This is a genomic window from Orlajensenia flava, assembly GCF_004801905.1.
Classification (GTDB): domain Bacteria; phylum Actinomycetota; class Actinomycetes; order Actinomycetales; family Microbacteriaceae; genus Orlajensenia; species Orlajensenia flava.
On sequence record NZ_SSSN01000003.1, the window covers coordinates 512,737 to 625,763 of the forward strand.

Genomic DNA, 113,027 nt, shown 5'->3' on the forward strand with positions numbered 1-113,027 from the left:
TCTTCGACATGATCTTCAGCACGCCCTTGCCGAGCGCCTTGATGACGTTGGCCACCGCCTTCTCGGGACTGACCCCCTGGATGACGCCCGAGCGCACGAGGTTCTCGCAGGTCTCCATGGCGAGGTACGGGTTGACGGCGGCGGCCCCGTAGCCGACGATCAGCGCGACGTGGTGCACCTCGCGAACGTCACCGGCCTCGACGAGCAGCCCGACCTTCATGCGGGTCTGGGCGCGGATGAGGTGGTGGTGCACGGCGCCGGTCATGAGCAGGGACGGGATGGTGGCCAGGTCGCTCGTGGAGTCGCGATCGCTCAGCACGATGTACTTGGCTCCGCCCGCGATCGCCTCGTCGACCTCGGCGCACATCTCGTCGAGCCGGCGCACCAGTCCCTCGGGCCCGTCCTCCACGCGGTAGAGGCCTCGAACGGTGGTCGTCGTCCGCGACCCGGGCGACGGATCGATGTGCTGGATCTTGGCGAGCTCGTCGTTGTCGATCACGGGGAAGGTGAGCGAGACCTGCTCGGCGTGCTGCGGTCCGGCGACGAGCAGGTTGCGCTCGGGACCGACCGACGTTCCGAGCGACGTGACGACCTCCTCGCGGATGGAGTCGAGTGGCGGATTGGTCACCTGCGCGAACTGCTGGGTGAAGTAGTCGAAGATCAGCCGCGGACGGTCGGAGAGCACGGCGATCGGAGTGTCGGACCCCATGGCTCCGAGAGGCTCTGCACCGTTCCGCGCCATCGGGGCGAGGAGGATACGCACCTCTTCCTCGGTGTAGCCGAACGTGCGCTGTCGACGCACGACCGAGGCCGGCGGATGCACGATGTGCTCCCGCTCCGGCAGGTCGGACAGCGCGATGCGTCCCTCTTCCAGCCATTCGCCCCACGGCTCGGCTGCGGCGAGGTCGGCCTTGATCTCGTCGTCCTCGATGAGCCGGCCGGCCTCCGTGTCGACGAGGAACATGCGACCGGGCTGGAGTCGACCCTTGCGCACGACCTTGGCCGGGTCGACGTCGATGACGCCGATCTCGCTGGCCAGGACGACGAGTCCGTCATCCGTCACCAGGTAGCGACCCGGGCGCAGGCCATTCCGGTCGAGCGTGGCGCCCACGAGCGAGCCGTCGGTGAAGACGATGGCCGCGGGCCCGTCCCAAGGCTCCATGAACATGGAGTGGTACTCGTAGAACGCCCGGCGGGCGGGGTCGATCTCGGTCTGCTTCTCCCACGCCTCGGGAACCATCATCATGATGGCGTGCGGAAGCGAGCGGCCGGTGAGCTGGAGCAGCTCGACGACCTCGTCGAAGGATGCCGAGTCGCTGCCGCCCGGCGTGACGATGGGCAGAAGCGGCGAGAGGTCGCCGATGAGCTCGGACTCGAGCTGCGACTGCCGCGCGCGCATCCAGTTGCGGTTGCCCTGGATGGTGTTGATCTCGCCGTTGTGCGCGATCATGCGGAACGGCTGGGCGAGGGGCCAGGACGGGAAGGTGTTCGTCGAGTAGCGCGAGTGCACCAGTGCGAGCTTGGAGACGAATCGCTCGTCGGAGAGGTCGGGGTAGAACGGCTCGAGCTGGAGGGTGGTGACCATGCCCTTGTAGACCACCGTGCGGCAGGAGAGGGAGGCGAAGTACACCTCCAGACCGCGCTCGACCCGCTTGCGCAGGCGGAACGCCTGACGATCCAGGGCGATCCCCGACACGGGCCCATCGGTGTCGTCGGTGCGTGCGCTTCCGAGGAACAGCTGCTGGATGGCGGGCATCGCCGCGCGGGCGAGCGAGCCGAGGCCCTCCGGGCGCACCGGCACCTCGCGCCAGCCGAGCACGACGAGGCCCTCCTCGGTGGCGAGCCGGGCGATGGACCGCTTGACAGTACTGCGCTCGGTGGGGTCGGTGGGCAGGAAGGCATTGCCGACGGCGTAGGCGCCGGCGGCCGGGAGAGCGAACTCGGTGACAGCGCGGAAGAACTCGTCGGGGATCTGCGTGATGATGCCGGCGCCGTCGCCGGTTCCGGCGTCGGAGCCGATCGCCCCGCGGTGCTCGAGGTGACGCAGAGCGTCGAGGGCCTGTTCGATGATGTCGTGACCGGCGGTGCCGCGGAGCGTGGCGACCATGGCTAGTCCGCAGGCGTCCTTCTCGTCGGCGGGGTCGTAGAGACCCTGCCGTGACGGAGTGGTGCCGAACCGGGAGAAGACTGGCGTGAGTGCCATGGAGACCGCCCTCAGGAATTCTGGTGGAGGCGGGACGACATCGGCCCGATGGGATCAGAGCACGGACCCGCTGATGGGGATCGTGGCGTGCAGAGGATGTACGGGGTTGCCCGGACCTAGCGTTGCGAACCGGTGGTGCTTGTGGCTCCGGCCTCGCGCGGAGCGCCCGCCGGGGCCTCATCGCCCGAACCGACCGCATCCGTGTCGGACGAGTCTAGCGCAGCACGGTCGCCCTCCCCGTCTGTGACGACGTACTCGTCGGGGTCGAGCGGCGGCGTCCACTCCTTGCCGGGGCGGTACGGAGACAGCTCTAAACCGGGGTGCCGCCGGCGCTGCACGAGGATGATGACGACCCCGAGCAGGATGGCTCCCCACGCCGCCCAGATGTTGGTGCGCACGCCAAGGAAGATCTCACTCGGGTCGAGGCGGATGGCTTCCAGCGGCCAGCGGCCGAGTCCGTACCAGATGAGGTAGAACCCGAACGCCTTGCCCCAGCGCATGGTGTACCGGCGCTCGAGGAAGAACACCAACACGGCGATGCCGATGACGTTCCAGATGATCTCGTAGAGGAAGGTCGGCTGGAAGAGCGTGCCAGCCGGGAGGCCGACAGGGAAGGCGGCGTTGTCCTTCTCGATCTCCAGACCCCACGGCAGCGTCGTCGGCTGGCCGAACAGCTCGTGGTTGAACCAGTTGCCGAAGCGACCGAGCGCCTGGGCGGCGAGGAGGCCGGGCGCCAGGGCGTCGGCGAAGGACCAGAACCGGATGCCGGTGATGCGGCAGGCGATGTAGACGCCGATTCCACCACCGATGAGCGCTCCGAAGATGGCGCCTCCGCCGTTCCAGATGCGGATGACCTCCCACGGGTCGGCGCCCGGGAAGAAGTAGTCGTTGGGGTGCGTGAGGACGTGGTAGGCCCGGGCCCCGACGATGCCCAGCGGGACGGCCCAGATGGCGATGTCGAGGACGATGCCCGGCTCGGCACCGCGCTTGGTGAGGCGACGGCTGGTCCACACGGTGGCCACGATGATTCCGGCGAGGATGCACAGCGCATAGCTGTGGATCGGGATCTCCTGGCCGTTGAACCAGGGGATGTGGATCGGCGTCGCCCACTCGGGAGGCGGGCTCGGGATGCTCAGGGGGGCCATCACCGTCTGGGGTACCTTTCTCACGCGCTTCCGGCAGGTGCCGACGCTGCGGTCGGCTTCTCGCCTCGGGTCACATTACAGCAGTCGACTACGCGGAACGTGCCAGCTGCTTGCCGGTGGCCAGCTCGGCGGCGAGCTCGCCCGCTGCCTCGACGCCGCCGTCGCCGAGCGCCTTCACGATGGCCGAGCCGACGATCGCACCATCGGCGTATTCGAGCACCTCGGCGACCTGGGCAGCCGTGGAGATGCCGATTCCGACGCACGTGCTGTCTGCACCCTGCTCGCGCAGGCGACCGACGAGACCGCGAGCGGCCTGATCGACGTCGGCTCGGGCGCCGGTGATGCCCATCGTCGATACGGCGTACACGAATCCCCGGCTGGCCTCGACCGATCGCCGCAGTCGGGCATCCGTCGACGAGGGAGCCGCGAGGAACACCCGATCGAGTCCCACGCGCTCCGACGCGTCCAGCCACGTCGACGCCTCGTCGGGGATGAGGTCGGGCGTGATGAGGCCCGCCCCTCCCGCCGCGGCGAGCTCGTCGGCGAACCGGTCGACCCCGAACTGCACCACGGGGTTCCAGTAGGTCATGATGAGGATGGGGGCGGACACCTGCTGGGCGATGGCCTGCACGGCGGTGAAGCCGTCGCGGAGTCGGAAGCCGTCGGCGAGAGCCCGCTGGGTAGCCGCCTGGATGACCGGCCCGTCCATGACGGGGTCCGAGTAGGGCAGGCCGAGCTCCAGGATGTCCACGCCGTTCTCGACGAGCGCGACGGCGGCGTCGATGGAGCCGCCGAGGCTGGGGAAACCCACCGGGAGGTAACCGACGAGCGCACCGCTGCCCGCATCCACTCGAGCGCGGATGGTGCTCGCCGTCGCACTGGTGGCGGTCATGACTGGCGCGCCCCCTCGTCGATGAGGTCGAAGTACCGGGCGGCGGTCTCCATGTCCTTGTCTCCGCGTCCCGACAGGTTGACGAGGATGGTCGCGTCTGGCCCGAGTTCACGGCCGAGGTCGAGGGCGCCTGCGAGAGCGTGCGCCGACTCGATGGCGGGGATGATGCCCTCGGTCCGGCTGAGCAGCCGGAGCGCCTGCATGGCGGCGTCATCCGTCACCGGTCGGTACTGGGCGCGATGGATGCTGGCGAGCCAGGAGTGCTCCGGCCCCACCCCGGGGTAGTCGAGGCCGGCGGAGATCGAGTGAGACTCGACGGTCTGGCCGTCCTCGTCCTGCAGGAGGTAGCTGCGCGCGCCATGCAGAACGCCGGGGCGGCCGACGGTGATGGTGGCGGCGGTGCGAGGCGTGCCCGCTCCCTCTCCCCCGGCCTCGAAGCCGTAGAGCGCGACATCCTGATCGTCGAGGAAGGCGTGGAAGATGCCCATCGCGTTCGACCCGCCGCCGACGCACGCGGCGACGGCATCCGGGAGACGGCCGGTGAGCGCGAGCACCTGCTCGCGGGCCTCCTCGCCGATGATCTTCTGGAAGTCGCGCACCATTGCGGGGAACGGATGCGGACCCGCGACCGTCCCGAAGATGTAGTTGGTGTGCTCGACGTTGGTCACCCAGTCGCGGAGGGCCTCGTTGATGGCGTCCTTAAGGGTGCGGGAGCCCGCCGTGACGGGGATGACCTCCGCGCCGAGCAGCCGCATCCGGGCGACGTTGAGGGCCTGACGCTCGGTGTCGACCTCGCCCATGTAGATGACGCACTCGAGGCCGAACAGGGCGGCGGCCGTGGCGGTGGCGACGCCGTGCTGGCCCGCACCGGTCTCGGCGATGACCCGGGTCTTGCCGATGCGCTTGGTGAGGATGGCCTGGCCGAGCACGTTGTTGACCTTGTGCGAACCGGTGTGGTTGAGGTCCTCGCGCTTGAGGATGATTCGGGCGCCGCCGGCGTGCTCGGCGAACCGCGGCACCTCCGTGATGACCGACGGCCGGCCGACGTAGTTGGTGAGGAGTTCGGTCAGTTCGGCCGCGAAGGCGGGGTCGTTGCGCGCGACCTCGTACGCGGCCGAGAGCTCGTCGAGCGCCGCGATGAGCGACTCCGGCACGAACCGGCCGCCGAACTCGCCGAAATACGGTCCGGCTTCGGTGCGAAGGGACATCAGACCTCCCTGAATCGTCGGAGGGTGGACACGGGGTCGCCGCCGGTGACGAGCGCCTCCCCCACGAGGACGACATCCGCTCCGGCTGCACGGTAGTGGGCGACATCCGCCTCGCTCGTCACGGCGGATTCCGCCACCCGGATGGCACCTGACGGGATGCGCGCCGACAACGACCCGAACAGGTCGCGATCGAGTTCGAACGTGGAGAGGTCGCGGGCGTTGACGCCGATGAGCGTCGCGCCGATATCGGCGGCGCGGGACACCTCGTCGGCGCTGTGCGCCTCGACGAGAGCGGTCATGCCGAGGTCGGCCACGAGGTCGTGCAACTGAGAGAGCAGCGGCTGCTCGAGGGCGGCCACGATGAGCAGCACGATGTCGGCGCCGGCCGCTCGGGCCTCGAACACCTGGTACGACGTCGCGATGAAGTCCTTGCGGAGGACGGGGATGCCCACGGCCGCACGGACGGCACGGAGGTCATCGAGAGAACCGCCGAACCGGCGCTCCTCGGTGAGCACGCTGATGGCGCTCGCTCCGCCGCGCTCGTAATCGCGGGCGAGTGCCGCGGGATCGCTGATGGTCGCGAGGGCGCCACGAGAGGGGCTGGCCCGCTTGACCTCCGCGATGATGCGGACCTCGTCGATCGGAGCGAGCGCCGCGAGAGCGTCCAACGCGGGCGCGCGCCCGGCCGCCAGGCGCTCGAGGTCGGCGATCGGGAGATCCGCCCGCCGGCGCTGCGCGTCTTCGACCGACCCCGCCGTCAACTCGGCGAGAAGGCTCAATGCCCCGAGGCGGCGACCTTCGAGCCGCCGACGCCGTAGCCGGAGCGCGAGAGGATCCAGCCGACGATGGCGCCGATGACGAGGAGGACGAAGGATGCCCACACCAGCCAGACGACGGTGAAGAAGAAGGCGATCGTGCCGATGGTGACGGCGACCAGCATGATGATCACGGCGGTCCAGGCGGCCGGCGAGTGTCCGTGGCCGGGCTCGAGGGTCTCTGCGCTCATGGTTCTCCTTAAGGGGCGTCTCGAGGGAAGTCTATCGGGTGGCCGTGGGGTCGTCGCCGCGGGAGAGCTCGTCCCACTCGTCGACGGCGCGGTCGCGCGCGGGCTGTTCGGCGGGCTCGGGCGCGGCGGCCGCATCCGGATCCTCGAGCCGCACCGCCTGGTAGCGCCGCGAGGAGGCCGGCCAGGCGCGCGCGGTGACGATGACGGCCAGGCACGTGAGCGCGAGCAGCGCACCGGCCACGATGGCGAGCACGGGCCACGCGGTCGCCGTGGTGGAGGCGACGAGGTCGTGCACCGACGAGTCCCCCGCCACCCCGGTCGCGTGCGTCACCACCGAGGCCCCCGCCGCGACGGGGTCGGAGAGGGCGACGGATGCGGCGAGCACGATCGAGCCGCCGAGCACGACGCCCAGAATGCCGAGCACGATGCGGATGAGCGGCCCGGCGATGGCGAGTGCCGCCGCGAGGGCGAGGGCGGCGAAGCCGAGAGCGCTGAGGGCGGGAGCGGCGATGGCGCCGCTGACCGTCAGGTCGTTGCTGCCGCCGGCCGCACTCGGTACACGGAGGGTGAACCACGGCTGGGACGCCGCGACGAGCGCGATGGCCGTCGCGACCAGGACGACGACGATGGATCCGTACTTCAGGCGCTTCACGGTGCGTCCACCCGCGACATGGCGTTGGCGATCGCGACGGCGCGCAACGGAGCGGCGGCCTTGTTGTGGGACTCCGCGAACTCCGTCGCCGGGTCGGAGTCGGCCACCAGGCCGGCGCCGGCCTGCACCCGCGCGATGCCGCCGCTGATCAACGCGGTGCGGATGGCGATGGCCAGGTCAGCGTCTCCACCGAAGCCGAAGTAGCCCACCACTCCCCCGTAGATGCCGCGCTGGGCGGGTTCGAGCTCGTCGATGATCTCGAGCGCGCGGGGCTTGGGCGCGCCGGACAGGGTGCCTGCCGGGAAGGTCGCCCGGAAGGCGTCGACCGCTGATCGTCCGGCGTCGAGGTCGCCCTCGACGCTGGAGACGATGTGCATGATGTGGCTGAAGCGCTCGACCCGCATGAATTCGGTCACCTCGACGGAGCCGGCGACGCACACGCGCGACAGGTCGTTGCGCGCCAGGTCGACGAGCATGAGGTGCTCGGAGCGCTCCTTGTCGTCGGCGAGCAATTCCGTCTCCAGCTCGGCGTCGTGCTCGGGGGTCGCGCCGCGCGGGCGGGAACCGGCGATCGGATGCGTGAATGCCCGACCGTCCTGCACCTTGACGAGCGACTCCGGCGACGACCCGACGATGGCGTACGGCTCTCCCTCGGGCGTCTCGAGGCTGAGCAGGTACATATACGGGCTCGGGTTGAGCACCCGCAGCACGCGGTAAACCTCGAGCGGCGCGGCGGTGACCGGCTGCTCGAACCGCTGCGAGATGACCACCTGGAACACGTCGCCGTCGCGCACGAACTGCTTGGCGTGCTCGACGGCCGCCTCGTAGTCGGCTCGGGGGGTGTTGGAGTGCGGTTCGACGGCGATCGAGAGGTCGACGGATGCCAGCCCCGGTTCGGTAGGCGCGGCGAGTGCGACCTGGAGGGCGTCGAGGCGCGCCTGAGCCTGCGCCCACAGCTCGTCGTCGCCATCCGTTCCGTCAGCGAGCACATTGGCGATCAGCGAGACCGTGCCGAGCCGGTGGTCGATGACGACGAGGTCCGCCACGAACACGAAGGCCTGGGCGGGCACGGCGAAATCGGCGGGTGGCTGATCGGGAAGGTTCTCCAGCTGGCGCACCGACTCCCAGCCGACGAAGCCCACGAGTCCTCCGGTGAGCGGAGGGTGCCCGGGGATGGGAGGGGTCTGCCACCGCTCGTAGAGCGCCGCGAGGGCGTCGAGGGGTGCGAGGTCGGCTGCGTCGCCGAGGATGCGCTGCGCCGATGCCGTCTCGGCCATCCAGCCGACACCGTCGCCCTGCTGCGTCAGCACCCCGAAGGCCGAGACGCCGACGAACGAGTAGCGCGACCAGATGCCGCCCTGTTCGGCGGACTCGAGCAGGAAGCTGCCGGCGCGGCCGCCGGTCAGCTTGCGGTAGATGCCCACGGGGGTCTCGGCGTCGGCGAACAGCTCGCGCAGCACGGGGATCACCCGATGGTCGGCGGTGAGCGCATCGAACTGCGCGCGGGTGGTCGTCGCGCTCATCGCTGGTCCAGCACGACGGGAGCGAGCGGGTCGACGTCGAAACAGCTGTGCGCCCCCGTGTGGCAGGCCGCGCCGACCTGGTGCACCTGCACCAGGACGGTGTCCCCGTCGCAGTCGAGTGCCGCGCCGCGCACGTACTGGACGTTGCCGGACGTGTCGCCCTTGCGCCAGTACTCCTGCCGCGAGCGCGACCAGAACGTCACGCGTCCCTCGGTGAGGGTGCGCCGCAGGGCCTCGGCATCCATCCAGCCCATCATGAGCACCTCGCGGGTGTCCTCCTGCTGGATGATGGCCGGAACCAGTCCGGCTGCGGTGAAGCGCGTTCGGGTGAGGATGTCGTCGATGTCCATCAGCGCACCGTGATCCCTTCGTCGGCCAGGCGGGCCTTGACCTCGCCGATGGTCATGACGCCGTCGTGGAAGACGCTCGCGGCGAGCACGGCGTCGGCTCCCGCACGCACCGCCGGGGCGAAGTCGTCGACGGAGCCCGCACCCCCGGATGCGATGACGGGCACGGAGCTCTGCGCGCGCATGGCGGCGACGAGGTCGAGGTCGAACCCGGTCCTGGTGCCGTCGGCGTCGATGGAGTTCACCAGCAGCTCGCCGGCGCCGCGCTCGATGGACTCGCGCGCCCACTCCAGCGCGTCGATGCCCGTCTCGGTCCTGCCGCCGTGGGTGGTGACGACGAAGCCGGACTCGGTGCCGGCACTGCGCGTGACGTCGAGCGAGAGGACCAGCACCTGGGCGCCGAATCGGTCGGCGATCTCACCGAGCAGCGCCGGGCGCGCGATGGCGGCCGAGTTGACCCCCACCTTGTCGGCTCCGCTGGCGAGGAGGCGCGCGACGTCCTCCGCCGATCGGACCCCTCCGCCGACGGTCAGCGGGATGAACACCTGCTCGGCGGTCGCGGCCACCACCTCGTAGGTCGTCGCACGGTCGTCGACGGTGGCCGTCACGTCGAGGAAGGTGAGTTCGTCGGCGCCCTGCTCGTAGTACCGGCGCGCGAGCTCCACGGGGTCGCCGGCGTCGCGGAGGCCCTGGAAGTTGACGCCCTTGACGACTCGCCCGGCGGAGACGTCGAGGCACGGGATGACGCGGACAGCGAGACTCATCGAATGCCCCCGCTCACAACCGCGCCGCGTGGATGGTGGTGACGAGGATGGCCCGCGCGCCGAGCTCGTAGAGCCGGTCCATGACCTCGTTGGTCTCCTCGCGCGGGATCATCACCCGCACCGCGGCCCACTCGTTGTCCGCGAGCGGCGAGACCGTCGGCGACTGCATGCCCGGTGCGATCCGGCAGGCCTCGTCGATGTTCTCGAGACGGATGTCGTAGTCGACCATCACGTAGGTACGGGCGACCAGCACTCCCTGCAGTCGGCGCAGCAGCGTGTCCGCACCCGGCTTGGGCGCACCCGAGTCGACGAGCACGGCGGTGGACTGCAGGATGACGGGTCCGAAGATCTCCAGGCCGGCCGCTCGCAGCGTGCCGCCCGTGGACACGACGTCGGCCACGGCATCCGCAACGCCCAGTCGTACCGCGGACTCGACCGCTCCGTCCAGCGGTACGAGCGTGACCGAGACCCCCTGATCGGCGAGGAAGGCGCCCACCAGACCGGGATAGCTGGTGGCGACCCGCACGCCCTCGAGGGCGCTGAGCTGCGCGAACCGGCCGGGCGCCCCCGCGAAGCGGAAGGTGGAGTCGCCGAACGAGAGCTCCGCGACCTCTCGGGCAGGCGACCCGGAGTCGAGCAGCAGGTCCCGCCCGGTGATGCCGATGTCCAAGGCGCCCGAGCCGACGTAGGTCGCGATGTCGCGGGGCCGGAGATAGAAGAATTCGACGCCGTTGCGCGGATCGGCCGCATGCAGCTCGCGGGTGTCGCGGCGACCGCTGTAACCGGCCTCGGAGAGCATCTGGATGGCGGACTCGGAGAGCGAGCCCTTGTTGGGCACGGCGATTCTCAGCATGGACGGGATTCCTTCTGGCACGTGGGACGACATGGGTGAGCGCGGACGATCACAGATGTCGGTACACGTCGACCGGGGTGAGGCCCTTCGCGACCATGAGCACCTGGAGGTGGTAGATCAGCTGCGAGATCTCCTCGGCGGTCTCCTGATCGGACTGGTACTCGGCGGCCATCCACACCTCGGCGGCCTCTTCGACGATCTTCTTGCCGATGGCGTGCACACCGGCGTCGAGCTCGCGGACGGTGCCGGAGCCCTCGGGCCGGCTCGTCGCCTTCTCGGCCAGTTCGGCGAAGAGGTCGTCGAAAGTCTTCACCCGGTCAACGTTACCGGTGCAGGTGCGGATGTGACGCCGCCGCTGCACGCAGCGCGAGGATGGCCTCATCGGGATCATCGGCGGTGAACACGGCCGATCCGGCGACGAACGTGTCGGCCCCCGCCTCGGCCGCGATGGCGATGGTCTCGGCTGTGATGCCGCCGTCGACCTGCAACCAGATGTCCGCGCCGCTCTCGCGCACCGCGTCGGCGAGCGTTGCGAGCTTGGGCATGGTCGAACGGATGAAGCTCTGTCCGCCGAAGCCCGGCTCGACCGTCATGACCAGCACCTGGTCGAATTCCTCGATCATCTCGAGGTAGGGCTCGACCGGCGTGCCCGGCTTGATGGCGAGACCCGCGCGAGCACCGCGATCGCGCAACGACCGCGCGAGCACGATGGGCTCGCTGGCGGCCTCGACGTGGAACGTCACCGAGAACGCCCCGGCCTCGGCGTATGCCGGGGCCCACCGATCGGGGTCGTCCATCATCAGGTGCACGTCGAGTGGAATGGGCGAGACCTCCTGCAGACGGGTGACCATCTGCAGGCCGAACGTGAGGTTGGGCACGAAGTGGTTGTCCATCACGTCCACGTGCACGAGATCGGCGTTCCGGATGCGTCCGAGCTCGTGCTCGAGATTGGCGAAGTCGGCGGCGAGGATGCTCGGGTTGATGCGCGTTGGCATGCCATCAGGCTAGCGGCCGCGCTGGCGCGCCCACGCAGAGGATGCGCAGCGAGGTCTCGCAGAATGGTGGGGTGCGCACTCTGCTGAACATCATCTGGCTCGTCCTCGCCGGCTTCTGGCTGTTCCTCGGCTACCTGGCCGTCGGCGTGCTGTTGTGCGTGCTCATCATCACGATCCCGTGGGGCATCGCGTCGCTCCGCATCGGCGCCTACGCGTTGTGGCCGTTCGGTCGCACCATCGTCGCGAAGCCGACGGCAGGCGTCGGATCCTTCCTCGGCAACGTGGTCTGGGTCGTCCTCGCGGGATGGTGGCTCGCGCTGGCGCACATCGTCTCGGGCGTCCTGCTGTGCGTCACCATCATCGGCATCCCGCTCGGCATCGCCGACTTCAAGCTCGTGCCGATCTCGCTCATGCCCCTCGGAAAGGACATCGTCTCCACTCGCGAAGGCGGGTTCGACAGAGCGGTCGTCCCCGCGCGCTGATCGGCGCCGCGGCGTTCGGGGACGTTCCAGCGATTGCGAACGGCTCCGCGCTCTCCAACGGCTCAGCGTTTTCCAACGGCTCAGCGTTTTCCAACGGCTCAGCGCCTTCCAACGGCTCAGCGTTTGCGGAACAGCGAGATGAACATCGCATCCGTGCCGTGGCGGTGCGGCCACAGCTGGGCGGTGAGGCCGTCGCCGCCGAAATCCACCTCGTCGAGTGCGACGTCCGCCACTGCCGAGCGCGCATCCAGCTGCTCCACGGCGTCCGGATGCCGCGCTCGAGCCCCTCGGACCGTGCCGACCGTCTCGCCGAGGTGCGGGGAGCAGGTGACGTATGCCAGGATCCCGCCGGGCTTCAGGGCGTCGACGGCCGAGTCGAACAGTCGTCCCTGCAGGTCGCCGAGTTCGGCGACGTCGCCGGGGGTCTTGCGCCAGCGCGCCTCCGGGCGGCGACGAAGCGCGCCGAGGCCCGTGCACGGCGCATCGAGCATGATGCGGTCGAACGACTCGGGTTGGTTCTCACCCACGGTCGTCCCGTCGAACTCGGTCACGGTCACCTCGCCGGGCACTGCCGCGAGAGCGGACCGGACGAGCTCCGCCCGTGCGGGAACCAGCTCGTTGGCGGTGAACATGGCTCCCGCGACGCGCGCCTCGGCGGCGAGCAGGGCGGCCTTGCCGCCGGGACCGGCGCACAGGTCCAGCCAGTGCTCCCCCGCCGCGACGGGTCGTGCCGCGACGAGCGCGAGCGCGGCGAGCTGCGAGCCCTCGTCCTGAACTCGCACCGCTCCCCCCGTCTCCCGTGTGACCCGGGCCGGGTCGCCTCCGGCCCAGACGCGGCCGTTGGGCGAGAATCGATCGGCTTCGCCAAGGGCGGCGAGCGTTTCGGGTGGAAGGAGGCCGGTGAGGGCGACGAGGTTGACCCGGGGGGCGACGTTGTCGGCGGCGAGCAGCTCCTCGAGTTCGCTCTCGCGTCCCTCGGCGGCGAGGGCGCTGCGGAAGGCCCGCACGATCCAGGCGGGGTGCGACCAGCGCAGGGCGAGCTTCTCGTCGGCATCCGTCTCCTCGGCGATGACGGCGTCCTGCCATTCCTGCAGGCTCGACCGGCCGATGGTGCGCAGCACCCCGTTCGAGAAACCGGCGGCCGACCGTGAACCGTTCTGGCGCACCAGTTCGACGGACTCGTTGACGGCGGCGTGCGCGGCGACGCGCATCGAGAGCAGCTGATGGGTTCCGAGGCGGAGCGCGTCGAGCACGGGCGCGTCGAGCTCGCCGATCGGACGGCCGGCGGTGAGTTCGATGACCCGGTCGTAGAAGCCGCGCATCCGGAGGGTGCCGTAGGTCAGTTCGGTGGCGAGGCCCGCGTCGGCCGGTGAGAGTCGAGCCCGCTCGAGCCGTACGGGCAGAAGCAGGTTGGCGTAGGCGTCGCTGTCACTCACCGCCCGGATGACGTCGAAGGCGATCTGTCGAGCCGGCTGGATCCGGACGGCCGGGGCGTTCACTCCGCCACCGCCTCGTCGACGGGGACACCGCGCCACCAGTCGGACGCCGCCATGGGCTGCTTACCGGCCGGTTGCACGCGCAGGAGGTGCAGGGCTCGCGTGGCCGTTCCCGCGAGCACGCGGCGGCCGGCGGCCCGGATGGCGCCGGGGCGCAGCTCGGTCGAGGCATCCGCCGCGTCATCGTCAGAGGGTTCGATCGGACGGGCCTCCAACACCTTGACGCGCACTCCGTCGACGGTCGTGAACGCACCCGGCTCGGGGGTGACCGCGCGGATGCGAGCATCCACCGCCTCGAGGGGCAATGACCAATCGATGCGGGCGTCGTCGAGCGCGAGCTTGGGCGCCAGGGTCACCTCTCCGTCCTGAGGGACGGCGGTAGCTGAGCCGCCGGCCAGCTCGTCGACCACGCGCGTCAGCAGCGCCGCGCCATCCTCGCTGAGGCCGTGCAGCAAGCTTCCCGCCGTGTCGTGGTCATCGATCGTGCGCTCGACGACGCCGTAGACGTCACCGGCGTCGAGTTCGGGGACGAGGCGGAACACGGCAGCTCCCGTGGCGCTGTCACCAGCCGCGATCGCACGTTGTACCGGCGAGGCGCCCCGCCAGCGCGGGAGCAACGAGAAGTGCAGGTTGACCCAGCCGAGCCGGGGCGCGGAGAGAAGGGGCTCACGCACGAGGCCGCCGTAGGCGACCACGACGCCGAGGTCGGCGTCCAGCGCCACCAGCCGATCGGTGACGGCTTCGTCGAGACGATTCGCCTTGACGACGTCGAGACCGAGGTCGTCGGCGGCCGCAGCGACGGGCGACGGAGTGAGCACGCGTCGGCGCCCGAGCGGTGCGTCTCGGCGCGTCACGACGGCGACGATGTCGTGGCCGGCATCGACGAGGGCATGCAGAGAAGGGACGGCGACGTCGGGAGTCCCGGCGAATATCAGTCTCATGGGTGCTACAGGATCTCCGGGTCGTCGAATCGTACTCTGAGTGTAGGCGTGGAGCGCCCGCGGGCTGCGGCCGGGCCCTTCCGTCGACGGGTCGCCGCTGCGATGACGGCGGCGCGCAGTTCGCCGGCAGCCGCTGCGCCGGCGGCGTAGTCCAGCCGCACGATCGCGCGCACCTGTTCGTCACCGGTCGGAACGGGACCGAGCACATCCACGCCCGAGAGGTCCTCGATCGCGGTCATGGCCGCCGCGACTCCGACCGGCGTTCCGGTGACGGATGCCACGCGCACAGCGGGCGGGAACCGCAGCTCCCGGCGGTCGTCGAGCTCCGCCTTCGCCCAGGCCGCCTGCCGCCAGCTGCCGAGGGCATCGGCGACCGGCCCGCTCGCACCCGCGAGAAGCACGGGGGCGCCGGGCGTCGCGAGCGCAGCCGCGTTCGACCACCAGCGCAGGCAGTCCTCCCCGACGCGCAGTGACTCGCGCGAGAGCATCCGCTCGCCGTCGAGCAGGACCACCGCTCGGTAGCCGCCCACGGCGATCGGCTCGGCGCCTCGGGTCGCGATGACGAGCGCGGGGGTCGCCGGCACCTGCAGCACGGTGTGGTCGCCGTCGGCGATGATGATGCGGACGCCGGGAAACGCCCGTCCGAGCTCCTCGGCCGTGCGCGCCGATCCGACGGCGCCCGACCGCATCCGTGTTCCGCCGCAGTTGTCGCAGTGCCAGTCCGTCGCCAGCGCCCCGCACACCCGGCACGACGGGGCGGCACCCGCGCGCGGGATGCCGAGCGGTCCGTGGCAGCGCGCGCAGTGCGCGGCCTGGCCGCACGACGCGCAGGCCAACCACGGTGCGTAGCCGGGGCTGGCGACCTGGAGCAGCACCGGTCCCTTCGCGAGGGCATCCCGGGCGGTGCGCCACGCCGTGGAGGGGATGCGTGCGGCGCGCGCGGCTGGTTCGTCGTCAGACTGGCGTGCGGTCGGCACCACCTTCGGTCGACCCGAGCGGGGCGGCTCGACCGAGTCGAGCCAGCCGATCTCGACGAGTCGCTGCGCTTCGACACTGCGCGTGTTGCCGAGCAGCACGAGACTCGAGCCCTCGTTCTCCTGCCGCACGAGGGCGGCATCCCGGGCATGCACATAAGGCGCGAGCGGCTCAGCGTAGAGCGGATCGCCGTCGTCCCAGATGGCGATGAGGCCCGGCTCCGTCACCGGGGCGTAGACGGCCGAGCGGTTGCCGATGGCGACCACCGGGGCCGGCTCGAGGCAGCGCAGGTAGGCGGCATAACGCTCGGCGTCCGGCCTGCGGGCGTCGAGCAGGGCGATTGATGCCGGCGGGAGGAGCACGGCGACCGCCGCCTCGAGTTGCGCCTGGTCGCGGAAGTCGGGCACCAGCAGCACCGCGCTCCGGCCGGCCGCGATGGTCGCCGCGGCGAGTTCGGCCAGGGTGATCGCCCAGTGCCCGACCTCCGCGCCGCCGGGCAGCCGAACCGTGCGCGGAATCGCCGACACAGCGAGACGCTCGCCCCGAGCGAGGCGCTCGAGGGTGCCATCGGGGTATCCGGTCAGCGCCGGCGCGTCGACCGTCTCGGGCACACCCCGTTCAGCAGCCAGCCAGCGGTTCTCCACCCGGGCCTGCCGGGGTGGGATGGCGACACGCAGCACGTCGCCGGCGCTGCCGGCCGCACGGTCGGCGAGTTGGCGCGCGAGCCGCCAGAGGTCCGGCGGCAGCACGGGCGCCAGCGAGACGACCCGTTCGAGCTCGGCGAGTCGGCCGCCGAACTCGCTGTCGCCGGGCGTGACGAGCTCGACGACGTAGCCCGACACGGTGCGCCCCCCGAACGGCACGCGCACACGCACGCCCGGGACGAGGCCCTTTGCGAGGGCTGCCGGTACCGCGTAGTCGAACAGGCGGTCGAGCTGAGGCAGGGGCGAATCGATCGTGACACGGGCGATGGATGTCGGCGCCTCGGGTGCATCCGGGGTGGCCGGCGCCTCCGCATCGCCCATGTGCGCTCCTACAGGCTGGCCGCGCTGCGGAGGTCGTCGACGCGGTCCGTGCGCTCCCAGGTGAAGTCGGGCAACTCTCGGCCGAAGTGACCATAGGTCGCCGTCTTGGCGTAGATCGGGCGCAGCAGGTCGAGGTCGCGGATGATCGCCGCGGGCCGCAGGTCGAACACCTCGCGGATGGCGCGGGTGATGTCCGCGTCGGGCAGGTGCCCGGTGCCGAAGGTCTCGACGTAGAGCCCGACGGGCGCCGCCTTGCCGATGGCGTAGGCGATCTGCACCTCGAGACGATCGGCGAATCCGGCGGCCACGGCGTTCTTGGCGACCCATCGCATCGCATAGGCCGCCGACCGGTCGACCTTCGACGGGTCCTTCCCGCTGAACGCTCCGCCGCCGTGACGGGAGGCGCCGCCGTAGGTGTCGATGATGATCTTGCGTCCGGTGAGACCGGCGTCGCCCTGCGGGCCGCCGATCTCGAACCGACCCGTGGGGTTGATCAGCACGTTGAGGTCATCGAGGCCGAGGTCCACCGATTCGAGGACGGGGCGGATGACGAGCTCCTCGACCTCGGCCCGGAGCTTCTCCGTGCTGACGAGTGGCGAGTGCTGGGTCGAGAGCACGACGGTCTCGATGGTGCGGGGCACGCTGCCCTCGTAGCCGACCGTCACCTGCGTCTTGCCGTCGGGACGGAGGTAGTCCACCAGCCCCTCCTTGCGCACCTGGGCAAGCCGCTCGGACAAGCGGTGGGCGACCCAGATCGGCAGCGGCATCAGCTGGGGCGTCTCGGTGGTCGCATAGCCGAACATGATGCCCTGGTCGCCGGCGCCCTGACGGTCGAGGTCGTCGACGCTGGACTGCTCGCGACTCTCGTAGGCCGCGTCGACGCCTTGGGCGATGTCGGGCGACTGCGAGCCGATCGAGATGGAGACGCCGCACGAGCGCCCGTCGAACCAGACGTCGGATGAGGTGTAGCCGATGCCCGTGATCACGTTGCGCACGATCGCCGGGATCTCGACGTAGCCCGACGTGGTCACCTCGCCGGCGACGTGCACGAGGCCCGTCGTGACGAGTGTCTCGACGGCGACCCGGGAGTTGGGGTCGACGGAGAGGAGGGCGTCGAGGATGGAGTCCGAGACCTGGTCGCAGATCTTGTCGGGATGCCCTTCCGTGACGGATTCGGACGTGAACAGGCGAAGGTCGCTCATGGTGCCCCGTTTCTTGTGTGACGAGCGTCATGGTTCGGCAGCCGCATCCGATGCGACGGCCTCGGGCTCAGTCGAGCGCGAGGATGGCGTCGAGAATGCGGTCGGCCACCGACGTCTTGCTGCCGGAGGCCTCGCTCACTATATCTCCGGAGCGATTCACCACGACCACGTCGTTGCCGTCTGTGGCGAATCCCTGCGCCCAGCCCACCCTGTTGATGACGAGCAGGTCGGCGCCCTTGCGGGCGATCTTGTCCCGCCCGATCGCGAGCAGCGCATCGCGGTCGGCCTCGGTCTCCGCGGCGAAGCCCACGATCACCTGTCCGTCGCGGCGCGCGGCCGCTAGTCCCGCCAGGACATCGGGGTTCTTGACGAGCACCAGCTCGAGCGTCTCGCCCTGCTGGTCCTTCTTGATCTTGGCGTCTCGCACCTGGTCGGGCCGGTAATCGGCGACCGCGGCCGCCATGACGACGATGTCGGCGGATGCCGCAGCATCCGTCATCGCGGCCTCCAGCTCGAGGGCGGTCCCCGTCTCGACGAGGCTCACCCCGTCGGGGGCGGCCACCTCGAGGTGCGCGGCGACGAGCGTGACCGCAGCGCCGCGAGCGGCAGCAGCGGCCGCGATCGCGACGCCCTGCTTGCCGCTCGAGCGGTTGCCGAGAAAGCGCACCGGGTCGAGCGGCTCGCGCGTTCCCCCGGCGCTGACCACCACGCGACGACCGGCCAGGTCACCGGATGCGCCCCGCTTCGCGGTGGCATATGCGGCGAGGGCGGCCTCGACGATCACGTCGGGCTCCTCCATGCGACCGGGGCCCGAATCCTTCCCCGTGAGCTGGCCGACGGCCGGTCCGACGACGACGACCCCCCGACGCCGGAGCGTGGCGATGTTCTCGACCGTCGCCGGGTTCTGCCACATCTCGGTGTGCATGGCCGGCGCGATGACCAGAGGGGCTGTGCTGGCGAGGATGGTGTTGCCGAGCAGGTCGTCCGCGAGGCCCGCGCTGATCTTCGCGATCGTGTTGGCGGTGGCCGGAGCGATGACGATGAGGTCCGCCGCCTGACCGAGCGCGACGTGGCGCACCTCGGCGACACCCTCGTAGAGGTCGGTGTTCACCTCGTTGCGGCTGATCGCCTCGAGGGTGGGGCGGCCGACGAAGCGGAGGGCCGCATCGGTGGCGACGACATGGACGGAATGGCCCTGCAGCACGAGTGCGCGCACCACGTTGACCGCCTTGTACGCGGCGATCCCCCCGGCGATTCCGACGACGACGTTCAGTGCCATCGGACGATCGTCACTCGGCGATCGGCTTGATCTCGAGCTTGTCCTCGTTGATCTCGTGCATCGCCACGGAGAGCGGTTTGTCATCGATGTTCGAGTCGACCAGAGGGCCGACGTTGTCGAACAGGCTGCCGTCGTGGAGGTCGGCGTAGTAGTCGTTGATCTGCCGGGCGCGCTTGGACGCGAAGATGACGAGCTGGTACTTCGAGTCGACCTTCGAGAGGAGGTCGTCGATGGGCGGGTCGATGATGCCGGTGAGCTTGTCAGCCATGAAGGGGTTCTCCTTGAAGTGCGGGATGAAGGCGCGCGCAATCAGCGCCGAGCCTTCCGAGTCTGCATCAAGTCTACGACCTCTTGAGCGGCGGCCCCCACGTCGCCGTTGACGACCTCGTGATCGAACTCGTCCACGGCGGCCAACTCGACCTTCGCGGTGGCCAGGCGACGCTGCTGTTCGGCGTTGTCCTCGGTGCCGCGGCCGACCAAGCGGCGCACGAGCTCCTCCCAGCTCGGCGGCTGCAGGAAGACCAGGGTCGCCTCGGGCATCTCGCGGCGCACCGCCCGCGCTCCCTGGATGTCGATCTCGAGCAGCACGCTGTTGCCGTCGGCCAGCGCCGTCTCGACCGGCTCACGCGGAGTGCCGTAGCGATGGGCGTTGTGGACGGTCGCGTGCTCGAGGAGCTCGCCCGCCTCGATCATCCGATCGAACTCGGCGTCGTCCACGAAGTAGTAGCTCACGCCCTCCACCTCTCCCGGGCGCGGGGCGCGGGTCGTGGCCGAGACGGACAGGGCGACGCCGGGGTGGTTGTCGCGGATGTGGGCGGCGACGGTGCCCTTGCCGACGGCGGTGGGGCCGGCCAGCACGACGAGTCGATTGGACGCACCCCGCTGCGCGGCCAGGCGGTCGATGAGGAACCCGCGCAGGCGACGGCGCTGGTGCCGACCGAGGCCGCCGAGACGTTTGGCCGGCGAGATGCCGAGGTCGTGGATGAAGCGGTGCATCTTGGTCACACCGATGGACGGGATGGCGGTGAGGAACTCGGTGACTCGGATGCCACCCTCCACACTCGACGGCTCGTCACCGGCGATGCGCATGACATCGAGCGGACTGCGCTCTCCCGACGCGATCTCGGCCTTGACGGCGGCTCGAGCCCTTCGCGCGGCCACGGCTGCGCGCGATGCCGCTACCCGGTCCACCTCGGGCGGTGTGCCGTACTCAGCCACGATGCTTCTCCACTTCCTCCGATCGACGGGAGATCGCGTCAGCGAGTCCGTCGGGCCCAGCCTCCAGTATGCTGCGTGATTCCGACACGATGAGGCCGGTCGAGAGAGATCCGAAGATCCGACGCTGGTCGGCGACGTCGGCGCCCTGGTGGCCGAACCCCGGAGCAAGCACGGGCAGCGCATTGTGCGGTTGATCGGCGTCGATGTCGATACCGAAGGTGCGAGGGTCGATGGTGGCGCCGATCACCGCTCCCGCCGACCCGAAGCGCGCAGGCTCCTGGCCGGCGTTCCAGGCCGTGAGCTGGTCGATCACGTCGGCGGCGACCGTGGTGTCGGCCTCGGGAAGCCGCGCCAACTGAACTCGCGCCGCCTCGGGGTTCGAGGTGGCCGCGAGAACGAAGACGCCCTTCCCGTTCTCGGCGGCATATGCGAGTGTCCCGCGCAGCGATCCGACGCCGAGGTACGGGCTCAGTGTCACGGCATCGGCCTCCAGTGGCGACCGCGGACGCAACCACGCCTCACCGTAGGCGTCCAAGGTCGATCCGATGTCGCCGCGCTTGGCGTCGGCGATCACGACGAGCCCTGCCGACCGCGCCTCGGCGAGTACCCGCTCGAGGGCGGCGAAGCCGGCGGATCCATGGCGCTCGAAGAAGGAGACCTGCGGCTTGACGATGCCGGCGAGGCCGTGCGCCGCGTCGACGACGCGCAGGCCGAACTCGCGGGCACCGGTCGGCGAGTCGTCCAGCCCCCACTTCGCGAGCAGCCAGCTGTGCGGGTCGATGCCGACGCAGAGGTGGCCGAAGCGGTCGAAGGCGAGTCCGAGCCGGTCGCCGAACGCGATCATGCGCGGGCCGCCCGGGCCACGGCGTACTCCTGCAAGCTGGTCACGTCGAAGCCGTCGCCCGCCACCTCGAGGGCAGCGACGGCCGCCGTGAGCTCGGCGATGGTCGTGAACAACGGGATGTCTCCGGCCACCGCTGCCGCACGGATCTCGTAGCCGTCGGCACGGGCCGACCGGCCGCTGGGCGTGTTGATGACCACCTGCACCTCCGACCGCCCGATGAGGTCGACGATCGTCGGTGCCCCGTCGTCGGACCGGTCACTGTACTTGGCGATGACGTCGGACGGGATGCCGTTGCGGCTGAGCACCTCCGCCGTCCCCTCGGTGGCGACGACGCGGTAGCCGAGTTGACTGAGTCGCTGCACCGGAGAGATGACGGCGCGCTTGTCACGATCGCTCACCGACACGAACACGCTGCCGCCCGTCGGCATGCCACCGTATGCAGCCAGCTGGCTCTTGGCGAACGCGCGTGGGAAGTCGCGGTCGATGCCCATCACCTCGCCCGTCGAGCGCATCTCGGGGCCGAGCACCGAGTCGACCATCCGACCGTCCTTGGTGCGGAACCGACGGAACGGCAGCACGGCCTCCTTCACGGCGACCGGCGCATCGAGCGGCACCCGCGATCCGTCCTGCTGCGGCAGCATGCCATCCGTTTTCAGCTCGGCGATCGTGCTGCCGACCATGATGAGCGATGCCGCCTTGGCCAGCGGGATGCCGAGCGCCTTCGACACGAACGGAACCGTGCGGGACGCGCGCGGGTTGGCCTCGAGCACGTAGAGCACGCCGGCGCCGATGGCGAACTGCACGTTGAGCAGCCCGCGCACGCCGATGCCCTGCGCGATGGCGAGCGTCGCCTCGCGCACCCGGTCGATCTGCCCGCGGCCGAGCGTGACAGGCGGCAGCGTGCAGCTCGAGTCGCCCGAGTGGATGCCGGCCTCCTCGAGGTGCTCCATGACGCCGCCGATGTAGAGCTCGGTTCCGTCGAAGAGGGCGTCCACGTCGATCTCGATGGCGTCGTCCAGGAAGCGGTCGACGAGCAGCGGATGCGTCGCATCCACGATGCCCTGACCGTCGATGCGATCGAAGTAGTCGGCCAGCGATGGGCTGTCGTAGACGATCTCCATGCCACGGCCGCCCAGCACGAAGCTCGGGCGCACCAGGACGGGGTAGCCGATCTCCTCGGCGACCGCCACCGCGCCGGTGTACTCGGTCGCCGTGCCGTTCCGAGGCGCGAGCAGGCCCGCGTCGTCGAGGATGCGGGAGAAGGCTCCGCGCTCTTCGGCGAGGTCGATGGCCTCCGGAGTGGTGCCGAGGATCGTGATGCCGTTCTCCTGCAGCCCGGCGGCGAGCCCGAGCGCGGTCTGGCCGCCCAGCTGCACGACGACGCCGACGAGTACGCCCGACTGCGACTCGGCGTGGATCACCTCGAGGACGTCCTCCAGCGTGAGCGGCTCGAAGTAGAGCCGGTCGCTGGTGTCGTAGTCGGTCGAGACGGTTTCGGGGTTGCAGTTGATCATGATGGTCTCGTAGCCCGCATCCGAGAGGGCGAAGGAGGCATGGACGCAGGAGTAGTCGAACTCGACACCCTGACCGATGCGGTTGGGGCCCGAGCCGATGATGACCACCTTGCGGCGATCACTCGGCACGACCTCGGTCTCCTCGTCGTAGCTCGAGTAGTGGTACGGCGTGAGAGCCGGGAACTCCCCCGCGCAGGTGTCGACGGTCTTGAAGACGGGACGGACACCGAGGATGTGGCGGATGTCGCGCACGTCCGACTCGCCGAAGCCGCGCAACTGCCCGATCTGCGCATCCGAGAAGCCGTGGTCCTTGGCGTACCGCAGCACGTCGGTGTCGAGCGCCTCGGCATCCGCGATCACGTCGGCGACCTCGTTGATGAGCACGATCTGGTCGAGGAACCACGGGTCGATCTTGGTCGCCTCGAACAGCTGCTCGACGCTCGCACCGGCCCGGAGCGCCTGCTGCACAACGACGATGCGCCCATCTGTCGGCGTCGCCGCGATCTCGATGAGCTCGTCGACGGATCGGCTCTCATCGCCCCAGTGGAACGAGGACCCCTTCTTCTCGAGCGACCGCAACGCCTTCTGCAGCGCGGAGGCGTAGTTGCGCCCGATGGCCATCGCCTCTCCGACGCTCTTCATCGTGGTGGTGAGGGTGGGGTCGGCGGCCGGGAACTTCTCGAACGCGAACCGCGGCACCTTGACGACGACGTAGTCGAGGGTCGGCTCGAAGCTGGCCGGCGTGACCTTCGTGATGTCGTTGGGGATCTCGTCGAGGCGGTAGCCGATGGCGAGTTTCGCGGCGATCTTGGCGATCGGGAAGCCGGTCGCCTTCGAGGCCAGCGCGGACGAGCGCGAGACTCGCGGGTTCATCTCGATGACGATGATGCGTCCGTCCGACGGATCGACGGCGAACTGGATGTTGCAGCCGCCCGTGTCGACACCGACCGCCCGGATGATGTCTATGCCGATGTCGCGGAGCTTCTGGTACTCGCGGTCGGTCAGCGTGAGCGCCGGTGCGACGGTGATGGAGTCGCCCGTGTGCACGCCGACGGGGTCGACGTTCTCGATCGAGCAGACGACGACCGTGTTGTCGGCGGTGTCGCGCATGAGCTCGAGTTCGTACTCCTTCCACCCGAGGATGGACTCCTCGAGCAGCACCTCGTGCGTCGGCGAGTCGTGGATGCCCTGACCGGCGATGCGGACGAGGTCCTCCTCGGTGTAGGCGAATCCGGAGCCCAGGCCGCCCATCGTGAACGAGGGCCGAACGACCAGCGGATAGCCGAGGTCGATGGCGAACTCCTTGGCCTGCTCGAGAGTCGTCGCGATGTGGCTGCGGGCGACCTCCGCTCCGCACTCGATCACCAGCTCCTTGAAGATCTGGCGGTCCTCGCCCTTGTTGATCGCCTCGAAGGACGCGCCGATGAGCTCGACGTCGTACTTCTCGAGCACGCCGTTCTGGTGGAGGGCGATGGCCGCGTTGAGAGCGGTCTGGCCGCCGAGGGTCGGCAGGATGGCGTCCGGCTTCTCCTTGGCGATGATGGTCTCGATGACCTGCCAGGTGATGGGCTCCACGTAGGTGGCGTCGGCGAAGTCGGGGTCGGTCATGATGGTCGCCGGATTGGAGTTGACCAGGATGACACGCACGCCCTCCTCGCGCAGCACCCGGCAGGCCTGGGTGCCGGAGTAGTCGAACTCGCAGGCCTGGCCGATGACGATCGGACCGGAGCCGATGACGAGGACGGAGCGGATGTCGTCGCGCTTGGGCATCAGTGGTCGTCCTCCTGGACGTCGGTCTCTGGGTCTCGATACGCGGCTTCGCTGCTACTCGACCTGCTCCGCTGGTTCTGGCGAACCATCTCCGCAAATCGGTCGAACAGGTAGTTGGCGTCGTGCGGGCCGGCCGCCGACTCGGGGTGGTACTGCACGCTGAAGGCGGGGATGTCGAGGCAGTTGAGACCCTCGACGACGTTGTCGTTGAGGTCGTAGTGGCTCACCTCGACCCGGCCGAAGCCCTCGCTCGACTCGCTGACCTCGTCGATGGGCGCGTCCACAGCGAAGCCATGATTGTGCGCGGTGATCTCGACGCGACCCGTCGCGCGATCGAGCACCGGCTGGTTGATGCCGCGGTGGCCGAACGGCAGCTTGTAGGTGCCGTAGCCGAGGGCGCGGCCGAGTAGCTGATTGCCGAAGCAGATGCCGAAGTAGGGCACATCGGCACGCAGCACCGTGCGCAGGATGTCGACGTGGTCATCGGATGCCGCCGGGTCGCCCGGACCGTTGGAGTAGAACAGCGCGCTCGGCTCCAGCGCCAGGATCTCCTCGGCCGTCACCGTCTGCGGCAGGACGATGACGTCGAAGCCGCGCCCGGCGAGGTGATTCAACGTGCTGGTCTTGACGCCGAGGTCGAGGACCGCCACGCTGCCGATGCGCTCCCCGACGGCCGACACGGTGTAGCGCTCGGGGGTGGAGACCGCGCCGGAGAGGTTCTGGCCGCTCATCTCGGCGCCTTGGCGCACGATGTCGAGCTGCTCGGCCTCGCTGAGCTCGGCATCCGCTCCGCTGAAGATGCCCGCCCGCATCGCGCCGGCCGATCGTAGGTGGCGGGTGATGGCACGGGTGTCGATGCCGCTGATACCCACCACACCCGAAGCAACCAGGTCGTCGTCGAGGCTGCGCTGCGCACGGAAGTTCGACACCACCCGGGAGGGGTCGCGCACCACGAACCCGGCGACCCAGATCTTCGAGGACTCCATGTCCTCGTCGTTGGCGCCCGTGTTGCCGATGTGAGGCGCGGTCATGAGGACGATCTGGCCGGCATAGCTCGGGTCGGTCAGCGTCTCCTGGTACCCGGTCATGCCGGTGGCGAAGACGGCCTCTCCGAGGGTGCGTCCCTCGGCTCCGTATGCACGGCCGCGGTAGCGGTTGCCGTCCTCGAGGACGAGCACGGCGGGGCGGGGAATCGCGGCGGGCATCAGCTCTCGCTTTCGGTCGAGTCGGTGGTGGCGGACGAGTCTGCCGAGGGCGCGATGGTGGACGGCGCGATCGCGGTCAGCGCGGTGAGCACGGTGGCGCGCTCCGCGGCATCCGTGAAGCGCAGGTAGCTGTCGGCGAGCGTGTCGGAATCGTTCGGCATCCAGGTCAGGCAGATCAGACCGCCCTGTTCGACGACCCGGTCGATCGTGTAGGTGGCCGGCCCGGCCCCATGGATGGCGGGTGTCGGGATCCACACGTCGTCGACGCCCGGTATGACCAGCCGCACACCGTCGGACCCCACGGAGATACGGGCGCGGGCGCGGAACGCGAGCCCGGTCAACGCCCGGCGCTCGAGCGGCTTCTCGTGCACCGTGCTCGCCACATAGAACGTGTCTGCCGTCACCGTCGGCGTCTGCGGGGTCTCGGGCGGCGGGTACCCGGATGCGCCCGCTTCGCGGCGTCGGCGTGACCGCCATCCGAGCCACATGCCGAGCAGCACGAGCGCCAGGACGGCGATGATGATGACCAGGGGAAGGGTCAGGTTGCTCACGCTCCGACCTCCTCGACGCGTCCGTCGAGCACCGTCGCGTAGCCGTTGTGGAAGGTCGCCATCACCCGGCCGGGCAGCGTGCGCCCCAGGTAGGGCGAGTTGACGCTGCGCCCGGCGAGGTCCCCCGTGCCGAATTCGCGCGATGCGGCGGGGTCGTAGAGCGTGAGCTCGGCGGGCGATCCCACGGCGAGCTCCTGGCCCTGCCCGCGGAGGCGCCCGATGCGCGCCGGAGCCGAGGAGAGCACGCGGGCGACGTCGCTCCAGTCCAGCAGTCCGTCCTCGACGACCGAGGCGTGCACGACGGAGAGCGCCGACTCGAGGCCCACCATGCCGTTGGCCGCGGCATCCCACTCGACCTCCTTGGCCTCGATCGGGTGCGGTGCGTGATCGGTTGCGACGATGTCGATGGTGCCGTCGGCGAGCGCGGCGCGGACGGCTTCGACATCCTCCCGGCTGCGGAGCGGCGGATTGACCTTGAAGCGGGCGTCGTAGGACGCGGCAAGGTCCTCGGTCAGCAGCAGGTGATGCGGGGTGACCTCCGCCGTCACCGCGATTCCGCGCGCCTTCGCCCAGCGGATGACCTCGACCGATCCCGCCGTCGAGACGTGGCAGATGTGCAGGCGAGACCCGACGTGCTCGGCGAGCAGCACGTCCCGCGCGATGATGGCCTCCTCCGCGACGGCCGGCCATCCGGTCAGGCCGAGCTCGCCCGAGAGGGCTCCCTCGTTCATCTGGGCCCCGACAGTGAGCCGCGGCTCCTGAGCGTGCTGGGCGATGACACCGTCGAATGCCTTGACGTACTCCAGGGCGCGGCGCATCAGCAGCGGATCGAACACGCAGAAACCGTCGTCGGAGAACACTCGCACCTGTGCCCGGGAGCGAGCCATCGCACCGAGCTCGGCGAGCCGCTCCCCCTTCAGGCCGATGGTCACGGCGCCGATCGGCTGGACGGTGGCGTAGCCGGCGGCCTCCCCGAGCGCGAGCTCCTGCTCGACGACTCCGGCGGTGTCGGCCACGGGCGAGGTGTTCGCCATGGCGAAGACGGCGGTGAAGCCCCCGGCCGCCGCAGCGCGTGTGCCCGTGAGCACGGTCTCGCTCTGCTCGTAGCCGGGCTCGCGGAGATGCGTGTGCAGGTCGACCAGGCCGGGGAGGGCGATCAGCCCGTCGGCGTCCACGACCGCCGCACCGGCGGCGGAGAGTCCGGAACCGATTTCTGCGATGACCCCGTCGTCGAGGACGAGGTCGGCGCGGGACCCGTCGGGGAGGCTCACCCCGCGGATGAGGAACGGCTGCGAGACCATCACGCCACCTCCCTCTCGCTCGAGCTCGGCCTCTCGCCGGAGAGGAGGAGGTAGAGGGCGGCCATTCTCACGGAGACTCCATTCGCAACCTGCTCGAGCACGCTCGACTGCATAGAGTCGGCTGCGGCGGCAGAGATCTCGAGTCCACGGTTCATCGGACCCGGGTGCATCACAATCGTATCGGGGCGCAGCCGGGCGAACCGCTCGGGATCCAGGCCCCACGCGCGGGAGTACTCCCGGCTGTTGGGAAAGAATCCGCCGTCCATGCGTTCCTGCTGGATGCGCAGCATCATGATGGCGTCCGGGGCGGCGTCGACGGCATCGTCGAGGTCGTAGCCGACGCTCGCCGGCCATCCGTCGGTGTCCACCGGAAGCAGCGTTGGGGGCGCGACGAGGCTCACCTCCGCGCCGAGAGTGTCCAACAGCCACACGTTGGAGCGGGCGACACGGGAGTGCAGCACGTCTCCGACGATCGTGACGCGCACCCCGTCCAGCGCCCGCCCACGACTGGCCGCGCCGTGCAGCCTCCGCCGGATCGTGAACGCGTCGAGCAGCGCCTGGGTGGGATGCTCGTGCGTCCCGTCGCCGGCGTTGATGATGCCGGCATCGATCCAGCCGCTCTGAGCGAGCACCTGCGGCGCCCCCGAGGCGTGATGACGGATGACGACCGCATCCGCTCCGATCGCCGCGAGGGTCTGCGCGGTGTCCTTGAGGCTCTCGCCCTTGGAAACGCTCGATCCCTTGGCGCTGAAGGTGATCACGTCGGCCGAGAGCCGTTTGGCGGCGGCCTCGAACGAGATGCGCGTGCGCGTCGAGTCCTCGAAGAACAGGTTGACCACCGTCTTGCCGCGCAGCGTCGGCAGCCTCTTGACCTCGCGCAACTGCACGTCGGCCATGTCCTCGGCCACGTCGAGCAGCTCGACGGCGGAGTCGCGGCTCAGGTCGCGGGTGGAGAGCAGGTGCCTCATGCCTCTCCTCCCTCGATGGACACGAAGTCGTCGTCGTCGACTTCCCTGAGGTGCACGTTGATGCGTTCCGAGGTTGCGCTCGGCAGGTTCTTGCCCACGAAGTCGGCGCGGATGGGGAAGTCGCGGTGACCGCGGTCCACCAGCACGGCGAGCCTGACCGCCCGCGCCCGGCCGAGGTCGCTGAGCGCGTCGAACGCCGCCCGGATCGTCCGCCCCGAGAACAGCACGTCGTCGACGAGCACGACCGTCCGACCGTCGATCGAGGTCGGGATGTCGGTGGGTGACGGAGTGCGCGTGCGGGTGCGTCCGAGGTCGTCGCGGTACATCGTGACGTCGAGCGATCCCGCGAGTGCGGCCGGGGCATCAGGCTCGATGCGCTGGATGATCGCTGCGATGCGACGGGCCAGGACGGTGCCCCGCGTGGGGATGCCGAGGATGAGGAGATCGGATGCTCCGCGATTGGATTCCAGGATCTCGTGGGAGATGCGGGTCAACGCCCGCTGCATGTCAGCGTCGGTGAGCACGATTCGCGCCACAGGACCGACCCCCTTCCCCGCCTCACAGGACGGCTGTTAAAGGTTGTCAAACTCCCCCGAGCCTAGCAGCAGCTCGGGCCGTTCCGACCCTTCGGCCGCCGCATCGGTGGCGCGCCGATCGGTGACATTCGTCACGCCGGAATCATGACCGGCCTCGTGTCCACCGAGACTCGGCCGGGAGGACCCTGAGGGCATGAGCACCATGATCCGCACCGCATCTTTGGCACTCCTCTCCGCGATCACCGCCGAGTTCCTGCTCGGCGACCAATGGTTGGGCGGCGCGGCCGGCGCCGGCCAGCAGGTGGCGCAGCTCGTGCTGTTCACCGCGTTCTACGGATCGGCCGCCGTCCTCATCCGCGAGATCGCTCGTCGATCGGGACGCGGATGGCCGAGCATCCTGATGCTCGCGCTCGCCTTCGGGGTGATCGAGGAGGGCCTCGTGGATCAATCGCTGTTCAATCCCGACTTCGCCGGCCGGCGGCTCCTCGACTCCGGATTCGTCCCCGCGCTCGGCATCGGAGGTCCGTGGACGGTCTTCGTGCTCACCCTGCATGTCGTCTGGAGCATGGGCGCTCCCATCGCCATCGCGGAGGCGCTGTTCCCGCGTCACACCGCCAGCCGCGCCGCCGTCGCCCCCCAGGTGCAGGCGCCGTGGTTGCGGACCGGCGGCATCATCACCGCCGGCATCCTCTGCGCCCTCGGCGCGGCCGCCATCTGGTTCGTCACGACCATCGCCGCCGGATTTCAGGCCGCGCCGGCGCAACTGGTGGTCTCGCTCGTCATCGCCGTCGCGCTGGTCGTCGCCGCCCTGAGACTCCCCCGCCGGCGCCCACGTGCAACGCGTCCGGCGTGGCCAGCGGTCCTCGCCGGCCTGGCGGTCTCGAGCGCCTTCCTCCTCGTCGACCACAACGCAGAGGGAATCGGCCCGTGGGCGATGACGGCAATCCTGTTGGCCCTGCTCGCGGCCGGCGCGACCAGCGCCGCCATCCTGAGACTCGATGTGCTCGGCCTGGCGATCGGCGCCGTGCTGAGCTACGGGTGGGTCGGCCTGGTCTCGGCATCGGCGGTCGGCTGGGGCGCGGTGCTCGAGCAGTCGCTCATCGTCCTCGCCGTGCTGGCGGCGGTCGTCGTCGCTCTCGTCCGTCGCTCGAGGACGCCCGCGATCGTCGAGCCCGGCGACTCGTCCCTCGGCGATCCGAGCGTGGTCGACGTCAGTCGGTCGGCCTGACCTGGGCGATCTTCGCGAGCAGCCCGTTGACGAACCCGGCCGAGTCATCCGTCGAGAGAACGGTGGCCGCTTCGACCGCCTCCGAGATCGCCACGCCATCGGGCACTTCGTCGTTGAAGAGGATCTCCCAGATGCCGATGCGCAGCAGAGCCCGATCGATCGCCGGCATGCGCTTGAGTGTCCAGCCCTGCGCGTAGGTCTCGATGAGCTCGTCGATCTCGACCTGATGGTCCACGATGCCGTCGACGATCTCACGCGCGTACAGCCAGCTGGCCTCACGCGCCGGCTCGCCCGCCGCCCGTTCCGCCTCGGTGGCGAGGGCCTGCGGCACCGTGATCTGCCGCATGTCGGCGGCGTAGAGGATGTCGAGCGCGCGCTTGCGCGCCTTGGTTCTGGCCGACACTAGTTGACGCGGCCGAGGTAATCGCCCGTGCGGGTGTCGACCTTGACCTTGGTGCCGGTCTCGAGGAACAGCGGCACCTGGATCTCGTAGCCGGTCTCGACCGTGGCGGGCTTGGTGCCGCCGGTGGAGCGGTCGCCCTGGAGGCCGGGCTCGGTGTAGGTGATCTCGAGCACGACGGATGCCGGGAGCTCGACGTAGAGCGGGTTGCCGTTGTTGAGGGCGACCGTCACCGACTGGTTCTCGAGCATGAAGTTGGCGGCGTCGCCGACGACCGTGCCCGGGACCGTGATCTGGTCGTAGTCGGACGCGTCCATGAAGACGAAGCTGTCGCCGTCGTTGTAGAGGTAGGTGAAGTCGCGGCGGTCGACATTCTCGATCTCGATCTTCGCGCCGGCGTTGTACGTGCGGTCGACGACCTTGCCGGTCACGACGTTCTTCATCTTCGTACGCACGAAGGCACCGCCCTTGCCCGGCTTGACGTGCTGGAACTCGATCACACTCCAGAGCTGGCCGTCGATGTTGAGGACGACGCCGTTGCGGATGTCAGCGGTAGAGGCCATGGGTGAGGTGATCCGTTCAATAGGGGAAGATGCGAGGCCGCTTCGCGCTGAACGCGGGGCCGACAGAACAGTCTAGACGGTCAGTCGATGCCGCGCAGGATGTGGTCGAGCGCGAGCCGGTAGGAGTCGAACCCCAGCCCCGCGATGACCCCGGTCGCGACGGCGCTGATGACGCTCGTGTGACGGAACACCTCACGCGCGTGCGGGTTCGAGAGGTGCACCTCGATGAGCGGGATGCCGGCCCCGGTCACCATGGCGGCGGCGTCCCGAAGGCCGTAACTGTAGTGGGTGAACGCCGCGGGGTTGAGGATGACCGGCGTGCCCGCATCCGCCGCCTCGTGGAGCCAGCCGATCAGCTCTCCCTCGTCGTCCGTCTGCCGGAAGTCGAGGCGGGTGCGTTCACCGTCGACGGATGCCTCCAGCGCCGCCCGCAGGTCGTCGAGCGTGGCCGAGCCGTAGACCTCGGGCTCACGCGAGCCGAGCCGGCCGAGGTTGGGACCGTTGAGCACGAGGATGGTCGTCATGATGCCCCGAGCCTAGCGGCGAGCCGGGCCCGCGCCGGCCCGACGGCTCAGTCGCGCGCGGTCGAGGTCGGCACGGCGAAGGAGCGCGGCACGGTCTTGCCCTGGAAGAAGTCGGGTCGACGCCACCACCAGATGCCCATCAGCACGGCGCCGATGACCAGGCCGCCGATGCCGACCACCGCCTCGGCACCGATTCCGAAGATGGTCACGTTGTGGCCCTTCTCGTCGGTCAGCCAGTCGGGTGCGGAGAACTGGATGGTGCCGTAGATGAACACCGCCAGCAGCATCAGCCCGCCGACGAAGGGGAAGACTCCGCGCAGGATGAAGGCTCGCACGGACGACGTGAGCGTCTTGCGGTAATACCACGTGCAGGCGAAGCCGGTGAGGCCGTAGTAGAAGGCGATCATGAGGCCGATCGAGCCGATGAGGGCGCTGAGCAGGTCGGGACTGATGAGCGTGAAGACGAGGTAGAAGGCGGCCGAGGCGATGCCCATGCCGATCGTCGACCACGTCGGCGTGAGGAACTTCGGGTGGATGCGCGCGAACTTCTCGGGGATCGCCTTGTGCGCGGCCATCGAGAGGGCGGTGCGCGCCGTGGGAAGGATGGTCGTCTGCGTGGACGCCGACGCCGATGTGAGGATCGAGGCCGCCAGCAGCAGGAGGCAGATCCGACCGAGCGGACTGTCACCGAAGAGAGCGGGGCCGATGGCTGAGAACACGTCGTTGGCATTGGCCTCGTTGCCGAGCCCGATGCCCTTCGTGGACACCCCCGCGAAGGCGACCGCCCCGGTGGTGACCAATGCGTAGGTGATGAGCAGGAGGACGGTGCTGATCACGGCTGCGCGACCGGGGGTCTTCTCCGGGTCCTTGGTCTCCTCGTTGACGGACACGGCGGTGTCCCAGCCCCAATAGATGAAGATCGCCGTGAGCATGGCCGGCGCTATGACACTGCCGAAGTCGAGGGTGAACGGATTGAACCAATCCCAGGACGGCGTGATCGAGTATGGCTCGGCTGTTCCGGAGTAGACCCGCACCAGGGCGACCACCGCGAAGAGGACCAGCACGAGCACCTCGATGCTCAGCAGCGCCACCTGGATGCGGGCGGAGAGCTCGATGCCGCGGTAGCAGATCCAGGTCATCACAGCGATCCAGACCAAGCCCGCGACGGTCGACCACAGCACGCTGTTGGCCAGGTCGGCGACGCCGGGTACGCCGAGGCCGCCGACGAAGGTGAACGAGTACGAGCCGGCGATGGCGGCGAGGTTGGCCATGACGATCACGTCGGCGACGATGATGCCCCATCCGCCCATCCAGCCGGTGACGGAGCCGAACGCGCGCGTCGCCCAGGTGAACGTGGTCCCGCAGTCCGGGTCGGCCTTGTTCATCTCCTGATAGGCGATCGCGATGAGGAACATCGGGACGAAGGCCAGCAGGACGATGCCGGGAGCCTTCGTCCCCGAAAGCAGTGCCCCGCCGCTGGCGACGATGAAGCCGACGCTCGCCGCCAGGCTGTACGCCGGGGCGGTCGAGGAGACGCCGATGACGACGCTCGAGACCAGACCGAGCGCGTCGGTCTTCAAGCCCTTTCCGGCGTCGGCCTCTGGCGGAACGACCGGAGCATCGCCGGGAGTGGTCGCTGTCATGGGGCACCCTTCGCACGCATCGTCGGGAACGACCGAACTCGGATCACCGCGGTCGGTCGACGTCGACCGATCTGATCAAGCGCAGTGTATGCCCGCGCCGAACGCTTGCGACAGTCTCAGCTGCCGATCTCCTGGTAGGCGGCGAACAGCAGCGACGTCTCGGGCGCCTGCAGCACGCTCGGGCGTGCCAGTCCATCGAGCACGATGAACCGCAGCATGCCGGCGCGAGCCTTCTTGTCGCGCTGCATGGTCGCGAGGAGCGTGTTCCAACGGCCGACCGGGTAGGTGGTCGGCAGCGACAGCGAGTCGAGGATGCTGCGGTGCCGATCGACGACGTCGTCGCCGAGTGATCCGGTGAGCCGGCCGAGCTCCGCGGCGAACATCATGCCGACGGCCACCGCTGCACCGTGGCGCCACTGGTAGCGCTCTGCGTGCTCGATGGCGTGGCCGAGGGTGTGGCCGTAGTTCAGGATCTCCCGCAGCCCCTGCTCGGTGAAATCCTCGCTCACGACCCGGGCCTTCATGTCGACGGCGAGCTCCACCACGCGCCGGAACTGCGGCGTCGTCGGGTCGGTGGCCTTATCCACATCGGCCTCGATGATGTCGAGGATCTCGGGCGAATCGATGAATCCCGCCTTCACGATCTCGGCGAAGCCCGCGAGGATCTCGTTGCGCGGGAGGGTGTCGAGCAGGTCGAGGTCGCACAGCACGGCGGCCGGAGCGTAGAAGGCACCGACCAGGTTCTTGCCCTCCGCCGTGTTGATGCCGGTCTTGCCGCCGATGGCGGCATCCACCATCCCCGCGACGGATGTGGGCACCTGGACGAGCCTGACGCCCCGCAGCCAGGTCGCGGCCACGAAGCCCGCGAGGTCGGTGATGGCGCCCCCGCCGAAGCCGATCACCGCATCCGTCCTGGTGAAGTCGGCCTGACCCATGACCTGCCAGCAGAAGGCGGCCACCTCGACGCGCTTGGCCGCTTCGGCGTCGGGGACCTCGGCGATCAGCACCTCGAGGGTGTCGCCGGCGAGGCGATCGCGCAGCTCATTGGCCTTGGCGCCGAGCGTCGGGGCGTGAATGATGAGCACCTTGCGCACGCCGGGGCCGAGCCGATCGGCGAGCTGGCTCAGCACGCCGGATCCGATGACGATGTCGTAGGGGTCGACACCCCGCACGGTGATGACGGTGTCGGTCTCGGTCACGATCTCTCCTCCAGCCAGAGCACGATGTCGGCGGCGATCTCGCTGATGGGCCGCGTCGACGTGTCGAAGCTCACGTGGGCCAGCCGTTCGTACAGCGGACCGCGTTCGGTGTTGATGCGCGCCCATGCCTCGACGGCGTCGCCGTGGAGGAGGGGGCGCTTGGAGCCGCCGATGCGCTTGGCGACGGACTCCTCGCTGATGGTCAATCGGATGACGGTCGCGTCGCGCAGGTCCTCCTGGGTGCGGGGATCGAGCACGGCGCCTCCGCCGAGCGATACCACCGCAGCCTGCTCGAGCGCCTCGGCGACCGCAGCGCGCTCGAGCACCCGGAAGAAATCCTCTCCCTCGCGCTCGAAGATTCCGCTGATGGGCCCGTGCTCGGCGACCACGACGCTGTCCGTGTCGATGAACGGGACGTCGAGCGCGGCTGCGACCCGACGTCCGATGCGGGACTTGCCCGAGGCCATCGGACCGATCAGGGCGACCGGCAACGACCGGCTCGTCATCGGCGCTCGGTGCTGAGGCCGGAGGGGATCGCGGCCAGGTAGCCCTCGAGGTTGCGTCTCGTCTCGCGCACGGAGTCCCCGCCGAACTTCTCCAGCACGGCATTGGCGAGCGTCAGGGCGACCATCGCCTCGGCGACCACTCCCGATGCCGGAACCGCGCAGACGTCGGAGCGCTGGTGGTGGGCCGTGGTGTCCTCGCCGGTGGCGACGTCCACGGTGCGCAGTGCACGCGGGACGGTGGCGATCGGCTTCATGCCCGCGCGCACCCGGAGCACCGTGCCCGTCGACATCCCGCCCTCGGTTCCCCCCGCCCGGTCGCTCTCGCGTGAGATGAGGTCGCCGTCGCGGACGAGCTCGTCGTGGGCGGCCGATCCGCGCCGGGTGGTGGTGAGGAAGCCGTCGCCCAATTCCACGCCCTTGATGGCCTGGATGCCCATCAGTGCGGCCGCGAGCTGGGAGTCGAGACGTCTGTCCCAGTGCACGTGCGATCCGAGTCCCGGCGGCACCCCGTACGCGAGCACCTCTACGACGCCTCCGAGCGTGTCGCCCTCCTTGTGGGCGTCGTCGACCTCGGCGACCATACGGGCACTCGTCTCCGGGTCGAAGCAGCGCAGCGGATCAGCGTCCAGGGCGTCCACATCGTCGGGTCGGGGCAGCGCAGAACCCTCCGGCACGCGCACCGGCCCGATCGCGAGCGTGTGGCTGACGAGACGGATGCCGAGCTCGGCGAGGAAGGAGCGCGCGACGGCGCCGAGGGCGACCCGTGCGGCCGTCTCACGGGCGCTGGCGCGCTCGAGCACGGGTCGCGCCTCGTCGAAGCCGTACTTCTGCATGCCGACGAGATCGGCGTGGCCGGGGCGGGGACGGGTGAGCGGCGCCCCACGTCCGCGACCGAGTGTCTCGGGATCGACGGGCTCGGCGCTCATCACCTCGGTCCACTTGGGCCACTCGGTGTTCCCGATGCGGAGCGCGATGGGGCTGCCCAGCGAGAGGCCGTGACGAACGCCCCCCGAGACGTTCAGCTCGTCCTGCTCGAACTTCATGCGCGCGCCGCGGCCGTAGCCGAGCGTGCGGCGCTTGAGGTCGGCTCGAACGTCGTCGAGTGAGACCGGTACCCCGGCGGGCAGGCCCTCGAGCACGGCGATGAGTTCTGGACCGTGGGATTCCCCGGCGGTGAGCCATCGAAGCATGGATCCATCCTTCCACGCGGCGCCCGGCGGTTACGCCACGGTCGCCCACCCGTGCCGCTCCCCGCCCACCCTGTCGCTCGTCGCCCGCGGTAGAACCTGGGCGGCGGTCGTCAACCCGGGCGGCGAGCGGTCGCCGGCCGGGGACCGGCGCTACCGGGCGGCGGCGCGCATCGCGGCCAGCACCGCATCCTCGTCGGGCAGCGGCAGCTCGGGGTCTCCGCCCACGAACACCCGCACCTGCAGGAGGGCCTGGTGCACCAGCATCCCCGTCCCGCCGACAGCGCGACCCCCGACGAGCGCCCACTGCTGCGCCACCGCGCTCGGCCACGGGTCGTAACTCACGTCGAACAGCAGGGCGGCGGCGCGCAGCGACTCGGGTAGGTCGATCGGCGGGCGGGCTCCCCCGGGCAGCGTCGAGACGACGAGCGTGGATTCGACGATCTCCGCTCCGTCGAAGGCGACCGTGCGCAACCTGAGACCGACCGAGGCGGCCAGCCCCGCGAGCGCCTCTCCCCTGGCCGGATCCCGCAGAAGGAGCTGCACCTCTTCGGCGCCCAGCTCGGCTGCTGCAGCGATGGCAGAGGCCGCCGTCGCTCCTCCTCCGAGTACCGTCACGTGGGTGGCGCGCGCCACGCCCTCGTCGGCCAGTGCATGCACGAGGCCCGCGACATCCGTGTTGAATCCGAGCAGTCCTCCTGCGCGATCCCAGGCGAGGGTGTTGACCGCTCCCGTGACGCGGGCGCGCCGGTCGAGTTCGCCACCGGTCGACCCGGCCAGCTCGAAGGCGCGCGTCTTGAGGGGCATGGTCAGAGAGAGGCCGCGCCAGTCGTCGTCGAGCCCGGCGATGAAGCCGTCGAGCTCGGACGAATCGACCCGATGCCTGCCGTAGTCCCAGTCGAGGCCCAGTACGTCGTACGCGGCACGATGCAGCTGCGGCGATCGCGAGTGATCGATGGGCGAGCCGAGCACCGCCAATCGCGTCAGTCGAGCGTCACTTGTACTCAGGATGCGCATCCATCCAGTCGAGCCACTTCTGCACGGCGGCGTCGTGCTCGTCGGACGTGGTGGAGAAGATCGTCTCACCGGTGTCGAGGTTCCAGGTCACGAAGTACAGCCACGGTCCGTCGGCGGGATGCAGCGCCGCGTCGATGGCGAGGTCGCCCGGGTTGGAGATGGGCCCAGGAGGCAATCCCGGATGCACGTAGGTGTTGTACGGGTTGCTGCTGTCGGCGCGCTCGGCATCCGTCGTCGTCACCCGATCCGTCTGGCCGGTGCCGTACGCGACCGTCGCGTCGGACTGCAGCAGGCCGCTGTCCCACTGCGCGGGATCGAGCCGATTGAGGAACACGCGCGACACCTTGTAGTAGTCGTCCTTGAGGCCGGCCTCGCGTTGCACGAGGGCGGCGAGCACGACGGTGTTCCAGCGCTGGTCGGGTGCGACACCGGCATCGTCGAGTGCCTTGAACGAGCGATCGACCATGGTCTTCAGCGCCTGCTGCGGCGTGGTACCCGGGTCGAACTTGTAGGTGGCCGGGAACAGGAAGCCCTCGAGGGTCGTCGCCTGCGCGGGCAGCCCGTAGGTCGCCGGTGTGGCCGCCGCAGCCGTCACGTCGGCGACGGGCACCTTGAGCGCGGCCGCCACGAGCGGGTAGATGTCGGCTGCGGCCGTCCCCTCGGGCACGGCGACGGTGTTCTCGAGCTTGTTCGCGGGATCCTGCAGCGCGGCGAGGGCGGACTTCGAACTCATCTTGGACTTGAGCTGGTAGGAGCCGGGCTGGAACACGGGATCGGGCTTGGTCTTCAGGAGCAGGTCGTAGAACGCGTCGTAGGAGGCGGTGACACCCTGCTTGTGAAGGGTCTTGGCGATGTCATCGCCGATGTCGCCGTCGTTGATGCTCACCACGACGCTCCCGCTGCCGGAGCCGCTGTAGTCGGCGGCCGGCTGCGTCGACGCGATGAACTGGTTGATCGGACCCTGCAGCGCGAACCAGCCGCCGACCGCGAGACCTACCAGGACGAGGACGATCACCAGGCAGCCGACGCCGGCGCCGCGCTTCTTCTTCTCGCGCTCGGGGTAGGCGTCGGAGTACTGGGTGCGTCGCTGTGCTCGCGACGGCGCGGTGGTGGGAGTCAGCACGGGGTCCAGCAGCGTGGCCGGGTCATGCTCCTGCTCGCGCGCCTCGCGCCGGCTGCGCGGCTGGCGCTGCTCATCGGCCGATCGTTCCCGCGATCGAGACGGCGCGACGGGTGCGGACGGCGTCACGGCCGGTGTGGGGCCGGTGCCCGAGATCAGCGCCTGCCAGCCGGCATCGTCGCCCTCGGGACCCTGCGTCGCTCCAGCGCCGCCATGGCGCGAACGGGTGTCATCTGACAAAGCTTCAGGATCCTTCGGTGGGGGCGATGGGGGTTCCGGGTGGCCGTCCCGATGCGCGCTCGGCGTCCAGCGCATGTTGCACAATGATAACGGCGGCCACCTGATCGACAACCGGGCGTTGCTGTTTCGCCTTCCGACCGGATGCTCGCAGCGCCGACTGCGCCGACACCGTGGTGAGGCGTTCGTCGACGAGGCGGACCGGCACGCTCAGGGCGACCTGGAGCGCTTCTCCGAAGCCGACGGCGTCGGCGGTGGATGCCGTCCGTTGGCCCGACAGAGCCAGCGGAAGGCCGACGATCACCTCGATGGCGCCGACCTCGGCCGCCAGCTCGACGATCCGGGCGATGTCGCGGCCGGCAGCCGTCCGATCGCGGGGGACCGTCTCGACGGGCGTAGCGAGCATGCCGTGCGGGTCGGATCGGGCGACGCCGATCCGGGCGGTGCCCACGTCGATGCCGAGCCGGGAACCGGCACGCACGCTAGCGCGCCGCCCGTACCGCTGCGATCACCGCGTCGCGGGCTGCGGAGACGGCGGACGGGTCCGTTCCACCGCCTTGGGCGAGATCGTCCTTTCCACCTCCTCGGCCGCCGAGGGACGCGGCTGCGTCACGCACCAGCGCCCCGGCCGAGAGGCCGGCATCCCGAGCGGCCTGATTGGTCGCGACGATGACGAGCGGCTTGTCGGCGGCGACCGCGGTCAGCGCGACGACCGCCGCCGAAGTCCCCAACCGCTCGCGCACGGACGTGACGAGCGAGCGCAGTTCGTCGCCCGAGGCGAGGACGCCGGCGTGCTCTGCCACGACCGACACGTCTCCGACGGTGGTCGCATTCGCCGCCAGAGCCGGAACCCGGTCGCGGAGCGCCTGAGCCTCGTACGCTGCGATCTTCTTCTCGGCCGCCTTGAGGCTGGACATCAACTCGGAGACGCGCTCGGGAAGCTTCTCGCGCGGTGTCTTGAGGTTGCTCGTCAGCGCGCCGACGATCGCTCGTTCGGCGGCAAGGTCCTGGAAGGCCTCGAGGCCGACGAGCGATTCGACGCGGCGGTTGGTCGATCCGACGCTCGATTCGCTGATGAGGTTGATCATGCCGATCTCGGCACTCGTCGAGACGTGGGTGCCGGCGCAGAGCTCGCGCGACCACGGACCGCCGATGTCGACCATGCGCACCGTGTCGCCGTACTTCTCGCCGAACAGCGCCATGGCTCCGAGCGCCTTCGCCTCGGCGACGGGCATCTCGCGCGTGGTCACCTGCAGGTTGTCGCGGATGGCGTTGTTGGAGATCTCCTCGATCTCGCTGCGGGTCGCAGGCGAGAGCGCCTTGTTCCACCCGAAGTCGAGGCGCAGGTAGCCGGCCTTGTTGAACGACCCGGACTGATGGGCGGTGGGCCCGAGCACCTGTCGCAGGGCAGCGTGGATGATGTGTGTCCCCGAGTGCGCCTGCCGCGCACCGCGGCGGTAGTCGTCGTCGACGACCGAGGTCGCGGGATCGCCCACTCCGACCTCACCCGAGCGCACCGTGACGGTGTGGCTGATGAGGCCCTTGACCGGCTTCTGCACGTCGAGCACGTCGAGCTCGTAGCCCGGACCGACGATGAGGCCCTTGTCGGCCGCCTGCCCGCCGGACTCCGCGTAGAGCGAGGTCTCGGCGAGGATGACCTCCGCCTTCTGCCCCGTGCGGATGCGATTGACGGACTCACCCCCGACGAGCAGCCCCAGCACGCGTGAATCGGTCTGCAGATCGGTGTAGCCCGTGAACACCGTCTCGCCGTGAGCACGGAAGTCCCCGTACACGCTCAGGTCGGCCAGCGCCGACTTCTTGGAGCGTGCGTCGGCCTTGGCGCGGGAGCGCTGCTCGGACATGAGGGTGTCGAATGCGGTGCGGTCCACCGCGATGCCCGCCTCATCCGCCATCTCGAGGGTGAGCTCGATCGGGAATCCGTAGGTGTCGTGCAGCAGGAAGGCGGTGTCGCCGGCGAGAGCGGGCGCCCCTGAAGCCTTGGTCTTGCCGACCGCGAGATCGAGGATGCTCGTGCCCGCCGTGAGGGTGCGGAGGAAGGTCTCCTCCTCGGCGTGCGCCAACGAGGAGATGAGCGGGTAGTCCGCCTCGACCTCGGGGTACGCGGCCTTCATGGCGTCGCGCGACGCGGGGAACAGCTCACCGAAGGTCGCCTCCTCGACGCCGAGCAGGCGCATGGCACGGATGCTGCGGCGCATCAGACGCCGCAGGATGTAGCCGCGCCCCTCGTTCGACGGTGCGACGCCGTCGCTCATCAGCATCAGGGAGGAGCGCACATGGTCGGCCACGACCCGCAATCGCACGTCATCCTCGTGGTCGGCGCCGTATCGGCGACCCGAGAGCTCGGCCGCGCGGTCGAGAACGGGGCGAACCTGGTCGATCTCGTACAGGTTGTCGACGCCCTGCTTGATGAACGCGACCCGCTCGAGGCCCATTCCGGTGTCGATGTTCTTCTTGGGGAGCTCGCCGACGATGCGGAAGTCGTACTTGGAGCGCACGTCGTCGATGAGGTACTGCATGAAGACGAGGTTCCAGATCTCGACGTAGCGGTCGTCATCCGTCGCCGGTCCCCCGTCGATGCCGTATGCCGGGCCACGGTCGAAGAAGATCTCCGAGCACGGGCCTGCTGGACCGGGTACGCCGGTCGACCAGTAGTTGGTGTCCTTGTCGAGCCGTTGGATGCGCTCGTCGGGCAGTCCCGCCACGCGCTTCCAGATGGCGATGGCCTCGTCGTCGTCCTTGTAGACCGTGACCCAGAGGTCCTTCGGGTCGAACCCGTAGCCGCCGTCCGCCTCCGCGTCGGTGAGCAGCTCCCAGGCGTAGCTGATGGCGCCTTCCTTGAAGTAGTCGCCGAACGAGAAGTTGCCGTTCATCTGGAAGAAGGTGCCGTGGCGCGGCGTGCGCCCCACCTCTTCGATGTCGCTCGTGCGGATGCACTTCTGCACGCTCGTGGCGCGCGGATACGGCGCAGGGACCACACCCGTGAGGTATGGCACGAACGGCACCATTCCCGCGACCGTGAACAGGAGGGTGGGGTCGTCGCTCACGAGGGAGGCGGAGGGCACGACGGTGTGACCGCGCTCCCCGAAGAACTCGAGCCAGCGGCGGCGGATGTCAGCAGTCTGCATGGGGTCCGTTACGGTGATGGCCGCCGGTTTGGGGCGGCAGGATGATTCGCAAGGAGCTCCGCGCTCAGCTCGCGGCTCCGTCGATGGCGTCGCGCAATTCGGCCTCGCGCCGGTGGTAGCCGTCGCTGACGGCCTCGCCGAACTCGCGAGCCTTCGTGTCGAGGTCTGCGAAGAAGGCTCGGCCCTGTTGCGTCCTGTTCACCTGGTGGGCGATGACGAAACCGGCTCCGATGCCGATCAACAGCCACAACACGTTCTTCATGCTCGCTCCTCGTTTGCTTCGTGGTGCTCGTTAAACAGTACTTGCTCAGCGACGGCGAGCAGCCCGGCCGAACCCGAGCGCAGCGCGCACCGCCGCGGAGAAACCGGCCAGCTTGATCAGCGGTCCGCCGACCGTCGCGGCGAAGAGCGCGATGAGCGCCGAGACGTTGCCGGTGACCTCGGAGACGTCCCGCGTGATGGTGTCGACCCGGGTCAACTGCTTGTTGGTCTCCCGGACGGTCTCCGTGACCTCGCCGACCAGAGGGGTGAGGCTGGTGTTGGCGTCGACGATCGCGTCGCGCACGGCGTCGAGGACGCCTCCGAACTTCCAGAGCAGGATGCCGATGAGCACCACGAGCGCTGCGAACAGCGCGGTGGCGACTAGTCCGACGATGTCACCAGCGGTCACGATCACTCCTGCATTCCGGTAGGGGCATTCAACGCGAAAGGCGGGCCATCCGAAGATGACCCGCCTTCCAGCGTAGTGAATGCGACGAGCTCTTAGCGAGCCGCGTAGTACTCGACCACGAGCTGCACTTCGCAGGTCACGGGGACCTCGGCACGCTTGGGACGACGCACGAGCGTGGCCTGCAGCTTGTCGATCTCGACATCGAGGTAAGCGGGAACCTTGGGGAGCACGTCGACGTGACCACCGGCCGCGGCGACCTGGAAGGGCTCGGTGCCCTCCGAGCGCTCCTTGACGCTGATGTGCTGACCCGGCTTCACGCGGAACGACGGGCGGTCCACGATCTTGCCGTCGACGAGGATGTGGCGGTGCACGACGAACTGGCGGGCCTGGGCGCTGGTGCGGGCGAAGCCGGCGCGCAGCACGAGGGCGTCCAGACGCATCTCGAGCAGCTCGACCAGGTTCTCACCGGTCAGGCCCTCGGTGCGGCGGGCCTCGTTGAAGGCGATGCGCAGCTGCTTCTCGCGGATGCCGTACTGGGCGCGCAGGCGCTGCTTCTCGCGCAGACGAACGGCGTAGTCGGAGTCGGCCTTGCGCTTGGTGCGGCCGTGCTCACCGGGAGCGTACGGACGCTTCTCGAGGTACTTGGCCGCCTTCGGGGTGAGGGCGATGCCGAGCGAGCGAGACAGACGCGTCTTGCTACGGGTACGTGACTTGGTAGACACGGTTTCCTTTCAATGGATTCTGAAGTATGTGACCGGCGCGCCGAAGCACATCGGTGAAGTCAGAGGGATCGGCCAACAGGGTTCGACCGGCTACAGGTCGCAGTCCCCTCACCCTGCCTTCGCGCAGCCGCACGCGAAATACAGGCTCAAGGCCTCCGACAGATTAGCACAACTCACTCGCCGCGGACGATGCGGCGGATCTTGCCGAGCCGCGCCGAGATGTCGCGCTCGTTGCCGTGTTCGGTCGGCTCGTAGTAGTCGGTCCCCTGCAACTCGCGGGGTAGGTAGTCCTGCCGCGAGACGCCGATCGGGTCATCGTGGGGGTAGATGTAACCCTTGCCGTGGCCGAGACGTTTGGCTCCCGGGTAGTGGGCGTCGCGGAGGTGCTTGGGCACGCGCCCGAAGTTCCCGGCCTTCACGTCGGCGATCGCCCGATCGATGCCCAGGTAGGCCGCGTTGGACTTGGGCGCCGTCGCGAGATGCACAACGGCCTGCGCGAGCGGGATCCGGCCCTCCGGCATGCCGATGAACTGGACGGCATCCGCGGCGGCGACGGCGACACCGAGGGCTTGCGGATCGGCCATGCCGATGTCCTCCGACGCGAGCACGATGATGCGGCGGGCGATGAAGCGGGGGTCCTCCCCGGCCTCGATCATGCGGGCGAGATAGTGAAGGGAGGCATCGACATCCGACCCGCGAACCGACTTGATGAACGCGCTGATGACGTCGTAGTGCTCGTCGCCATTGCGGTCGTATCGCAACAACGCGCGATCGACCGCCTGCGCGACGATCTCCGCTGTGATGGCAGGCGTCTTGGATGCCGCCGTGCCGGTGGCGGCCGAGACGGAGGCGGCCTCGAGCGCCGTGAGCGCTCGTCGGGCGTCGCCGGATGCCAACCGGATGATCGCGGCCCGGGCCTCGGCGTCGACGGTGACCCGGCCGTCGAGCCCTCGGGGGTCGGAGACCGCCCGGTCGACGAGGACGCCGAGGTCCTCGTCGGAGAGGGTCTCCAGCGTGAGCAGCAGTGAACGAGAGAGGAGCGGGGAGATGACGGAGAACGACGGATTCTCCGTCGTCGCGGCGACGAGGATGACCCAGCCGTTCTCGACTCCCGGAAGCAGCGCATCCTGCTGGGCCTTGGTGAAGCGGTGGATCTCGTCGAGGAAGAGGACGGTGGAGATGCCGTAGAGGTCCCGGGTCGACATGGCCTCCTCCATCACCTGACGCACGTCGCGCACGCCGGCCGACACGGCGGAGAGCTCGACGAAGCGGCGGCCGGACGAGTGCGCGATCGCCTGCGCGAGGGTGGTCTTGCCCGTGCCCGGGGGGCCCCAGAGGATGACGGAGACGTTGCCGCGTTCACCGGTCTTGTCGCTCGCCAGGGCGACGAGCGGCGAACCGGGCGTGAGCAGGTGCTTCTGACCGGCGACCTCGTCGAGGCTGCGCGGCCGCATGCGCACGGCGAGTGGGGTCGAGCCACTGCGCAGGCCGAGGCTCGCATCCGTCATGCGACCAGCGTAATCGTCGCCGCCGACACACCTCCTCGCCTCATTTGTCGCTCGAGCGAGCCCTCCCGTAGAGTTCACCGTGGTCAGGCGTAAGGAGCACTGTGGCATCGAACCCCCGTCAGGAGCGCGAGGCTCGTGAGGCACGGCAGCGCTTGCGCGGCTACCAGGCGCGACAGGCCGTGCACGCGCACCGGATGCGGCGACGCACCCGTGACAACCTGATCGCCGGCGCCGTGCTCGTCATCGTGCTGGTCCTCGCCGTCGGCGCGCAGTTGGCCTACTTCAACGGCGGACCGGGCACTCCGAAGGCCGAGCCGTCCGCATCCGCGACCACGACTCCCACGCCGAGCGCCACGCCGGGTGCGAACACGGGCGACGTGCCGCCGGCCTCGCTGTCCGAGGGCCGCACCTGGACGGGTTCGATGAAGCTCAACGATGCCACGCTCGGGTTCGAGCTCGACGGCGCAGCGGCACCGCAGGGCGTCGCGTCCACCGTCAGCCTCATCAAGAAGGGCTTCTACGAGGGCCTCACCTGCCACCGCCTCACCACGGGCGACAATTTCAAGGTGCTGCAGTGCGGCGACCCGAGTGGCGACGGCTCAGGCGGCCCGGGTTACAGCTACGGCCCCATCGAGAATGCACCCGCCGACGCCGTCTACCCCGCCGGCACGATCGCCATGGCGCGTCAGGGCGGCAACGCATACAGCATGGGCAGCCAGTTCTTCATCGTCTACGGCGACACGTCGATCCCTGCGGACGCCGCCGGGGGCTACACGGTCATCGGTCACGTCACCAGCGGCCTCGACGGGCTCTCGGCCATCACGAGCGCCGGTGTCGAGGGTGGTGGCCAGGACGGCAAGCCCGCCGTTCCGGTCACGATGACCGCCATCAGCGTCCAGTAACGGCGCCGGCAGGCGCAGTCCAGCCCTACTCCGCATCCGCGGGGCGTGGAATAGGCTTATGCCCGGGCAGGCCGTCGATGACGGCCATCGGGCGGCTTCGGCCGTATCAACACATCAAGGTGGACACTCGTGGCTTCAGACACTCAGCACCCGTGGGGGCGCGTCGATGAGACGGGCACCGTCTTCGTCATCGAGGCGGATGGCGAACGCGAGGTCGGACAGTTCCCCGACGCGACACCCGATGAGGCGCTCGCCTACTACGAACGCAAGTTCACCGATCTCGCCGGTCAGGTCACCCTGCTCGAACAGCGCGCCAAGCGCGGCGCTCCCGCCGCCGACATCGCCAAGACCGTCTCCACACTCTCCACGACCGTCGCGACGGCCAACGCGGTCGGCGACCTGGCCGCACTCGCCAGGCGCCTCGAAGCGCTCGGCGGAACGGTGACCCAGCTCACCGAGCAGCAGAGCGCCGAGGACCGGGCGGCGACCGACGCGGCGATCGCCGAGCGAACGGCCATCGTCGAGGCCGCCGAGAAGCTCGCCGCGGCCGACCCCGCGAAGACGCAGTGGAAGCAGACGACCACCGAGCTGGACGCGCTGTTCGCCTGCTGGCAGTCCCATCAGCACGAGGGTGCTCGCGTGCCCAAGGGAGTGGCGAACGAGCTCTGGAAGCGTTTCCGCGCCGCCCGGACCACCATCGAAACGCACCGCAAGGCGTTCTTCTCCGACCTGGACAACGCCCACCGCGACGTGCGCTCCCGCAAGCAAGAGCTCATCGACCGAGCCGAGGCCCTCGCGCCCAAGGGCGCAGACGGCATCCCGACGTATCGCGGTCTGCTCGACGACTGGAAGGCGGCTGGTCGCGCGGGCAAGAAGCAGGATGACGCCCTCTGGGCGCGTTTCAAGGCTGCAGGGGACGTGCTGTACGGGGCCAAGGCGGAGGTCGACGCGGCCGAGAACGAGGAGTTCTCCGCGAACCTGACCGCCAAGCTCGCCCTCCTCGACGAGGCTCAGCCCATCCTGTCCGAGACGGATCGCACGAAGGCCCGAGCGGCTCTCACCGGCATCCAGCGGCGCTGGGACGAGATCGGCAAGGTGCCCCGTGACCAGGTGAAGCCGGTCGAGGAGCGGATGCGCAAGGTCGAGAACGCCGTGCGCAAGCTCGACGACGATCACTGGGTGAAGAACAACCCCGAGACCAAGGCGCGTGCCGACGGCCTCGCGGGTCAGTTGAACAGCGCGATCGCCAAGCTGGAGGACGAGCTCGCGGCTGCGAAGGCGTCGAAGGACAAGGCGGCCATCGCGGCGGCGACGGAGGCACTGGAGACCCGGAAGGCCTGGCTCGGCGCCATCAACCGCTGACTCTCCCCAGCCGGCTCCTGCAGAACGGTTCCTCACAGATCCGCAACGATCGATCGCGCGACCGTGGCTGCGCGCCGAGGATGTCGTCATGGCATCGCTCATCAACGACGTGCTCGGCATCGACGATCTGCCGATGGCCGAGCTGCACGCACTGAAGCTCCTCGGGGAGGTCTACCCCGTCGGTGACGGGTTCTCCCCCGTCGACCTCCCCAGCCTGAGCATCACTCGGGCCGCGGCCGTCGCCATGATCGCTCCCGCGCGATTCATCGCCGACCGGCGCACGGCCGCTTGGGTGTGGAGCGGGTACGGAGGCGCCCCCTCTCCCCCGCAGTTCTGCATCGACATCCGGCTCCGCAAGCGGCAGCCGCGTCGCAGTCGATGCGAACTGCGCGAAGTCGTGGTCTCATCCGCCGACGTCGTGATGCTCGGCGGCCTCCCGATCATGTCCGCCCTGCGCACCGCGATCGACATTTCCCGCGACGCCATGTGTCCGGATGCCCTCGCGGTGCAGACGTTGGCGGCTTTGCTTCCCAGCACCGGACTCTCGGTGGAGGAGTGCATCGCCGAGCTCGACGCTCAGGTCTCGCAGGCCTACTGCAGAACAGGGCGCCGACGACTGGTCGAGGCGTCAGCCGTCATTGACGCGGTAGACGTCGTAGACCGCGTCGATGCGACGGACAGCATTGAGCACCCGGTCCAGATGGGTCGTGTCACCCATCTCGAACACGAACCGGCTCACCGCAAGTCGGTCGCGTGAGGTCGAGACGTTGGCCGAGAGGATGTTGACGTGATGCTCGCTGAGCACGCGGGTCACGTCGGAGAGCAGTCCGCTGCGATCGAGGGCCTCGATCTGGATCTGCACGAGGAAGACGCTCTTGGAGGTCGGCGCCCACTGCACGTCGATCATCCGGTCGGGTTCGCGCATCAGGCCAGCGACGTTGTGGCACGACGCCTGATGCACCGAGACGCCTTGGCCGCGCGTGATGAAGCCGACGATCTCGTCGCCGGGAACGGGCGTGCAGCAGCGCGCCAGCTTCACGAGGATGTCCGGGGCCCCCCGCACGAGCACGCCGGAGTCGCTGTCGCGCAGCGTCGGCCGACCCCGGGTGGGGATGGAGAACTCCGGTACCTCGGCCTCCTGGTCGGCGTGCACGAAGGAGACGACCTTCTCGAGCACCGACTGGGTCGAAACGTGCCCCTCACCGACGGCCGCGTACAGCGCCGCGACGTCGACGTAGTTCAACTGGGCGGCGACCTCGGCGAAGGAGTCCTGACTCATCAACTTCTGCAACGGCATGTTCTGCTTGCGCATCGCCCGGGCGATCGCGTCCCGGCCCTGCTCGACCGCCTCGTCGCGCCGCTCCTTGGTGAACCACTGCCGGATCTTGTTGCGGGCACGGGGGCTCTTGACGAAGTTCAGCCAGTCCTGACTGGGGCCGGAGTCGGGATTCTTGGAGGTGAAGACCTCCACGACGTCGCCACTGGACAGGCTCGACTCGAGCGGAACCAGTCGACCGTTGACCTTCGCGCCCATCGTGCGGTGTCCGACCTCGGTGTGCACGGCGTAGGCGAAGTCGACCGGGGTGGCACCGGCCGGGAGGCCGATCACGCGACCCTTGGGCGTGAAGACGTAAACCTCCTTCGCGCCGATCTCGTAGCGAAGCGAGTCGAGGAACTCGCCGGGATCGCTCGTCTCGGCCTGCCAGTCGGAGATGTGCGCCAGCCAGGCGAGGTCGGTGTCCATCGCCGGGCCGCCCGCCGACTTCCCGGTGGTCTGCTCCTTATACATCCAATGCGCCGCGACGCCGTACTCGGCACGCTGGTGCATCTCGAACGTGCGGATCTGCAGCTCGACGGCTCGCCCCTGCGGTCCGAGGACGGTCGTGTGCAGCGACTGGTAGAGGTTGAACTTGGGAGTGGCGATGTAGTCCTTGAAGCGACCGGGCAGCGGAGTCCACCGGGCATGAATCGCGCCCAGCACGGCATAGCAGTCTCGCACCGAGCCCACCAGGACGCGGATTCCGACCAGGTCGTAGATCTCGTCGAAGTCGCGGCCGCGAACGACCATCTTCTGGTAGATCGAGTAGTACTGCTTCGGCCGACCAACGACCTTGCCGCGGATCTTGGCCGCCTTCAGGTCGTCGTTGACCGCGTCGATCACTTGCTGCACGAACTCCTCGCGCTGCGGCGTGCGCTGACGGACGAGGCTCTCGATCTCGACGTAGAGCTTCGGGTACAGCACCGCGAACGAGAGGTCTTCGAGCTCCCACTTGATCGCCTGGATGCCCAGGCGATGCGCGAGCGGCGCGTAGATCTCGAGTGTCTCGGTCGCTTTCCGCGTGGCCGACTCGGCGGGAACGAATCCCCACGTGCGGGCGTTGTGGAGCCGATCGGCGAGCTTGATGATGAGTACCCGGATGTCCTTGGACATCGCCACGATCATCTTGCGCACGGTCTCGGCCTGCGTCGAGTCGCCGTATTTGACCTTGTCGAGCTTGGTGACGCCGTCGACCAGCATGGCGATCTCGTCACCGAAATCGACGCTGACCTGCTCGAGCGTGTACGGGGTGTCCTCGACGGTGTCGTGGAGCAGGGCCGCAGCCACGGTCTTGGCGCCGATGCCGAGATCGGCGAGGATCTGCGCCACCGCGACCGGATGCGTGATGTACGGTTCGCCGCTACGTCGCAGCTGGCCGGTGTGCGCCTTCTCCGCGACGGTGTACGCGCGCTCGACGAGGGCGATGTCCGCCTTGGGATGGTGCATGCGCACGGTGCGCAGCAGGGTGTCGACCGCGCCGACGGGCTGCGCCTTCGAGAAGATCCGCGGCACCAGGCGGCGCAGTGAAGCGGTGGACGACGTCGTCTGCTCGGTCATCCGGCCACCTCCCCTCGAACCCTCAATTATCCTCGCTCGCGGGAGTGGTCCGGGTCACCGGGCACGGATCAGACCGTGACGTCGTCGAGTGCCGGCTGCCCGGCGGCGCGCCGGCGGAGGCGAAGCACCTCGGCGTCGTGCTTGGCGACATTCTTCTCACTCGATCGGAACATCGCGTACATCGGCGCCGCGAGGAACACGGTCGACCAGGTGCCCACGAGGATTCCGATGAACAGGGCGAGCGAGATGTCGCGCAGAGTGTCGGCTCCGAGGGCGAACGCGCCGATGAACAGGATCGACGCGACCGGCAGGGCCGCGACGACGCTCGTGTTGATCGAACGCACCAGGGTCTGGTTGACCGCGAGGTTCACCGATTCGCCGAACGTCCGGGACGTTCCCGTCAGGTCCTCCTTGGTGTTCTCGCGGATCTTGTCGAACACCACGACCGTGTCGTAGAGCGAGTACGCGAGGATCGTCAGGATGCCGATGACCGCCGCCGGCGTGACCTCGAAGCCGACCGCACCGTAGACGCCCGTCGTGACGATGAGGTCGGCCATGAGCGCGATGATCGCCGCTATCGACATCTTCCAGGTGCGGAAGTACAGCGCCATGCCGATCGCTGCGAGCACGATGAACACCACCAGGCCCTGGATCGTCTGCCGCGTGATGTCGGCGCCCCAGACCGGACCGATGAACGAGCTCGCGACATCCGCATCGGTGACGTCGTACGCCTGGGCGAGCGCGTCGGCGACATCCTTCGTCTCCGCCGTCGTGAGCTGGTCGGTCTGGACACGCACGCCGGAGCCGCCGCCGACGATGGTCACGTGGGCCACCGCGTTCGGAACGGTCGAGGAGACTGCGTCCTCCGCAGGCTTCGGCTGCGCGTTCTCGACGCCGGTGATCTGGAACTGCGACCCGCCCCTGAACTCGATGCCGAGATTGAAGCCACCGCGGAGCACGGGGATGAGGATGGAGATGAGCACGAGCGCGCCCACGATGATGAACCAGGTGCGGCGCTTGCCGACGAAGTCGAACGAGCGCTTGCCGGTGTAGAGGTCGTTGCCGAACTCGGTGAGGCGACTGGCCATCAGTTCTCCTCCCCCTTCTTCGAGGTATCGGAGGTCTTCTGGGTGCCAACGGCGGCGAGTTCCGACGCCTTGCGCTCGGCGATGGTCTGCCGCTTGGCAGCCTCACGCGAGGCCGATGCCGCCTTGCCGACGGGGACGGATGCGGAGGGCTTGCGGAACTCCGCGCGCCCCCGGTAGACCGCGCCGAGAGCCGTCGGGTCCAGGCCCGACCACGGGTTGCCGCTCGAGAAGAACTTGGTCTGCGCGAGCAACTGCAGCATCGGATGCGTGAAGAGCACGACGATGATCACGTCGATCACGGTCGTGAGACCGAGCGTGAACGCGAAGCCCTGCACGCTGCCGACCGCGACGACGAACAGCACGATCGCGGCGAGGAGGTTGGTCGCCTTCGATGCGTAGATGGTGCGAAGCGCCCGCTTCCAGCCCGATTCGACGGCGCCGACGAGTCCGCGTCCGTCGCGCAGTTCGTCGCGGACGCGTTCGAAGTAGACGATGAAGGAGTCCGCCGTGAAGCCGATGGCGACGATGAGGCCCGCGACACCCGCGAGCGAGAGACGGTAGCCCTGGTACCACGACAGGATCGTGATGGAGAGATAGGTGATGATCGCGGCGACGACCAGGGAGATGATGGTGACCGTGCCGAGCAGGCGGTACTGGAACAGGGTGTAGATGAACACCAGCAGCAGGCCGATGATGCCGGCGATGATGCCCGACTGCAGCTGAGCCGCTCCGAGGGTCGCGGTGATGGTGTCGGAGGACTGCACCGTGAAGCTGATCGGCAGCGCCCCGAACTTCAGCTGGTCGGCCAGTGCCTGAGCCGATTTCTGGTCGAAGTTTCCGGTGATCTGCGGCTTGCCATCCGTGATCACGCCGTTCATGGCCGGTGCGGAGAGCACCTTGCCGTCCAGCACGAAAGCGAACTGGTCCAGCGGTGACTGGCTCTTAAGACCGTAGAGTCGCTGACTGACGTCGCCGAAGTCCTTGGTCCCCTTGTCGTTAAAGACCAGGTTGATGGCCCACTGACCGGTGGATCCACCCTGACTGGTCTGGATGACGCCGGCGGATGCGTCCTTGATGTCAGCTCCGTCGACCTCGACGGGGCCGAGGATGTACTTGACCTGACCGCCGTCGTCGCACGTGACGAGGGGCTCCTCGGCGGGAGCCACGTTCGTCGTCGACACCTTCGAGCAGTCCAGGTTGTCGTACTGGTCCTGCAGTGCCGGGGTCACCCAGTTGAGGTCGGACCCGTTCGTGGGGCTCACCGTCGGCGTGCTGCGCGGCGCCTCGGACGGGGTTGCGGTCGGGGTGGGGCTCGTCGAGCCGTTGGCAGCGGCATCGGTCGGCGCACCGGCCACGAGGACCGGCCGCAGTTCGAGCTTCGCCGAGGACTGGATGCGGTTCTTGGTGTCGTTGTCGAGCTTGCCCGGAATGGCGACGACGATGTTGTTGCCCGACGTGCTGATCTCCGACTCGGAGACACCCGAGGAGTCCACGCGCTGGCGGATGATGGAGACCGCCTGGTTGAGCTGGTCATCCGTCACCGTCTGGCCGGTCTCGAGCTTGGGCGCGAGGATGATCTGCGTCCCGCCCTCGAGATCGAGGCCCAGCTTGGGTGTCCACGATCCACCGCCGAACAACACGGCTGCCGTGTTGATGGCGATGAGGCCGACGATGATCACGCCCAGCCAGATGAGGGAACGCCGCGCCTTCTTGACGGGAGTCGAAGTTGCCACCGAGGGAACTCAGCTTTCTACGGGCGCGCCGGAACCATCGTCGGCTCCGGCGCGGAGGAGGACGTCAGGTCAGTCGTTCGACTTCTTGCGCTCGGTGTCGACATCGGCGCTCTCGACCGGCTCGTCGGTGCGCACGCCGAACTCGGGCTCGCCCGAGGCGTCCTCGAGCGGCTCGGCCGGGCTCTCGTCGACGGCGACAGGAGTGACGACACGGGCGACGACCTGACGATGGACGGCGAGCACGGTACCGGGCGTCGACTCGAGAAGGACTTCATTGTCTTCCTCGTCGATCGACAGGATGGTGCCGTACACGCCGAAGTTGGTCATGACCTTCGCGCCGACGACGACCTGCGATTGCAGGTTCGCGGCATCCTTCGAACGCTTCTTGCTGTTGCGGAACATGAAGAAGATGAGCAGCGCCAGGACGGCGAGCATGATGAGGGTGATCGGATCCATGAAACCTGTAGAGCCTTCCGGGGTTCGACCCCTGTCAACCACGCCCGATTGGAGTGGGATACAGCGGGGGCCAGTTTCGAATTATAGGTCATCCAGTGTGAGGTGGCCTCCGCGGGGCGCGAGCCCGAAATGCGACCACGCCTCCCGGGTGGCCACACGGCCGCGGGGGGTGCGCGTGATGAGCCCGATGCGCACCAGGAACGGCTCCACGACCGACTCGATGGTCTCGGCCTCCTCGCCGACCGAGACCGCCAACGTGTTGAGCCCGACGGGACCGCCGTCGAAGCGCGTCAGGATCATCTGCATGACCGCGCGGTCCAGGCGATCGAGCCCCAGTGGGTCGACGTCGTAGAGCTCGAGAGCCGCCCGCACGGCGGCGAGGTCCGCCACCCCGTCCCCGGAGCCGTGCACCAGGGCGTAGTCGCGCACGCGCCGGAGCAGCCGGTTGGCGATGCGGGGGGTTCCCCGGCATCGACCGGCGATCTCGGCGATCGACGGTGCGTCGATCGAGAGCTCGAGCATCCGCGCCGCCCGGGAGAGCACCTGCTGGAGTTCTGGCTCGTCGTAGAACTCGAGGTGGGCGGTGAAGCCGAACCGGTCGCGGAGGGGGTTGGGCAGCAGGCCGGCCCTCGTGGTCGCTCCGACGAGGGTGAAGGGCGACAGGTCGAGGGGAACGGATGTCGCGCCCGCCCCCTTGCCGACCATGATGTCGATGCGGAAGTCCTCCATGGCCAGGTAGAGCATCTCCTCGGCGGACCGCGCCATCCGGTGGATCTCGTCGATGAACAGCACCTCACCCGGCACGAGGGAGGAGAGGATGGCGGCCAGGTCGCCTGCGTGCTGGACGGCCGGGCCGCTCGACATCCGCAACGGCCTGCCGCTCTCGTGGGCGACGATCATGGCGAGCGTGGTCTTGCCGAGCCCGGGCGGGCCGGCCAGCAGGATGTGGTCGGGCGTGCGCTGCTGCATCGCGGCAGCACGCAGCAGCAGTTGCAGCTGACCGCGCACCCGGGTCTGGCCGACGAACTCGTCCAGTGTGCGCGGGCGCAGCGCCCCCTCGAAGGCGAGCTCGGCCTCAGAGGACAGCTCCGGATTGGTGATGTCGACCTCGCTCATGACGCCCGGCCGTGCTGCGAGGGACCGAGGCGGCCGAGCGTGAGGCGGAGGAGGGCGGGAACGGAGGCGCGCGCGGACTCGTCGGTCTCGGCGACCACCTCGTCGAGCGTCTGGGCGGCCACCCGCTCCGACCAGCCGAGCCCGACGAGTGCCGCGAGCACGGAATCGACGGCGGGCACACCGGCCGCGATGCGCGGGACTGCCGCCGGAGAGGTCGGCACGAGCTTGCCGGCCAGGGAGAGCGTGATGAGTTTGGCGGTCTTCGGGCCGATGCCGCTGACCTTGCGGAACACGGCGTCGTCGTCGGCGGCGACGGCACGGGCGATGTCGTCGGGCGAGAGGGCGGAGAGGACGCCGAGCGCGGACTTGGGGCCCACTCCCGTGACACCGATGAGCAGCTCGAAGACGCCGAGCTCATCGGGGGTGGCGAAACCGAACAGGGTGAGCGCATCTTCCCTGACGATGAGAGTGGTGTTGAGCCGCAGCTCGGACCCGATGCGGGCACCGAGCGCCTCAGCGGGGGTCACGTTGACGCTGAAACCCACTCCCCCGACCTCGATGACGACGATGGTGCCGAGTGCCGAGAGCACGGTTCCGCGGAGGGTGGAGATCACCGTCCCAGCCTACGGGCGGCCCCCGACAGTCCGGCCGAGCGCTCGGCGGCGAGCCACGCCTTCTGCGCGGGCGTCATGGATGCGCCGTCGGTCGTCGTCGCGGCGACGGGCCCGGTGCGCCAGGCGTGGCAGATCGCGAGCGCCAGTGCGTCGGCGGCGTCGGCGGGCTTGGGCGGCGTGTCGAGCCCGAGGATGCGGGTGACCATCGCCGTCACCTGCTTCTTGTCGGCGCGACCGTATCCGGTGATGGCCGCCTTCACCTCGCTTGGAGTATGGAGTGCGACCGGGAGGGCCCGCTTGGCGGCGAGGTGCATGGCGACGCCCGAGATCTGCGCGGTACCCATGATGGTCGACACGTCGCTCCGGGCGAAGACGCGCTCGAGCGCGACGGCCTGGGGACGGTGCTCATCGAGGATCGCCTCGAGCCCCTCGGCGATGCGGAGCAGCCGTTGCTCGATGGGCGCGTCGATCGGCGAGCGCAGTACGACGACGTCCACGAGCACGGCCGATCGGTCGCGCCCCACGTCCACGACGCCCACGCCGCAGCGGGTGAGACCGGGGTCGACGCCCAGCACCCGCATCCGCTGGTCTACTCGTCCGTCTCGAGCTCGGCCTGCACCTCGGGGGTCAGGTCGAAGTTGGAGTAGATGTTCTGCACGTCGTCGCTGTCCTCGAGGGCGTCGATGAGGCGGAAGATCTTGCGCGCGGTGTCGGCGTCGACCTCCACCTTGAGCGACGGGACGAAGGCGACGTCGGCCGAGTCGTAGTCGATGCCGGCCTCCTGCAGCGCGCTGCGGGTGGCGACCATGTCCGACGGATCGGTGAGCACCTCGAAGGTCTCGCCCTCGTCGGTCACCTCCTCGGCCCCGGCGTCGAGCACCGCGGTCAGGACGTCGTCCTCGGTGAGGCTGCCGTTCTGAGCGACGACGATGAGGCCCTTGCGGTGGAAGTTGTAAGCGACGCTGCCGGGGTCGGCCATCGTGCCGCCATTGCGCGTCATGGCGGTACGGACATCTGCGGCCGCACGGTTCTTGTTGTCGGTCAGACACTCGACGAGCAGCGCCACGCCGTTGGGCCCGTAGCCCTCGTAGACGATCGTCGCGTAGTCGACCGACTCGCCGGTCAGGCCGGCGCCGCGCTTGATGGCGCGATCGATGTTCTCATTGGGAACCGAGGTCTTCTTGGCTTTCTGCACCGCGTCGACCAAGGTCGGATTTCCCGACATGTCGGCGCCGCCGATCTTGGCCGCCACCTCGATGTTCTTGATCAGCTTCGCGAACGACTTGGCACGGCGCGAGTCGATGATCGCCTTCTTGTGCTTGGTCGTGGCCCACTTGGAATGCCCGGACATACCGCTCCTGTTTCGAAGATCTTCGAGCGGCGCATCGTGACCGCGCCGCCGCGACCATTCTAGGTCAGGGCCCTGCGCATGCCCGTCAGGGCACGAGCTTTCGCAGCGTGCGCAGGTTGCGGTTGGTGGTCGACGAGCGGTACTTCGCCTTGCCCGCGACCTTCGAGAAGGCACTGTCGACGCCGACCGCTCGGCGGTTGTGCCAATACAGCACTCCGTCGCCGGAGGTCACCACGTCGTCGGCCGCATCGAGGTCGTCTGCCGCCGACAGCAGCTCCTCCAGCGAGCCGGCGTCCGAGGAGAACAGGACGTACGGATGCCATCCGTCCCGTTCGGCGTCGAAGGGGAACGCCTCGATGATCGCCTCGAGCTCCGCCAATGTCACGAGCACGATCCACGCCTCGTACCCGAACCGGTCTCCGAGCCCCTTCTCGATGCGCTTCTTGAGTGCGGCGGCGGTCGCGTCGGCATCGAAGCGCACGTTGCCGCTGGCCAGAACCGTCTTCACGTCCGCGAAGCCGAGTTCGGTGAACAGCGCCGCGAGGTCGACGGAGCGGATGGTGCGTCCGTTCACGTTCACACCCCGCAACAGGGCGATCCAGGTGGTCATGGCCCCATCCTGCCGCGAAAGCACGTCCTCTGCTCTGCGCCACTTCGTCGGCGTCCGCGCCGACCGAACTGGCGCGGAGGATGACGAACTGGCGCTGGATGGGGTGGCGCCGTGTCAGTGCGCCCGGAACACCTCGAGGATGCTCGGTGCCGCATCCGGAACGGAGACCACCTCGATGGGGTCGCCAGCCGCCACACGACCCCGCCGGATCACGCGCAGGTAGGCGCCCAGCCGGCCGGCCTCCCCGAAGCGCTTCACCCAGCCGCGTTCGTCCTCGCCGCCCACCCACCGGGCGAAGGTCCCGCACGGGTTTCGCGGCATCGTCACCTCCACCTCGACGGCGTAGGCGCCCGAGCCGATGCGCCAGCGTTCCCCGACGAGAGCGCCGTTGACGTCGATGCCGGAAACCCGCAGGTTCTCGCCGAACCATCCGGGCGCGAGTTCCCGACCGAGCTCCGCCCCCCAGAAGTCGGCGTCCTCCTGCGCGTAGACGTAGAGCGCCTTGTCCAGGCCGCCGTGATGCTTGCGGTCGACCTGGACGTCGCCGAAGAGTCCGTACGGGCCCACCTTCGCCAGCCCCCGCACGGGCACCTTGTCGATGCCGGTCACCCCGTTCCCGCGATCCTTCCGCAGGGCGCGCACCGCGCAGGCCGCGATGAGCTCAGGCACGCGCCGCGACCTTGCCGAGGAAGTACTCATGGAACCGGTAGTCGCCAGTCACCTCGGGATGGAACGAGGTGCCCAGCAGGTTGCCCTGCTCGACGGCGACGCAGCGGCCGTCGGCGATGGTGGCCAGCGCCATCGCATTCGGGCCGACCGACTCGACGATCGGCGCACGGATGAACACCGCGTGCATCGGCTCGCCGCCGATCGCGGGGATGTCGAGGTCGGTCTCGAAGGAGTGGTTCTGCGAGCCGAACGCGTTGCGCCGCACGGCGACGTCGAGGCCACCGAGACTCTCCTGGCCCGCGATGGCGTCCAGCACGGTGTCGGCAAGCATGATGAGGCCCGCGCAGGTGCCGTAGACCGGCAGCCCGGAACGGATGGCGTCCCGCAGCGGACCGGCGAGGCCGAAGGTGCGAGCGAGCTTGTCCATGACGCTCGACTCGCCGCCCGGAATCACCAGGCCGGCGACCTCCGGGAGTTCCTCGGCGCGTCGCACGTGCACGACATCCGCGCCCAGGGTGCGCAGCACGTGAGCGTGCTCGCGGAAGTCGCCCTGCAGCGCGAGGACGCCGACCTTCATCGGGACCGGATCACGGACGGTGACTTACCAGCCGCGCTCGGCGAGCCGGTGCGGCGCCGCGAGGTCGGTCACGTTGATGCCCACCATCGCCTCGCCGAGACCGCGCGAGACCTCCGCGATGACGGAGGCGTCATCGTAGAACGTGGTCGCCTTGACGACCGCGGCCGCGCGCTGGGCGGGGTTGCCCGACTTGAAGATGCCCGAGCCGACGAACACGCCGTCTGCTCCGAGCTGCATCATCATGGCGGCGTCCGCTGGAGTGGCCACGCCACCGGCAGTGAACAGCACGACGGGAAGCTTGCCGGTCTCGGCGACCTCGACGACGAGGTCGTACGGTGCTTGCAGCTCCTTGGCGGCGACGTACAGCTCGTCCTTCGACATGGCGGAGAGGGCGGCGATCTCGCTCTTGATCTTGCGGATGTGCTTGGTGGCCTCCGAGACATCGCCCGTGCCGGCCTCGCCCTTCGAGCGGATCATCGCTGCGCCCTCGTTGATGCGGCGCAGCGCCTCGCCGAGGTTGGTCGCTCCGCACACGAACGGCGTGTTGAAGTTCCACTTGTCGATGTGGTTGACGTAGTCGGCGGGGCTCAGCACCTCGGACTCGTCGATGTAGTCCACGTCGAGCGCCTGAAGCACCTGCGCCTCGACGAAGTGGCCGATGCGCGCCTTCGCCATGACGGGGATGGAGACCTCGGCGATGATCGCCTCGATGAGGTCGGGGTCGCTCATGCGGGCGACGCCTCCCTGCGAACGGATGTCGGCCGGCACGCGCTCGAGCGCCATGACGGCGACAGCGCCGGCGTCCTCGGCGATGCGGGCCTGTTCTGCGGTGACGACGTCCATGATGACGCCGCCCTTGAGCATCTCGGCGAGTCCGCGCTTGACGCGGCTCGAGCCGAACTGCTCGCTGGAAGTGCTTTCGGTCATAAGCACCAATTCTATTCGCCGTCGGGAGCTGCTGAGACCGCAGCGTCGATCGGCGACGCACGTGGGAACATCGAGGAGTGATCATCCTCTCGATCCAGTCCGCCGTCGCCTATGGTCACGTCGGCAACTCGGCCGCCGTCTTCCCCCTGCAGCGCATCGGTGTCGAGGTGGTGCCCGTGTACACGGTCAACTTCTCCAATCACACCGGCTACGGCGCCTGGCGCGGTCCCGTGATCAGCGCCGACGACGTCGCCGCGGTGCTCACCGGCATCGAGGAGCGCGGCGTGTTCCCCCGGATCGACGCCATCCTCTCGGGTTACCAGGGAAGCGCGGGCATCGCGGCTGTCATCGTCGACGCGGTAGCTCGCGTCAAGGCGGCGAACCCGGATGCCGTGTACTCCTGCGATCCCGTGATGGGCAACGCGAGGTCCGGGTGCTTCGTGGCTCCCGAGATCCCCGTGCTCCTGCGGGACGTGGTGGTTCCCGTGGCTGACATCATCACCCCCAACCAGTTCGAACTCGGCTACCTCACGGGCACCGAGCCCGACACCCTCGAGTCGACCCTCGCATCCGTCGACCTCGCGCGGGAGATGGGCCCGAGCACCGTCCTCGTCACGAGCGTCGAGCGCCCCGATCGGGAGGGCGGCACCATCGAGATGCTCGCGGTCGACGACGACGGCGCCTGGATCGTGCAGACTCCGCTGCTCCCGCTGAAGGCGAACGGATCGGGCGACGTGACCGCCGCCCTCTTCACCGCGCATCTGCGACGCAGCGGGGACGCAGCGGATGCGCTGGCCAGAACCGCTTCCAGCGTCTTCGACTTGCTCGCCCGCACGCACGAATCCGGCGACCGCGAACTGCGCCTGGTCGAGTCGCAGGAGTTCTACGCGGATCCGAGGATGCAGTTCACGGCGCGTCAGGTGCGCTGAGGGAACCGGCGTCCGCCGCACGCGGCCACGCGTCGGCGATCGCCTGCCGCGTCTCGCCCAGCAGTCGCGGGATCGCCTTGGTCTCCGCAATGATCGGGAAGAAGTTGGCATCCGTCGCCCAGCGCGGAACGACATGCTGGTGCAGGTGGTCGGCAACGCCCGCGCCCGCCACGCGACCCTGATTCATGCCGATGTTGAAGCCGTCGCATCCGGAGATCTCACGGATGACCCTCATGGCCGTCTGGGTCAGCGAAGCCATCTCCGCCACCTCCTCGGCCGTGGCGTCGTCGTAGAGGGCGACGTGGCGATACGGGCAGACGAGCAGGTGACCGCTGTTGTAGGGGAACAGGTTCAGCAGCGCGTACGCGAACTCGCCCCGCGCCACGATGAGGGCCTTCTCGTCGTCCATCTTCGGCGCAGCGCAGAACGGGCAGCTCTCCTCGTGCGGGCCGGGCCCGGCCTCGATGTAGACCATGCGATGCGGCGTCCACAGCCGCTGAAAGGCATCCGGAACCGCGGCGAAGTCCCCTGAGTGCTCGATCGGAACGCCGGGGAACTCTCCCCCGGGGTCCAGCGTCACAGTTCTCCGGCTGTCGTGACCTGCGCACGGCTGTCGATGACGGCTCGGATCCGCTCGATCGCCTGCGCGACGGGCACCCCGTTCTCGGTCGTCCCGTCGCGGAATCTGAACGACACCGCACCAGCCTCCCGGTCCTTCTCCCCCGCGATCAGCAGGAAGGGGACCCTCTGCAGGGTGTGGGTGCGGATCTTCTTCTGCATGCGGTCGTCGCTGAGATCCATCTCGGAACGGATGCCGGCGCCCTGCAACTGGCGCACCACGTCGGCGAGGTAGTCCGCGTACTCTTCCGCCACGGGGATGCCCACCACCTGCACCGGCGCGAGCCACACGGGGAAGGCGCCGGCGTAGTGCTCGGTGAGCACGCCGAAGAAGCGCTCGATGGAGCCGAACTTGGCCGAGTGGATCATCACGGGCTGTTGGTGACTGCCGTCCGATGCCGTGTACTCCAGGCCGAAGCCCTTCGGCTGGTTGAAGTCGTACTGGATCGTCGACATCTGCCAGGTGCGGCCGATGGCATCCCGCGCCTGCACGGAGATCTTCGGCCCGTAGAAGGCGGCGCCACCGGGATCGGGCACCAGCTCGAGGCCGGATCGCTCTGCGACATCGCGCAGCACCGACGTCGCGTTCTCCCACTCCTCGTCGGTTCCGATGAACTTGTCGGAACCGTCACGGGTGGACAGCTCGAGGTAGAAGTCCTCGAGGCCGAAGTCGCGCAGCAGTCCGAGCACGAAGTCCAGCAGGTGCTGGATCTCGCCCGGCGCCTGCTCGGGAGTCACGTAGCTGTGGGAGTCATCCTGGGTGAGGCCGCGCACGCGGGTGAGACCCTGTACGACGCCCGACTTCTCGTAGCGATAGACCGTGCCGAACTCGAAGAACCGCAGCGGGAGCTCGCGATAGGAGCGCGCTCGCGAGCGGTAGATGAGGTTCTGCATGGGACAGTTCATCGCCTTGAGGTAGTACTCGCTGTTCTCGAGCTCCATCGGCGGGAACATGGTGTCCTTGTAGTACGGCAGGTGGCCGCTCAACTCGAACACGTGGCCCTTGGTGATGTGCGGGGTCGATACGTACTGGAAGCCCTCCTCGATGTGACGGCGACGGACGTAGTCCTCCATCTCGCGCTTGATCACACCGCCCTTGGGGTGGAAGACGGGCAGGCCCGATCCGATCTCCTCGGGAAAGCTGAACAGGTCGAGTTCGGCGCCCAACTTGCGGTGGTCGCGGCGCGCGGCCTCCTCGAGCCGGAACTTGTAGTCCCGGAGTTCGTCCTTACTGGGCCATGCGGTGCCATAGATGCGCTGCAGCTGCTTGTTCTTCTCGCTGCCGCGCCAATACGCCGCTGCGACGCGCGTGAGTGAGAACCCGTTGCCGATCTGCCGGGTGCTCGGCAGGTGCGGGCCGCGGCACAGGTCCTTCCACACCGTCTCACCGGTCTTCGGGTCGACGTTGTCGTAGATGGTCAGCTCGCTGCCGCCCACCTCGACCGACTCGCTCTCCTCGAACTGCTCGGTGCCGCTCTCGTGACCCTTTAGCCCGATGAGCTCGAGCTTGTACGGCTCGTCAGCCAGTTCGGCGCGCGCTTCCTCATCCGTCACGACGCGGCGAACGAAGCGCTGACCGGAACGGATGATGCGCTCCATCGCCTTCTCAAGCGCCTTGAAGTCCTCCGTGCTGAACGGCTCCGCCACGTCGAAGTCGTAGTAGAAACCGTCGGTGATCGGCGGTCCGATGCCGAGCTTCGCGTCGGGATTGATCGATTGGACGGCCTGCGCCAGAACGTGGGCGGCACTGTGACGGAGGATGCTCAGCCCATCGGCGGAATCGATCGTCACGGGCTCGGCGGTGTCCTCATCCGTCACCGTGACCGCGAGGTCCTTCAACTCGCCGTTGACGCGCATCGCGACAACGGAACGGTCGGTGAACAGCTCGAAACCGTCGACCAATTCGATCCACTCCTTGGGGTTCTCGGGGATGCATCAAGCCTAGTCGGGCGGCCGCTGGCGCCCGGACTGGCCGAGGGTGCCGCCGGAGTGTTCAGGCGCGTCATCGCATCTGCAAGATAGCCGGCGTGCTTGCGCAAGATCCGACAGGCTCGTCTTGAATTTCGCAATAAGTGAATATTTCATAGATATTTCTTCGCATCCTCTTGTGTGGCTCGAAGAGTCGGTCCTATGGTCGGCACAGTCTCGGGTGCCCGGCGCCGCGAGTGTGCAATGACGTACACCTCCATGAGAAACGAGTCGACGATGACACGAGCACGGCCCACGACCGATGACGTCCGCCCCCGGACGAGATGGCGCACCGCCGCCACCATTGCGGCGAGCGCCGCCGTGACGGTGGCGATGACGATGACGGGAGCCGGCGCGGCGATCGCCGCCCAGCCGTCGGCGCCGCCCACTCCGGTCACCCGCGCAGCGATCTCCCCCGCACTCAGCGAGGGCCGCGGTGCGGCAGTGAACTTCGTCGAGCAGGAGGCCGAGAACGCCGTGACGACGGGAACCGCGGTCGGCCCGGACCGCACCGCCTACAGCTTGGCCGCCGAGGCCTCCGGCAGGCAGGCCGTCAGACTCACCGGCGGCCAGTACGTCGAGTTCACCCTCCCGAAGGCGGCCAACGCCATCAGCGTGCGCTACAGCATCCCCGACGCCGCGACGGGAGGCGGCATCACCTCGCCGCTGACGGTCTCGGTGAACGGAGGCGGCGCGCGCACGATGAACCTCACCTCCAAGTACTCCTGGCTCTACAACCAGTACCCGTTCAGCAACGACCCGAACGCCGGGCTGCTGCACGCGGACTGGTGGATCACCGAGTGCGGCTGCGTGCCGGCCGCCACGACGCCGACTCCGGTCATCTCGACTCCGTTCCGGCCGATGCACTTCTACGACGAGCAGCGCCTGCTCCTCGGCCGCACCTACCGAGCGGGCGACACCGTGCGACTCACGATGCCCGCCAACGCAGCAGCAGCGTGGACCATCATCGACCTGCTCGACTCGCAGCAGGTCGGACTGCCCACCGTCAAGCTGCTGGCATCCAACGTGCTCGCGTTCCACGCCGACCCGTTCGGCAAGCGCGATTCCGCGGACGCGTTCGACAAGGCGATCGCTTTCGCGAAGAGGCACCACCTCACTGTCTACGTCCCGCCGGGCGTCTACACGGTCGACCGTCACATCATCGTCGACGACGTCACGATCCAGGGCGCAGGCAACTGGTACACCGTCATCCGCGGAGACGAGGTCGCACTGGCCACCCCTGCCGCCGACGGCTCGGTGCACACCGGAGTCGGCTTCTACGGCAAGGATGCGGCCGATGGCGGAAGCCGCAACGTGCACCTGTCGGGCTTCACCATCCGCGGGGACGTTCGAGAGCGCATAGACACCGACCAGGTCAACGGCATCGGCGGCGCTCTCAGCGACTCGACCATCGACGGTCTCTACATCCAGCACACCAAGGTGGGCATCTGGTTGGACGGGCCGATGGACGGCCTGAAGGTCTCCAACACGACGATCGTCGACCAGATCGCCGACGGCGTGAACTTCCACACCGGCGTCACGAACTCCAGCGTCTCCAACTCCTTCATCCGCAACACCGGCGATGACGGCCTAGCGATGTGGAGCGAAGGGACCGCCGACGCGAACAACGTCTTCGACCACAACACCGTGCAGACGCCGACACTGGCCAACGGCATCGCCATCTACGGCGGCACCGACAACACGGTGTCGAACAACCTGGTCGCCGACCCCATCCGCGAGGGAAGCGGGCTGCACGTCGGATCGCGATTCGGCGCGACGGCCTTCACCGGCTCGCTCCACATCACGGACAACACCACCGTGCGTGCCGGTACCTACGAGTTGAACTGGAACATCGGGCTCGGCGCCATCTGGTTCTTCGCCCTCGAGAAGAACATCGATGCCGACATCGAAGTCACCGGTGACCACTACCTCGACAGCACCTACAACGCGATCATGGTGGTGGCGGACTGGCCGGTGAAGGATCTCTACTCCGTCACGAACCTGCACTTCCGAGACGTCCAGGTCGATGGGACGGGTACGTCGGTGCTGAGCGCGAGGGCTGCCGGTACGGCAACGTTCGACAACGTGGACGCCCGCAACGTCGGCGCCGTCGGCGTCAACAACTGCGGAACGTTCCACTTCACCCCCGCCGGCTCCGAGTTCTCGCTCAGCGGTTCCGGCAACGACGGTGGGGGCACGACGGGGCCGTGGTTCGCGTCGTGGGAGCTCCCCAACACCATCACCTGCGACGATCGACCCCCGGTGGTCGCGCCGCCCGCGCCGTCGCCGTGGATCCAGCCCTAGGCGACGGATGCGCGACGCGGGACTCCTCATCGGGGTCCCGCGTCGTCCGCGTCGGTCCGCCTCAGGTCAGATCGACGACGTCCGCGCCGGCAGCGTTCTTCTGCACGCTGGCGACTCCACCCTGTGCGGCGGACTTGGTGGTGTAACTCTCGGATGAGGCGATCGGTTCACCGTTCGCGGCCTTCAACCGCCAGCGGAACCCGCCTGATGCATCCTTGTAGATCTCGAATTTCGCGGCCACCTGCTGCTCCTTCCGATGAGTCGGGCGCACGCCCTGCGCCCAAGCTACTCGCGAGTCGCAGGCGGCGCACCCAGTCGGTAGAAGAGGAAGGGGATGGCCGACAGGACGCAGCTCACGGCCGGCACGATCGTGATGGCGACGAAGACCGTGTTCTGCATGGCGGGCGTTACGCTGACCCCGCTCTGATATCCGGCCATCACGACGAAGACACCGAAGACGAGGACGGCGAGCGCGTTCATGATCTTGGACGCGAAGGTCAATCCGGCGAAGGAGATGCCGTCGTTGCGCACCCCGAGCCGACGCTCGGCGTCGTCGACGGCATCGGCGATCATCGTCGCCTGCGCGACGAGGAAGACGCCGAGCGTCAGGCCGGTGAGGAAGATGAACACCAGGATCGCCACCAGGTTGGCGAAGCCGACGAGGTACATGCTCAGGTACAGCGCGGCGGCGATGAGCGAGCTGCTCACGACAAGCGTCCGTCCGCTGATGCGGCGCAACAGCAAGGGTGTCGTGAATGAGGAGATCACCATCCCCAGGATGATCGCGGCGCCGACGAGGGTGAACGTGCCCTCACTACCGTAGGCGATGACGACGAAGACCGCGCCGCCGGCCTGCACGATGAAACGTCCGAAGCCGAGGATCGAACCCGAGAGCACCATCAGGAGCGGCGTGTTCTTGAACAGCGTGGTGACGAGCTGACGGAGGGTCAGTCCGGTGGAGGCCGCGGATGTCGTCCGCTCCCGCGTGAAGAAGAAGGCCAGCAGGAACACCCCCATGCCGATCACCGACGTGAGCGCGACGGCCAGCGACCAACCGCTGGCGGTCGTGGCCGGCCCGGAGCTCAGCAGTCGAGCGAGCCACGGCATCCCGAGGGTCGACAGGCCGAGGGCGATCGCTCCGAACGCTCGCACCATCCCGATGACCCTCGTGCGCACGACGGGAGTGGTGAAGGCCGATCCGATCAGCCCCCAGAACGGCACGTCGCAGACCGTGTAGGCGAGACTCCACAGCACATAGCAGACGCCGAAGTACGCGATCTGCACGGGCTCGACGGCATCCGGCACCGAGAACAACAGCGCCGAGAGCACCGCGACCGGCGCCGCGGAGAACAGGATGTACGGCCGCAGCTTTCCCCATCGCGACCTGGTCATGTCGATGATGCTCCCCATCACCGGGTCGAGCACGGCGTCGATGATCTTCGACACCGTGATGATGACGGTTACCGCGGCGAGGCCCGCAGTGCTGACGCCGGCGTACTGCAGCAGGTACACGAGGATGAACGTCGACACCGTGGTGAGCACGAAGTTCTGACCGAACCCCGCCGTGATCACCGCGACGCTCTGCCGGTTCTGCGACGGGGACCGGGATGTCGTCGGAGTCTCGACCGCCGCCGTCATGATCGTGACCTCAGCAGGATCGTCTTGATCTCGAAGGCGCCGAAGGCGAGCGCGTCCAAGTCCACCTCGCCAATGGTCCGTTCCAGGAGGTCGGTCTCACTCGCCACGTCGTATGCCAGACCCACTCGCAGGGCGGTGGTGACCGGTCGGCCGAGGCTCTCGTAGAGCCGCAGCACGACGCCGTCGCCATCCTCCGCCCTCTTCACGGTCTCGACGATGACGCCGGGGTCGTCGACCGCCGCGAGAGAGTCGAAGCGGACGCCGTCGGCGATGCGCAGCGGATTATTCAGCCGGTAGCCCTCGCGCACGACCTTCGCGATGTCGCCGGTGTCGAACGGGCAGAACGCGTAGGTGAAGTGGTGAACCCCGCGATCGGCGGTCTTGTCGGGGAAGGTGGGGGCACGCAGCAGGTTGAGGCTCAGCAGGCCGTTCTTCGCCCGGTGGCCGTACTTGCTGTCATTGAGCAGTGCGAATCCCCCGCCGTCGTCCTCGGTTGCGATCCACTTGTGGGCGCAGACCTCGAACTGCGCCTTCTCGACCGAGTCGCGCTCGGTCGTCACGCGCTCGATGTGCCCGAACTGGATCTCGCAGCGCACCGTCTCCGCGTAGTGCACGGGCCTGAACTCGGCGCGCAGCATCCGATGCTTCTCCTGCCAGTCGACCTCGGTCTCGAATCGAACCACGTCGCTGCCCGCTTCCAGCACGACGCGTTGGTCGACGCTGACGGTGCGCCCTCGGTACACCTGCCGACGCACCGCCCGGGCTCCGTCGACGGATCGCTCGACGTCGGTGACCGCCAGTGCGCGGGGGGCCTTGTCGACGTACTCGGGCTTGATGTCCCACGCGTTGAACGGCCACACGTAGGGGTCCTCGTAGACCACGACCCGATTGAGACCGCCCGCGGAGTGCTCGTTGCCTTCCCGGTCGGTGCACGAGACGATCTCGCCGTCGAGACCGAAGCGGAGGGTCAGGATGCCATTGCTGAGCGTGTCGCCGGCCGACTCGAGGCCATCGACCTCGTCCTCGGGCACGAGCGCCGCTGCGGCGTATGGCGGAACGACGGCGCGGAACAGGGATCCGTCGAAGGTCACAAGCTCGTCGCGCGGAAAGCTGGTGAGGTTGACCGCGGCCGGCCCGTCGCCGGATCCGGGCACCCTGTCGATCAATTTCTCCGCGTACTCGTCGAGCGCCGCTTCGACCCGTTGGTAGCTCGCGATCGCCTCCCGGTTGACTCTGGCGATCGAGGATCCGGGGAGGATGTCGTGGAACTGGTTGAGCAGCACCGTGCGCCAGTGCTCTGCGAGCCGCTCGCGGCTGTCGTCGTCGAGCACCACCGCGAGCGCCTCCACCTCGTGCAGCTTCCGCTCGACGAGTCGGTTGTGCCGCTTGATCTGGGCTTGGGTGGTGTACGTGCCCTGGTGGGTCTCGAGGTAGAGCTCACCGACGTGGGTGTGCGAGACGTCCAGCCGTTCGAGACCACGGAAGAACGCGCCGGCCGTCGAGTACGTGACCTGCGGAAGACCGCGCAGACTGTGCTCGCGGCGGATGATCTCGTGGTGGATCTCGTTGGGCCCACCGCCGCCGTCGCCCGAGCCGTAGACGAGCAGCGCGGTGTCGAGGGCGCGTTCCGGGTACTTCGCCAAGACCGTGAGCAGGTTGTCAGCGGCTCCGCGGCTGTTGTAGTCGCCCTCCGGCGGCATGTGGACGAGAACGGTGGATCCGTCGATGCCCTCCCAGTGGAAGGTCCGGTGGGGAAAGTCGTTGACCTTGTTCCACGCGAGCTTGATGGTCTGGAACCACTCCATCCCGCTCTTGCGCAGGATCTGGGGCAAATTACCGTTGTAGCCGAACGTGTCGGGCAGCCAGCACAGTCGCAGCTGCTCGTCGCTCAGGCCAAACTCGTCCTGGATGAACCGGCGCCCGACGAGCGCCTGCCGCACGAGGGACTCCCCCGACGGGAGGTTCGTGTCGGGTTCCACCCAGAACGAGCCCTGGATCTCCATTCGCCCCGCGGTGACGGCACCCTTCATCCGGTCGAACAGAGCCGGATGGTCCGCCTTCATCCATGCCATCTGCTGGGGCTGGCTCGTGCCGTAGATGTAGTCGGACGACGTCTCGATCGCGTTCAGCGCGCGAACATAGGTGCGCGCGGATTTGCGATGCGTCTCGCGGAGGGGCCACAGCCACGCCATGTCGAGGTGTCCGTGGCCGACGGCGCTGTAGACGAAGTCGCTCGTCGATGGGGCGGACAGCGTGGCGGAGAGTGCAGCACGAGCGCCGATGACGTCCCCCTTGCCGAAGCGGGCGAACGACACACCGAGCGATCGACGCACGTCGGCCTCGAGCGCCGAATCCTCCGTCGCGCCCGCCAAGACGAGGAGCGTGAGGTAGTCGTAGTAGAGCTCGTAGACCTCATCGCTCCGGGTGGCCAGCTGGGCACCGTGATAGACCGCGCGGCCCCATTCGTAGAGGATCCATCCGTTGTAGGTGACGTCGGCGAACACGTCGACTCGCCCGGCTGAGAGGTCGACATTGCGCACCGGACGGTACTTCCCACCGCTGTGCGGCAGGTCGCCCTGCTGGAACACGGTGCTCACCGAGTCGAGCAGCTCCCCGGCCGGCGAGTACATCAGTCCCTCGCCACGGATGCCCAGGAGGACGATCGGGTTCCGGATGCCGGCAGGCACCTCACCCGTGATGTGCAGCCACGCGCAGTCGAAGACGTCCCCCCACGCCGTTCCCGGTCGCAGCGGGGAGAACGCGGCGCTGTCGACCTGGTCGAAGGGGATCGGCTCGGGCGAGCGGAGGATCTGCGCGTCCAACTTAGCGACGGCCGTGTAGATGCCACGACGGATGCGCATGAGTCGGCGGTACTCGGCCGGTTGCTGCGCGCGGAGGCCGAACAACCACGCCGCGAACCCGGTGATTGCTGCCATCGTTCCCCCGGCGTTCGTTCGCCACTGCCGATGCCGCGGCGGTGCGGGATCGGTTCGAGTGGCGGCTCGTTTCCGCGAGTCTAGGTTATGACAACGTCATCGGCTGATGCGGTGGGGGCCGTCCCCGATCCGCCGATCCTCGCGCGTGAATACTGTGCCGCCATGACAACTACAACCAAGGCCGACGTCTTCGAGCGATTCGGCAGAAGCCACATCGAGGTCGCCGACTTCGAGTCGGACGTGACGGTCGAAGACTGGGCGCAGCTGTACCGCACGAACACGATCAATCTCGGTCCGCTGTTCTTCTCCCCGTTCGCCGAAGTCTCACCGTCGAAGCTGAAGGCGGCCGCCCACACCGACACCAACCTCATCCAACCGTCCGTGGTCATCACCGACACGACGGGCACCCCGTACGCCGGCCTGGACATGCGTGACACGCCTGCGCGGCAACCGGCCGTCTCGGTGCACTTCCTGCCGAGCGACTTCGGGATCACGGGCGTCGGAAACTACGTCTTCCGGTTCTACGTCGAATCCACCTCGTCGATCACCCTCAAGGCGAGTGGACTCACCTTCCTTCAGGGCGTGACCGTCCAGGGTCTCGGATCCTCGAGTGGCTCAGGCCAACGCACTATCTCGGTGACCTACCTGAACCTGCCGCCGGGCCAGCCGGTGACCGCCGACATCACGCAGACCGCCGGCGAGCAGTGGGCGTGGTACCGCACGAGCATCGGGCATCCGCCACTCATCTTCACGCCGTAGGCGATGCCTTCGATCATTCGACGCTTCGTCGTGGGGTCTCTGACGGCCGCGCACTAATATTGCTTGCTCCAGCGAATAGTTGCGTAATGCGACTAGGGTGCACGTAACCCCCCAACCTGTTCGGGTCAGCGAGGGTGGGCCAGGTCCCGCGGCGCTAGTTGCAAGTGCACAGCCTCGGGGCCGCTTCACGTCTAGGACTACCGTCGAACTATCGTGGCGACTAACGTCGAGGGTGCTCTCGACCCGGCGAATGCCCCTCGCCATCTGGTCGTCAGCGTTCCAGGGAGACCGTACGGTCTGGCTTCCTCCTACGACCCGAAGGTAGGAGGAAGCCATCTCACCAGGGGTGGCGTCGAATCGTTGCCAGCCGCCATGTGAACAGGACAATGCCGTATACCCCAATGGCTACGACCGCCCATGCCAACGGCGTCATTGACGAAGCAATCAGGATGCCCAGGACGATTGCTGCGACGCTGATCACGAGCCCGTAGACCGACGAGCCGAGTCGCCAGCCGCGCCGTTTTGAGAGCTGCTCAACTGCTTGATACCAGTCCGGACTCTCCACCTTCGTGTAGTCGGTCTGTTCCGGTTCGTTGGTCATGCGCTAAGTATGGGACACACGGGTGCTGATTGAGTTCACTTGATTCGGTTTACCGCTGACGCCCACACCCAAGCGCGGCGAACGGCACCATTACGCGTTGTGAACTCGATGTTAACGGCGCGTGCCGTCCACGCAATTGGCCTACCCCGCACCTTCATGGGAGCTTGCGGGAATCGCACCCACGCCTCGACTGGCACTGGGCTGTCAACCTCGGGCCGCTCGTCACCCACCTCGAGCTTGCTTAAGGAGATCGGCTGAAGACGGGTCACGGACTCGTTGATAGCGTCCGTGCTCACGTCACTGCCGTAGCGTCGGTTCGAAATCAGGCATAGAACATATGTTCGATCTCGTGCGGGGGCAATTCGATCTAACCGCTTCACTACTTCGGGATGACGACTATCCCGACAGCTCCTGCGAACAGGACGATGACGCCGGTCGCCGTCATGGGCCATCCGAGAACGGGCGAGCCGTGACCAACCGCCGTCATTCCGAAACCCATCAGGAGGCATCCCCCGAACGCAAGCTGCACCCAGAACCCTCGTCGCTGATACCACTTCACATCTGCGAGCATCGCATACCTGCGCCAAGCGGTAGCGTTCACGCATGACGTGGATTAAAGCCCACATGCTCGAGTGCTACCTCGCGCTTGCTGTCCTCTGGGCCGGGTACTTCGCGTACAACCTATGGCAGGTATCGAATGGCGAGCATCGCTTGTTCCCGCTCGTCTGCAGCGGAGTCGCACTCGCGTGTTCGATCTTCTTGGTGACACTTTTCGCGCGAGAGCGATCAAAGAAAAACATCAAGTGAGCTGACAAGAGCTTGATGAGCCCACATTCGGGGCACTCCTACACGATTGTTGACGAACGCTCTGCCGGCTCCATTGCGATAAGGCAGCGGGGATAGTTGGGAAGATCCAGCTCGCCGTAGTGGTCAGATACGGCTATTCAGCAGACCTCTCTCGATGTCGGGCCACGCCGCGTACATGGCGTCGAAGTCTGCCGCGATTTTGACGAAGGTCGCCACATCCACACCGTGAGCCTTCTTGAATCGACGGTTGACGAGCGCGCTTCGGGTGAGCGTTGGGTCTCGGTCTATGTCAAGGAACCAAGTGGTGAGATCAGAATGCAAGACGTAATTCCTGGTTTCCAACGCGGTCGCTGTATGCCCCAGCCATTCAAGAGCCGCCGTCTCGCATTGTGTAGGTTCGCCAGGCAGAGTCTTGCGAGCATCCTTCTTAAGATCACTCACCGACCGTTTAGCCAAGTCGATGGAATCACGCGACAGAATCGCCGCGAGTCTGTAGGCGACCGCCTCAAGGCGAATGGCGGCCCACGTCATTCCACCCAGCGCGGCCGTGGTGTCCGCGTCGGGATATGGAATCGGATCCCACGGAGCCATGCGGCGACTCTACGCGTCGTCAGTCGTCGTTGGTCACGAGCGTGATCGGGATACCCGTGCCCACCGAAATCAAGACGGTACCGGGCACGCCTCGCTGGTCGAACGAGAAGATCCGAGGCCCAAATGGCATTCTCCCTTGATCGAGATCTTCGAGCCGCGACGCGTCGCCGTCCGAGATCTCGTACTCAAGTTGGTCATACATCAACGTAAATGCCATGACGTCACCTACATATTCACGGATATCCCACGAGGGTATGCGGGCAAAGAAAAACCCCCGGTCATCCGGGGGTTCTTGCTGGTGGGCGATACTGGGATCGAACCAGTGACCTCTTCCGTGTCAGGGAAGCGCGCTACCGCTGCGCCAATCGCCCAAGGCTGAAGAACTTTATCAGCTTGGAGGTGGATACGGGATTCGAACCCGTGTATACGGCTTTGCAGGCCGCTGCCTCGCCTCTCGGCCAATCCACCGTGCGGGTTCACTCCATGTGAAGAGGATCGGGCTTTCGCCCGACCCTGTTCGAGCGGATGACGAGATTCGAACTCGCGACCCTCACCTTGGCAAGGTGATGCGCTACCACTGCGCCACATCCGCGTTGCGCGCTTTTCTGCGTGCTCAATGACAATAACCGAAAGGTCATGGCATCGCCAAACCGGCCCAGACCGGGCGTGTCCTCCGTGAGCAAGCCTCGATCCGTCGATGTGCGCCGCGCCCACGCCGTCGGCTAGTATCGGTAACCACGGCGCGCAGGCGTCCGCACGGGCGATTGGCGCAGTTGGTAGCGCGCTTCCTTCACACGGAAGAGGTCATCGGTTCGAGTCCGGTATCGCCCACCAGAGAACATCGTCCGCCATGCGAATGAGCGTGTCGACGTGTCAGACGTGTCCGATGCCGAAGTTCCACGGGGCGAAGACCACCGAGCCCTCGTGCTGGTACAGATTCTGTCCGGTGACCGAGTTGGAGTTCGAGTACGGGCTGCCCGGGAGCTGATCGCCGATCGGGGCGCCGTGCTCGGCCTGAATCTGGTTGAAGTCCGCGTCCTCGTTGAACGGCTCATTCATGTACTTCGCGAGCCAGCGGAGGTCGTCTCCGGGTTTGAAGCCCTGTATGGTCGCGACGGTGATGGCGCGAGGTCCCAGTTGCGGCTTCGTGAAGGTGACGGCAACGTTCATGTCCGACACCCCTCCGTCCCGCTCGTGGTCATCCGCCAATTCGAATCCGTCCCAGGTGTACATCGTCGTCGGGGACGACTCCATGCCCCCGGGATTCTCTGTGATGGCCGGCTCCGCCTTCATGAGCGACGTGAACATACCGACGAATTGCTCTGCGCTCGCGTCGTACGAAATCGTCTCGACTTCCGCACCGTTCGTGTCCATGAGCTGCAGCATCTCGGGTCGGACCACGATCGAGGTGATCGTGTCACGCGCCTGGTCGTCGGCCGCGCGCGGCACCTCGGATGAGGTCGGCGAGCCCGTGGGCTTCGCGGATCTCGAGGCATCAGCCGTCGGAGTCGGGGACGGTGCCGCGCAGCCGGCGAGCAGGGCGGCCAAAGCGAGTGCAGACGCCGTCGCGATGGCGACCGACCTCTTCGACATATCTCTCCTCATCTGAACGGATCGTGTTGACGCGAGCGCACCGTCGCGGTCATCAGCGCCAGCCATACCTCGAGCGCAGAGCTGACGCTACCTGCTCGAACCGCTTGCGGTCGAGCCGCGAGGCCTCGCGTCGCACGCCGGCAGTGCTGACGCGGAAGACGCGGTCGAGGATGACCCAGCTCGGTCGTCCCTCGCGATCCCACGGCCCCGCACCCAGAGAGAGGTAGTCCGCGCCGTCGTGGTGCTTGCTGGTCAGCTGAACGGCCAGGAACCCGCTTGGCGCTGTCGCGACGATGACGACCGGACGATCCTTTCCGCGACCGTCGTTCTCCTCGTACGGCACCCACGTCCAGACAATCTCGCCCGGGTCGGGCTGACCGTTCGGCGTCGGCGCGTAGCTGAGGCTAACCGCACGCATTCCGCGTGGGTCGACCTCCACCGTGCCGCTCGTGCCGCCATGCCCGGTCGAGGTGTCGGCGCGGGGGCTCGGCGACGTGCGCGTGCTGAACAGGGCGGAGATCACACGACGGATGCCCGAGCCGAGCGACGATGAGGCCATCAGCGCAGCCTACTGGCACGAAGAAGAGCGGCGAGGAGATCCTCGCCGCTCTTCGTGTCGCCGGTTCCGGACGACCTCTTGTTACACCGTCTCGAGCGCGTAGCCCTCTTCGCCGTGGACCATCGTGTCGACGCCGGCCACCTCGTCCTCGTTGGTGATGCGGAAGCCCATCGTCTTCTGGATGATCCAGCCGATGGCGAACGCCAGCACGAACGAGTAGACCATCACGGCCAAGGCGCCCAGAGCCTGCACACCGAGCTGCGCGAAGCTGCCGCCGTAGAGGAGGCTTGAGAAGGGCTTGCTCGCGTCGCCGTCGATGTGGGTGAGACCGAAGAAGCCGATGTAGAGCGTTCCGATGATTCCGCCGACGAGGTGGATGCCCACGACATCGAGCGAGTCATCGAAGCCCAGGCGGAACTTCAGGTCGATGGCCAGGCAGCAGATCGCTCCCGTGACGACGCCGAGGATGATCGCCCAGAACGGAGTGAGGGCGTTACAGGCCGGGGTGATGGCGACCAGACCCGCGACGGCACCAGATGCGGCACCGATGGCGGTCGGCTTGCCATCCTTGAGCTTCTCCACGACCAGCCAGCCGAGCGTTGCGGCGGCCGGAGCTGCGAGGGTGTTGATCCACGCGATCGCCGCGACGCCGTCGACAGCCGCCTCGGAGCCGGCGTTGAACCCGAACCAGCCGAACCAGAGCAGAGCGGCGCCGAGGAGCGTCAGCGGGACATTGTGCGGCTTCGCCATGCCCTTCTGGAAGCCGATGCGCTTACCCAGCACGAGGGCGAGGGCTAGGCCTGCTGCTCCCGCGTTGATGTGCACGGCGGTACCACCCGCGAAGTCGTTCACGTGGAGGATCGAGGCGATCCAGCCGTCCTTGAGGTTGAACACCCAGTAGCAGACGGGGAAGTACACGACTGTGACCCAGATGGCCGCGAACACCATCCAGGCACCGAACTTCGCTCGGTCGGCGATGGCTCCCGAGATGAGCGCGACGGTGATGATGGCGAAGGTCGCCTGGAATCCCGCGAACGCCAGTCCGCCCAGATCCGGCGTCAGTCCGTCCTTGCCCATCAGGCTGGTGAGGCCCAAGTCAGGAGTGCCCAGCACGTGAGGGATGAGCGGCGTTCCGAATGCGAGCCCGTATCCGTAGAGCACCCAGAGAACAGCGACGACCGCGATCGCGCCGAAGCTCATCATCATCATGCTGATGACGCTCTTCGCCTTGACCATGCCGCCGTAGAAGAAGGCGACACCGGGCGTCATCAGGAGCACGAGGGCGGCGGCGACGAGCAGCCACAACGAATTGACGTTGGTGGCCGCGTCATAGGCGGCTGCGTGTATCAACATTGAATTGGTCTTCCTCTCGGTATGTGCAGAAGACACCATCGCTGCCGGGGGCCGGGTCCGCGCGGTGTAGACGCCAGTTTTGACGCGCCACGTTTCGCCGGAGAGGTTCGCTTGTTTCGTGCCTGTTACGGGCGATGCGCCCGTGTAAACATCGTGTTTCCCGCTACCGGGAGTTGCCTACGAGTGATCCCACATGAGTCGCGGATGGGTCGAGTCGACCTCTAGTCGTGCGGCGGCAGCTCACCCGTGGTCAGCGCTATGAGGCGTGAGGTGGACCGCAGGTACTTCTTGCGGTAGCCGCCGGCGAGCATCTCGTCGTCGAAGACGTCACTGAGGGGATGCCCACTCGCGAGCACCGGAATCTCGGCGTCGTAGACGCGGTCGATGAAGGCGACGAGGCGCAGGGCATCCGTCTGATTGTGCAGGACGTGCGCGTCGCGGATCGCGATCACGTCGAGGTCCGCGACGACCTTGACGTACTTGGAGGGGTGGACCGTCGCGAGATGTTCCATGAGAGCGTCGAAGTCGTCGCACGAGACCCGCTCGCCGCGTTCGGCGAGGGAGGTCACCATCCGGTCCAGGCCGGCATCGTCCACCGCCACCGCGGAACCCTCGATGTCGCGTCGCCGATAGTCGAGGCCGTCGATGCGGAGGGTGCGGAAGTTCGCCGAGAGCGCCTGGATCTCGCGGAGGAAGTCGGATGCCGCGAAGCGACCCTCGCCGAGGGCGTTCGGCGGCGTGTTCGACGTGGCCGCCACCATCGTCCCCGTCGCCATCAGCTCGCCGAGGAGCCGCGTCATGAGCATGGTGTCGCCCGGATCGTCGAGCTCGAACTCGTCGATGCAGATGAGTCCGGTGCCCGTGAGGAGCTTCACCGTCTGCGCATAGCCGAGAGCACCGACCAGGGCGGTGTATTCGATGAACGTGCCGAAGTACTTGCGGCCGGGAGCCTCGTGCCACAGGGCGGCGAGCAAGTGGGTCTTGCCCACTCCGAACCCGCCGTCGAGGTAGATGCCGGGCAGGCTCGCCTTCGGCTTGCGATTGCGCGAGAAGAAGCCACCGGGACGCTGGGCGCGCCACACGCCGGCGAACTCGTGCAGCGCGGCGACCGCCTCGGCCTGTGACGGATAGTCGGGGTCTGGGCGGTAGGACTCGAAACTCGCGTGAGCGAACTGAGCGGGCGGCACCAGCTCGGCGGTCATCTCGGCGCCACTGATGCTCGGCGAGCGATCGGTCAAGCGGATGACGGGGAGTGCCGCGGGCATGGCGTCCTGTTCTGTTTCTCCGGATTGCACCACGCGCTCATGTCGCACGGGCAGCGCGTAGGGTCGATAGCTGACGATCAACCAGCCTAACCGGCCGCTCACCGCGGGCTCGACGGGCTTCATCTGGAGGTAACCGTGACCATCGCCACCGACGACGCGTCGAAGTTCTCGGAGTACGCCCACCCCGAGCGTCTCGTCTCGACCGGGTGGCTCGCCGACCACCTCGGCGACGCGGGACTTGTCGTCGTCGAGTCGGATGAGGACGTGCTCCTCTACGAGACCGGTCACATTCCCGGCGCGGTGAAGATCGACTGGCACACCGACTTGAACGACCCCGTCCAGCGCGACTACGTCGACGGCGCCGGGTTCGCGAAGCTCCTCTCCGAGAAGGGCATCTCTCGCGAGAGCACCGTCGTGATCTACGGCGACAAGAACAACTGGTGGGCCGCCTATGCGCTCTGGGTGTTCACGTTGTTCGGCCACGAGGATGTGCGCCTGCTCGACGGTGGCCGCGACCTCTGGATCGCCGAGGGTCGCGAGCTGACCACGGATCCGCCGCATCCGACGCCTGCCGACTACCCCACCGTGGAACGCGACGACACGACCGTCCGCGCGTTCAAGGAGGACGTCCTCGCCCACTTCGGGCATCCGCTCATCGACGTCCGCTCGCCCGAGGAATACTCCGGCGAGCGCACGCACATGCCCGCCTACCCCGACGAGGGCGCTCTGCGCGGAGGCCACATCCCCTCTGCTGCCTCGGTGCCGTGGGCCCGAGCCGCCGCTCCGGACGCGACCTTCAAGTCCCGGGACGAGCTCGACGCCATCTACCTCGACGATGCCGGACTCACCGCCGGCGACGACGTCATCGCCTACTGCCGCATCGGCGAGCGCTCCAGCCACACCTGGTTCGTGCTGACCCACTTGCTCGGCTTCGAGAACGTGCGCAACTACGACGGATCGTGGACGGAATGGGGAAGCGCCGTCCGCGTGCCGATCGCGACGGGGTCGGAGCCCGGCGAGGCTCCCACCCCGCGATCCTGAGCAGCCGCGCGGTGGGAGAATGGTGGGGATGACCGATCCGACCCTGCCCGCCCAGCTCGCCGATATCCGTGACGAGTTCCTCGAACTCGAGGTGCGCGAGCGCCTGCAACTGCTCCTGGAGTTCTCCAACGAGCTGCCGGAGCTGCCCGAGCGCTACAGCGAGCACCCCGACCTCTTCGAGCAGGTCGTGGAGTGCCAGTCCCCCGTCTTCATCTTCGTCGAGGTGGACGACGACGACCGGGTCCACCTCTTCGCCACGGCGCCACGTGAGGCGCCCACGACGCGCGGGTTCGCGTCCATCCTGGCTCAAGGGCTCGACGGGCTCAGCGTCGATGAGGTGCTGGGCGTCCCCGCTGACTTCCCGCTGACGATCGGTCTCACCGAGGCGGTCTCACCGCTCCGCATCCGCGGAATGACCGCCCTGCTCGGCAGAGCCCAGCGTCAAGTGAGGGAGCGCGTCTCCGTCTGAGATCGCTCGGCGATCCATGCCGTCACCGTGCCATCCCAGCGTTCGGGGTCGACGTTCCACAGCTTGGCGTGGCGCGCGCCGGTCCACTCGACGAAGGTGACCAGATCGGGCCGCAGCTCCGCGAGAGCCCGCGAAGCCGTGCCGGGGACGAAGCCGTCGTCGTCGCTGTGCATCACGAGCATCGGAATGTGAAGGGAAGAGGCCTGTGCCAGCACGTCGAGCGCCGCGAAGTCGATCGGCTCACCCAGGCCGGTGATGCGCCTGCCCCACCCGTTGCCGAGCGAACCGACGACGCCGCGTGTGATCGCGTCGGGAAGGTGGTTGAGCTTGCCCTGGAAATCGAGGATGTCGCGCCAATCGATGGCCGGTGAATCGAGCACGATGCCTGCCACCCGCTCACCCGTGGCGCCGCGGAGGACGGTCTGCAGGATGATCGAGCCGCCCATCGACCATCCCATCAACACGATCTCGCGTGCGCCCTCCTCCTCCGCATAGCGAATGGCGGCCTCCACATCACGCCACTCGGTCGTGCCGAGCCCGTAGCGGCCGTCGGCCGACTCTGGTGCTTCGCCATCGTTGCGGTAGGAGATGAGCAGGCTGGTGTACCCCGCTGCGTGGAAAGCCGGCGCGGCCCGAAGGCCTTCGTGGCGTCGGACGGACCAGCCATGGACCATGATCGCCCAGCGGCCGTCGTCCTCCGACGCCGGGATCCGCCAGGCAGGGGCAGGGCCCAGGTCCGTCTCGACGGTAACGTCCTCGTAATCGAGGCCGAGCTCCCACGGGCCGACGTAGAACCACCCGCTGATTCGTCCACGGGTCGCCTCGTCGATATCACCGAAGTCCACGCCGATCAGTTCGCGCGTCACGGTGCGTGCCGAGCTCGTCACGATGGGTCCGACACGCGCGTGGCCGTCGCCGCCGTCGAACCAGAGGCTGTACCGCCCGGGCATGCTGGCGTCGTCATCGGCACCGAGGGTGACCGTGCCGGCCGCCGGGTCGATCGAACGGATGCGCTGCCGCTCGGGGGCCGTACGCGGTGGCACCACGATGGTGCGGGCGAAGCGCGTGACGATCGCGAGGGCGCCGAACACGGACAACACCGTGGCGGCGAACGCGCCAAGGGCGGCGAGTAGCAGACCGAGCCTGCGGACGCCCGGATGCTCGTCCTTCGCCATGCCCGCTCCCCCCTCACCCGCTGCGTCGGCGTGCCGTACGGGTGGCGTCGGGGAATGACTCTAGTCTGCACACGTGTCAGAAACGCGAGCGGGCCAGACTCCGCCGGAGTTCGCCGAGGCGCTCGAAGCCGTTCGCCGCGCTTCGACGCGCGACGAGCTCGTGGTGACCGAGATCGCTGCTCCCACCGGCCTCGCGCCCTACGCCGTCGCCCTCGCTGCGGACGTCTCGCCCTCCCGGCATGGAGGCGACTCCGAGCTGGGAACGGGCCGGTTCGTGCTGCTGTTCGATCCCGAGGGACAGGACTCGTGGAACGGGCGGTTCCGGGTGGTCTGCTTCGCCCAAGCGCCCCTGGAGACGGACATCGGACTCGATCCCTTCCTCGCCGAGGTCACCTGGTCGTGGCTCATCGACGCGCTCGACGCGCGTGGAGCCCAGTACACGGCGGCATCCGGGACCGCCACCAAGATCCTCTCGTCGGGTTTCGGCGAACTCGCCCGGCAGGGCGACGGCGCACAGATCGAACTGCGCGCGTCGTGGACGCCGCAGGAGTCCGATGTGACCGCCCACGTCGAGGGATGGAGCGAGTTGCTCTGCATGCTCGCCGGACTGCCGCCGGCTGCTCCGGGAGTGACCTCGATCCGGTCCCGGCGGTCTCGCTCGTGACGCGTCACGTCATCGCGACGCGTGCCGAGTACCTCGACGCCGTGAAGGCCATCAGCGAGGGCGACGGCCCGATCGCCGTCGACGCGGAGCGGGCCAGCGGATTCCGTTACTCGCAGCGCGCCTACCTCATCCAGGTGTTCCGTCGGGGTTCGGGCGTCTTCCTGTTCGACCCACCGCCCATCGGCGAGTTCTCCGAACTCCAGGCGGCCATCGGCCAGACCGAGTGGGTCCTCCACGCCGCGAGCCAGGACCTCACCTGCCTGCGCGAAGTGGGGCTCGACCCCGTGCTCATCTTCGACACCGAGCTGGCCGCGCGGCTGCTCGGCCTGCCCCGCGTCGGTCTCGGCACGGTCGTCGAGGACCTCCTCGGCATCCATCTGGCCAAGGAGCACTCCGCGGCCGACTGGTCGACACGTCCGTTGCCCGAGTCCTGGCTCGAGTACGCCGCCCTCGACGTGGAGCTGCTGGTGGATCTCCGAGACCGCATGGAGGAGCTCCTCGTCGAACAGGGCAAGCACCTCATCGCCGACGAGGAGTTCAACGCCGTGCTGGAGCGCGACCTCGTTCCCGTGCGGGCCGAGCCGTGGCGGCGACTCTCCGGCCTCCATTCCCTTCGCGGGTCGCGCAGTCTCGCTGTCGCCCGCGAACTGTGGCTGGCTCGGGACCAGCTGGCACAGGAGCGCGACGTGGCCCCCGGTCGCCTTGTCCCCGACGCCTCGCTCCTCTCGGTGGCGCGAGCGATGCCGGACAGCAAGCGCGCCCTCGCCGACCTGAAGACGTTCACCGGCCGCGCGAGCCGTTCGGAGCTCGACCGCTGGTGGAAGGCGACGGAGGCGGGCGAGACGACCGATGACCTGCCGGCTTCCCGCGTCCCGAGTGACGCCCTCCCCCCGCCCCGCGCGTGGGCGGATCGCAACCCCGAAGCGGATGCGCGGTTGAAGGGCGCTCGCGTGGCCGTCGGCGCTGTCGCGGACTACCTGAGCATGCCGCTCGAGAACCTGCTGACGCCCGAGTTCCTGCGGCGAGTGGCCTGGAACCCGCCGGAAGCGCTGGACTCCGCGTCCATCGGCGAAGCGCTCGTCGCGCTGGGGGCCCGACCCTGGCAGGTTGCGGCAACCGCACAGGTGATCAGCGATGCCTTTGTCGAAGCCCACCAACCGGCCTCCGAGTCCGCGGAGGGCGATTCGTAGGTTCCGGCAACCGGATCGGATCGTCCAAACGCGCTGTTTAGGATCGTGGGAGACCTGATCCGATTGTGGAGGCATTGTGGCCGAGAGAGCTGATGTCGTGTTCGTCGACGGGGTACGCACCCCGTTCGGACGTGCCGGCGAAAAGGGCATGTACTGGAACACCCGAGCGGACGACCTGGTCGTCAAGGCCATGGTCGGCCTGCTCGAGCGCAACCCCAACCTGCCCAAGGACCGTGTGGACGAGGTGGCCATCGCCGCCACGACGCAGCAGGGAGACCAGGGGCTCACGCTCGGACGCACCGCAGCGATTCTCGCCGGTCTGCCGATGAGCGTTCCCGGGTATGCCATCGACCGCATGTGCGCCGGCGCGATGACCGCCGTGACGACGGCCGGCTCCGGCATCGCGTTCGGCCAGTACGACGTCGTCATCGCCGGCGGAGTCGAGCACATGGGCCGCCACCCCATGGGTGAGGGCGCCGACCCCAACCCGCGGTTCCTCTCGGAGAAGCTCGTCGCCATGGACGCGCTCAACATGGGCAACACCGCCGAGCGACTGCATGACCGCTTCCCCGCGCTCACGAAGGAGCGCTCCGACCGGTTCGGCATGCGCAGCCAGCAGAAGGTCGCCGCCGCCTACGCTTCGGGCGACATCCAGCCCGATCTCGTTCCCATCTCGCTGCGCAGCGAAGCCGGATGGGGCCTGGCCACCGAGGACGAGGGCATGCGGCCCGCCACCACGATGGAGGGGCTCGCCACCCTCAAGACACCGTTCCGCCCGCACGGCCGGGTGAGCGCGGGCAATGCCTCTCCGCTGACGGATGGTGCCACCGCCTCGATCCTCGCCTCGTCCGTCGCGGCGAAGGAACTCGGACTCACCACAAAGATGCGCATGGTCAGCTTCGGCTTCGCCGGCGTCGAGCCCGAGGTGATGGGCATCGGCCCCATCCCGTCCACGGAGCGCGCCCTGAGGAACGCCGGACTGAGCATCGAGGACATCGGCCTGTTCGAACTGAACGAGGCATTCGCCGTGCAGGTGCTCTCCTTCCTCGACCACTTCGGCATCGCCGACGAAGACCCCCGCGTCAACCAGTGGGGCGGGGCGATCGCCATCGGTCACCCGCTCGCCGCGAGCGGAGTGCGCCTCATGACGCAGTTGGCCCGCCAGTTCGAGCAGCACCCCGAGGTGCGGTACGGCCTGACCGCCATGTGCGTCGGCCTCGGCCAGGGCGGCAGCGTCATCTGGGAGAACCCCCACCACAAGAAGTACGGAAAGGGCCGCTGAGCCGATATGACCGACTATTCGACAATCGACTTCTCCGAACTCGCGTCGCTCAGCGATGACGAGGTCGTGACGCGCTCGTTCGTGCGCGACGTCCCGCTGGCCTCCGGCAAGGTGCTGGCGCTGGTGACGCTCGACAACGGCCGCGACCACACCCGACCCAACACGTTCGGACCGGCGTCGCTGCTGGAGCTCGGCGCGACCTACGACGCGCTGGCCGAGCGGGCGGCACGGGGCGAGATCCACGCGGTCGCGACCACCGGCAAGCCGTTCATCCTCGCCGCCGGCGCCGACCTCTCGAAGATCGCCGAGATCCCCACGCGCGACATCGCCAAGAAGATGGCCCAGCTCGGGCACCACGTGCTGTCCAAGCAGGCCACCCTCGGCGTGCCGTCGTTCGTGTTCATCAACGGTCTCGCCCTCGGTGGAGGCATGGAACTGCCCCTCAATGCGGACTACCGCACGGTCGATGCATCCGCTCCGGCCCTCGCGCTGCCCGAGGTCTTCCTCGGCCTCATCCCCGGATGGGGCGGCACCTACCTGCTCCCCAACCTCGTCGGCATTGAGAACGCCCTCAAGGTCATCATCGAGAACCCCCTGAAGCAGAACCGCACGCTCAAGGCGCAGGACGCGTTCGATCTCGGTATCGCCGACCGGATCTTCCCGTCCGTCAACTTCCTCGAGGACTCCATCCGCTTCGCCGACGGCGTCCTCTCGGGCACGGCGAAGGTCGAGCGCAAGCACGCACCGGGCAAGCTCGAGCGTCTGGCCAAGTGGGACATCGCCATCAAGATCGCCCGCGATACCGTGTCGAGCAGGCTCGGCACCGTTCCTGCCTCGCCGTTCGCTGCCCTCGACCTGTTGAAGGCGGCCAAGAGCGGGTCGAAGGAGGAGTGCTTCGCGCTCGAGGACGATGCCCTCGCCGACCTCATCGCCGGCGACCAGCTGCAGGCATCCATCTACGCGTTCAACCTCGTGCAGAAGCGCGCGAAGCGCCCGGCCGGAGCCCCAGACAAGGCTCTCGCCAAGCGGGTGACCAAGGTCGGCGTCATCGGCGCCGGGCTCATGGCGAGCCAGTTCGCCCTGCTGTTCGTGCGCCGTCTCCAGGTGCCCGTGGTCATCACCGACCTCGACCAGGCACGGGTCGACAAGGGTCTCGACTACATCCGCACCGAGATCGGCGGTCTGCTCGGCAAGGGACGCATCTCCTCCGACGAGGCCAACCGGCTCACCGCGCTCGTGAGCGGCACGACGGACAAGGCCGACTTCGCGGACTGCGACTGGGTGATCGAGGCGGTCTTCGAGGAGCTCTCCATCAAGCAGGACGTCTTCGCCGACGTCGAGCAGTACATCTCCCCCACCGCGGTCCTCGCCACCAACACGTCATCACTGTCGGTGGAGCAGATCGGCGCGAAGCTGTCCAACCCCGAGCGGCTGGTGGGCTTCCACTTCTTCAACCCGGTGGCGGTCATGCCCCTCATCGAGGTCGTCAAGACCCCGCAGACGGATGACGCCACCCTGTCGACCGCGATGGTGACCGCGGCGAAACTGCGCAAGAACGCCGTGATCACGGCGGACACGCCCGGCTTCGTGGTCAACCGTGTGCTCGCGAAGGTGCTCGGCGAAACCATGCACGCCGTGGACTCCGGCACGCCGTTCGCGGTCGTCGACGAGGCGGTCAAGCCCTTCGGACTGCCGATGGGCCCGTTCGAGCTGCTCGAGCTCGTGGGCCTCAAGGTCGGCGCTCACGTGCTGGACACCCATCACGCCGCCTTCCCCGATCGCTTCTTCGCGAGCGAGAACCTGCACAAGCTCGCCGACTACGGCAAGATCCTCGACAAGGACGCCAAGGGCAAGGTGAAGGGCTTCGACAAGGGCGCCGAGAAGATCGTCAAGGGCGGAACCTCGCCGATGACGGCCGAGGAGATCCGCACCCGACTTCAGGATGGACTCGCCGACGAGATCCACCGCATGCTCGAGGACGACGTCGTGCACGCGGCGGAGGACATCGACCTGTGCATGATCCTCGGTGCCGGATGGCCGTTCCAGATGGGCGGCGCGACGCCCTACCTGGATCGCGTCGGCGCTAGCGAGCGCGCCTTCGGCGACACCTTCCACCACCCGCGGATCGTGGGCGTCGGAGTCTAGCGAGGCAGAACGACAGAAGAGGGGCGGATCCATTCGATGGATCCGCCCCTCTTCCGTTCTCGTCTAGACGGGGTAGCGCTCGCCAGCCGGCTGGAACCAGGGCGGGTACACGGCGACGCGCGGCGGGTGAGACGCTCCTCGAAGGATCTGCCGCACCTGCTCGCGCACCTTGTCGTTCGCGACGCCGATGAGCGAGATCTGAGCGAACGGGTAGGACTCCGGCACGAGCACCTCGGCGTCCTGCAGCGCGTCAGCATCATCGTTCGACAGCAGGCTGCCCAGCATGCGCTTGGCGTCCTCGTGGGTGGTGGCGAAGCGCGACAGGGCACTCGCCGCGTAGCCATCCGTGACGACGATCCCCGAGGGCTCTCCAGCGTCCATCGCCTGCTTCACCGTCGTCGCGAGGATGACGAATGCGGCGGGGGCTGCTCCGGCCGCGCCGTCGCCGAGACGGGGATCCTCGATGCCCGCCCGGATGCTCTCCCAGACACTCGCGTGCGGCGTCAGGACGAACGGGACGTGGTCGGCGACGCTCGAGTCGCGGCCCGGGACGCGAGTGGCCTCGCGATCCGCCCGTCCGTCATGCGAGAAGACGCCGACGGCCTCGTCGTGCTGCTCAGCGTGATCGGGCAGCATGCTGCCGCGCTCGACGATGGCGGCCAGGTTGCCGATGTGCGTGATGTGGTAGATGCGCTGGTCGCCGACGATGACCGCCGGCTGGGCAGAACGCGAGGGAGCCGGTGCGCGCAGGGAGGTGGGACGCGATGCCGGTCGGGCCTTCTTGACCACCGGTGCTTCGAACGTGGGCGCCGGCGAACAGGTCGCGCAGAACTCCACCTCGAATCCGTGGATGCATTCTTCGCCCAAGTCCATACCTCTCGTGTGCGTGGCACCCACCCGCACGAGACGCATTGCCTCGAAACCACTCCTTCAACGATACGACGTTTCGCGACGGATGAGCGAGTCGGATGGCACGCAGCGCGCCGTCGGAGCGTTGATTAGGCTCGAATCGTGACCTCGACCCCGCGACCAGGACCCCGCCCACGACTCTCCGACACCGGTCCGCAGCGCCAACTCACCCAACGCTCGACGCCCGAGCTGTGGGGCCGCCTCCTGGCCGGGGCGCTCGCCATCCCCGGTGTCATCGAGGGGCACAGCCAGGTCTCACCAGCCTCCTCGCGAGCGCTCTTCCTCGTCGATCGAGAGGCGGAGCGCGACCCGCAGACGTCTCTGGCTTCCGGACGGCGACTGGAACCGGTGCATGTCCACGGCGTCGACGACACCAGCATCCACCTGTGCCTGCCCGCGGAACGGGGTGCGGTCCTGGATTCGCTCGGATGGGCCGAGCCCCATCAGTACGGCGACCACGGAACGGAGTACCTGGTGTACGGGCCCCGCGACGATGCCGAGCTGGCGATCGTGCTCGGTATCGTCGCGGAGAGCATCGCCTTCGCCCGTTGAGAGGAGGCTGGCTGCCTGCCGATCAGCGATTCAGGGGCGTCATGTCCGCGTAACGGTCGCCAGCGGCGGACGGGACGCTCGAGAGGGCATCCAGCTGCGCGTCCGTCAGGTCGATCGCATCCGCTGCGACGTTCTCCTCCAGTCGGGCGACCCGCTTGGTTCCCGGGATGGGGGCGATGTCGTCGCCCTGCGCGAGGATCCACGCCAACGCCACCTGAGCCGGAGTGCCGCCGATCTCGTCGGCCACGGCCTGTACCGAGTCGACGATGGCCAGGTTGGCCTCGAGGTTGTCTCCCTCGAAGCGCGGGTTGGCGCGGCGGAAGTCATCCGCGTCGAGGCTGTCGACCGAGCGGATCGCTCCGGTGAGGAATCCGCGTCCGAGCGGCGAGTAGGGCACGAACCCGATGCCGAGCTCGCGCAGGGTCGGCAGGATCTCCGCTTCGGGGTCCCGGCTCCACAGCGAGTACTCCGTCTGCACCGCGGTCACGGGATGCACCGCGTGGGCCCGGCGGATGGTGTCGGGCGCGGCCTCGGAGAGCCCGTAGCCGATGATCTTGCCCTCGTTCACGAGTTCGGCCAGCGCACCGACGGTCTCCTCGATCGGCGTGTCCGGGTCCATCCGGTGCTGGTAGTAGAGGTCGATGCGATCGGTGCCCAATCGCTTCAACGAGCCTTCGACGGCGATGCGGACGTTCTCGGCGCTCCCGTCGAGGCCGCGGGTGCCGTCTCCGCGATGAAGGATCGTGCCGAACTTGGTGGCGATCACCACCTCGTCCCGGCGCTCGGCAAGCGCCTTTCCCAGCAGCTCCTCGTTGATGTACGGACCGTACATCTCGGCAGTGTCGAAGAGGGTGACGCCGAGATCCATCGCGCGATGGATGGTGCGGATCGACTCCGCATCATCGGTTCCCGCGCCGGAGTAGAACGCCGACATGCCCATGCAGCCGAGGCCGATGCGGCCGACGTCGAGCGAGGCGAGTGAGATGTGCTTCATGAGGTGCTGATCTTCTCTCTGTAGATCGTGATCTTCGTGTCGATGGCCGCGAGCGAGCGCCCGACCTCCGCCAATTGGGCGGCGACGACGATGCGGTGGCGCTGCAGCAGTTCCAGGCGGTCGGCCGTGGTCTCGTCGCCGAGGCGCACGAGATCGACGTAGTCCCGGATGCGTGCGATGGGCATCCCCGTAGCACGCAGCTTGGTCAGGAACTCGACCCAGGCCAGGTCCTGCTCCGAGTAGCGCCGGTGGGTTGAGCCCGCCCGGTCCACCGGAACCAGCATCAGCCCGGCGCGCTCGTAGTAGCGCAGGGTGTGAGCACTGAGTCCGAGCCGCTCAGCGGCCTGGGAGATCGAGTGCGTCTCCGCTGTTGTCTCCATGTGGCAACCCTAGAACTTAGAGCGCACTCCAAGTCAAGCGGGCGTTATTCGGGAGATCGCGCCGTGAGCTGCGTGGGTCCGGTGTCGGCCGAGACGCCGCGCGCGTGCGGGAGCTTGGAGCCGAGCACCATGCCCATCACGTCGCGCGCGATGTGCTGCGGGGTCATGCCCGTACGTTCGAGGATGTCGGCCCGAGCACCGTGGTCGAGGAACTCGTCGGGCAGCCCGACCTCCGTGACGGCCGTGTCCACGCCGGCCTCGCGGAGATCCTGACGGATGCGCGTTCCGATGCCGCCCACCCGGATTCCGTCCTCGATGCAGACGACGATGCGATGCTCGGCCGAGAAGTCGACGACGCTGTGCGGAACCGGCACGACCCACCGCGGGTCGACCACCGTGGCTCCGATGCCCTGAGCCGCGAGCCGCTCGGCGACCTCGAGACCGACGGAGGCCATCGGCCCGACGGTCACGATGAGCACGTCCTTCTCGGTGGACTCGCGGAGGACGTCGACGCCGTCATCCGTCCTGCGCACGGCGGCGAACTCCACGCCGACGTTGCCCTTCGGGAACCGCAGCACCGTCGGACCGTCGTCGACGGCGACCGCCTCCGTGAGCTCCTCCTCGAGCCGGGTCGCGTCACGCGGTGCGGCCAGCCTGATGCCGGGGACGACCTGGAGGATGGCGAGGTCCCAGACGCCATGGTGGCTCGGGCCGTCCGGACCGGTGACGCCCGCCCGGTCGAGCACGAACGTGACACCGGCCTTGTGCAGGGCGACGTCCATGAGCACCTGATCGAAGGCGCGGTTGATGAAGGTCGCGTAGATCGCGACGACCGGATGCATGCCGCCGAAGGCGAGGCCGGCAGCCGACGTCGCGGCATGCTGCTCCGCGATGCCGACGTCGATGACGCGCGCGGGAAAGCGCTCGGCCATCCGGTGCAGACCGGTGGGACGCAGCATGGCGGCGGTGATGCCGACGATGCGCTCATTGCCGGCGGCGAGCTCGACGAGCCGATCGCCGAAGACGCTCGTCCAGCTGGTCGCCCCGGTCGTCTCGAGCGACTCGCCGGTGTCTGGATCGATCTGGCCGACCGCGTGGAACTGGTCGGCCACGTCGCGAAGCGCCGGAGCGTATCCTCGACCCTTCTCGGTGATCGCGTGGACGATCACAGGTGCGCCGTAGTTCTTGGCCTGCTCGAGCGCCTCGATGAGCGCTTGGCTGTCGTGCCCGTCGACGGGACCGATGTACTTGATGTCGAGGTTCGAGTAGAGCGCCTCGTTGTTGGTGAACCGCGAGAGGAATCCGTGCAGGCCGCCGCGCATGCCGCGGTAGAGGGCTCGTCCGGGGCCGCCCAGCCTGTCGAACGCCTGACGGGAGGTCAGGTAGAGGCTGCGGTAGCTCTCCCGCGTGCGGACGGTGTTGAGGAAGCGCGCCATCCCGCCGATGGTCGGCGCATAGGAGCGCCCGTTGTCGTTGACGACGATGATGAGGCGTCGATTGTTGTCGTCGCTGATGTTGTTGAGCGCCTCCCACGTCATGCCGCCCGTGAGCGCTCCGTCGCCCACCACGGCGACGACCGATCGGTCCCGCTGTCCGGTCATGGTGAAGGCGCGCGAGATGCCGTCGGCCCACGACAGTGAACTCGACGCGTGCGACGACTCGACGATGTCGTGCTCCGACTCGGCACGCTGAGGGTAACCGGCGAGACCGTCCGTCTGACGGAGAGTCGAGAAGTCCTGCCGCCCGGTCAGGAGCTTGTGCACGTACGACTGGTGGCCGGTGTCGAAGACGATGGCGTCGTGTGGCGAGTCGAAGACGCGGTGCATGGCGAGCGTCAACTCCACGACGCCGAGGTTCGGACCCAGATGGCCGCCCGTGCGAGCGACGTTGACCACGAGGTATTCGCGGATCTCCGCGGCCAGCTGTTCGAACTGCTCCTTCGAGAGAGCGTCGAGGTCTCGAGGGCCTCTGATCGTCTCGAGAAGGGTCATCGGAACCGCCTTTCGTCACGCCCGATCCTGCGGCCCGGGCCTCCTTCGAGTGTACGCGCCCGACCCGCTGCGCTCGCGGCCGCTCGTCGTCCACCGGCGCCGTGGCCCTAGTCTGAGATCGTCTGCGGCGTGCGCCGCAGCGGAGGGCCGGGCATGGACATCACGATGCTGAGACACTACGTGGCGGTCGCCACCGAACTCGATCTCGGCAGGGCGGCGAGCACGCTGGGCGTGTCGCAGGCGGTGGTGAGCGGATCGCTCAACCAGCTGGAGGCCGCCGTCGGCGAGCAGCTCATCAACCGGAGCTCCACGCCGCTCGTCGTGACGGATGCGGGCACGCTGTTCCTCGTCACCGCGCGCGCCGAGGTCGCCGCTCACGATGCCGCGAACGCGCCCCAGCCCCCGAAAGCCGGCGGCAAGGCCAAGGCGTCGAAGGGGAAGGGTCGGGCACCCCGGGTCAAGGGCGAGCCGCTGCCCTACAAGAAGCGCCAGTCACGCTGACACGGCGAACTGCCCGCATCCGTGATGGATACGGGCAGTTCGATCGAGCCGGGGCTCAGACGAGCGAACGCAGCACGTACTGCAGGATTCCGCCGTTGCGGTAGTAGTCGGCTTCACCCGGGGTGTCGATGCGGACGACGGCGTCGAACTCGACGGTCTGCTTGCCCTCCGGCGAGAACTCGCTGGGTTCGGCCGTGACGTGCACCGTCTTGGGCGTCGAGCCGTTGTTGAGCTCCTCGATTCCCGCGATCGAGACGATCTCGGTTCCGTCCAGGCCGAGCGAATCGGCGCTCTCCCCCGCCGGGAACTGCAGCGGAACGACGCCCATGCCGATGAGGTTCGAGCGGTGGATGCGCTCGAAGCTCTCGGTGATGACCGCCTTAACGCCGAGCAGGTTGGTGCCCTTCGCCGCCCAGTCGCGCGAGGAACCCGATCCGTACTCCTTGCCGCCGAAGATGACGAGGGGCGTTCCGGCCGCCTGGTAGTTCTGGCTGGCGTCGTAGATGAAGGACTGCGGGCCGCCCTCCTGCGTGAAGTCGCGGGTGTAGCCGCCCTCGACGCCATCGAGCAACTGGTTCTTCAGGCGGATGTTGGCGAACGTCCCGCGGATCATCACCTCGTGGTTGCCGCGGCGCGAGCCGTAGGAGTTGAAGTCCTTGCGGTCGACGCCGTGCTCGACGAGGTACTGACCCGCCGGGCTGTCCGCCTTGATGTTGCCGGCCGGGCTGATGTGGTCGGTGGTGACCGAGTCGCCCAGCTTGGCGAGCACGCGCGCCCCGGAGATGTCGACGACCGGCGATGTCTCCATCGTCATGCCCTCGAAGTACGGGGGCTTCCGCACGTAGGTGGACTCCGCGTCCCACTCGAAGGTGGCTCCGGCCGGCGTGGGCAGGTTGCGCCAACGCTCGTCGCCTTCGAAGACGGATGCGTACTGCTCAGTGAACATCGCCTCGTTGATCGACGAGTCGATCGTCGACTGAACCTCGGAGGCATCGGGCCAGATGTCCTTGAGGAAGACGTCGTTGCCGTCGGTGTCCGTGCCGAGCGCGTCGGTCTCGAAGTCGAAGTTCATCGAACCGGCGAGCGAGTAGGCGATGACCAGCGGCGGGCTGGCCAGGTAGTTCATCTTCACGTCGGGGTTGATGCGACCCTCGAAGTTGCGGTTTCCCGACAGCACGGCGGTGACGGCGAGGTCGTTCTCCTGAACGGCCGCGGAGACCTCCTCGATGAGCGGACCCGAGTTGCCGATGCACGTCGTGCATCCGTACCCGACGGTGTAGAAGCCGAGCGCCTCGAGGTCGTCGGTGAGTCCGGCCTTGGCGTAGTAGTCGGTGACGACCTTCGAACCCGGCGCCAGCGTCGTCTTGACCCACGGCTTGGCCTTGAGGCCCTTCTTGACCGCGTTGCGCGCGAGCAGGCCGGCAGCGAGCATGACCGAGGGGTTCGACGTGTTGGTGCACGACGTGATGGCGGCGATCGTGACCGCGCCGTGGTCGAGGGTGTACGAACCGCCATCGGCCGCCGTCACGGTCGTCGGCCTGGAGATGGTGGCCGGGGCGTGAGAGTGGTGGTGGTGCTCGTGGTGGTTGTTCTCGTCCTCGGGCGAGAGCCCGGGCGGATCCGACGCCGGGAACGACTCGGCCGTGGTGAGGTCCACGAGGTCGTGGTCGGAGTCGGCGTAGTTGCCGAGGTCGACCTCGAACTGCTGCTTGGCCTCCGACAGGACGATGCGGTCCTGCGGGCGCTTCGGGCCGGCGATGGAGGGAACCACCGTGCCGAGGTCGAGCTCCATGTACTCGCTGAAGGAGGGCTCGTGATCGGCGTCGTGCCAGAGGTGCTGGAGCTTGGAGTACGCCTCGACGAGGGCGACCTGCTGCTCGCTGCGTCCGGTGAGGCGCAGGTAGTCGAGCGTCACGTCGTCGATCGGGAACATCGCGGCGGTCGAGCCGAACTCCGGGCTCATGTTGCCGATGGTGGCGCGATTGGCGAGGGGGACGGATGCGACCCCGCTGCCGTAGAACTCGACGAACTTGCCGACGACGCCGTGCTTGCGCAGCATGTCGGTGATGGTGAGCACGACATCCGTCGCCGTCACGCCGGTGGGAATGGAGCCGGACAGCTTGAACCCGACCACCTTGGGGATGAGCATGGAGACGGGCTGGCCCAACATGGCCGCCTCGGCCTCGATGCCGCCGACGCCCCAGCCGAGCACGCCCAGGCCGTTGACCATCGTGGTGTGCGAGTCGGTGCCGACACACGTGTCGGGGTAGGCGCGCAGCACGCCGTCGACGGTGCGGTCGTAGGTGACCTTGGCGAGGTGCTCGATGTTGACCTGGTGGACGATGCCGGTTCCGGGCGGCACGACCTTGAAGTCGTCGAATGCCGTCTGGCCCCAGCGCAGGAACTGGTAGCGCTCGCCGTTGCGCTCGTACTCGATCTCCACGTTGCGCTCGAGGGCATTCTCCGTGCCGAACAGGTCGGCGATGACCGAGTGGTCGATGACCATCTCGGCGGGAGCGAGCGGATTGATCTTGTTGGGGTCTCCGCCGAGCGCCTCGACCGCCTCGCGCATGGTGGCGAGGTCGACGATGCAGGGCACGCCCGTGAAGTCCTGCATCACGACGCGCGCCGGGGTGTACTGGATCTCGGTGTCCGGCTCGGCCTCGGGGACCCACGAGCCGAGGGCCTCGATCTGCTGCTGAGTGACGTTCTTCCCATCCTCGGTGCGGAGCAGATTCTCCAGCAGAACCTTGAGGCTGAACGGGAGCTTGTCGTAGCCCTCGACCGAGTCGATGCGGAAGACCTCGTAGTCCGTCTCGCCGACCCGGAGGGTGTCCTTCGCTCCGAAACTGTTTACTGCAGACACAAGCATCTCCTCTTTTCGACCGGCCACGGAGACCTCCGTCGGTTCATCTTCGCGGTCGAACTGTGCGATACACCAGCAAGGCTAACCTAACCGTCCCGGTGTGCATCCGGGCAGTTGCGAGCCGCGAATTTATCTTGATATCGAGATAAATCTAGCACAGCTGACGGCTGTATCAGGCGGTGTCGACGGATGCGGGTCGCGGGTAGATGGAGCGCACCATGAGCCACGTCAGGACGAGGAGCAGACCGTAGAGGGGAACTCCCATGATGAGCCGCGTCGCCCCCAGCGCATCGACGTTGCCCGCGAGGTAGAGCGGGAGCTGGACGATGAGCCGTAGCGCGAACAATCCGGCCCAGGCGAGGGTCGCCCAGACCAGCACGCGCCGCTTCGACCGATCGAGGCGCCAGGCGACGCCGTCGCCCATGAGGAAACCGACGGCCAGGCCGATGATGGGCCAGCCGACGACCGCCGAGATGACGAACCCGACCAGATAGGCGGCGTCGATCCAGAACCCCGGGACGTAGTAGTCCTGAGCACGGCCCGAGATGAGGGCGAGCACGGCGCACACGGCGATACCCACCAGGCCGCCGAGCGCCTGCACGGCGCTCTGCTTCTGCGCCAGGCGGACGCCGGCCAGGACGAGTCCGAGGACGACGGGGGCGATGAGCGAGACCACCAGCTCGCGCGTGAAGGTGTAGACCGTGAGGAAGACCAGGCCGGGCAGCACCGCCTCGACGATGCCGCGCACTCCCCCCATCGATGCGAGCAGCGCGTGCCCGGTGAGCGGCTCGCCATCGGCGACGCCGCCCAGCCCCGACCTCCGGGCGGCGGAGGCCATTCCCGCTGCCAGCGACTCGGAGAACGTCGGAGTCGTGGCCGGGCCCGGGTCGTGACCGTCGTCGGGACCGTCGGGCCGCTCCGATGACGGTGTCGAATCGGTCACGTCGCTCAGGACTCCACGTCGACCGGGCCGGCCGGCATCCGGAGCGGGATGAGGTCGCGCGGTGGCATCGGCGAACTCCCGCGCACCACCACGATCGAGCGGAAGAGGTCCTCGACGGCTGCCGCGGCGTCCGGGTTGACGGCCGCTTCACCGGCGATCACGCCGCGGAGGAACCAGCGTGGGCCGTCGACGCCGATGAAGCGGGCCAAGCGGGTCGACCCCGGGGTGGTGTTGGCGCTGGACACCGGGATCTGAGCGAGTAGCTCTGGCCCGAGATCGCCCTCGCGTTCGGTGGTCGTTCCACCCTGGCGGGCGATCTGCTCGGCGATCTGGGCACGGATCTCGTGCCAGAGCCCGCTCGAACGGGGGGCGGCGAACGGTTGGACCTGCAACGTCGAGCCGGCGTAGTCGAGGCCGATCGCCACCACCCGCTTGCTCTCCTCTTCTATCTCGAGGCGCAAGTGCAGTCCCTCACGCGGGAGCACCTTGACGCCGCCGAGGTCGACGTAGGGGCGAACCGGGTTCGCCTCGGCCTCATCGAACGGGCCGTTCTCGGCCCGATCCTCGGGTGCCGACTTGGGAAGGTCGGCGGGAATGCCCCCCGCCGTCTCCATCTCGCTCACGCGATGCCTCCTGATGTGTTGCTGTCTGAGTCGTGGGCGGCGCGCGCGAGGGCCGCCGTTCCGGTGGAGCCGAAGCCGCCGTCGCCGCGGACGCTGCCCGGCAGCCGATCGACCGCGACGAACCGGGCACGCGTGACCGGCATCACGATGAGCTGCGCGATGCGATCTCCGACGGCGACGGCGTATTCCGCGTCCGCGTCGGTGTTGAGCAGGGTGACCTTGATCTCGCCGCGGTAGCCGGCATCGACCGTTCCCGGTGAGTTGACGATCGTGATGCCGTGCTTGGATGCCATCCCACTGCGCGGGACGACGAACGCCGCGAAGCCGTCGGGGAGGGCGATCGACACTCCCGTAGCGACCGTGGCACGCTCTCCGGGCGCCAGGGTGAGGGCCTCGGCGCTGTGCAGATCGGCCCCGGCATCGCCCGGGTGAGCGTAGGCGGGGATCACGGGAGCGGTGATGAGCACGTCGACGGTTTCTGCCACGTGTCGAGGGTAGTGCAGAAGAATGATCGAATAGAGCCATGCCCGCTTACCACGAACGCCTCTGGCCATCCGTCTGGTTGTTCATCGCCACCGCTCTCGTCATCCCCGCGTCGATCCTCGTCCTGGCGCCGATCTCGCTGATCGCCGGTGTCATCACGGCGGTCGTGCTCTACGCGGGATGTGTCGTCGGACTGCTGCTCGCCGCACCGATCGTGGAGGTGGAGGATGGGACGCTGCACGCGGCGAAGGCCTCCATCGCGACGTCTCTCGTCGGTGAGGTGACCTCGTTCTCGGGTGATGAGGCGTTCAAGGAGCGCGGACAGCGACTGGACGCCCGAGCCTGGCTCATGCTGCGCCCGTGGGTCGACCCCATCGTGAAGGTGCCCGTGCTGGATGCGAGCGACCCGGCGCCGTACTGGATCGTCTCGACTCGGCATCCCAAAGAACTGGCCGCCGCGATCAACTCATCGCGACGGCCGGTATCCGGGGAGAACTGAACTCTCAGGCTGCGCACTCCAGGCAGACGGCGCCGAGCTTCTCCTCGTGGTCGATCTGGGAGCGATGCTTCACGAGGAAGCAGTTGATGCAGGTGAACTCGTCGGCCTGCGCGGGGAGGACGACGACGTCCAGGTCGAGGTCGGAGAGGTCGGCGCCCGGCAGCTCGAAACCGCCCGGGTTGTCGGCATCCTCGACGTCCACGACGCCTGACATCTTGTCGGGCACGCGCTCCTTGAGCGCCTCGATCGAGTCGGAGTCGTCGTCGGTCTTGCGCGGTGCGTCGTAATCCGTGGCCATGCCCATCCATTCAATTGCTCTGCCGTTCTAGGTGGAACGGCGACGATAGTGTGCCGCAATCAGGAGCGAATAGCAAACGCCCTCACAGCCCTTTGGCAGCTACCCGGAACAACTTCCGGCACGCGGGCGGTATTCCCACGAAATGGGGTCAGAACGTGCCATTCTGACGGGGAGTTCGCGAGTGCGAGAGGGTTGTCACGATGCAGGAACTGAAGGTGATCGGAGTCGAGAACGGCGCCCTGTTGGTCGCTTCCGACGACGGGGACCGATTCCGGATCGTCATCGATGAAGTGATGCAGTCGAGGCTGCGTCGGGCGAACCCCGAGCCGTCCGGCGGACAGAAGATCTCTCCCCGAGAAGTGCAGGCCTACATCCGTTCCGGAATGTCCGCAGAGGATGTCGCCGCTGTCACCGGAGCGGGTCTCGAGTTCATCCAACGTTTCGAGGGTCCGGTCGTCGCCGAGCGCGAGCACGTGCTCAGCAGCGCACTCGGAGTGACCGTCTACACGGCGATCGAGAGCGATGACCCCGATGAGGATTCCACCTTCGGCGGAGTGATGCGTTCGCGGTTGGCATCACTCGGCGCCTCGAACGAGCGATGGGCGAGCTGGAAGGAGCCCGCCGGCGGTTGGATCATCAAGCTCGAGTTCACGGCCGACTCCATCGACCACGACGCCCGCTGGTCGTTCGAACCCAAGAAGCTCGCACTCGCGCCCCTCAGCAGCGAGGCCGTCACCCTCTCGCAGCAGGGCGAGATCTCCGGATCCCTCATCCCCCGCCTGCGCGCCGTCGACACCACCGACACGGACCACTCCCGGTTCGACAGCGGTGCGTTCACCTTCAAGGACCCGCTGCTGGAGGTCGACGGCGTCGACACGCCCGTGGCCGAGCCGCTCCCCTACGGCCGCACGCCCGGGTCCACCGCGACACCGGCCGTCGCGAAGGCGGCCATCAACCGTGCCGACGAGCCCCCCAAGAACCTGAGCGAGACGGCTGACCTCCTCGAGGCGCTGCGCAAGCGACGCGGCGAACGCGAGTCCGCACCTCAGCTCGACCTGGGCATGGATCTCGAGCCACCGTTGCCCGAGGCACCGGCATCCGTTCCCGCCTCGGCCTCGGCCTCGGGTCGTCGCGACTGGTCGACCCCTGGAGCGAATCAGACGGGTGGCCACGGCCGCAAGCGCGGGCGAGCATCGATGCCGAGCTGGGACGAGATCGTGTTCGGCGCTCGTACCGACGACGACCTGGCCTGAACCGCCGGTTAGCGACAACCTCCTCCGGCACCGCCTCTCAGGGCTGCCAGCCCGGTATCAATGTCGGTGCCGCGTGCTATCTTCGAACGCGTATTCGAATGTTCGAGGAGGCTACCCATGACGCTCATGCACGAGCCGGTCGCCGTGTGGACGAGCCGCACGGGTGAGCCGCAGCGCATCGTCTGGCGCTCGCGACGTTACCGCGTCAACGACCATCCCACCGCGCTCGTCGGCACCTGCGACTGGTGGGCCCCACTCGCCCACGGCGAGCTCGGCTATGGTCGTGCTCCGCTGCAGATCAACGGCTGGCGCTTCCAGGCGTCGACCGACGACGGCGAGACGCACGTCTTCGATGTTCGCCACGACGACACGGAGCAGGCCTGGAGCCTGCTCCGTGTCTTCGACTAGGCGCGGCCCATCGGCCCGACCTTCCTCCCCGCGGACGTCCACAGCATGAGCACTCCCCCGACGATCAGAGCCCAGAAGGCCGATCCGATGCCGAGGACGGAGATGCCGGATGCCGCCACGAGGAAGGTGGCGACGGCGCTCACCCGGTGCTCGGGGCGCTCGAGTGACGTGCCGATCGACGCGGCGAACGCCCCGAGCAGCGCCAGGCCGGCGACGGCCGTGATGATGATGGGCGGTGACGCCGAGACGACGGCGGTCGCCAGTCCGGCGCACAACCCCAGAACGAGGTAGCCGATACCGGCCGTGAGAGTGGCCACCCATCGCTTCGCCCGGTCGGGGTTGGCCTCCGGACCGGCCATGAGGGCCGCGGTGATCGCGGCGAGGTTGATGGCGTGCCCGCCGAACAGGGCAGCCGCGACGGAGCCCACCCCGGAGGCGAGCAGCGCGGGGCGGGCGGGCGCGTCGTATCCGAAGGTCGACATGACGGCGAACCCGGGAACGTTCTGCCCCGCCATCGTGACGATGAAGAGCGGGAGGCCGAGGCTCACGATGGCAGCGGGCTCGAAGCTCGGCGGCACGAACTCGAGGTGCGGAACGGCACCGGTGGCGGCGATGGCACCGGGGCGCGCGATGATGGCGATACCGATGATGGCCACGAGCATGGCCGCGGGCACCGCCCATCGCGGGGCGATCCGCACGAGGATGAGCCAGACGAGCACGATCGGAATCGCGACGGCGGGCACCTCGACCGCCGCGAGGGCCGGGGCGATGCAGATGGGGAACAGGATGCCGGCGAGCATCGCGCTCGCGATCGACTTCGGAATGCTGGTGATCGCTCGGCCGAGTGCCGGCCACAGTCCGGTCAGCACGATCAGAGCACCGCAGACGAGGAAGGCACCGGTTGCCGCACCGAAGTCGTCGGTCGTGCTGCCCGCGGCGATGAGCAGGGCCGCGCCGGGCGTCGACCACGCGAACGACAGCGGCATTCTCAGCCAGAGGGGAAGAACGACGCAGGCGACGCCCGTGGCGATGCAGAGGGCGAGCAGACCCGACGAGGCCTGGGCATCCGTTGCACCGACGGCGTGCAATCCGGCGATGACCAGGGCGAACGAGCTGGCGAATCCGGTGATGGCGGCGATGACTCCCGCCGCCACGGTGTGGACGAGCGCACCACGCCCCGCTTCTTCCGGCGGGTCGATGCCCTCGACCTGGCTCAGGCCGACTTCTCCTCGCGACGCTGCTTGTGGGGAACGATCGTCGGCGCCGCGTTGTCGATGACGGCGGCGCGCGTGACGACGACCCGCGCGACCTCGGTGCTGGACGGCACCTCGAACATGATGGGACCGAGCACCTCCTCGAGGATGGCGCGGAGCCCTCGTGCACCGGTCTGACGCAGGACGGCGAGATCGGCGATCGCTTCCAGGGCGGGGCGCTCGAACTCCAACTCGACCCCGTCGAGCTCGAACATGCGCTGATACTGCTTGACCAACGCGTTGCGCGGCTCGGTCAGGATCTCCATCAGGGCGGTTCGATCAAGAGGAGTGACGGTGGTCACGACGGGAAGACGCCCGATGAACTCGGGGATGAGCCCGAACTTGTGAAGGTCTTCTGGGAGCACCTCGCTGAACAGGTTGAGCTCGTTGCCCTTGATGTGAAGGGGGGCGCCGAATCCGATGCCCTTCTTGCCCGCTCGGGACGAGATGATCTCCTCGAGCCCTGCGAACGCGCCGGCCACGATGAACAAGACGTTGGTCGTGTCGATCTGGATGAACTCCTGATGCGGATGCTTGCGCCCGCCCTGCGGAGGAACTGACGCAACCGTGCCCTCGAGGATCTTCAGGAGTGCCTGCTGGACGCCCTCGCCCGACACGTCGCGCGTGATCGAGGGATTCTCGGCCTTGCGGGCGATCTTGTCGACCTCATCGATGTAGATGATGCCGGTCTCGGCCTTCTTGACGTCGTAGTCGGCGGCCTGGATGAGCTTGAGGAGGATGTTCTCGACATCTTCGCCGACATAACCCGCCTCGGTGAGCGCTGTCGCATCCGCGACGGCGAACGGCACGTTGAGTCGTTTCGCGAGTGTCTGGGCGAGGTAGGTCTTGCCGCATCCCGTCGGGCCGATGAGCAGGATGTTGCTCTTGGCGATCTCGATGTCGTCGATGGCGTCGGCCGGGCCGATGGTGCCCCGGGCGCGTACGCGCTTGTAGTGGTTGTAGACCGCCACGGCGAGGGCGCGCTTGGCAGCCTCCTGGCCGATGACGTACTCCTCGAGGAAGGAGAAGATCTCTTTGGGCTTCGGGAGCTCGAACTCGCCGTCGACGTCTTCGCCGGCCTCGGCCAGGCGCTCCTCGATGATCTCGTTGCACAACTCGACGCATTCGTCGCAGATGTAGACGCCGGGACCGGCGATCAACTGCTGCACCTGCTTCTGGCTCTTTCCACAGAAGGAGCACTTGAGCAGGTCGGCGCTTTCGCCAATGCGAGCCATCGAGAGCCTCCTTCTTTGTGGCTTTTTTCAGCCTAGGCTATGCCGCCCACAATCGACGGTAGCGCCGCCACAATCCGCCCCATGGCGGTTTCGCCCTCGGCAGAAGCAGCCCCGAGACACCCGTCGATGGGCATACGAAGGGCCCGGCGCCGCAGCGCCGGGCCCGTCCGTCGTTCGGTTACGCAGTCAGCGCGGCGACGGCCTTGCGCGAGGTCAGCACCTGGTCGATGAGACCGTACTCCTGAGCCTCGGCTGCCGAGAGGATCTTGTCGCGGTCGATGTCCTTGTTGACCTGCTCCTGGCTGCGGTTGGAGTGCTTGGCGAGCGTCTCCTCCAGCCAGGTGCGCATGCGCAGGATCTCCTGCGCCTGGATCTCGATGTCGGACGCCTGACCCTGACCGGCCTGGCCGACGGCCGGCTGGTGGATGAGGATGCGCGCGTTCGGGAGAGCGAGTCGCTTTCCGGGCGTGCCGGCTGCCGCGAGCACGGCCGCAGCGGATGCCGCCTGTCCGAGCACGACCGTCTGGATCTGCGGACGGATGTACTGCATCGTGTCGTAGATGGCGGTCATGGCCGTGAACGATCCACCGGGCGAGTTGATGTACATCATGATGTCGCGGTCGGGCTCCATGCTCTCGAGCACGAGCAACTGCGCCATGATGTCATCGGCCGATGCGTCGTCGACCTGCACACCGAGGAAGATCACGCGGTCCTCGAACAGCTTCGCGTAGGGGTCCTGACGCTTGTAGCCGTATGCGGTGCGCTCCTCGAAACTGGGGAGGATGTAGCGGGAACCGGGGGCCTGCAGGGCGGAGCCGCCCATCGAGCTGGATGCGGTCCCACCGAAGTTCTGGATGGTCATAGATCTGTTCCTGTTCGTCTCTTCGGTGGCTATTCGGTTCCGCCGCCGCCGACGACGTCGCTCGCCGATTCGCGGATGTGGTCGACGAAGCCGTATTCGAGGGCCTCCTGCGCGTTGAACCAACGGTCGCGGTCGCCATCATCGTTGACCTGCTCGACCGTCTTACCGGTCTGCGACGCCGTGATCTCGGCGAGCCGGCGCTTCATGTCGAGGATGAGCTGCGCCTGGGTCTGGATGTCGCTCGAGGTTCCCCCGAAGCCACCGTGGGGCTGGTGGAGGAGCACCCGGGCGTTGGGGGTGATGTAGCGCTTGCCCTTCGTGCCGGCGGTCAGCAGCAGCTGTCCCATCGACGCCGCCATGCCGATTCCCACGGTGACGATGTCGTTCGGCACGAACTGCATCGTGTCGTAGATGGCCATGCCGGCGGTGATCGATCCGCCGGGAGAGTTGATGTAGAGGTAGATGTCGCGCTTCGAGTCCTCAGCGGCCAGCAGGAGGAGCTTGGCGGCGATCTCGTTGGCGTTCTCGTCTCGCACCTCGGAACCGAGCCAGATGATGCGGTCCTTCAGCAGGCGGTCAAAAACACTGGGTCCCAGTGTCGGTTCGGCCATGGTGTCGCTCCATTCAGTTATCGCGTATGACGAATCTATCGGAGCGTCCATGCTCCACCCGGCCATGTTCGCCGTGGGCAGAGCGCCCGGTCAGTCGGCCAGTTCGCGCGCGTAGGCGGTCACAGAACGGGTGTAGCGATGCAGGTGGGGCGCGAGGGCGAGCAGGGCGACGGATGCGGCTCGCCGCTCCTCCCCAGCGCTCGCGAGCGCCAGAGCGAGGAACGCGCTGACCTCGTCCCGGTAGGGCGCGTCGGGATGAACGCGGTGCTCGTCCTCGATCAGCGCGAGCGCCCTGGCGGTGTCGCCGAGGTTGCGGATGCTGCTCGCCATCTGGATGACGGCCTGCGGCCGATGCTTGTCGTCCAGGCCGAGTTCGAGGGCGTGCGCGTAGAGCGGAACCGCTTCGTCGGGTCGGCCCGCCGAATCGCGCGCTCCGGCGCGTTCGAACTCCGCGCGGGCGTCATCCGTGCCCCGTTCGGCTGCGAGGGCGTCGATGCGCGCGATGACCTCGTCGTCCACCATCGAGCCGACTGCAGCCGCCCATACCGCCGCGACGCGCTCGTTCCACGGCTCCGCCGTGTCGGCATCCGTCATGTCGTTCTCAGCTCCTCGGGAGAAGACGAAGAGGCCGGATGCATGCGCATCCGGCCTCTTCGTGGGGTTCTACTCGGTGTCGGCCTTCTTGGCCGCCGCCTTCTTGCGAGGGGCGGCCTTCTTCTTCGGCTTCTCCTCCTCGGCGATGATGTCATCGGCGACCTGAGCGGCCTCGACGATCTCCTCGGCCTCCTCGACGGTCTCAGCCTCGGCCTCTGCCTCTGCCTCATCGGCCACGACGAAGTCGGACAGGTCGACGGGCTTGCCGTCGGTGTCGGTGACGACGGCCTTGCCCAGGACGATCGCGAGGGCCTTGTTGCGGGCGACCTCACCGACCATCGACGGGATCTGGCCGTTCTGGCTGAGCACCTCGACGAACTCCTGCGGGTCCATGCCGTACTGCGCAGCGCCCTGGACGAGGTACTGGGAGAGCTCGTCCTGGCTCACCTTGACCTCCTCCGCCTCGGCGATGGCGTCGAGCAGGATCTGGGTGCGGAAGGTCTTCTCGCTGGACTCGGCGACCTCGGCGCGGTGCTCGTCGTCCTCGAGGCGGCCTTCTCCCTCGAGGTGGCGGTGCACCTCGTCCTCGATGAGGCCGGCCGGAACCGGGACCTCGACGAGCTCGGTGAGCTTCTCGACGAGGGCCTCGCGGGCCTGGCCGCCCTGGCCGAAGGCCTTCTGGCGGCTGACCTGCTCCTGCAGGCTCGCCTTCAACTCGTCGAGCGTGTCGAACTCGCTGGCGATCTGGGCGAAGTCGTCGTCGGCGTCGGGAAGCTCGCGCTCCTTGACGGCGGTGACGGTGACGGTGATCTCGGCGGTCTCGCCCTCGTGGTCTCCGCCGAGCAGCTTGGACTCGAACGTCGTGGTCTCGCCAGCGGTCAAGGAGTCGAGCGCCTCGTCGATCCCCTCGATGAGATCGCCCGAGCCGAGCTCGTAGGAGATGCCGCTCGCGTTGTCGACCTCGCCACCGTTGATGGTGGCGATGAGATCGATGGTGACGAAGTCGCCCGTCTTGGCCGGACGGTCGACCGTGATGAGCGTTCCGAAGCGGCTGCGCAGGTTGTCGAGCTCCTCGTCGACCTCGGAGTCGCCGACCTCGACCGCGTCGACCGTGACGGCGATGCCGTTGTAGTCGGGGAGCACGAGCTCGGGGCGGACATCGACCTCGACGTCGACCACGAGGTCGCCGGAGTAGTCCTTGTCGCTCGGCCAGGTGACGATGTCGGCCTCGGGACGGCCGAGCGTGCGGAGGTCGTTCTCCTCGACCGCCGCGCGGAAGAAGCCGTCGAGACCCTCGTTGACGGCGTGCTCGAGCACGGCGCCCTTGCCGACGCGCTGATCGATGATGGGCGGCGGGACCTTGCCCTTGCGGAAGCCGGGGATGTTGACCTGCTCGGCGATGTGGCCGTAGGCGTGGGTGATGCTGGGCTTGAGCTCTTCAGGCGTCACCGAGATGGTGATCTTGACGCGGGTCGGGCTCAGCTTCTCAACCGAAGTGGTCGGCATGGGGAGGATCTCCTGTAGATGTCTTGTCAGTGTCGATCGCGGCGACTGGTCGGGGCGACAGGATTCGAACCTGCGACCTCCCGCTCCCAAAGCGGGCGCTCTACCAAGCTGAGCTACGCCCCGAGTCGCTTCTCAACTCGTCGGGTCACACGCCAGCGCGCGTCGAGACGCCCGATATGCGGGGGAACCTCGAGAAGTCTACTGCACCCGTGAGACCCCGGAGTCGGCGCATCCGCCCCCGCCTGAACCTCGAGCGTCACGTTCTGTATTACGATGTTGCGAGTGCCCGAAAGGGCCGCGGGGATGTAGCTCAATGGTAGAGCCTCAGTCTTCCAAACTGATCACGCGGGTTCGATTCCCGTCATCCCCTCCCTCGCGCAAGAGCGCTCCCCCTGCCATCCAGCCCCTCGCGCGTTCGCCGTTGACTCATTCGTCAGCTACCTGACAGGATTGGTTCGCTACCGAACGAACGAGAGAGGGATGTCATGTCGCACGCACGCGTCGCGCTGGTCACCGGGGGGAATCAGGGCGTCGGCCTCCAGCTCGTCAAGGAGCTGACAGCTGCCGGAGTCCACGTCTACCTCGGTTCTCGTGATCTCGATCGCGGCCGAGCCGCCGCCCGAGAAGTCGGAGACGGCGCCGTCGCGATCCAGCTGGACGTGACGGACGCGGCTTCGATCGCCGCCGCCGCACAGCGCATCCGCGACGACGAGGGTCGTCTCGACCTGCTGGTCAACAACGCCGGCATCTCGAACACGCAGAAGGGCGACCGGTCGCTGGAGGAATACCGGAAGCTCTCGCTCGCCAGCAACGCATCGCTCGACGAGGTGCGCCAGGTGTGGGAGACGAACGTCTTCGGCGTGCTCGCCGTGTACCAGGCGATGCTGCCGCTCCTCCGCGACTCAGACGACGCCCGCATCGTCAACGTCTCCAGCGGAGTCGGATCCCTGACGGCGAACGCCGACCCGAGCTACGCCTATCACGCGAACTTCGGGCCTATCTATCCCGCCTCCAAAGCGGCTCTCAACGCGATCACGCTCGCGATGATGGTGGAGCTCGAGTCGAGCGACATCAAGGTCAATCTCGTCTCGCCGGGTTTCACCAGCACGAATCTCAACGGCTTCGAGGGCACCGAATCCGTCGAGGACGGCTCCCGCGAGGTGGTGCGCGTCGCCCTACTGGGGCCCGACGGCCCATCGGGGACGTTCACCCGATGGAACGACCAGACGATTCCTTGGTGAGCACCTCGCGATCGGCCCGAGTGAACGTGATTGCTCGCCGCGCAGCCTGCTGACGGTGTCGGATGGCCATCGAGAACGAGCAACAGCACGACTCCCCCGGCGCATGGGCCAAGCGCTACCACCTGGCGAATCGGGCGGCGATCGAAGCCATCCTCCGTCCATACGATCTCGGCTCGACGCAGTGGTACGTGCTGCACCGTCTCTCGCACGACGGCCCGACCATGCAGCGCGACCTCACTCGTGCGTTGCAGGTCGAGCGGGCGACCCTCAGCGCGATCGTCGCGACACTGGTACGCAAGGGCCTGATCGAGCAATCGCCGCACTCCGTCGACCAGCGACAACGCGTCCTCGAGCTGACCCCGGCCGGTCGCGACTTGTGGGACGGCCTGCCCGACCCGATCGCTCTCACCCAGGCCGTCTCGTTCTCCGGCGTCGATGCCGATGAGCTGGCCACCACAGTGCGGGTGCTCCGAGCTGCGACACGGCGCCTGACCGAAAGCCTGTCCGACGAGTCCTGACCGTCTCGGCACCGGCTTGCGCACCGACCTATCCACCTCGGATAGGTTTCCGTCACCCCCGTCCGGGTGTCCCCCGGTCGGGGCTAGATTCGCAGACGGCCCTACCCGCCTCGCCCGCACCGGTGATACCCGAATCACCGTCGATCGTGAGCGCCGACGTCTGGATGCGTTGGCGGGTCAGCCCATCCACGGATGCGCCGCCCGTAACCCGAAGACGGGCGGGGCATCCGTGTATTTTCATCAGTATCCTGATCCCCGGGCCATTCGCGGGGACGGGGTGCGCTGCTCTCGGACGGTCCCACGAGGAGGACCATGCCGGGTCAGCGACCCACCGCACCGGGTTCCTTCCCGCGACCGGGCCTGGCCGCGTCCGACCGACCGGATGCCTGCGCCGAAGCGGCCGCGCGCGCGACCTCGTCCTTCCTGACCGTGACGGGCGTCGCCGGCGTCGGGACGACCACCTGGCTGCGTCAGTTCATCGCCGCGCACCCGCGCCAACGCGTGATCAGCCTCAGCGCCGACGTGGCCGAGGCGCAGTTCGCCTACGCCTTCGCCGACAAGCTCGCCCACGCCGCCGGACGGCGGGAGGGTGCCGTCGGCGCATCCGGCGTTCCGGACGCGATGAGCGTGGGACGCGTGCTGGTCGCCGCCCTCACGGCGGGAGGTCACCGACGCGTGCGGCTCGTTCTCGACGACGCGCAGTGGATCGATCACGACTCACTCAGAGTGCTGCGCTTCGTGCTCGCGCGACTGTCGCGGTCGGGTGCGAGCGTCGCGATCGGCGGCAGCACTCCGGGCGCGGATGAGGCCGCCCGAGTGATGATGGCCGACTCGGCCGACTGGGACCTGGTGCGTTCCGTGCGGTTGCGCCCGCTCGATGCGCCGGGCGTGCGGCGCTACGTCTCCGAGCTGCACGGGCGGGAGGTGTCTCTGCGGCTCGCGGAGCGCATCCGTTCCACAGCGGGCGGCCTGCCGCGGCTGGTCGACGCCGTGGTGCTCGCAATGGAACACGCGAGCCCCGGCAGACGCTGGGAGGAGGACGCCGAGGTACCGGCCCTCCTGGACGATCCGTTCTCGGGGTGGAAGATGGCCTCGACTCCGGAGATCCTCGCCGCTGTGCAGCTCGCCGGAGTGCTGGGCCATCCGGTGCCCCGCAGGGAGCTCGAGGCCATCGCCGCACGTCTGTCGCGCGAGATCGACGTCGATGGCGCGCTGACGGCGGGTCTCCTCGTCGAGGACCACGACGAGCTGCGCCCCTTCCACGACCTGTACGGAGCCGAGATGGCGCGCACCGTCGACGCCGCCGATCGGAGTTCGGTCGCGGCCGCTGCCGCCTCGACGCTGTCCGATCCGCACCGAGCACTCGCGGCCGGCCTGGCCGGCGCCGAGCGTCTCGACGACGATCTTCGCCAACGGATGCGCCACCTCGTCGACGATGCGATCGAATCGGGGCGCGCGGCGCTCGCCATCGCCCATCTGCGTTCCGCCGCCGCCGTGACCGTCGGGAGGGAACACGATGAGCTCGTCGTCGAGGTGTGCCTCCTGGCTGCCGCCGCGATGCTGAGTCCCAGTGTCATCGACCTCATCCCCGACCTCGAGGCCATGACGCCCGACCCGGTGCGCGACCTCGCCCTGCTGTCGACCCGGCAGATCCTCGGAGAGACCGCGTGGGCATCCGCGTATGCAGCCGAGCTCCTCTCGGGTGACCTGCCCCATCCCGACGAACTGCTGCTGCGCATGCAGGCGTCGATGAGGGCGACGACCATCCAGCTGACGTCCGAGGACCGCTCCGCCGTGCCGGAGATGCTCACGCAGACCCGGGTTCTCGCGGCGCGTCTGGTCGAGAGGGGACTTCCACCCGTAGACCGACGACTCGCGCCCTTGGCCGACGCGAGTGCGATCATGCTGCGCTGCACCGGGCTCGCGCTCGTCGTCGCCGCTCGCCGAGGCGACCGGGACGGTGTGAAGGCGGAGCTGGCAGCCCTGTCCACCCTCATCGCATCGGCGCGGGACTCCGCCGCGCTCGTCGACGCGCTCACCTGCCGCGCAGCCCTTCGGGCGGCGGCGGGTGAGATCTCGCTCGCCATGGCCGACGCCGAGCGGGCGGTGACCCTCGTCGAGACCGGTCGCAGTGGATGGAGCAACGGTCACGCACGCGTCATCCTCGCCTACTGCTATTGGATCCAGGGCCGCTATCCGGCGGCGACCGAGACCGTCGAGGCGGCCATCTCGACGGTGTTCGACTCCCCCGACGTCGCATCCAGGCCACTGGTCTATCTGGTGCGGGCCCTGCTCGCCGCGACGGCGGGCGACGCCGATGCCCACGCCGGCGCCCTCTCGACGGCGGGCGCCGTCACTGTCACGGGTTACGACACCTTCGGCGTGCCCCTCGAGTTGTTGGCTCGCCTGGAGGAGGCGCGCGCGACGGAGCGGTGGCAGGACGTGGTCGACCTGTTCGATGACGAACGACTGACCGACCGCTGGATGGCGGACCGCAGCGTCCTCAGCTACCGAGTCGACGCGCTCGCGGCGCTCGGACGAGCGGAGGAAGCCGACCGCGAGCTGCGCCGCATCCGGACCATGGTCGGGAGCGGATGGACGCCCGTTCACGGCTCCCTCGAGTGGCTCGAGGGTCGCGTCGACGAGGGGTACGGGCTCATCGAGCCGGCACGCCGCGCCTTCCTGCGCGCCGCCGCGCTGCGCTTTCCCCCGCTACCCGCCGCGATAGCCCGCTTCGATGCCGGTCGCATGCAACTGCTCGTCGGAGACCGCGACGGCGGACGGCGGTCCGTGCGCGCCGCGCTCGCGGAGTTCCGAGCGCTCGGCGCCATCCCCTATGTCCACCGCGCCGTCGACCTGCTCGACGGAAGGCCCGGAACGCCGCCGCCCCTGGCTGAACTCGAATCACTCACCTCGCGTGAGCGCGAGGTGGCCGTGCGGGCGGCCGACGGCCGAACGAACGCGGAGATCGCCCACGAGCTCTTCCTCTCGGTGCCGACCGTCCGCTTCCATATGCGGAACGTGCTCGCCAAGCTCGGCATCGCATCCCGGCGCGAACTGGCACCCATCATCGGCGCAGCGCGGCGCCGCTGAGCCGGCGTCGCGTCGCTTTCCGCGTACGGTGGTGACAGGAACGACGGCGGCGAGGGATGGGGCGGGCTGATGACGACGGATGCTCGCCCACGACCGGCAGCGGCCGACGCCGCCCGCCCTCCCCTGTCCGCGGCCGACGAGCTGCGCCTCGCCGGGCTGCGTCGGATGAAGCGCATCGCCGGCTCCCTGCTGGGACTCGCGGCCGTCGTCTTCGCGGTCTCCTTCGCCCTGCAGGATGCCTACCCGTGGCTGCAGTACGTCCGGGCGGCGGCGGAGGGTGCGATGGTCGGCGCCATCGCCGACTGGTTCGCCGTCACGGCCCTGTTCCGCTATCCGCTGGGCCTGCGGATCCCGCACACCGCCATCATCCCGAACCGCAAGGACGAGATCGGTGCGAGCCTCGGCGAGTTCGTCGAGACCAACTTTCTCTCCGAGGAGGTCATCCGCGGAAAGCTCGCCTCCTTCGACGTGGCCAACCGTCTCGGGGCATGGCTCGCCCTGCCGCAGAACGCCGAGCGTCTCACCGCCGAGGCCGCGGCCGCCGCTCGCGGCGTCATGACCCTCCTGAGCGACGACGACGTCAAGGACCTGATCGAGAAGCTCGCCAGGCGTCATCTCGTCGAGCCGGAGTGGGGGCCATCGATCGGCCGCGTGGGCTCGCGTCTGGTCGCAGCGGACCAGCAGCGGGCGGCGATCGACCTCGTCCTCGATTCGCTCGAAGCGTGGCTGGTCGCGCATCCGGAGGCATTCGGGAGCGTGGTGTCCGGGCGCCTGCCGCGCTGGGTACCCGGTTTCGTCGGGGGCTTCGTCGACGACCGCACTCACCGCGAGGCGCTCGGGCTGGTGCACGCGATCCGCGATGACCCCGATCATCCGTTGCGCGCATCCGTCGACCGCTACCTCACCGGCCTCACCGACGACCTGCAGCACGACGACGGCACGATCGCCCGGGTGGAGGCGCTCAAGGCGGACCTCATCGACAGCCCTCGGCTGCGCGAGCTCGCCGACGAGCTGTGGGCATCCGTCAAGGTGAGCCTGGACGAGTCGCTCGCCGACCCGGACAGCGCGCTGCGGGTCGGCATCCGTTCCGCCGTCGCCGAGGTGGGAACGCGAGTACTCACCGATCCGATCCTCTCGGCCAAGATCAACGCCTGGCTCGCTGATGCGGCGGCGCACATCGTGTCCACGTACCGCCACGACATCGCCGCGGTGATCACCGAGACCGTCGAGCGGTGGGATGCCCGCGAGACGACCGAGAAGATCGAGTTGCAGGTGGGCAGGGACCTGCAGTACATCCGCATCAACGGAACCGTCGTCGGTGCCATCGCCGGCGCGGCGATCTACGCCGTCGCGGCCGGGATCCACGCCCTGTTCTGAGGCGCTGGTCTACGTCGTCGCGGCGAGTCCCCGGTTGATCTGCCGCGCCCAGAACGGACCGCGGTAGAGGAACCCGGTGTAGCCCTGCACCAGGGTCGCGCCAGCCGCCAGCCGCTCACTGACGTCTTCAGCGGTCTCGACCCCGCCGACGGAGATGACGCAGAGCCCGGGGGGAACGACGGCACGGATGCGCCGCAGCACCTCGAGCGATCGGCTCGCGAGGGGGGCACCGGAGAGACCGCCTGCTCCCGCCGCGTCGACCACGGACCGATCGGTCCGCAGTCCCTCCCGCTCGATGGTGGTGTTGGTGGCGATGATGCCGTCCAGGCCCAGGTCGACGACGAGCGCGGCGATGCGGTCGACCTGCTCGTCGTCGAGGTCGGGCGCGATCTTGACCAGCAGCGGGGTCGACCCGGCTGACGCCTTCACCTCGGTGAGAAGCGGTGCGAGGAGGTCGAGCTCCTGCAGCCCGCGCAGGCCGGGGGTGTTCGGCGACGAGACGTTGACGACGAGGTAGTCGGCAAACGGCGCCAGCAGGCGCGTCGACGCCCGGTAGTCGCGGGTCGCGTCCTCGACAGGCGTCACCCGGCTCTTGCCGATGTTCACGCCGATGATGGGACGGTCACGACGGCGGTGCAGTCGCAGCAACTGCAGGCGGGCCGCATCCGCTCCCTCGTTGTTGAATCCCATGCGGTTGATCACGGCGCGATCCGGGATGAGCCGGAACAGGCGCGGCTTGGGATTGCCCGGCTGCGCCTGCGCGGTGATGGTTCCCACCTCCACGTGGCCGAACCCGAGCCGGCCCAGCCCGATGACGGCCTGCGCGTTCTTGTCGAAACCCGCCGCGACGCCGAACGGCGTGGGGAAGCGCAGCCCGAGGGTGTCGACCGGATGCGTCTCGGCCGTTCCGACGATGCGAGCGGTGATGCTGTCGATCACCGGCAACCCCAGGGCACGGATGACCATGAAGGCGAGGTGGTGCGCCTTCTCCGGATCCATTCGGGAGAGCACTCGGCGGAACAGCCAGTCGTACACGGCTACTCCTGCGGACGGGCCGGGAGGTGGCCGTGCTCGTCGCGGAGGCCCGCAATGGCCGACTCGAAGTCGTCGAGCGACTCGAACGCCTGGTACACACTCGCGAAGCGCAGGTAGGCGACCTCGTCGAGCTCTCGGAGCGGCTGCAGGATGGCGAGGCCGATGTCGTTCGCCTCGATCTGCGACGCGCCGGTGGACCGGATGATCTCCTCGACCTTCTGTGCCAGCACAGCGAGATCGGAGTCGGTCACGGGACGGCCCTGGCACGCTTTACGGACGCCCGAGACGACCTTCTCGCGGCTGAACGGCTCGACGACGCCACTGCGCTTGATGACGGCGAGGCTGGCCGTCTCCGTCGTGGAGAACCTCCGGCCGCACTCGGGGCACTGGCGTCGACGACGGATGCTCAGGCCGTCGTCGCTGGTGCGGGAATCGATGACGCGGGAGTCGGGGTGACGGCAGAAGGGGCAGAACATCGTGTCTTCAGCCTAGTGGGGAGGGCTCAGCTGAAGCGGGCCCGCACGGCGTCTCCGTGGGCCGGCAGCACCTCGGCCGCCGAGAGCGCTGCGATGGCGTCGGCGACTCCCGAGAGCGCCTCCCGGTCGTACTCGACCACCTGCTGCGAGCGGAGGAAACTCGCCGCGTTCAGCCCCGCCGAGAAGCGCGCCTGGCCACCCGTGGGCAGCACGTGGTTGGAGCCGGCGGCGTAGTCGCCGAGGCTCACGGGCGAGTACGCGCCGAGGAAGATCGCCCCGGCGTTCTCGATGCGCGCGAGCACAGACTCGTTGTCGCGGGTCTGGATCTCGAGGTGCTCCGGCCCGAAGGCGTCGGAGAACGCCGCTGCCTGCTCGAGGTCGTCGACGATCACGATCGCCGACTGCTCGCCGCCGAGCGCCGCAGCGACGCGTTCGCGATGCGTCGTCGCCGACGCCTGTCGTTCGACCTCGGCCAGCACCGCCTCCGCGAAGGCGGGCGCATCCGTCACCAGCACGGCCGCGGCGAGTTCGTCGTGCTCGGCCTGGCTGATGAGGTCGGCAGCCACCCAGCGGGCGTCGGCTGAATCGTCGGCGATCACGAGGATGTCGGTGGGTCCGGCCTCCGAATCGATGCCGGTGCGGCCGCGGACGAGCCGCTTGGCCGCGGCGACGAACACGTTGCCGGGGCCGGTGACCAGTTGCACGGGGGCGAGCCCGATGCCGGGGACACCGTAGGCGAGCGCCCCGATCGCGCCTGCACCGCCCATGGCGTACACCTCGTCGACACCCAGCAGTCCGGCCGCGCCGAGGACGGTGGGATGCACGCGCCCGCCGTGCTCGCGCTGAGGGGGCGAGACGAGCGCGATCGAGCCGACGCCCGCCACCTGGGCCGGCACCACGTTCATCACCACGCTGGACGGGTAGACCGCCTTGCCGCCGGGAACGTAGAGGCCGACGCGGCCCATCGGCTGCCAGCGCTGACGGATGCTCGCGCCGGGAGCGAGCTCGGTGACTGTCGCCGGGGGCACCTGCGCTTCGCTCGCCAGCCTCACCCGACGGATGGTCTCCTGCAACGCGTTGCGGACGGCGGGCTCGAGCGACTCCACCGCTCCGGCGATCTCGCCAGCGGTCACACGCAGGGCGGTCGGGCGCACTCCGTCGAACCGTTCCGACTGGGCGAGAAGAGCCTCCTCGCCCCCGCGGCGCACCTCGTCGATGAGCTCGGCGGCGCGCTCGCTCGCCACCCCGACATCCACGGCGGCGCGTGGGACGAGGGCGAGCAGGTCGGACGTGGAGTGCGAGCGGCCCCGGAGATCGATCGTGTGCAGCATCGTGCCCAGTTTAGGTTTCCCCGTTCGTCGCGCCCGCCGTGTGACGACGAGTGTCCCGCCCACGAGATGGTGGTGGCGTGCGTGGCAGGATTGGAGGACGCCCATGACTGATTCAGCTGCCGCTCCTCCCTCGGTCGGCTTCGGCGACGCCGGAACGCCCGATGACCTGCTCGCCTTCAAGCAGGCCTTCCGTCGTCACGCGGCCGGAGTCGCCGTCGTGACCGCCCTGGACCCCGATGGCGCTCCCGTGGGCTTCACGGCGACCTCGCTCGCCTCCCTCGCCGCCGTCCCGCCCCTGGCCACGTTCAACATGGCCAAGTCGGCCAGTTCGTGGCGCGCTGTGTCGGAGACGGAGCACGTCGTCATCCACATGATGGGTCGTCGCAATCGCGCGCTCGCCGACATCATGTCGGGCGATGCCGCTCATCGCTTCGACGGAGACCACTGGACCCTGGGGCCGCAC

At 68.3% G+C, this 113,027-nt stretch carries 109 protein-coding genes and 6 tRNA genes (2 of these 115 only partly in view); 26 read left to right on the forward strand and 89 right to left on the reverse strand.

From position 1 onward, the window contains the following. The 13 genes from gltB to rpe form a co-directional block, all read right to left on the reverse strand. Positions 1 to 2,203: the beginning of a glutamate synthase large subunit gene (gene gltB / locus E6C70_RS04260; RefSeq protein ID WP_136422558.1), read on the reverse strand. The gene continues 2,372 nt to the left of window position 1, outside the view; 2,203 of the gene's 4,575 nt are visible here — the first part of the coding sequence; its start codon is at positions 2,201 to 2,203; its stop codon lies off the left edge, out of view. Between the two features lie 116 nt (positions 2,204 to 2,319). After that, positions 2,320 to 3,348, reverse strand: coding sequence for a prolipoprotein diacylglyceryl transferase (gene lgt, locus E6C70_RS04265; protein WP_136423726.1), 1,029 nt, complete (start codon positions 3,346 to 3,348; stop codon positions 2,320 to 2,322). 88 nt (positions 3,349 to 3,436) lie between these two features. Then, entirely contained in the window at positions 3,437 to 4,240 is an 804-nt protein-coding gene (gene trpA, locus E6C70_RS04270) for a tryptophan synthase subunit alpha (protein ID WP_136422560.1), read from the reverse strand. Beyond that, positions 4,237 to 5,448, reverse strand: coding sequence for a tryptophan synthase subunit beta (trpB, locus tag E6C70_RS04275; RefSeq protein WP_136422563.1), 1,212 nt, complete (start codon positions 5,446 to 5,448; stop codon positions 4,237 to 4,239). The genes trpA and trpB overlap by 4 nt, the downstream gene beginning before the upstream one ends. After that, positions 5,448 to 6,227 carry an indole-3-glycerol phosphate synthase TrpC gene (trpC, locus tag E6C70_RS04280; RefSeq protein WP_136422565.1) on the reverse strand — a complete coding sequence of 260 codons (780 nt, stop codon included), beginning with the start codon at positions 6,225 to 6,227 and terminating at the stop codon, positions 5,448 to 5,450. Before trpC ends, trpB begins: the two co-directional genes overlap by 1 nt. Then, the gene (locus E6C70_RS04285) at positions 6,224 to 6,454 is read right to left on the reverse strand and encodes a DUF6704 family protein (RefSeq protein WP_136422567.1); all 231 of its coding nucleotides are present in this window, start codon (positions 6,452 to 6,454) and stop codon (positions 6,224 to 6,226) included. The genes trpC and E6C70_RS04285 overlap by 4 nt, the downstream gene beginning before the upstream one ends. Before the next feature lie 31 nt (positions 6,455 to 6,485). Beyond that, entirely contained in the window at positions 6,486 to 7,106 is a 621-nt protein-coding gene (locus E6C70_RS04290) for a Trp biosynthesis-associated membrane protein (RefSeq protein ID WP_136422569.1), read from the reverse strand. Further along, positions 7,103 to 8,629 carry an anthranilate synthase component I gene (locus E6C70_RS04295; RefSeq protein WP_136422571.1) on the reverse strand — a complete coding sequence of 509 codons (1,527 nt, stop codon included), beginning with the start codon at positions 8,627 to 8,629 and terminating at the stop codon, positions 7,103 to 7,105. Before E6C70_RS04295 ends, E6C70_RS04290 begins: the two co-directional genes overlap by 4 nt. Next, complete coding sequence (gene hisI, locus E6C70_RS04300; RefSeq protein WP_136422573.1) at positions 8,626 to 8,979, reverse strand: phosphoribosyl-AMP cyclohydrolase; 354 nt, start codon at positions 8,977 to 8,979, stop codon at positions 8,626 to 8,628. The genes E6C70_RS04295 and hisI overlap by 4 nt, the downstream gene beginning before the upstream one ends. Further along, a complete protein-coding gene (gene hisF / locus E6C70_RS04305) occupies positions 8,979 to 9,740 on the reverse strand; it encodes an imidazole glycerol phosphate synthase subunit HisF (protein ID WP_136422575.1) in 762 nt (253 codons plus the stop codon). Before hisF ends, hisI begins: the two co-directional genes overlap by 1 nt. A 13-nt stretch (positions 9,741 to 9,753) precedes the next feature. Next, a complete protein-coding gene (hisG, locus tag E6C70_RS04310; RefSeq protein WP_136422577.1) occupies positions 9,754 to 10,593 on the reverse strand; it encodes an ATP phosphoribosyltransferase in 840 nt (279 codons plus the stop codon). 49 nt (positions 10,594 to 10,642) lie between these two features. Beyond that, positions 10,643 to 10,906 (reverse strand): phosphoribosyl-ATP diphosphatase, encoded by a 264-nt coding sequence (locus E6C70_RS04315; protein ID WP_136422579.1) that lies wholly within the window; start codon positions 10,904 to 10,906, stop codon positions 10,643 to 10,645. Positions 10,907 to 10,916: 10 nt separating this feature from the next. After that, positions 10,917 to 11,588 carry a ribulose-phosphate 3-epimerase gene (rpe, locus tag E6C70_RS04320; RefSeq protein WP_136422581.1) on the reverse strand — a complete coding sequence of 224 codons (672 nt, stop codon included), beginning with the start codon at positions 11,586 to 11,588 and terminating at the stop codon, positions 10,917 to 10,919. A 71-nt stretch (positions 11,589 to 11,659) separates the two neighbouring features. Between rpe and E6C70_RS04325 the strand changes: the two genes are divergently transcribed. Beyond that, a complete protein-coding gene (locus E6C70_RS04325) occupies positions 11,660 to 12,070 on the forward strand; it encodes a YccF domain-containing protein (protein WP_136422582.1) in 411 nt (136 codons plus the stop codon). A 116-nt stretch (positions 12,071 to 12,186) separates the two neighbouring features. On the opposite strand, the gene E6C70_RS04330 is transcribed toward E6C70_RS04325, so the two are convergent. The 14 genes from E6C70_RS04330 to pyrR form a co-directional block, all read right to left on the reverse strand. Beyond that, positions 12,187 to 13,569 (reverse strand): RsmB/NOP family class I SAM-dependent RNA methyltransferase, encoded by a 1,383-nt coding sequence (locus E6C70_RS04330; RefSeq protein WP_235833264.1) that lies wholly within the window; start codon positions 13,567 to 13,569, stop codon positions 12,187 to 12,189. After that, positions 13,566 to 14,507, reverse strand: a complete 942-nt coding sequence (gene fmt / locus E6C70_RS04335; RefSeq protein ID WP_136422585.1) for a methionyl-tRNA formyltransferase — start codon at positions 14,505 to 14,507, stop codon at positions 13,566 to 13,568. The genes E6C70_RS04330 and fmt overlap by 4 nt, the downstream gene beginning before the upstream one ends. A 5-nt stretch (positions 14,508 to 14,512) precedes the next feature. After that, on the reverse strand, positions 14,513 to 16,507 hold the full coding sequence (locus tag E6C70_RS04340) for a primosomal protein N' family DNA-binding protein (protein ID WP_136422586.1): 1,995 nt from the start codon (positions 16,505 to 16,507) through the stop codon (positions 14,513 to 14,515). 8 nt (positions 16,508 to 16,515) lie between these two features. Continuing rightward, entirely contained in the window at positions 16,516 to 17,709 is a 1,194-nt protein-coding gene (gene metK / locus E6C70_RS04345; RefSeq protein ID WP_136422587.1) for a methionine adenosyltransferase, read from the reverse strand. A 67-nt stretch (positions 17,710 to 17,776) separates the two neighbouring features. After that, on the reverse strand, positions 17,777 to 18,982 hold the full coding sequence (gene coaBC / locus E6C70_RS04350; protein ID WP_136423730.1) for a bifunctional phosphopantothenoylcysteine decarboxylase/phosphopantothenate--cysteine ligase CoaBC: 1,206 nt from the start codon (positions 18,980 to 18,982) through the stop codon (positions 17,777 to 17,779). Positions 18,983 to 18,998: 16 nt separating this feature from the next. Continuing rightward, complete coding sequence (rpoZ, locus tag E6C70_RS04355; protein ID WP_136422590.1) at positions 18,999 to 19,256, reverse strand: DNA-directed RNA polymerase subunit omega; 258 nt, start codon at positions 19,254 to 19,256, stop codon at positions 18,999 to 19,001. 41 nt (positions 19,257 to 19,297) lie between these two features. Continuing rightward, complete coding sequence (gmk, locus tag E6C70_RS04360; protein ID WP_235833265.1) at positions 19,298 to 20,206, reverse strand: guanylate kinase; 909 nt, start codon at positions 20,204 to 20,206, stop codon at positions 19,298 to 19,300. Then, positions 20,199 to 21,050 carry an orotidine-5'-phosphate decarboxylase gene (gene pyrF, locus E6C70_RS16970; RefSeq protein ID WP_136422594.1) on the reverse strand — a complete coding sequence of 284 codons (852 nt, stop codon included), beginning with the start codon at positions 21,048 to 21,050 and terminating at the stop codon, positions 20,199 to 20,201. The genes gmk and pyrF overlap by 8 nt, the downstream gene beginning before the upstream one ends. Next, positions 21,047 to 24,334 carry a carbamoyl-phosphate synthase large subunit gene (gene carB, locus E6C70_RS04370; protein ID WP_136422596.1) on the reverse strand — a complete coding sequence of 1,096 codons (3,288 nt, stop codon included), beginning with the start codon at positions 24,332 to 24,334 and terminating at the stop codon, positions 21,047 to 21,049. The genes pyrF and carB overlap by 4 nt, the downstream gene beginning before the upstream one ends. Then, positions 24,334 to 25,539, reverse strand: a complete 1,206-nt coding sequence (carA, locus tag E6C70_RS04375; protein WP_207670031.1) for a glutamine-hydrolyzing carbamoyl-phosphate synthase small subunit — start codon at positions 25,537 to 25,539, stop codon at positions 24,334 to 24,336. Before carA ends, carB begins: the two co-directional genes overlap by 1 nt. Next, the gene (locus tag E6C70_RS04380) at positions 25,539 to 26,090 is read right to left on the reverse strand and encodes a PH-like domain-containing protein (RefSeq protein WP_136422598.1); all 552 of its coding nucleotides are present in this window, start codon (positions 26,088 to 26,090) and stop codon (positions 25,539 to 25,541) included. Before E6C70_RS04380 ends, carA begins: the two co-directional genes overlap by 1 nt. Then, a complete protein-coding gene (locus tag E6C70_RS04385) occupies positions 26,087 to 27,391 on the reverse strand; it encodes a dihydroorotase (protein ID WP_136422600.1) in 1,305 nt (434 codons plus the stop codon). Before E6C70_RS04385 ends, E6C70_RS04380 begins: the two co-directional genes overlap by 4 nt. After that, a complete protein-coding gene (locus E6C70_RS04390; RefSeq protein WP_136422602.1) occupies positions 27,391 to 28,359 on the reverse strand; it encodes an aspartate carbamoyltransferase catalytic subunit in 969 nt (322 codons plus the stop codon). The genes E6C70_RS04385 and E6C70_RS04390 overlap by 1 nt, the downstream gene beginning before the upstream one ends. After that, entirely contained in the window at positions 28,356 to 28,895 is a 540-nt protein-coding gene (gene pyrR, locus E6C70_RS04395) for a bifunctional pyr operon transcriptional regulator/uracil phosphoribosyltransferase PyrR (RefSeq protein ID WP_268895945.1), read from the reverse strand. Before pyrR ends, E6C70_RS04390 begins: the two co-directional genes overlap by 4 nt. Positions 28,896 to 29,088: 193 nt before the next feature. Between pyrR and E6C70_RS04400 the strand changes: the two genes are divergently transcribed. Further along, positions 29,089 to 30,123, forward strand: coding sequence for an AF_0692 family protein (locus tag E6C70_RS04400; protein WP_136422604.1), 1,035 nt, complete (start codon positions 29,089 to 29,091; stop codon positions 30,121 to 30,123). On the opposite strand, the gene nusB is transcribed toward E6C70_RS04400, so the two are convergent. The 15 genes from nusB to E6C70_RS04475 all read right to left on the reverse strand — a co-directional run bounded on the left by nusB (position 30,107) and on the right by E6C70_RS04475 (position 44,565). Further along, positions 30,107 to 30,526, reverse strand: coding sequence for a transcription antitermination factor NusB (nusB, locus tag E6C70_RS04405; RefSeq protein WP_136422606.1), 420 nt, complete (start codon positions 30,524 to 30,526; stop codon positions 30,107 to 30,109). The genes E6C70_RS04400 and nusB overlap by 17 nt on opposite strands. Beyond that, positions 30,526 to 31,086: an elongation factor P gene (gene efp / locus E6C70_RS04410; protein ID WP_136422608.1), complete on the reverse strand. Its 561-nt coding sequence runs from the start codon at positions 31,084 to 31,086 to the stop codon at positions 30,526 to 30,528. Before efp ends, nusB begins: the two co-directional genes overlap by 1 nt. 80 nt (positions 31,087 to 31,166) lie before the next feature. Then, entirely contained in the window at positions 31,167 to 31,610 is a 444-nt protein-coding gene (aroQ, locus tag E6C70_RS04415) for a type II 3-dehydroquinate dehydratase (RefSeq protein ID WP_136422610.1), read from the reverse strand. 47 nt (positions 31,611 to 31,657) lie between these two features. Next, complete coding sequence (locus tag E6C70_RS04420) at positions 31,658 to 33,253, reverse strand: APC family permease (RefSeq protein WP_136422612.1); 1,596 nt, start codon at positions 33,251 to 33,253, stop codon at positions 31,658 to 31,660. A gap of 116 nt (positions 33,254 to 33,369) precedes the next feature. Further along, entirely contained in the window at positions 33,370 to 34,452 is a 1,083-nt protein-coding gene (aroB, locus tag E6C70_RS04425; RefSeq protein WP_136422614.1) for a 3-dehydroquinate synthase, read from the reverse strand. After that, on the reverse strand, positions 34,449 to 34,958 hold the full coding sequence (locus E6C70_RS04430) for a shikimate kinase (protein WP_136422616.1): 510 nt from the start codon (positions 34,956 to 34,958) through the stop codon (positions 34,449 to 34,451). The genes aroB and E6C70_RS04430 overlap by 4 nt, the downstream gene beginning before the upstream one ends. Beyond that, positions 34,955 to 36,148, reverse strand: a complete 1,194-nt coding sequence (aroC, locus tag E6C70_RS04435) for a chorismate synthase (protein ID WP_136422618.1) — start codon at positions 36,146 to 36,148, stop codon at positions 34,955 to 34,957. The genes E6C70_RS04430 and aroC overlap by 4 nt, the downstream gene beginning before the upstream one ends. Positions 36,149 to 36,298: 150 nt before the next feature. After that, positions 36,299 to 37,162: a shikimate dehydrogenase gene (locus tag E6C70_RS04440; protein ID WP_136422620.1), complete on the reverse strand. Its 864-nt coding sequence runs from the start codon at positions 37,160 to 37,162 to the stop codon at positions 36,299 to 36,301. Next, positions 37,140 to 38,522 carry an endolytic transglycosylase MltG gene (gene mltG, locus E6C70_RS04445; protein WP_235833266.1) on the reverse strand — a complete coding sequence of 461 codons (1,383 nt, stop codon included), beginning with the start codon at positions 38,520 to 38,522 and terminating at the stop codon, positions 37,140 to 37,142. The genes E6C70_RS04440 and mltG overlap by 23 nt, the downstream gene beginning before the upstream one ends. 4 nt (positions 38,523 to 38,526) lie before the next feature. Continuing rightward, a complete protein-coding gene (ruvX, locus tag E6C70_RS04450; RefSeq protein ID WP_136422623.1) occupies positions 38,527 to 39,000 on the reverse strand; it encodes a Holliday junction resolvase RuvX in 474 nt (157 codons plus the stop codon). 1 nt (position 39,001) lies between these two features. After that, a complete protein-coding gene (gene alaS, locus E6C70_RS04455) occupies positions 39,002 to 41,665 on the reverse strand; it encodes an alanine--tRNA ligase (RefSeq protein ID WP_136422625.1) in 2,664 nt (887 codons plus the stop codon). Between the two features lie 64 nt (positions 41,666 to 41,729). After that, complete coding sequence (locus E6C70_RS04460; RefSeq protein ID WP_136422627.1) at positions 41,730 to 41,927, reverse strand: hypothetical protein; 198 nt, start codon at positions 41,925 to 41,927, stop codon at positions 41,730 to 41,732. A gap of 45 nt (positions 41,928 to 41,972) precedes the next feature. Further along, a complete protein-coding gene (locus E6C70_RS04465; RefSeq protein ID WP_136422629.1) occupies positions 41,973 to 42,335 on the reverse strand; it encodes a DUF948 domain-containing protein in 363 nt (120 codons plus the stop codon). 92 nt (positions 42,336 to 42,427) lie between these two features. Further along, entirely contained in the window at positions 42,428 to 43,057 is a 630-nt protein-coding gene (gene rpsD, locus E6C70_RS04470) for a 30S ribosomal protein S4 (protein WP_136422631.1), read from the reverse strand. 173 nt (positions 43,058 to 43,230) lie between these two features. After that, the gene (locus E6C70_RS04475; RefSeq protein ID WP_136422633.1) at positions 43,231 to 44,565 is read right to left on the reverse strand and encodes a replication-associated recombination protein A; all 1,335 of its coding nucleotides are present in this window, start codon (positions 44,563 to 44,565) and stop codon (positions 43,231 to 43,233) included. Between the two features lie 101 nt (positions 44,566 to 44,666). Between E6C70_RS04475 and E6C70_RS04480 the strand changes: the two genes are divergently transcribed. After that, positions 44,667 to 45,467 carry a peptidylprolyl isomerase gene (locus E6C70_RS04480; RefSeq protein WP_235833267.1) on the forward strand — a complete coding sequence of 267 codons (801 nt, stop codon included), beginning with the start codon at positions 44,667 to 44,669 and terminating at the stop codon, positions 45,465 to 45,467. Between the two features lie 129 nt (positions 45,468 to 45,596). Continuing rightward, positions 45,597 to 46,829: a DUF349 domain-containing protein gene (locus E6C70_RS04485; protein WP_136422635.1), complete on the forward strand. Its 1,233-nt coding sequence runs from the start codon at positions 45,597 to 45,599 to the stop codon at positions 46,827 to 46,829. A 628-nt stretch (positions 46,830 to 47,457) separates the two neighbouring features. Here the strand turns inward: E6C70_RS04485 and E6C70_RS04490 are convergent. The 12 genes from E6C70_RS04490 to pdxS form a co-directional block, all read right to left on the reverse strand. Next, positions 47,458 to 49,704: a RelA/SpoT family protein gene (locus tag E6C70_RS04490; protein ID WP_136422637.1), complete on the reverse strand. Its 2,247-nt coding sequence runs from the start codon at positions 49,702 to 49,704 to the stop codon at positions 47,458 to 47,460. 68 nt (positions 49,705 to 49,772) lie between these two features. Further along, entirely contained in the window at positions 49,773 to 50,792 is a 1,020-nt protein-coding gene (gene secF / locus E6C70_RS04495) for a protein translocase subunit SecF (RefSeq protein ID WP_136422639.1), read from the reverse strand. Further along, the gene (gene secD, locus E6C70_RS04500) at positions 50,792 to 52,525 is read right to left on the reverse strand and encodes a protein translocase subunit SecD (protein WP_136422640.1); all 1,734 of its coding nucleotides are present in this window, start codon (positions 52,523 to 52,525) and stop codon (positions 50,792 to 50,794) included. Before secD ends, secF begins: the two co-directional genes overlap by 1 nt. A 69-nt stretch (positions 52,526 to 52,594) precedes the next feature. Then, a complete protein-coding gene (yajC, locus tag E6C70_RS04505) occupies positions 52,595 to 52,981 on the reverse strand; it encodes a preprotein translocase subunit YajC (RefSeq protein WP_136422643.1) in 387 nt (128 codons plus the stop codon). A gap of 81 nt (positions 52,982 to 53,062) precedes the next feature. Further along, positions 53,063 to 54,097 carry a Holliday junction branch migration DNA helicase RuvB gene (gene ruvB / locus E6C70_RS04510; RefSeq protein WP_136422645.1) on the reverse strand — a complete coding sequence of 345 codons (1,035 nt, stop codon included), beginning with the start codon at positions 54,095 to 54,097 and terminating at the stop codon, positions 53,063 to 53,065. Then, positions 54,094 to 54,711, reverse strand: a complete 618-nt coding sequence (gene ruvA / locus E6C70_RS04515) for a Holliday junction branch migration protein RuvA (RefSeq protein WP_136422647.1) — start codon at positions 54,709 to 54,711, stop codon at positions 54,094 to 54,096. The genes ruvB and ruvA overlap by 4 nt, the downstream gene beginning before the upstream one ends. After that, on the reverse strand, positions 54,708 to 55,292 hold the full coding sequence (ruvC, locus tag E6C70_RS04520; RefSeq protein WP_136422649.1) for a crossover junction endodeoxyribonuclease RuvC: 585 nt from the start codon (positions 55,290 to 55,292) through the stop codon (positions 54,708 to 54,710). The genes ruvA and ruvC overlap by 4 nt, the downstream gene beginning before the upstream one ends. A gap of 8 nt (positions 55,293 to 55,300) precedes the next feature. Continuing rightward, on the reverse strand, positions 55,301 to 56,062 hold the full coding sequence (locus E6C70_RS04525) for a YebC/PmpR family DNA-binding transcriptional regulator (RefSeq protein ID WP_136422651.1): 762 nt from the start codon (positions 56,060 to 56,062) through the stop codon (positions 55,301 to 55,303). Positions 56,063 to 56,147: 85 nt separating this feature from the next. Beyond that, a complete protein-coding gene (locus tag E6C70_RS04530; RefSeq protein WP_136422653.1) occupies positions 56,148 to 56,672 on the reverse strand; it encodes a DUF1697 domain-containing protein in 525 nt (174 codons plus the stop codon). Between the two features lie 114 nt (positions 56,673 to 56,786). Beyond that, positions 56,787 to 57,341 (reverse strand): MOSC domain-containing protein, encoded by a 555-nt coding sequence (locus E6C70_RS04535; protein WP_235833268.1) that lies wholly within the window; start codon positions 57,339 to 57,341, stop codon positions 56,787 to 56,789. Next, positions 57,334 to 57,918, reverse strand: a complete 585-nt coding sequence (gene pdxT / locus E6C70_RS04540; protein ID WP_136422657.1) for a pyridoxal 5'-phosphate synthase glutaminase subunit PdxT — start codon at positions 57,916 to 57,918, stop codon at positions 57,334 to 57,336. Before pdxT ends, E6C70_RS04535 begins: the two co-directional genes overlap by 8 nt. A 24-nt stretch (positions 57,919 to 57,942) precedes the next feature. Further along, entirely contained in the window at positions 57,943 to 58,845 is a 903-nt protein-coding gene (gene pdxS, locus E6C70_RS04545; RefSeq protein ID WP_136422659.1) for a pyridoxal 5'-phosphate synthase lyase subunit PdxS, read from the reverse strand. A gap of 77 nt (positions 58,846 to 58,922) precedes the next feature. Between pdxS and pdxY the strand changes: the two genes are divergently transcribed. Next, the gene (pdxY, locus tag E6C70_RS04550) at positions 58,923 to 59,774 is read left to right on the forward strand and encodes a pyridoxal kinase PdxY (RefSeq protein WP_136422662.1); all 852 of its coding nucleotides are present in this window, start codon (positions 58,923 to 58,925) and stop codon (positions 59,772 to 59,774) included. Here pdxY and E6C70_RS04555 read toward each other — a convergent pair. Further along, positions 59,752 to 60,348 (reverse strand): HIT family protein, encoded by a 597-nt coding sequence (locus E6C70_RS04555; protein WP_235833320.1) that lies wholly within the window; start codon positions 60,346 to 60,348, stop codon positions 59,752 to 59,754. The two genes, pdxY and E6C70_RS04555, sit on opposite strands and share 23 nt — an antisense overlap. A gap of 2 nt (positions 60,349 to 60,350) precedes the next feature. After that, entirely contained in the window at positions 60,351 to 62,249 is a 1,899-nt protein-coding gene (thrS, locus tag E6C70_RS04560; protein ID WP_235833321.1) for a threonine--tRNA ligase, read from the reverse strand. 348 nt (positions 62,250 to 62,597) lie between these two features. On the opposite strand from thrS, the gene E6C70_RS04565 reads away from it, so the two are divergent. Continuing rightward, on the forward strand, positions 62,598 to 64,664 hold the full coding sequence (locus tag E6C70_RS04565; protein ID WP_136422667.1) for a glycosyl hydrolase family 28-related protein: 2,067 nt from the start codon (positions 62,598 to 62,600) through the stop codon (positions 64,662 to 64,664). A gap of 61 nt (positions 64,665 to 64,725) precedes the next feature. On the opposite strand, the gene E6C70_RS04570 is transcribed toward E6C70_RS04565, so the two are convergent. From E6C70_RS04570 to E6C70_RS04580, 3 genes are read right to left on the reverse strand one after another with little or no spacing between them, the layout of a single operon-like run. Beyond that, positions 64,726 to 64,905 carry a YegP family protein gene (locus E6C70_RS04570; protein ID WP_136422669.1) on the reverse strand — a complete coding sequence of 60 codons (180 nt, stop codon included), beginning with the start codon at positions 64,903 to 64,905 and terminating at the stop codon, positions 64,726 to 64,728. 44 nt (positions 64,906 to 64,949) lie between these two features. Further along, on the reverse strand, positions 64,950 to 66,302 hold the full coding sequence (locus E6C70_RS04575; RefSeq protein ID WP_136422670.1) for an MFS transporter: 1,353 nt from the start codon (positions 66,300 to 66,302) through the stop codon (positions 64,950 to 64,952). Continuing rightward, positions 66,299 to 69,238 carry an alpha-mannosidase gene (locus tag E6C70_RS04580; RefSeq protein WP_136422672.1) on the reverse strand — a complete coding sequence of 980 codons (2,940 nt, stop codon included), beginning with the start codon at positions 69,236 to 69,238 and terminating at the stop codon, positions 66,299 to 66,301. The genes E6C70_RS04575 and E6C70_RS04580 overlap by 4 nt, the downstream gene beginning before the upstream one ends. A 162-nt stretch (positions 69,239 to 69,400) precedes the next feature. Between E6C70_RS04580 and E6C70_RS04585 the strand changes: the two genes are divergently transcribed. Continuing rightward, entirely contained in the window at positions 69,401 to 69,997 is a 597-nt protein-coding gene (locus E6C70_RS04585; RefSeq protein WP_136422674.1) for a hypothetical protein, read from the forward strand. A 337-nt stretch (positions 69,998 to 70,334) separates the two neighbouring features. On the opposite strand, the gene E6C70_RS04590 is transcribed toward E6C70_RS04585, so the two are convergent. The 6 genes from E6C70_RS04590 to E6C70_RS04615 all read right to left on the reverse strand — a co-directional run bounded on the left by E6C70_RS04590 (position 70,335) and on the right by E6C70_RS04615 (position 72,588). Continuing rightward, the gene (locus tag E6C70_RS04590) at positions 70,335 to 70,598 is read right to left on the reverse strand and encodes a hypothetical protein (RefSeq protein ID WP_136422676.1); all 264 of its coding nucleotides are present in this window, start codon (positions 70,596 to 70,598) and stop codon (positions 70,335 to 70,337) included. Positions 70,599 to 71,528: 930 nt separating this feature from the next. Continuing rightward, entirely contained in the window at positions 71,529 to 71,996 is a 468-nt protein-coding gene (locus tag E6C70_RS04595) for a hypothetical protein (RefSeq protein ID WP_136422678.1), read from the reverse strand. A gap of 19 nt (positions 71,997 to 72,015) precedes the next feature. After that, the gene (locus tag E6C70_RS04600) at positions 72,016 to 72,213 is read right to left on the reverse strand and encodes a hypothetical protein (RefSeq protein WP_136422680.1); all 198 of its coding nucleotides are present in this window, start codon (positions 72,211 to 72,213) and stop codon (positions 72,016 to 72,018) included. Between the two features lie 79 nt (positions 72,214 to 72,292). Beyond that, positions 72,293 to 72,367 (reverse strand) — tRNA-Val (locus E6C70_RS04605). A gap of 23 nt (positions 72,368 to 72,390) precedes the next feature. Further along, positions 72,391 to 72,464, reverse strand: a tRNA-Cys gene (locus E6C70_RS04610). A 52-nt stretch (positions 72,465 to 72,516) separates the two neighbouring features. Further along, positions 72,517 to 72,588, reverse strand: a tRNA-Gly gene (locus E6C70_RS04615). A 166-nt stretch (positions 72,589 to 72,754) separates the two neighbouring features. On the opposite strand from E6C70_RS04615, the gene E6C70_RS04620 reads away from it, so the two are divergent. Further along, positions 72,755 to 72,830: transfer RNA gene (locus tag E6C70_RS04620), tRNA-Val, on the forward strand. Positions 72,831 to 72,869: 39 nt separating this feature from the next. Here the strand turns inward: E6C70_RS04620 and E6C70_RS04625 are convergent. Further along, positions 72,870 to 73,370 (reverse strand): hypothetical protein, encoded by a 501-nt coding sequence (locus E6C70_RS04625; protein WP_136422681.1) that lies wholly within the window; start codon positions 73,368 to 73,370, stop codon positions 72,870 to 72,872. Between E6C70_RS04625 and E6C70_RS04630 the strand changes: the two genes are divergently transcribed. Further along, positions 73,369 to 73,605 carry a hypothetical protein gene (locus tag E6C70_RS04630; RefSeq protein ID WP_136422682.1) on the forward strand — a complete coding sequence of 79 codons (237 nt, stop codon included), beginning with the start codon at positions 73,369 to 73,371 and terminating at the stop codon, positions 73,603 to 73,605. The two genes, E6C70_RS04625 and E6C70_RS04630, sit on opposite strands and share 2 nt — an antisense overlap. Before the next feature lie 36 nt (positions 73,606 to 73,641). Here the strand turns inward: E6C70_RS04630 and E6C70_RS04635 are convergent, their stop codons facing one another. The 3 genes from E6C70_RS04635 to zapE all read right to left on the reverse strand — a co-directional run bounded on the left by E6C70_RS04635 (position 73,642) and on the right by zapE (position 76,766). Next, positions 73,642 to 74,148 carry a type II toxin-antitoxin system PemK/MazF family toxin gene (locus E6C70_RS04635; RefSeq protein ID WP_136422683.1) on the reverse strand — a complete coding sequence of 169 codons (507 nt, stop codon included), beginning with the start codon at positions 74,146 to 74,148 and terminating at the stop codon, positions 73,642 to 73,644. Positions 74,149 to 74,229: 81 nt separating this feature from the next. Continuing rightward, a complete protein-coding gene (locus E6C70_RS04640) occupies positions 74,230 to 75,501 on the reverse strand; it encodes an ammonium transporter (protein ID WP_136422684.1) in 1,272 nt (423 codons plus the stop codon). A 221-nt stretch (positions 75,502 to 75,722) separates the two neighbouring features. Further along, complete coding sequence (gene zapE, locus E6C70_RS04645) at positions 75,723 to 76,766, reverse strand: cell division protein ZapE (protein ID WP_136423740.1); 1,044 nt, start codon at positions 76,764 to 76,766, stop codon at positions 75,723 to 75,725. Between the two features lie 135 nt (positions 76,767 to 76,901). Here zapE and E6C70_RS04650 point away from each other — a divergent pair, with 135 nt between their 5' ends. Together E6C70_RS04650 and E6C70_RS04655 are read left to right on the forward strand one after the other, a co-directional pair. Beyond that, complete coding sequence (locus E6C70_RS04650; protein WP_136422685.1) at positions 76,902 to 77,807, forward strand: sulfurtransferase; 906 nt, start codon at positions 76,902 to 76,904, stop codon at positions 77,805 to 77,807. Positions 77,808 to 77,835: 28 nt separating this feature from the next. Continuing rightward, entirely contained in the window at positions 77,836 to 78,276 is a 441-nt protein-coding gene (locus E6C70_RS04655) for a SufE family protein (RefSeq protein ID WP_136422686.1), read from the forward strand. Here the strand turns inward: E6C70_RS04655 and E6C70_RS04660 are convergent. Further along, the gene (locus E6C70_RS04660) at positions 78,249 to 79,451 is read right to left on the reverse strand and encodes an alpha/beta hydrolase (protein ID WP_136422687.1); all 1,203 of its coding nucleotides are present in this window, start codon (positions 79,449 to 79,451) and stop codon (positions 78,249 to 78,251) included. The genes E6C70_RS04655 and E6C70_RS04660 overlap by 28 nt on opposite strands. Positions 79,452 to 79,524: 73 nt before the next feature. Between E6C70_RS04660 and E6C70_RS04665 the strand changes: the two genes are divergently transcribed. From E6C70_RS04665 to E6C70_RS04680, 4 genes are all read left to right on the forward strand, one after another. After that, positions 79,525 to 80,115, forward strand: coding sequence for a DUF3000 domain-containing protein (locus E6C70_RS04665; RefSeq protein ID WP_136422688.1), 591 nt, complete (start codon positions 79,525 to 79,527; stop codon positions 80,113 to 80,115). Beyond that, positions 80,112 to 81,305, forward strand: a complete 1,194-nt coding sequence (locus tag E6C70_RS04670) for an HRDC domain-containing protein (RefSeq protein WP_235833269.1) — start codon at positions 80,112 to 80,114, stop codon at positions 81,303 to 81,305. Before E6C70_RS04665 ends, E6C70_RS04670 begins: the two co-directional genes overlap by 4 nt. A gap of 76 nt (positions 81,306 to 81,381) precedes the next feature. After that, on the forward strand, positions 81,382 to 82,587 hold the full coding sequence (locus E6C70_RS04675) for a thiolase family protein (protein WP_136422691.1): 1,206 nt from the start codon (positions 81,382 to 81,384) through the stop codon (positions 82,585 to 82,587). 6 nt (positions 82,588 to 82,593) lie between these two features. After that, on the forward strand, positions 82,594 to 84,732 hold the full coding sequence (locus E6C70_RS04680; protein WP_136422693.1) for a 3-hydroxyacyl-CoA dehydrogenase NAD-binding domain-containing protein: 2,139 nt from the start codon (positions 82,594 to 82,596) through the stop codon (positions 84,730 to 84,732). 63 nt (positions 84,733 to 84,795) lie between these two features. On the opposite strand, the gene E6C70_RS04685 is transcribed toward E6C70_RS04680, so the two are convergent. Then, entirely contained in the window at positions 84,796 to 85,599 is an 804-nt protein-coding gene (locus E6C70_RS04685) for a DarT ssDNA thymidine ADP-ribosyltransferase family protein (RefSeq protein ID WP_168770849.1), read from the reverse strand. Positions 85,600 to 85,743: 144 nt separating this feature from the next. Here E6C70_RS04685 and E6C70_RS04690 point away from each other — a divergent pair, with 144 nt between their 5' ends. After that, positions 85,744 to 86,193 carry a luciferase domain-containing protein gene (locus E6C70_RS04690; protein WP_235833270.1) on the forward strand — a complete coding sequence of 150 codons (450 nt, stop codon included), beginning with the start codon at positions 85,744 to 85,746 and terminating at the stop codon, positions 86,191 to 86,193. 22 nt (positions 86,194 to 86,215) lie between these two features. On the opposite strand, the gene E6C70_RS04695 is transcribed toward E6C70_RS04690, so the two are convergent. The 3 genes from E6C70_RS04695 to dxs are packed head-to-tail and all read right to left on the reverse strand — an operon-like array spanning position 86,216 to position 89,558. Continuing rightward, entirely contained in the window at positions 86,216 to 87,187 is a 972-nt protein-coding gene (locus tag E6C70_RS04695; RefSeq protein WP_136422697.1) for an aldo/keto reductase, read from the reverse strand. Beyond that, a complete protein-coding gene (locus E6C70_RS04700; RefSeq protein WP_136422699.1) occupies positions 87,184 to 87,567 on the reverse strand; it encodes a MerR family transcriptional regulator in 384 nt (127 codons plus the stop codon). Before E6C70_RS04700 ends, E6C70_RS04695 begins: the two co-directional genes overlap by 4 nt. A 44-nt stretch (positions 87,568 to 87,611) precedes the next feature. Then, on the reverse strand, positions 87,612 to 89,558 hold the full coding sequence (dxs, locus tag E6C70_RS04705) for a 1-deoxy-D-xylulose-5-phosphate synthase (RefSeq protein ID WP_136422701.1): 1,947 nt from the start codon (positions 89,556 to 89,558) through the stop codon (positions 87,612 to 87,614). A 129-nt stretch (positions 89,559 to 89,687) separates the two neighbouring features. Here dxs and E6C70_RS04710 point away from each other — a divergent pair, with 129 nt between their 5' ends. Beyond that, the gene (locus E6C70_RS04710) at positions 89,688 to 90,059 is read left to right on the forward strand and encodes a LysR family transcriptional regulator (RefSeq protein ID WP_235833271.1); all 372 of its coding nucleotides are present in this window, start codon (positions 89,688 to 89,690) and stop codon (positions 90,057 to 90,059) included. A 55-nt stretch (positions 90,060 to 90,114) separates the two neighbouring features. On the opposite strand, the gene E6C70_RS04715 is transcribed toward E6C70_RS04710, so the two are convergent. From E6C70_RS04715 to dut, 4 genes are all read right to left on the reverse strand, one after another. Continuing rightward, entirely contained in the window at positions 90,115 to 92,925 is a 2,811-nt protein-coding gene (locus E6C70_RS04715; protein WP_136422703.1) for an aconitate hydratase, read from the reverse strand. 172 nt (positions 92,926 to 93,097) lie between these two features. Then, positions 93,098 to 93,868 carry a DUF3159 domain-containing protein gene (locus E6C70_RS04720; protein ID WP_235833272.1) on the reverse strand — a complete coding sequence of 257 codons (771 nt, stop codon included), beginning with the start codon at positions 93,866 to 93,868 and terminating at the stop codon, positions 93,098 to 93,100. 5 nt (positions 93,869 to 93,873) lie between these two features. Further along, positions 93,874 to 94,482 carry a DUF3710 domain-containing protein gene (locus E6C70_RS04725; protein ID WP_136423751.1) on the reverse strand — a complete coding sequence of 203 codons (609 nt, stop codon included), beginning with the start codon at positions 94,480 to 94,482 and terminating at the stop codon, positions 93,874 to 93,876. Between the two features lie 5 nt (positions 94,483 to 94,487). After that, entirely contained in the window at positions 94,488 to 94,976 is a 489-nt protein-coding gene (gene dut / locus E6C70_RS04730; RefSeq protein WP_207670032.1) for a dUTP diphosphatase, read from the reverse strand. A 38-nt stretch (positions 94,977 to 95,014) separates the two neighbouring features. On the opposite strand from dut, the gene E6C70_RS04735 reads away from it, so the two are divergent. Beyond that, positions 95,015 to 95,473: a DUF3093 domain-containing protein gene (locus tag E6C70_RS04735; RefSeq protein ID WP_136422707.1), complete on the forward strand. Its 459-nt coding sequence runs from the start codon at positions 95,015 to 95,017 to the stop codon at positions 95,471 to 95,473. A gap of 4 nt (positions 95,474 to 95,477) precedes the next feature. On the opposite strand, the gene E6C70_RS04740 is transcribed toward E6C70_RS04735, so the two are convergent. Further along, positions 95,478 to 95,771: a DUF4193 domain-containing protein gene (locus E6C70_RS04740; RefSeq protein ID WP_136422709.1), complete on the reverse strand. Its 294-nt coding sequence runs from the start codon at positions 95,769 to 95,771 to the stop codon at positions 95,478 to 95,480. 200 nt (positions 95,772 to 95,971) lie between these two features. Between E6C70_RS04740 and sepH the strand changes: the two genes are divergently transcribed. Together sepH and E6C70_RS04750 are read left to right on the forward strand one after the other, a co-directional pair. Continuing rightward, positions 95,972 to 97,024, forward strand: coding sequence for a septation protein SepH (sepH, locus tag E6C70_RS04745; protein WP_136422711.1), 1,053 nt, complete (start codon positions 95,972 to 95,974; stop codon positions 97,022 to 97,024). Positions 97,025 to 97,141: 117 nt separating this feature from the next. Then, the gene (locus E6C70_RS04750) at positions 97,142 to 97,432 is read left to right on the forward strand and encodes a hypothetical protein (protein ID WP_136422713.1); all 291 of its coding nucleotides are present in this window, start codon (positions 97,142 to 97,144) and stop codon (positions 97,430 to 97,432) included. On the opposite strand, the gene E6C70_RS04755 is transcribed toward E6C70_RS04750, so the two are convergent. From E6C70_RS04755 to E6C70_RS04785, 7 genes are all read right to left on the reverse strand, one after another. Beyond that, positions 97,429 to 98,586, reverse strand: a complete 1,158-nt coding sequence (locus tag E6C70_RS04755; protein ID WP_235833273.1) for a benzoate/H(+) symporter BenE family transporter — start codon at positions 98,584 to 98,586, stop codon at positions 97,429 to 97,431. The two genes, E6C70_RS04750 and E6C70_RS04755, sit on opposite strands and share 4 nt — an antisense overlap. A gap of 59 nt (positions 98,587 to 98,645) precedes the next feature. Continuing rightward, complete coding sequence (gene clpX, locus E6C70_RS04760; protein ID WP_136422717.1) at positions 98,646 to 99,920, reverse strand: ATP-dependent Clp protease ATP-binding subunit ClpX; 1,275 nt, start codon at positions 99,918 to 99,920, stop codon at positions 98,646 to 98,648. Between the two features lie 178 nt (positions 99,921 to 100,098). Further along, positions 100,099 to 100,782 (reverse strand): ATP-dependent Clp protease proteolytic subunit, encoded by a 684-nt coding sequence (locus E6C70_RS04765; RefSeq protein ID WP_407921014.1) that lies wholly within the window; start codon positions 100,780 to 100,782, stop codon positions 100,099 to 100,101. A gap of 29 nt (positions 100,783 to 100,811) precedes the next feature. Next, positions 100,812 to 101,393, reverse strand: a complete 582-nt coding sequence (locus E6C70_RS04770; RefSeq protein ID WP_136422719.1) for an ATP-dependent Clp protease proteolytic subunit — start codon at positions 101,391 to 101,393, stop codon at positions 100,812 to 100,814. Positions 101,394 to 101,483: 90 nt separating this feature from the next. Then, the gene (locus tag E6C70_RS04775) at positions 101,484 to 101,987 is read right to left on the reverse strand and encodes a tetratricopeptide repeat protein (RefSeq protein WP_136422721.1); all 504 of its coding nucleotides are present in this window, start codon (positions 101,985 to 101,987) and stop codon (positions 101,484 to 101,486) included. Between the two features lie 69 nt (positions 101,988 to 102,056). Continuing rightward, positions 102,057 to 103,493: a trigger factor gene (gene tig / locus E6C70_RS04780; RefSeq protein ID WP_136422723.1), complete on the reverse strand. Its 1,437-nt coding sequence runs from the start codon at positions 103,491 to 103,493 to the stop codon at positions 102,057 to 102,059. A gap of 46 nt (positions 103,494 to 103,539) precedes the next feature. Continuing rightward, positions 103,540 to 103,616 (reverse strand) — tRNA-Pro (locus E6C70_RS04785). A 176-nt stretch (positions 103,617 to 103,792) separates the two neighbouring features. Here E6C70_RS04785 and E6C70_RS04790 point away from each other — a divergent pair. The 5 genes from E6C70_RS04790 (at position 103,793) to E6C70_RS04810 (ending at position 109,722) form a co-directional block, all read left to right on the forward strand. Further along, positions 103,793 to 103,863: transfer RNA gene (locus E6C70_RS04790), tRNA-Gly, on the forward strand. A gap of 115 nt (positions 103,864 to 103,978) precedes the next feature. Beyond that, complete coding sequence (locus E6C70_RS04795) at positions 103,979 to 104,734, forward strand: SDR family NAD(P)-dependent oxidoreductase (RefSeq protein WP_136422725.1); 756 nt, start codon at positions 103,979 to 103,981, stop codon at positions 104,732 to 104,734. A gap of 62 nt (positions 104,735 to 104,796) precedes the next feature. Next, positions 104,797 to 105,252 (forward strand): MarR family winged helix-turn-helix transcriptional regulator, encoded by a 456-nt coding sequence (locus E6C70_RS04800; protein WP_136422727.1) that lies wholly within the window; start codon positions 104,797 to 104,799, stop codon positions 105,250 to 105,252. A 312-nt stretch (positions 105,253 to 105,564) separates the two neighbouring features. Continuing rightward, positions 105,565 to 108,345, forward strand: a complete 2,781-nt coding sequence (locus E6C70_RS04805) for a helix-turn-helix transcriptional regulator (protein ID WP_136422729.1) — start codon at positions 105,565 to 105,567, stop codon at positions 108,343 to 108,345. Between the two features lie 69 nt (positions 108,346 to 108,414). Next, complete coding sequence (locus tag E6C70_RS04810; protein WP_136422731.1) at positions 108,415 to 109,722, forward strand: DUF445 domain-containing protein; 1,308 nt, start codon at positions 108,415 to 108,417, stop codon at positions 109,720 to 109,722. A gap of 9 nt (positions 109,723 to 109,731) precedes the next feature. Here E6C70_RS04810 and E6C70_RS04815 read toward each other — a convergent pair whose 3' ends face one another. From E6C70_RS04815 to hisD, 3 genes are read right to left on the reverse strand one after another with little or no spacing between them, the layout of a single operon-like run. Next, complete coding sequence (locus E6C70_RS04815; protein ID WP_136422733.1) at positions 109,732 to 110,757, reverse strand: quinone-dependent dihydroorotate dehydrogenase; 1,026 nt, start codon at positions 110,755 to 110,757, stop codon at positions 109,732 to 109,734. 2 nt (positions 110,758 to 110,759) lie between these two features. Continuing rightward, the gene (gene nrdR, locus E6C70_RS04820) at positions 110,760 to 111,233 is read right to left on the reverse strand and encodes a transcriptional regulator NrdR (protein WP_136422735.1); all 474 of its coding nucleotides are present in this window, start codon (positions 111,231 to 111,233) and stop codon (positions 110,760 to 110,762) included. A 26-nt stretch (positions 111,234 to 111,259) separates the two neighbouring features. After that, entirely contained in the window at positions 111,260 to 112,564 is a 1,305-nt protein-coding gene (gene hisD, locus E6C70_RS04825) for a histidinol dehydrogenase (protein ID WP_136422737.1), read from the reverse strand. Positions 112,565 to 112,667: 103 nt separating this feature from the next. Here hisD and E6C70_RS04830 point away from each other — a divergent pair, with 103 nt between their 5' ends. Beyond that, a protein-coding gene (locus tag E6C70_RS04830) for a flavin reductase family protein (RefSeq protein ID WP_136422739.1) crosses the window boundary here: on the forward strand, positions 112,668 to 113,027 show its 5' portion. Its footprint extends 177 nt past the window's final position; 360 of the gene's 537 nt are visible here — the first part of the coding sequence; it begins with the start codon at positions 112,668 to 112,670; the stop codon falls past the right edge of the window.

Excerpts from the sequence above, each read along its gene's own strand:
- E6C70_RS04565 (WP_136422667.1), top strand. The coding sequence starts at position 62,598 with ATGACACGAGCACGGCCCACGACCGATGACGTCCGCCCCCGGACGAGA.
- trpA (WP_136422560.1), bottom strand. The coding sequence starts at position 4,240 with ATGACCGCCACCAGTGCGACGGCGAGCACCATCCGCGCTCGAGTGGAT.
- E6C70_RS04440 (WP_136422620.1), bottom strand. The coding sequence starts at position 37,162 with ATGCGCATCCTGAGTACAAGTGACGCTCGACTGACGCGATTGGCGGTG.
- E6C70_RS04795 (WP_136422725.1), top strand. The coding sequence starts at position 103,979 with ATGTCGCACGCACGCGTCGCGCTGGTCACCGGGGGGAATCAGGGCGTC.
- E6C70_RS04700 (WP_136422699.1), bottom strand. The coding sequence starts at position 87,567 with ATGGAGACAACAGCGGAGACGCACTCGATCTCCCAGGCCGCTGAGCGG.
- trpB (WP_136422563.1), bottom strand. The coding sequence starts at position 5,448 with ATGTCCCTTCGCACCGAAGCCGGACCGTATTTCGGCGAGTTCGGCGGC.
- fmt (WP_136422585.1), bottom strand. The coding sequence starts at position 14,507 with ATGAGACTGATATTCGCCGGGACTCCCGACGTCGCCGTCCCTTCTCTG.
- E6C70_RS04680 (WP_136422693.1), top strand. The coding sequence starts at position 82,594 with ATGACCGACTATTCGACAATCGACTTCTCCGAACTCGCGTCGCTCAGC.
- hisD (WP_136422737.1), bottom strand. The coding sequence starts at position 112,564 with ATGCTGCACACGATCGATCTCCGGGGCCGCTCGCACTCCACGTCCGAC.
- E6C70_RS04655 (WP_136422686.1), top strand. The coding sequence starts at position 77,836 with ATGACCGATCCGACCCTGCCCGCCCAGCTCGCCGATATCCGTGACGAG.
- E6C70_RS04800 (WP_136422727.1), top strand. The coding sequence starts at position 104,797 with ATGGCCATCGAGAACGAGCAACAGCACGACTCCCCCGGCGCATGGGCC.
- ruvC (WP_136422649.1), bottom strand. The coding sequence starts at position 55,292 with ATGCGGGTGCTGGGCGTCGACCCCGGTCTCACCCGCTGCGGCGTGGGC.
- E6C70_RS04580 (WP_136422672.1), bottom strand. The coding sequence starts at position 69,238 with ATGGCAGCAATCACCGGGTTCGCGGCGTGGTTGTTCGGCCTCCGCGCG.
- E6C70_RS04385 (WP_136422600.1), bottom strand. The coding sequence starts at position 27,391 with ATGGTCTCGCAGCCGTTCCTCATCCGCGGGGTGAGCCTCCCCGACGGG.
- tig (WP_136422723.1), bottom strand. The coding sequence starts at position 103,493 with ATGCCGACCACTTCGGTTGAGAAGCTGAGCCCGACCCGCGTCAAGATC.
- E6C70_RS04460 (WP_136422627.1), bottom strand. The coding sequence starts at position 41,927 with ATGAAGAACGTGTTGTGGCTGTTGATCGGCATCGGAGCCGGTTTCGTC.
- E6C70_RS04695 (WP_136422697.1), bottom strand. The coding sequence starts at position 87,187 with ATGAAGCACATCTCACTCGCCTCGCTCGACGTCGGCCGCATCGGCCTC.
- E6C70_RS04635 (WP_136422683.1), bottom strand. The coding sequence starts at position 74,148 with ATGGCCTCATCGTCGCTCGGCTCGGGCATCCGTCGTGTGATCTCCGCC.
- pyrF (WP_136422594.1), bottom strand. The coding sequence starts at position 21,050 with ATGATCGCGTTCGGCGACCGGCTCGGACTCGCCTTCGACCGCTTCGGC.
- nrdR (WP_136422735.1), bottom strand. The coding sequence starts at position 111,233 with ATGTTCTGCCCCTTCTGCCGTCACCCCGACTCCCGCGTCATCGATTCC.
- dxs (WP_136422701.1), bottom strand. The coding sequence starts at position 89,558 with ATGACCCTTCTCGAGACGATCAGAGGCCCTCGAGACCTCGACGCTCTC.
- clpX (WP_136422717.1), bottom strand. The coding sequence starts at position 99,920 with ATGGCTCGCATTGGCGAAAGCGCCGACCTGCTCAAGTGCTCCTTCTGT.
- E6C70_RS04525 (WP_136422651.1), bottom strand. The coding sequence starts at position 56,062 with ATGTCCGGGCATTCCAAGTGGGCCACGACCAAGCACAAGAAGGCGATC.
- E6C70_RS04595 (WP_136422678.1), bottom strand. The coding sequence starts at position 71,996 with ATGGCTCCGTGGGATCCGATTCCATATCCCGACGCGGACACCACGGCC.
- carB (WP_136422596.1), bottom strand. The coding sequence starts at position 24,334 with ATGCCCAAGCGCGACGACATCCGCTCCGTCCTCGTCATCGGCTCCGGT.
- E6C70_RS04735 (WP_136422707.1), top strand. The coding sequence starts at position 95,015 with ATGCCCGCTTACCACGAACGCCTCTGGCCATCCGTCTGGTTGTTCATC.
- E6C70_RS04585 (WP_136422674.1), top strand. The coding sequence starts at position 69,401 with ATGACAACTACAACCAAGGCCGACGTCTTCGAGCGATTCGGCAGAAGC.
- lgt (WP_136423726.1), bottom strand. The coding sequence starts at position 3,348 with ATGGCCCCCCTGAGCATCCCGAGCCCGCCTCCCGAGTGGGCGACGCCG.
- hisI (WP_136422573.1), bottom strand. The coding sequence starts at position 8,979 with ATGGACATCGACGACATCCTCACCCGAACGCGCTTCACCGCAGCCGGA.
- E6C70_RS04575 (WP_136422670.1), bottom strand. The coding sequence starts at position 66,302 with ATGACGGCGGCGGTCGAGACTCCGACGACATCCCGGTCCCCGTCGCAG.
- aroC (WP_136422618.1), bottom strand. The coding sequence starts at position 36,148 with ATGCTTCGATGGCTCACCGCCGGGGAATCCCACGGTCCAGAACTCATC.
- E6C70_RS04295 (WP_136422571.1), bottom strand. The coding sequence starts at position 8,629 with ATGAGCGCGACGACCACCCGCGCGCAGTTCGATGCGCTCACCGCCGAC.
- pdxT (WP_136422657.1), bottom strand. The coding sequence starts at position 57,918 with ATGAAGGTCGGCGTCCTCGCGCTGCAGGGCGACTTCCGCGAGCACGCT.
- E6C70_RS04765 (WP_407921014.1), bottom strand. The coding sequence starts at position 100,782 with ATGACCATCCAGAACTTCGGTGGGACCGCATCCAGCTCGATGGGCGGC.
- thrS (WP_235833321.1), bottom strand. The coding sequence starts at position 62,249 with ATGCGCGTCAACGGCGAGTTGAAGGACCTCGCGGTCACGGTGACGGAT.
- zapE (WP_136423740.1), bottom strand. The coding sequence starts at position 76,766 with ATGCCCGCGGCACTCCCCGTCATCCGCTTGACCGATCGCTCGCCGAGC.
- yajC (WP_136422643.1), bottom strand. The coding sequence starts at position 52,981 with ATGGATCCGATCACCCTCATCATGCTCGCCGTCCTGGCGCTGCTCATC.
- hisG (WP_136422577.1), bottom strand. The coding sequence starts at position 10,593 with ATGCTGAGAATCGCCGTGCCCAACAAGGGCTCGCTCTCCGAGTCCGCC.
- E6C70_RS04770 (WP_136422719.1), bottom strand. The coding sequence starts at position 101,393 with ATGGCCGAACCGACACTGGGACCCAGTGTTTTTGACCGCCTGCTGAAG.
- E6C70_RS04810 (WP_136422731.1), top strand. The coding sequence starts at position 108,415 with ATGACGACGGATGCTCGCCCACGACCGGCAGCGGCCGACGCCGCCCGC.
- E6C70_RS04625 (WP_136422681.1), bottom strand. The coding sequence starts at position 73,370 with ATGGACACGAACGGTGCGGAAGTCGAGACGATTTCGTACGACGCGAGC.
- E6C70_RS04285 (WP_136422567.1), bottom strand. The coding sequence starts at position 6,454 with ATGAGCGCAGAGACCCTCGAGCCCGGCCACGGACACTCGCCGGCCGCC.
- aroQ (WP_136422610.1), bottom strand. The coding sequence starts at position 31,610 with ATGACGACCATCCTCGTGCTCAACGGTCCCAACCTCGGCCGGCTCGGC.
- E6C70_RS04475 (WP_136422633.1), bottom strand. The coding sequence starts at position 44,565 with ATGACGGATGCGAGCCTCGGCCTGCGCAGTGGCTCGACCCCACTCGCC.
- E6C70_RS04430 (WP_136422616.1), bottom strand. The coding sequence starts at position 34,958 with ATGACGAGCCGGTCGTTGCCGGTCGCCCTGATCGGTCCGATGGCCTCG.
- E6C70_RS04805 (WP_136422729.1), top strand. The coding sequence starts at position 105,565 with ATGCCGGGTCAGCGACCCACCGCACCGGGTTCCTTCCCGCGACCGGGC.
- E6C70_RS04640 (WP_136422684.1), bottom strand. The coding sequence starts at position 75,501 with ATGTTGATACACGCAGCCGCCTATGACGCGGCCACCAACGTCAATTCG.
- alaS (WP_136422625.1), bottom strand. The coding sequence starts at position 41,665 with ATGCAGACTGCTGACATCCGCCGCCGCTGGCTCGAGTTCTTCGGGGAG.
- E6C70_RS04530 (WP_136422653.1), bottom strand. The coding sequence starts at position 56,672 with ATGACCACCTGGATCGCCCTGTTGCGGGGTGTGAACGTGAACGGACGC.
- metK (WP_136422587.1), bottom strand. The coding sequence starts at position 17,709 with ATGAGCGACCTTCGCCTGTTCACGTCCGAATCCGTCACGGAAGGGCAT.
- rpoZ (WP_136422590.1), bottom strand. The coding sequence starts at position 19,256 with ATGGCTGACAAGCTCACCGGCATCATCGACCCGCCCATCGACGACCTC.
- E6C70_RS04775 (WP_136422721.1), bottom strand. The coding sequence starts at position 101,987 with ATGACGGATGCCGACACGGCGGAGCCGTGGAACGAGCGCGTCGCGGCG.
- E6C70_RS04630 (WP_136422682.1), top strand. The coding sequence starts at position 73,369 with ATGAGCTGCAGCATCTCGGGTCGGACCACGATCGAGGTGATCGTGTCA.
- E6C70_RS04400 (WP_136422604.1), top strand. The coding sequence starts at position 29,089 with ATGAGCACCATGATCCGCACCGCATCTTTGGCACTCCTCTCCGCGATC.
- secF (WP_136422639.1), bottom strand. The coding sequence starts at position 50,792 with ATGGCCAGTCGCCTCACCGAGTTCGGCAACGACCTCTACACCGGCAAG.
- E6C70_RS04750 (WP_136422713.1), top strand. The coding sequence starts at position 97,142 with ATGACGCTCATGCACGAGCCGGTCGCCGTGTGGACGAGCCGCACGGGT.
- sepH (WP_136422711.1), top strand. The coding sequence starts at position 95,972 with ATGCAGGAACTGAAGGTGATCGGAGTCGAGAACGGCGCCCTGTTGGTC.
- pdxS (WP_136422659.1), bottom strand. The coding sequence starts at position 58,845 with ATGACCGAAAGCACTTCCAGCGAGCAGTTCGGCTCGAGCCGCGTCAAG.
- ruvB (WP_136422645.1), bottom strand. The coding sequence starts at position 54,097 with ATGAGCGAGGTCGACATCACCAATCCGGAGCTGTCCTCTGAGGCCGAG.
- efp (WP_136422608.1), bottom strand. The coding sequence starts at position 31,086 with ATGGCCTCTACCGCTGACATCCGCAACGGCGTCGTCCTCAACATCGAC.
- carA (WP_207670031.1), bottom strand. The coding sequence starts at position 25,539 with ATGCCCGCCGCGATTCCCCGCCCCGCCGTGCTCGTCCTCGAGGACGGC.
- E6C70_RS04340 (WP_136422586.1), bottom strand. The coding sequence starts at position 16,507 with ATGGGCGATGCGGAGGCGCCGGCCACCCCGGATGCACCCGAGGCGCCG.
- E6C70_RS04600 (WP_136422680.1), bottom strand. The coding sequence starts at position 72,213 with ATGGCATTTACGTTGATGTATGACCAACTTGAGTACGAGATCTCGGAC.
- E6C70_RS04590 (WP_136422676.1), bottom strand. The coding sequence starts at position 70,598 with ATGACCAACGAACCGGAACAGACCGACTACACGAAGGTGGAGAGTCCG.
- E6C70_RS04660 (WP_136422687.1), bottom strand. The coding sequence starts at position 79,451 with ATGGCGAAGGACGAGCATCCGGGCGTCCGCAGGCTCGGTCTGCTACTC.
- E6C70_RS04725 (WP_136423751.1), bottom strand. The coding sequence starts at position 94,482 with ATGGAGACGGCGGGGGGCATTCCCGCCGACCTTCCCAAGTCGGCACCC.
- rpe (WP_136422581.1), bottom strand. The coding sequence starts at position 11,588 with ATGCCAACGCGCATCAACCCGAGCATCCTCGCCGCCGACTTCGCCAAT.
- hisF (WP_136422575.1), bottom strand. The coding sequence starts at position 9,740 with ATGAGTCTCGCTGTCCGCGTCATCCCGTGCCTCGACGTCTCCGCCGGG.
- E6C70_RS04390 (WP_136422602.1), bottom strand. The coding sequence starts at position 28,359 with ATGAGGCACCTGCTCTCCACCCGCGACCTGAGCCGCGACTCCGCCGTC.
- E6C70_RS04740 (WP_136422709.1), bottom strand. The coding sequence starts at position 95,771 with ATGGCCACGGATTACGACGCACCGCGCAAGACCGACGACGACTCCGAC.
- E6C70_RS04420 (WP_136422612.1), bottom strand. The coding sequence starts at position 33,253 with ATGACAGCGACCACTCCCGGCGATGCTCCGGTCGTTCCGCCAGAGGCC.
- E6C70_RS04490 (WP_136422637.1), bottom strand. The coding sequence starts at position 49,704 with ATGACCGAGCAGACGACGTCGTCCACCGCTTCACTGCGCCGCCTGGTG.